The sequence below is a fragment of the Halobellus rarus genome (assembly GCF_024494595.1).
In the GTDB taxonomy this organism is placed as follows: Archaea; Halobacteriota; Halobacteria; order Halobacteriales; family Haloferacaceae; genus Haloquadratum; species Haloquadratum rarum.
In genome coordinates this window covers 1-115,343 of record NZ_JANHDI010000011.1, presented here as the reverse complement: position 1 = coordinate 115,343, position 115,343 = coordinate 1, and the positions used below count along the sequence as shown (strand labels likewise).

General features: G+C 58.4%; 92 protein-coding genes and 4 pseudogenes (1 of these 96 running past the window's edge). 65 read left to right on the top strand and 31 right to left on the bottom strand.

What is annotated here, in order from left to right:
• The 3 genes in view from NO876_RS13630 to NO876_RS13620 are tightly spaced (each overlapping or abutting the next) and all read left to right on the top strand, a layout consistent with a single transcriptional unit that may run on beyond the window.
• A protein-coding gene (locus NO876_RS13630; protein WP_256422215.1) for a DEAD/DEAH box helicase crosses the window boundary here: on the top strand, positions 1-663 show its 3' end. 4,860 nt of this gene lie to the left of the window's left edge; only the last 663 of its 5,523 coding nucleotides appear in the window; its start codon lies off the left edge, out of view; the stop codon is at positions 661-663.
• Positions 660-6,119: a DEAD/DEAH box helicase gene (locus NO876_RS13625; protein WP_256422214.1), complete on the top strand. Its 5,460-nt coding sequence runs from the start codon at positions 660-662 to the stop codon at positions 6,117-6,119. Before NO876_RS13630 ends, NO876_RS13625 begins: the two co-directional genes overlap by 4 nt.
• Entirely contained in the window at positions 6,112-8,085 is a 1,974-nt protein-coding gene (locus tag NO876_RS13620; RefSeq protein ID WP_256422213.1) for a phospholipase D-like domain-containing protein, read from the top strand. The genes NO876_RS13625 and NO876_RS13620 overlap by 8 nt, the downstream gene beginning before the upstream one ends.
• Before the next feature lie 201 nt (positions 8,086-8,286).
• Here NO876_RS13620 and NO876_RS13615 read toward each other — a convergent pair whose 3' ends face one another.
• From NO876_RS13615 to NO876_RS13595, 5 genes are all read right to left on the bottom strand, one after another.
• Entirely contained in the window at positions 8,287-8,967 is a 681-nt protein-coding gene (locus NO876_RS13615) for a hypothetical protein (protein ID WP_256422212.1), read from the bottom strand.
• Positions 8,968-9,091: 124 nt separating this feature from the next.
• Positions 9,092-9,793: a 7-cyano-7-deazaguanine synthase QueC gene (gene queC / locus NO876_RS13610; RefSeq protein WP_256422211.1), complete on the bottom strand. Its 702-nt coding sequence runs from the start codon at positions 9,791-9,793 to the stop codon at positions 9,092-9,094.
• A complete protein-coding gene (locus tag NO876_RS13605) occupies positions 9,790-10,395 on the bottom strand; it encodes a GTP cyclohydrolase I (RefSeq protein WP_256422210.1) in 606 nt (201 codons plus the stop codon). The genes queC and NO876_RS13605 overlap by 4 nt, the downstream gene beginning before the upstream one ends.
• Positions 10,396-10,398: 3 nt before the next feature.
• Complete coding sequence (locus NO876_RS13600; protein ID WP_256422209.1) at positions 10,399-11,172, bottom strand: 7-carboxy-7-deazaguanine synthase QueE; 774 nt, start codon at positions 11,170-11,172, stop codon at positions 10,399-10,401.
• Complete coding sequence (locus NO876_RS13595; protein ID WP_256422208.1) at positions 11,172-11,624, bottom strand: 6-pyruvoyl trahydropterin synthase family protein; 453 nt, start codon at positions 11,622-11,624, stop codon at positions 11,172-11,174. Before NO876_RS13595 ends, NO876_RS13600 begins: the two co-directional genes overlap by 1 nt.
• 132 nt (positions 11,625-11,756) lie before the next feature.
• Here NO876_RS13595 and NO876_RS13590 point away from each other — a divergent pair, with 132 nt between their 5' ends.
• The 5 genes from NO876_RS13590 (at position 11,757) to NO876_RS13570 (ending at position 18,241) form a co-directional block, all read left to right on the top strand.
• Positions 11,757-14,657, top strand: a complete 2,901-nt coding sequence (locus NO876_RS13590) for a DUF6884 domain-containing protein (RefSeq protein ID WP_256422207.1) — start codon at positions 11,757-11,759, stop codon at positions 14,655-14,657.
• A gap of 126 nt (positions 14,658-14,783) precedes the next feature.
• Positions 14,784-15,818, top strand: a complete 1,035-nt coding sequence (locus NO876_RS13585; protein WP_256422206.1) for a tRNA-guanine transglycosylase — start codon at positions 14,784-14,786, stop codon at positions 15,816-15,818.
• Positions 15,815-16,711 carry a hypothetical protein gene (locus NO876_RS13580; protein WP_256422205.1) on the top strand — a complete coding sequence of 299 codons (897 nt, stop codon included), beginning with the start codon at positions 15,815-15,817 and terminating at the stop codon, positions 16,709-16,711. Before NO876_RS13585 ends, NO876_RS13580 begins: the two co-directional genes overlap by 4 nt.
• Positions 16,711-17,868: a BREX system ATP-binding domain-containing protein gene (locus NO876_RS13575; RefSeq protein ID WP_256422204.1), complete on the top strand. Its 1,158-nt coding sequence runs from the start codon at positions 16,711-16,713 to the stop codon at positions 17,866-17,868. Before NO876_RS13580 ends, NO876_RS13575 begins: the two co-directional genes overlap by 1 nt.
• 61 nt (positions 17,869-17,929) lie before the next feature.
• Entirely contained in the window at positions 17,930-18,241 is a 312-nt protein-coding gene (locus tag NO876_RS13570) for a hypothetical protein (protein WP_256422203.1), read from the top strand.
• Between the two features lie 10 nt (positions 18,242-18,251).
• On the opposite strand, the pseudogene NO876_RS13565 reads toward NO876_RS13570, so the two are convergent.
• A pseudogene (locus tag NO876_RS13565) lies at positions 18,252-18,855 on the bottom strand (RNA polymerase subunit sigma-70).
• A gap of 267 nt (positions 18,856-19,122) precedes the next feature.
• Here NO876_RS13565 and NO876_RS13560 point away from each other — a divergent pair.
• The 4 genes and pseudogenes from NO876_RS13560 (at position 19,123) to NO876_RS13545 (ending at position 22,563) form a co-directional block, all read left to right on the top strand.
• Entirely contained in the window at positions 19,123-19,962 is an 840-nt protein-coding gene (locus NO876_RS13560; protein ID WP_256422202.1) for a ParA family protein, read from the top strand.
• Positions 19,959-20,357 carry a DUF7970 domain-containing protein gene (locus tag NO876_RS13555; RefSeq protein WP_256422201.1) on the top strand — a complete coding sequence of 133 codons (399 nt, stop codon included), beginning with the start codon at positions 19,959-19,961 and terminating at the stop codon, positions 20,355-20,357. The genes NO876_RS13560 and NO876_RS13555 overlap by 4 nt, the downstream gene beginning before the upstream one ends.
• Positions 20,358-20,606: 249 nt before the next feature.
• Complete coding sequence (locus tag NO876_RS13550; RefSeq protein ID WP_256422200.1) at positions 20,607-21,839, top strand: tyrosine-type recombinase/integrase; 1,233 nt, start codon at positions 20,607-20,609, stop codon at positions 21,837-21,839.
• Between the two features lie 103 nt (positions 21,840-21,942).
• Positions 21,943-22,563: pseudogene (locus NO876_RS13545) on the top strand (IS6 family transposase).
• Positions 22,564-22,670: 107 nt separating this feature from the next.
• On the opposite strand, the pseudogene NO876_RS13540 reads toward NO876_RS13545, so the two are convergent.
• A pseudogene (locus NO876_RS13540) lies at positions 22,671-22,784 on the bottom strand (IS6 family transposase); the annotation flags it as partial.
• Positions 22,785-22,986: 202 nt separating this feature from the next.
• Here NO876_RS13540 and NO876_RS13535 point away from each other — a divergent pair.
• Positions 22,987-23,382 (top strand): universal stress protein, encoded by a 396-nt coding sequence (locus NO876_RS13535; RefSeq protein ID WP_256422199.1) that lies wholly within the window; start codon positions 22,987-22,989, stop codon positions 23,380-23,382.
• Between the two features lie 156 nt (positions 23,383-23,538).
• On the opposite strand, the gene NO876_RS13530 is transcribed toward NO876_RS13535, so the two are convergent.
• Positions 23,539-24,999 carry a YjiH family protein gene (locus tag NO876_RS13530; protein WP_256422198.1) on the bottom strand — a complete coding sequence of 487 codons (1,461 nt, stop codon included), beginning with the start codon at positions 24,997-24,999 and terminating at the stop codon, positions 23,539-23,541.
• Positions 25,000-25,090: 91 nt separating this feature from the next.
• Positions 25,091-25,843, bottom strand: coding sequence for a maleate cis-trans isomerase family protein (locus tag NO876_RS13525; RefSeq protein ID WP_256422197.1), 753 nt, complete (start codon positions 25,841-25,843; stop codon positions 25,091-25,093).
• Positions 25,844-26,116: 273 nt separating this feature from the next.
• Between NO876_RS13525 and NO876_RS13520 the strand changes: the two genes are divergently transcribed.
• The 6 genes from NO876_RS13520 (at position 26,117) to NO876_RS13495 (ending at position 31,965) form a co-directional block, all read left to right on the top strand.
• Positions 26,117-27,250, top strand: a complete 1,134-nt coding sequence (locus tag NO876_RS13520) for an amidohydrolase family protein (protein ID WP_256422196.1) — start codon at positions 26,117-26,119, stop codon at positions 27,248-27,250.
• Positions 27,251-27,256: 6 nt separating this feature from the next.
• Positions 27,257-27,634 carry a Rieske (2Fe-2S) protein gene (locus tag NO876_RS13515; RefSeq protein ID WP_256422195.1) on the top strand — a complete coding sequence of 126 codons (378 nt, stop codon included), beginning with the start codon at positions 27,257-27,259 and terminating at the stop codon, positions 27,632-27,634.
• Between the two features lie 474 nt (positions 27,635-28,108).
• Entirely contained in the window at positions 28,109-28,876 is a 768-nt protein-coding gene (locus NO876_RS13510; RefSeq protein WP_256422194.1) for an IclR family transcriptional regulator, read from the top strand.
• A 255-nt stretch (positions 28,877-29,131) separates the two neighbouring features.
• The gene (locus tag NO876_RS13505) at positions 29,132-29,881 is read left to right on the top strand and encodes a DUF5058 family protein (RefSeq protein WP_256422193.1); all 750 of its coding nucleotides are present in this window, start codon (positions 29,132-29,134) and stop codon (positions 29,879-29,881) included.
• Position 29,882: 1 nt separating this feature from the next.
• Entirely contained in the window at positions 29,883-30,638 is a 756-nt protein-coding gene (locus NO876_RS13500; RefSeq protein WP_256422192.1) for a hypothetical protein, read from the top strand.
• Positions 30,639-30,681: 43 nt separating this feature from the next.
• Positions 30,682-31,965, top strand: a complete 1,284-nt coding sequence (locus NO876_RS13495; RefSeq protein ID WP_256422191.1) for an amidohydrolase — start codon at positions 30,682-30,684, stop codon at positions 31,963-31,965.
• Positions 31,966-32,267: 302 nt separating this feature from the next.
• Here NO876_RS13495 and NO876_RS13490 read toward each other — a convergent pair whose 3' ends face one another.
• On the bottom strand, positions 32,268-32,921 hold the full coding sequence (locus tag NO876_RS13490; protein WP_345780764.1) for a helix-turn-helix domain-containing protein: 654 nt from the start codon (positions 32,919-32,921) through the stop codon (positions 32,268-32,270).
• Positions 32,922-34,255: 1,334 nt separating this feature from the next.
• On the opposite strand from NO876_RS13490, the gene NO876_RS13485 reads away from it, so the two are divergent.
• Positions 34,256-35,014 carry an IclR family transcriptional regulator gene (locus tag NO876_RS13485; RefSeq protein ID WP_256422189.1) on the top strand — a complete coding sequence of 253 codons (759 nt, stop codon included), beginning with the start codon at positions 34,256-34,258 and terminating at the stop codon, positions 35,012-35,014.
• 166 nt (positions 35,015-35,180) lie between these two features.
• On the opposite strand, the gene NO876_RS13480 is transcribed toward NO876_RS13485, so the two are convergent.
• Both NO876_RS13480 and NO876_RS13475 read right to left on the bottom strand, forming a co-directional pair.
• Positions 35,181-35,804 carry a trimeric intracellular cation channel family protein gene (locus NO876_RS13480; RefSeq protein ID WP_256422280.1) on the bottom strand — a complete coding sequence of 208 codons (624 nt, stop codon included), beginning with the start codon at positions 35,802-35,804 and terminating at the stop codon, positions 35,181-35,183.
• Between the two features lie 241 nt (positions 35,805-36,045).
• Positions 36,046-36,717, bottom strand: a complete 672-nt coding sequence (locus tag NO876_RS13475) for a helix-turn-helix domain-containing protein (protein WP_256422188.1) — start codon at positions 36,715-36,717, stop codon at positions 36,046-36,048.
• Positions 36,718-36,913: 196 nt separating this feature from the next.
• Between NO876_RS13475 and NO876_RS13470 the strand changes: the two genes are divergently transcribed.
• Both NO876_RS13470 and NO876_RS13465 read left to right on the top strand, forming a co-directional pair.
• Positions 36,914-38,200 (top strand): amidohydrolase family protein, encoded by a 1,287-nt coding sequence (locus NO876_RS13470; RefSeq protein WP_256422187.1) that lies wholly within the window; start codon positions 36,914-36,916, stop codon positions 38,198-38,200.
• A gap of 146 nt (positions 38,201-38,346) precedes the next feature.
• Positions 38,347-39,117, top strand: coding sequence for a creatininase (locus NO876_RS13465; protein WP_256422186.1), 771 nt, complete (start codon positions 38,347-38,349; stop codon positions 39,115-39,117).
• Between the two features lie 570 nt (positions 39,118-39,687).
• Here NO876_RS13465 and NO876_RS18145 read toward each other — a convergent pair.
• From NO876_RS18145 to NO876_RS13455, 3 genes are all read right to left on the bottom strand, one after another.
• Positions 39,688-40,173 (bottom strand): sodium:solute symporter family transporter, encoded by a 486-nt coding sequence (locus NO876_RS18145; RefSeq protein ID WP_390278035.1) that lies wholly within the window; start codon positions 40,171-40,173, stop codon positions 39,688-39,690.
• Between the two features lie 89 nt (positions 40,174-40,262).
• Positions 40,263-41,858, bottom strand: a complete 1,596-nt coding sequence (locus NO876_RS13460; RefSeq protein WP_256422185.1) for a BCCT family transporter — start codon at positions 41,856-41,858, stop codon at positions 40,263-40,265.
• Between the two features lie 288 nt (positions 41,859-42,146).
• On the bottom strand, positions 42,147-42,578 hold the full coding sequence (locus NO876_RS13455; protein WP_256422184.1) for a universal stress protein: 432 nt from the start codon (positions 42,576-42,578) through the stop codon (positions 42,147-42,149).
• Positions 42,579-43,129: 551 nt separating this feature from the next.
• Here NO876_RS13455 and NO876_RS13450 point away from each other — a divergent pair.
• Positions 43,130-43,927 carry an IclR family transcriptional regulator gene (locus NO876_RS13450; RefSeq protein WP_256422183.1) on the top strand — a complete coding sequence of 266 codons (798 nt, stop codon included), beginning with the start codon at positions 43,130-43,132 and terminating at the stop codon, positions 43,925-43,927.
• A gap of 46 nt (positions 43,928-43,973) precedes the next feature.
• Here the strand turns inward: NO876_RS13450 and NO876_RS13445 are convergent, their stop codons facing one another.
• The gene (locus NO876_RS13445) at positions 43,974-45,164 is read right to left on the bottom strand and encodes an ABC transporter ATP-binding protein (protein ID WP_256422182.1); all 1,191 of its coding nucleotides are present in this window, start codon (positions 45,162-45,164) and stop codon (positions 43,974-43,976) included.
• Entirely contained in the window at positions 45,161-46,303 is a 1,143-nt protein-coding gene (locus NO876_RS13440) for an ABC transporter ATP-binding protein (RefSeq protein WP_256422181.1), read from the bottom strand. The genes NO876_RS13445 and NO876_RS13440 overlap by 4 nt, the downstream gene beginning before the upstream one ends.
• Positions 46,304-46,503: 200 nt before the next feature.
• On the opposite strand from NO876_RS13440, the gene NO876_RS13435 reads away from it, so the two are divergent.
• Both NO876_RS13435 and NO876_RS13430 read left to right on the top strand, forming a co-directional pair.
• Positions 46,504-47,877 carry an ABC transporter substrate-binding protein gene (locus NO876_RS13435; RefSeq protein ID WP_256422180.1) on the top strand — a complete coding sequence of 458 codons (1,374 nt, stop codon included), beginning with the start codon at positions 46,504-46,506 and terminating at the stop codon, positions 47,875-47,877.
• Between the two features lie 30 nt (positions 47,878-47,907).
• Positions 47,908-48,780 (top strand): ABC transporter permease, encoded by an 873-nt coding sequence (locus NO876_RS13430; protein ID WP_256422179.1) that lies wholly within the window; start codon positions 47,908-47,910, stop codon positions 48,778-48,780.
• Positions 48,781-48,833: 53 nt separating this feature from the next.
• Here NO876_RS13430 and NO876_RS13425 read toward each other — a convergent pair whose 3' ends face one another.
• From NO876_RS13425 to NO876_RS13400, 6 genes are all read right to left on the bottom strand, one after another.
• Positions 48,834-50,480, bottom strand: coding sequence for a TCP-1/cpn60 chaperonin family protein (locus tag NO876_RS13425; RefSeq protein ID WP_256422178.1), 1,647 nt, complete (start codon positions 50,478-50,480; stop codon positions 48,834-48,836).
• Positions 50,481-50,725: 245 nt separating this feature from the next.
• On the bottom strand, positions 50,726-50,911 hold the full coding sequence (locus NO876_RS13420) for a hypothetical protein (protein ID WP_256422177.1): 186 nt from the start codon (positions 50,909-50,911) through the stop codon (positions 50,726-50,728).
• Between the two features lie 95 nt (positions 50,912-51,006).
• Complete coding sequence (locus tag NO876_RS13415) at positions 51,007-53,088, bottom strand: hydantoinase/oxoprolinase family protein (RefSeq protein WP_256422176.1); 2,082 nt, start codon at positions 53,086-53,088, stop codon at positions 51,007-51,009.
• A gap of 127 nt (positions 53,089-53,215) precedes the next feature.
• Positions 53,216-54,079: an ABC transporter permease gene (locus tag NO876_RS13410; RefSeq protein WP_256422175.1), complete on the bottom strand. Its 864-nt coding sequence runs from the start codon at positions 54,077-54,079 to the stop codon at positions 53,216-53,218.
• Positions 54,080-54,319: 240 nt separating this feature from the next.
• Positions 54,320-55,492: a metal-dependent hydrolase family protein gene (locus tag NO876_RS13405; protein WP_256422174.1), complete on the bottom strand. Its 1,173-nt coding sequence runs from the start codon at positions 55,490-55,492 to the stop codon at positions 54,320-54,322.
• 352 nt (positions 55,493-55,844) lie between these two features.
• Positions 55,845-57,626: a hydantoinase B/oxoprolinase family protein gene (locus NO876_RS13400; RefSeq protein WP_256422173.1), complete on the bottom strand. Its 1,782-nt coding sequence runs from the start codon at positions 57,624-57,626 to the stop codon at positions 55,845-55,847.
• An 853-nt stretch (positions 57,627-58,479) separates the two neighbouring features.
• Here NO876_RS13400 and NO876_RS13395 point away from each other — a divergent pair.
• Genes NO876_RS13395 through NO876_RS13385 form a run of 3 tightly spaced genes read left to right on the top strand, consistent with a single transcriptional unit; the run spans position 58,480 to position 62,770 of the window.
• A complete protein-coding gene (locus NO876_RS13395) occupies positions 58,480-61,017 on the top strand; it encodes a GcvT family protein (protein ID WP_256422172.1) in 2,538 nt (845 codons plus the stop codon).
• A gap of 24 nt (positions 61,018-61,041) precedes the next feature.
• On the top strand, positions 61,042-61,797 hold the full coding sequence (locus NO876_RS13390) for an electron transfer flavoprotein subunit beta/FixA family protein (RefSeq protein WP_256422171.1): 756 nt from the start codon (positions 61,042-61,044) through the stop codon (positions 61,795-61,797).
• Position 61,798: 1 nt separating this feature from the next.
• Positions 61,799-62,770: an electron transfer flavoprotein subunit alpha/FixB family protein gene (locus NO876_RS13385; protein ID WP_256422170.1), complete on the top strand. Its 972-nt coding sequence runs from the start codon at positions 61,799-61,801 to the stop codon at positions 62,768-62,770.
• A gap of 110 nt (positions 62,771-62,880) precedes the next feature.
• On the opposite strand, the gene ilvA is transcribed toward NO876_RS13385, so the two are convergent.
• Positions 62,881-64,149 carry a threonine ammonia-lyase gene (gene ilvA / locus NO876_RS13380; RefSeq protein ID WP_256422169.1) on the bottom strand — a complete coding sequence of 423 codons (1,269 nt, stop codon included), beginning with the start codon at positions 64,147-64,149 and terminating at the stop codon, positions 62,881-62,883.
• Between the two features lie 245 nt (positions 64,150-64,394).
• Here ilvA and NO876_RS13375 point away from each other — a divergent pair, with 245 nt between their 5' ends.
• Positions 64,395-65,063 carry a DUF8073 domain-containing protein gene (locus NO876_RS13375; protein WP_465260925.1) on the top strand — a complete coding sequence of 223 codons (669 nt, stop codon included), beginning with the start codon at positions 64,395-64,397 and terminating at the stop codon, positions 65,061-65,063.
• Positions 65,064-65,200: 137 nt separating this feature from the next.
• On the top strand, positions 65,201-67,894 hold the full coding sequence (ppc, locus tag NO876_RS13370; protein ID WP_256422167.1) for a phosphoenolpyruvate carboxylase: 2,694 nt from the start codon (positions 65,201-65,203) through the stop codon (positions 67,892-67,894).
• Positions 67,895-68,093: 199 nt separating this feature from the next.
• On the opposite strand, the gene NO876_RS13365 is transcribed toward ppc, so the two are convergent.
• A complete protein-coding gene (locus tag NO876_RS13365; RefSeq protein WP_256422166.1) occupies positions 68,094-70,037 on the bottom strand; it encodes an archaea-specific SMC-related protein in 1,944 nt (647 codons plus the stop codon).
• Positions 70,038-70,468: 431 nt separating this feature from the next.
• On the opposite strand from NO876_RS13365, the gene NO876_RS13360 reads away from it, so the two are divergent.
• From NO876_RS13360 to NO876_RS13315, 10 genes are read left to right on the top strand one after another with little or no spacing between them, the layout of a single operon-like run.
• Positions 70,469-70,747, top strand: a complete 279-nt coding sequence (locus NO876_RS13360) for a hypothetical protein (protein ID WP_256422165.1) — start codon at positions 70,469-70,471, stop codon at positions 70,745-70,747.
• Between the two features lie 6 nt (positions 70,748-70,753).
• On the top strand, positions 70,754-71,173 hold the full coding sequence (locus tag NO876_RS13355; protein WP_256422164.1) for a DUF7985 family protein: 420 nt from the start codon (positions 70,754-70,756) through the stop codon (positions 71,171-71,173).
• Positions 71,174-71,224: 51 nt separating this feature from the next.
• Positions 71,225-72,931 carry a DUF8186 domain-containing protein gene (locus tag NO876_RS13350; RefSeq protein WP_305882967.1) on the top strand — a complete coding sequence of 569 codons (1,707 nt, stop codon included), beginning with the start codon at positions 71,225-71,227 and terminating at the stop codon, positions 72,929-72,931.
• A complete protein-coding gene (locus tag NO876_RS13345) occupies positions 72,928-73,785 on the top strand; it encodes a hypothetical protein (protein ID WP_305882966.1) in 858 nt (285 codons plus the stop codon). The genes NO876_RS13350 and NO876_RS13345 overlap by 4 nt, the downstream gene beginning before the upstream one ends.
• Positions 73,786-73,787: 2 nt before the next feature.
• Positions 73,788-74,849, top strand: a complete 1,062-nt coding sequence (locus tag NO876_RS13340; protein ID WP_256422161.1) for a TrbL/VirB6 family protein — start codon at positions 73,788-73,790, stop codon at positions 74,847-74,849.
• Between the two features lie 6 nt (positions 74,850-74,855).
• Positions 74,856-75,977 (top strand): TraC-like domain-containing protein, encoded by a 1,122-nt coding sequence (locus tag NO876_RS13335; protein ID WP_256422160.1) that lies wholly within the window; start codon positions 74,856-74,858, stop codon positions 75,975-75,977.
• Complete coding sequence (locus NO876_RS13330) at positions 75,961-78,195, top strand: VirB4 family type IV secretion system protein (RefSeq protein WP_256422159.1); 2,235 nt, start codon at positions 75,961-75,963, stop codon at positions 78,193-78,195. Before NO876_RS13335 ends, NO876_RS13330 begins: the two co-directional genes overlap by 17 nt.
• Positions 78,188-82,012: an ATP-binding protein gene (locus NO876_RS13325; RefSeq protein WP_256422158.1), complete on the top strand. Its 3,825-nt coding sequence runs from the start codon at positions 78,188-78,190 to the stop codon at positions 82,010-82,012. Before NO876_RS13330 ends, NO876_RS13325 begins: the two co-directional genes overlap by 8 nt.
• On the top strand, positions 82,009-82,893 hold the full coding sequence (locus NO876_RS13320) for a bifunctional DNA primase/polymerase (RefSeq protein WP_256422157.1): 885 nt from the start codon (positions 82,009-82,011) through the stop codon (positions 82,891-82,893). The genes NO876_RS13325 and NO876_RS13320 overlap by 4 nt, the downstream gene beginning before the upstream one ends.
• On the top strand, positions 82,890-84,413 hold the full coding sequence (locus tag NO876_RS13315) for a primase-associated protein (RefSeq protein ID WP_256422156.1): 1,524 nt from the start codon (positions 82,890-82,892) through the stop codon (positions 84,411-84,413). Before NO876_RS13320 ends, NO876_RS13315 begins: the two co-directional genes overlap by 4 nt.
• Before the next feature lie 52 nt (positions 84,414-84,465).
• Here the strand turns inward: NO876_RS13315 and NO876_RS13310 are convergent, their stop codons facing one another.
• Complete coding sequence (locus NO876_RS13310) at positions 84,466-84,882, bottom strand: hypothetical protein (RefSeq protein ID WP_256422155.1); 417 nt, start codon at positions 84,880-84,882, stop codon at positions 84,466-84,468.
• A gap of 76 nt (positions 84,883-84,958) precedes the next feature.
• Between NO876_RS13310 and NO876_RS13305 the strand changes: the two genes are divergently transcribed.
• The 6 genes from NO876_RS13305 (at position 84,959) to NO876_RS13280 (ending at position 88,580) form a co-directional block, all read left to right on the top strand.
• Positions 84,959-85,465: a hypothetical protein gene (locus NO876_RS13305; RefSeq protein WP_256422154.1), complete on the top strand. Its 507-nt coding sequence runs from the start codon at positions 84,959-84,961 to the stop codon at positions 85,463-85,465.
• A gap of 690 nt (positions 85,466-86,155) precedes the next feature.
• A complete protein-coding gene (locus tag NO876_RS13300; RefSeq protein ID WP_256422153.1) occupies positions 86,156-86,596 on the top strand; it encodes a DUF8030 family protein in 441 nt (146 codons plus the stop codon).
• A gap of 218 nt (positions 86,597-86,814) precedes the next feature.
• The gene (locus NO876_RS13295) at positions 86,815-87,105 is read left to right on the top strand and encodes a DUF8069 family protein (protein WP_256422152.1); all 291 of its coding nucleotides are present in this window, start codon (positions 86,815-86,817) and stop codon (positions 87,103-87,105) included.
• Positions 87,105-87,440, top strand: coding sequence for a DUF7558 family protein (locus tag NO876_RS13290; protein WP_256422151.1), 336 nt, complete (start codon positions 87,105-87,107; stop codon positions 87,438-87,440). The genes NO876_RS13295 and NO876_RS13290 overlap by 1 nt, the downstream gene beginning before the upstream one ends.
• 49 nt (positions 87,441-87,489) lie before the next feature.
• On the top strand, positions 87,490-88,083 hold the full coding sequence (locus NO876_RS13285; RefSeq protein WP_256422150.1) for a DUF7437 domain-containing protein: 594 nt from the start codon (positions 87,490-87,492) through the stop codon (positions 88,081-88,083).
• Positions 88,080-88,580 (top strand): PIN domain-containing protein, encoded by a 501-nt coding sequence (locus NO876_RS13280; protein ID WP_256422149.1) that lies wholly within the window; start codon positions 88,080-88,082, stop codon positions 88,578-88,580. The genes NO876_RS13285 and NO876_RS13280 overlap by 4 nt, the downstream gene beginning before the upstream one ends.
• Positions 88,581-88,632: 52 nt before the next feature.
• On the opposite strand, the gene NO876_RS13275 is transcribed toward NO876_RS13280, so the two are convergent.
• The 3 genes from NO876_RS13275 to NO876_RS13265 all read right to left on the bottom strand — a co-directional run bounded on the left by NO876_RS13275 (position 88,633) and on the right by NO876_RS13265 (position 92,067).
• Positions 88,633-89,415 (bottom strand): winged helix-turn-helix domain-containing protein, encoded by a 783-nt coding sequence (locus tag NO876_RS13275; protein WP_256422148.1) that lies wholly within the window; start codon positions 89,413-89,415, stop codon positions 88,633-88,635.
• A complete protein-coding gene (locus NO876_RS13270) occupies positions 89,412-89,573 on the bottom strand; it encodes a hypothetical protein (protein WP_256422147.1) in 162 nt (53 codons plus the stop codon). The genes NO876_RS13275 and NO876_RS13270 overlap by 4 nt, the downstream gene beginning before the upstream one ends.
• A gap of 454 nt (positions 89,574-90,027) precedes the next feature.
• On the bottom strand, positions 90,028-92,067 hold the full coding sequence (locus tag NO876_RS13265; RefSeq protein WP_256422146.1) for an ATP-binding protein: 2,040 nt from the start codon (positions 92,065-92,067) through the stop codon (positions 90,028-90,030).
• A gap of 220 nt (positions 92,068-92,287) precedes the next feature.
• Between NO876_RS13265 and NO876_RS13260 the strand changes: the two genes are divergently transcribed.
• The 4 genes from NO876_RS13260 to NO876_RS13245 all read left to right on the top strand — a co-directional run bounded on the left by NO876_RS13260 (position 92,288) and on the right by NO876_RS13245 (position 96,576).
• Complete coding sequence (locus NO876_RS13260; RefSeq protein WP_256422145.1) at positions 92,288-92,464, top strand: hypothetical protein; 177 nt, start codon at positions 92,288-92,290, stop codon at positions 92,462-92,464.
• The gene (locus NO876_RS13255) at positions 92,461-93,702 is read left to right on the top strand and encodes an RNA-guided endonuclease InsQ/TnpB family protein (RefSeq protein ID WP_256422144.1); all 1,242 of its coding nucleotides are present in this window, start codon (positions 92,461-92,463) and stop codon (positions 93,700-93,702) included. Before NO876_RS13260 ends, NO876_RS13255 begins: the two co-directional genes overlap by 4 nt.
• A 620-nt stretch (positions 93,703-94,322) precedes the next feature.
• Positions 94,323-95,222, top strand: coding sequence for an OB-fold nucleic acid binding domain-containing protein (locus NO876_RS13250; RefSeq protein WP_256422143.1), 900 nt, complete (start codon positions 94,323-94,325; stop codon positions 95,220-95,222).
• A gap of 220 nt (positions 95,223-95,442) precedes the next feature.
• The gene (locus tag NO876_RS13245; protein ID WP_256422142.1) at positions 95,443-96,576 is read left to right on the top strand and encodes an HNH endonuclease; all 1,134 of its coding nucleotides are present in this window, start codon (positions 95,443-95,445) and stop codon (positions 96,574-96,576) included.
• A gap of 307 nt (positions 96,577-96,883) precedes the next feature.
• Here NO876_RS13245 and NO876_RS13240 read toward each other — a convergent pair whose 3' ends face one another.
• Positions 96,884-97,510 (bottom strand): rhomboid family intramembrane serine protease, encoded by a 627-nt coding sequence (locus NO876_RS13240; RefSeq protein WP_256422141.1) that lies wholly within the window; start codon positions 97,508-97,510, stop codon positions 96,884-96,886.
• A gap of 188 nt (positions 97,511-97,698) precedes the next feature.
• Between NO876_RS13240 and NO876_RS13235 the strand changes: the two genes are divergently transcribed.
• The 15 genes from NO876_RS13235 to NO876_RS13170 all read left to right on the top strand — a co-directional run bounded on the left by NO876_RS13235 (position 97,699) and on the right by NO876_RS13170 (position 115,021).
• The gene (locus NO876_RS13235; protein ID WP_256422140.1) at positions 97,699-98,454 is read left to right on the top strand and encodes a hypothetical protein; all 756 of its coding nucleotides are present in this window, start codon (positions 97,699-97,701) and stop codon (positions 98,452-98,454) included.
• Positions 98,455-99,222: 768 nt separating this feature from the next.
• Positions 99,223-99,486 carry a hypothetical protein gene (locus NO876_RS13230; protein WP_256422139.1) on the top strand — a complete coding sequence of 88 codons (264 nt, stop codon included), beginning with the start codon at positions 99,223-99,225 and terminating at the stop codon, positions 99,484-99,486.
• 61 nt (positions 99,487-99,547) lie between these two features.
• The gene (locus NO876_RS13225) at positions 99,548-102,715 is read left to right on the top strand and encodes a hypothetical protein (RefSeq protein WP_256422138.1); all 3,168 of its coding nucleotides are present in this window, start codon (positions 99,548-99,550) and stop codon (positions 102,713-102,715) included.
• 64 nt (positions 102,716-102,779) lie between these two features.
• Positions 102,780-103,901, top strand: a complete 1,122-nt coding sequence (locus NO876_RS13220) for a hypothetical protein (RefSeq protein WP_256422137.1) — start codon at positions 102,780-102,782, stop codon at positions 103,899-103,901.
• 8 nt (positions 103,902-103,909) lie between these two features.
• On the top strand, positions 103,910-105,124 hold the full coding sequence (locus NO876_RS13215; RefSeq protein ID WP_256422136.1) for a hypothetical protein: 1,215 nt from the start codon (positions 103,910-103,912) through the stop codon (positions 105,122-105,124).
• Complete coding sequence (locus NO876_RS13210; RefSeq protein ID WP_256422135.1) at positions 105,117-107,042, top strand: hypothetical protein; 1,926 nt, start codon at positions 105,117-105,119, stop codon at positions 107,040-107,042. Before NO876_RS13215 ends, NO876_RS13210 begins: the two co-directional genes overlap by 8 nt.
• A gap of 362 nt (positions 107,043-107,404) precedes the next feature.
• The gene (locus NO876_RS13205) at positions 107,405-108,328 is read left to right on the top strand and encodes a transcription initiation factor IIB (protein ID WP_256422134.1); all 924 of its coding nucleotides are present in this window, start codon (positions 107,405-107,407) and stop codon (positions 108,326-108,328) included.
• A gap of 77 nt (positions 108,329-108,405) precedes the next feature.
• Positions 108,406-108,918 carry a winged helix-turn-helix domain-containing protein gene (locus NO876_RS13200; RefSeq protein ID WP_256422133.1) on the top strand — a complete coding sequence of 171 codons (513 nt, stop codon included), beginning with the start codon at positions 108,406-108,408 and terminating at the stop codon, positions 108,916-108,918.
• On the top strand, positions 108,915-109,412 hold the full coding sequence (locus tag NO876_RS13195) for a toxin-antitoxin system TumE family protein (RefSeq protein ID WP_256422132.1): 498 nt from the start codon (positions 108,915-108,917) through the stop codon (positions 109,410-109,412). Before NO876_RS13200 ends, NO876_RS13195 begins: the two co-directional genes overlap by 4 nt.
• A 124-nt stretch (positions 109,413-109,536) precedes the next feature.
• A complete protein-coding gene (locus tag NO876_RS13190; protein WP_256422131.1) occupies positions 109,537-110,925 on the top strand; it encodes an FAD-binding oxidoreductase in 1,389 nt (462 codons plus the stop codon).
• A 1-nt stretch (position 110,926) separates the two neighbouring features.
• Positions 110,927-111,799 (top strand): biosurfactant protein 1, encoded by an 873-nt coding sequence (locus NO876_RS13185; protein WP_256422279.1) that lies wholly within the window; start codon positions 110,927-110,929, stop codon positions 111,797-111,799.
• Between the two features lie 112 nt (positions 111,800-111,911).
• Positions 111,912-112,100, top strand: coding sequence for a DUF8012 family protein (locus NO876_RS13180; protein ID WP_256422130.1), 189 nt, complete (start codon positions 111,912-111,914; stop codon positions 112,098-112,100).
• A 178-nt stretch (positions 112,101-112,278) separates the two neighbouring features.
• The gene (locus tag NO876_RS13175) at positions 112,279-113,517 is read left to right on the top strand and encodes an RNA-guided endonuclease InsQ/TnpB family protein (protein WP_256422129.1); all 1,239 of its coding nucleotides are present in this window, start codon (positions 112,279-112,281) and stop codon (positions 113,515-113,517) included.
• Between the two features lie 508 nt (positions 113,518-114,025).
• The gene (locus tag NO876_RS18070) at positions 114,026-114,328 is read left to right on the top strand and encodes a DUF8011 family protein (RefSeq protein WP_345780760.1); all 303 of its coding nucleotides are present in this window, start codon (positions 114,026-114,028) and stop codon (positions 114,326-114,328) included.
• A 189-nt stretch (positions 114,329-114,517) separates the two neighbouring features.
• Entirely contained in the window at positions 114,518-115,021 is a 504-nt protein-coding gene (locus NO876_RS13170) for a hypothetical protein (protein WP_256422128.1), read from the top strand.
• Positions 115,022-115,076: 55 nt separating this feature from the next.
• On the opposite strand, the pseudogene NO876_RS13165 reads toward NO876_RS13170, so the two are convergent.
• A pseudogene (locus tag NO876_RS13165) lies at positions 115,077-115,343 on the bottom strand (hypothetical protein); the annotation flags it as partial.

The window sequence follows — 115,343 nt, the reverse complement described above, 5'->3', positions numbered from 1 at the left end:
GGGTCGCTTGAGTATGGGGACTACACCGTGATCACGCACACCCAGAGCTACCGCGCAAAGTACAAGAACGGTGAGACTGATCCACGCCAGACGCCCTTCGAGGTCTGTGGGGAGGAGAACTGCACAGGCGTCGTCTATCGTGACGACGAGGGGCACGCGCAGTGCTCCGCGGATCCCGAACACAGCCCGAATCGGCGCGGCGCCGACTCCGTGTACGTCCGTCTCGGTTACTCCTACGAGACGAGTGGCGTCCGTGTCTCACTCGGTGACGCCGAGCAGTCGCATACGTTCGTCCACGGTCTCCGCGTCGCGCTCCAGTCGCTCGGCGGAGTAAACATCAGGGAGCTAAACGAAACGACGGCTGACGACTATGTCGACCTGCTCGACGCTCAGGAAGGTGGTGCGAACATAGCCAAACTCCTCGTCGAACGCGATGCGGGTGACTTCCGGAACTTCCAGCACGCGATGGAACTGGTCCGCGACCACTTCGTCTGCGACTGCGAGGACGGCTGTCCACTGTGCCTCTACCAGTACGGCTGTGACGAACACAACCAGCCGCGGTCGTTCGCACGCGACAGCGTTCTTGACTACTTCGAACTCGGGCTGCCAACGATCGCACCGGTCGAGACAACTACCACCGATTCGCCAGCTACCGACTTATGAGCCACGACACACTCGAGCATGCTGAAGACCTGAAGCGCACATACGGCGACCACTACGTCGCCAGCCAGAACACCGCGACGCTCAAGGACGTCATCTCGCGGTACGAGGGCGGGACGGAGCAGTCGCTCCACGATCGACTCCCCGAGTTTATGCGGACGCGCGGTCCGTTCCTCCAGGCGCTCGATCTGCCACGGCAGAGCGACATTCCGTGGCCGGCGTTCGCCGAAAGTCGGCCGTCGATCGCCGACGACGCGCCCGACGGCCTCCACGACGACATCGTTCGGACGTTCTCCGAGGCTGGCTTCGAGCGCCTCTACGCGTTCCAAGAGGATACCGTGGACGCGATGCTCGCCGACAACCACACCCTCGTCACCGCTGGGACGGGCCGCGGCAAGACCGAGAGTTGGCTCATCCCCATTCTCCAGTACATCTGTGAGGCGAAAGCCGGCTATCACGACGCTGATCCGCAGAGTGTCAAGTGCGTCCTCACCTATCCGACGAAAGCGCTCGCACAGGACCAACTGAAGCGTCTCATCGGGTATCTCTCCACGCTCAACGAGACGCGAAACGGTACCGACCGGATCACCGTCGGGATCTTCGACGGTGACACCCCGCACAACGACCCGGACGCCTACTCGTATCTCGACACCTCGTTCAAGTACTTCGAGTGTCCCTGCAGCAACTGCTCGTCCTCGCTGACGGTCGAACGGACCGAGGACGGCTATCGCGTCACGCACGACTCGCCCGCCGAAATGGGCGTCGACCTCGACTTCATCGAACTCACGCGCGAGGAAATCGTCGACGCGGAAGTCGACATTCTTCTCACCAATCCAGACACCGTCAACTATCGGCTGTTCAATGTCAACGAACAAGACGAACAGGCCGTATTCGTCACGGAGCCGAAGTACGTCGTCTTCGACGAGGTCCACGAGTACTCCGAGCTCTTCGGCTCGTTCACCGCGACACTTATGCGGCGCTATCTCCGCTCTCGTCGTTCACTGCTCGGACTCGATGATGACGTGGACGACGACCTCCGACTCGTCGGCGCCAGTGCGACCGTCGAGAACAAGCGTGCGATCTTCCAGCGCATTAACCCCTTCACGGACGCGGACATCACTGTCGTCGAGGAGGACCCACGAACGCTCGAGTGCCAACTCCCCGACGATCTCCCTGCCCCGTTCGTCGAACGTACTGCCGACCCGGATCGGCTCGCCGATACGCCATCGAAGTGGACGCCCGCCGAATCCCTCGTCGCGGACGTCATCGGGGAACTACCCAGTGACGCCGATGCCGACGAGCGACGGCGCATCGCCGGCGACCGACTCTACGACACCCTCCTTGACGAGCGCGACGACGACCTCGACATCGTCCGCGCGCTCTACACGACGCTTCACCAGGAGGCGCAGCGGCCCGCGGACCTTCGCGAGACGCTCACGGAGACGTACGACCTCACTGACGACCAGGCCGCCCGACTTGTCGATAACTTCGTCACGCTCGGTCAACTCTCCGGTGTCCTCGAGAGCCGCGCTCACCTCTTCAGCTGGCCGCTCGACGGCTACTACACCTGCGTGAACTGTGCCGCCGTCTACGACACGCCGCAGTCCGAGTGCGCCCAGTGCGGCCATCACTTCGTCACGAAACTCGCCTACTGCAACCACTGCGGTGAGGAGGCGCTCGAATCCTGGTTCTGCCCGGACTGCGAACGGCTCTCCCCACTCAACGTCACGTCTGGCGAGGGGCGCTTCGAGTACTTCCAAGACCACACGTGCAGTTGCGGAACGGAGACGATCCGGACGGTCTGGCGTCCCTACTACGAATGCTCAGGGTGTGGCGATCGACAGAAGGTCGACCGGATCACTCACTGTCCAGACTGCGACACCGTCATGGTCCTCAGCGACGATCAGGACGAACTCGTCTGTCGGAACCCCGACTGTGACGTCACGCTGGAGACCGGGACCGAGATCGTCTGTGAGAACTGCCACTCGCACGACCTCGAACCGCTCAGCGACGACTCCGTCCTCTACTGTGAGGACTGTGGGGACGCCCGCGAGCAGGAGGCCGGCCACCAGTGCAGTTGCGGGGGAATGCTCCGTCCGAAGCGCTACCTCGGCTGGTCGTGCAGAGACCCGGATTGTGACGCCGTCTATTTCGGAGAACCGCCCAACACCTGCGACTGCGGGAAACGGCGGTTCGCACGCACTGGTTTGCTCGACATCAACGCGATTGACCACTGCTCGAACTGCGACACCGACCTCCTGCCGGGTGCCGAGTGTCGCTGTGACGACCCCGCGATCTCGCCGACAGTTCGCGGGTTCCGCGAGTACAAACTCGTCGACGAACTCGGACAGATTCGCAAACCCTCGTCGTTCCACGGCGCCGTCCCCTGCTACGACCCCCGGAAGACTTACCGAAAGTCCTCGCGCTACGAGTCGATGATTCGCGGGCCCGGGAACACCGCCGTCACGACCGCGCAGTACTTCCTCCGCGAGATCGCGGACGTCGACGACCCGGACTCGTTCCGGGAGGCGAAGATGCTCTCCTTCGCCGACAGCCAGTCGGATATGAAGGAACTCAACCGGAACTTCACCGAACCCGAGCAGACGCTCTTCGTCACGCAACTCGTCGTCGACACGCTCGATGAGGCCGACGACGACTGGGTCTCGCTCGCTGACCTTCAGTCCACGGTCGTCGAGGGCGCCGTGGAGTACGAGGATATGCTCACTGAGTGCGATGGTGGGCTGCTGGAAGCCATGACGGGCTATCGGCAGTCCGTTGATGACTTCCTGGAGGAGGAAGTCGCGGCACGCGTCCTTCGCGGGCGCTACAACAACCGCTGGCGGAGCCGTGATCACCTCCCCTCCGATGGCCTACTTGACGTCAGCCTTGACATCGACTGGAGTGACCTCGACGCGGGTGAGAAAGCCGTCATCGAGGCGTTGAACGAGCAGAGCAAGCAGTACGTCGATTCGCTCAGTGACGATATCGAGGATGCGGGTCGACACGTCGAATCCCTCATCGAACAGGACGTCCTCCGTCGCATCGAGACTGACTCCGGATATCTCATCGGATTCGACGAATCCTGTGTCTGCTGCACGACCGTCGACGCGGAGACGCCGATTACGTACGTTCCCGCAACAGAGTCGTTCTACTCGACGCTCGATGAGGTCTTCACTGACCACGACCCGGACCTCGACACGGTCACGTTCAGCGCTGATTCCGAGGCCCGAAGCGAGTTCACGCACCCTCACTTCGACCTCACGGCCTACCGCGTGAACTACTCGGACCCCCTACTGCTCGTCTCCCGTGCCTACTTCGGACTCACGGAGAAGGACGAACGCCGCCGCATCGAGTATCAGTTCCGGGAGGGGCGCTACCCCAACTTCCTCTCTTCTGGGCCGGCGATGGAAGTGGGGATGGACATCGGTGACCTCGATGCGCTCCTCCTCTACGGCACCCCGCCAAACACGAACTCGTACCTCCAACGGATCGGTCGCGCTGGCCGACAGTCCGGGTCGTCACTCGTCCACTCGATCAGCCAGCGCAACCCGATCGACTACTACTACTACGAACAGCCGAACGAACTCATTCAGGCCGAACCCCAACCCGTCCCACTCAACGAGACGAACGAGGAGGTGCTTCGCATCTCGCTGACGTGGGCAATCCTCGACTATTTCGCCACCGAATACTGGATTCCGTGGCGTCGCGAGAGCAGCGACGTCGTCGATGAACTCTACTGTGAGGACGACCTCGTCCCGCGGAGTGAACCGCGGCCAAACGACATCGTGACCTTTACCGCGCTCCTCGCGAGCGAGAACGAAGCGATCCAGTTCGTCGATGAGGAAGCTCCCCTCCAGACGCTCAAGGCGGCGTACGAGGAGCATCGACCCGAGGTTCGCGACTGGATTGAGGACATCCTCGGTTTCAGTTACTGTCGCGATTGCGGTCGGAAGCACGAGGCCGGCTACGAGGGGCCGTGTAGTCGCTCGGAGTGCGACGGTCGTGTCGTCTCTGCGGTCGACGCACACGAGGACGTCATCGAGGAGGCGATGACGACGTTCGTCGACGAGTTCGTCGCGAGCTACTTCGACTTCGAGGACGACATCCTCGACGAACTCGATGAGGTCCAGACACAGCTCAACGAACTCAATCTGGAGTCACGTGGCCGGCGGAACCGCCGCCGACAGAACTCGGATAATCGCGTTGAGCAGCGCGACGAGCGTGATCGACTACAGAGTCGGAGCGCAAATCTGAACCAGTATTTGGACCGACTTGCACGGATGGATTACGGGTCGTTCCTCGAAGAACACAGCACCACGCCGTTCAGTCTCCGCTCCGTCGAGGATACCGTCGAATACGAACTTATCGGTGAAGACTTCGAGTCTGTGACCGCCGACTTGCACTCTCGGCCAATCAGGATCGCGCTCTCCGAACTCCATCCCGGCGCCGCCTATCTCCACTCGGACAACCAGCGCTACGTCGTCACCGGCGTGCGCGCCCACTCCTATCAGACCTCGCAGCTCGAGAGCACCGCCGCGATCTGTCCGACATGCGGCGCCGAATACGACCTCGGTGAAGGCCCCTGCGAAGAGTGCGGCTCCGACCTCAAGCGCCTCAAGACGATCGTCCCCGAGCGCGTCACCGCGTACAAGTCCGACCTCGTACTCGGTCAACTCCCGAACGGCGACCCCCTCCTCCCGACTCGGCTGTACCAGTCGGATTCGGAGGTCCAGGACACCTACGCACCCACTGAAACGAACGTTACCGCGTTCGACCCCGACCCAGAGAGAGCGTTCACCATCACGACCGACGACGGCGAGCCCGTGGGGCGGTTCGACTACGGAGACGTCACCATCAAGTCCTCCGTCCGTCAGTTCAGAGCCCACTACGTCGGTGGCGGATCCGATCCGCTACCGAACGTCTTCGAACTCTGTGGGAAGGAGAACTGTGACGGCGTCATCGCACGCGACGACGAGACGGCGTACTGTATGCGTCATCCCGAACACTCGACTGAGGACACGGACGTCGTCCGCCTCGCGACCGAGTTCGACACGAAGGCTGTCCGTATCCAGTTCGACGACGAAGACCTTGAGCACGCCTTCTCGCACGGCGTCCGTATGGCGCTCCAGTACATCGGCGGCGTCGGCGTGCGTGCCGTCCCCGAATCGCTGGGCGAGGACGGAACCTACGTCTTCGACAACGAAACCGGCGGCAGCGGCGTCACCGTCCTCCTCACGATGGGATCTGGTGACACGCGCGAGAAATTCGACACTGCGATCGATCTCATTGAGGACGCATTTGAATGTGACTGTGATAACGGTTGTCCGTTCTGTATCTACCAGTACGGCTGTGAGAATCAGAACGACCCCGAAACGATCGCGAAGGACGACCTTATGACTCTCCTTGACACTGGACTGTCACTCACCCAGCGAGATGTCGAGGCGAGCGATAATGAGTAATCTTCCAGACGCGATTTACGATCTGCGGACGCGCTCCCCGGAAGCACTCTGGGGCATCTCAGCCGAGAGTCTCTACCTCGCCGTCTGTGCCGTCGCGACCGAGACTGAACTCTCACACGCGCTCTGGCCACATCATATAACGGCTGTCCTCCAGACAAACGACGAACGCGCTCTCGAGACCGTCGCCGAGGCGCACTACTTCCTCTTGGCCGAACTCGGACTCATCACTGATGATCACAAGTTGACTGACCGCGGTCGATTCGTCCTCGCAACCGAGCAACCCGGCGACGCGATTCGTCTTGTCGCTGCCTGTTATCTACCTCGTGTCCAGCAATTACTCCGTGAATTTGCCACCGCCGATACAGATCGGCTCCCGCGAAGCGAACTTGAGACACTCGTCCGGGACACAGCAGACGAGGTTTTTATCACGCCACTTCTCGCCTCACTTGCCTTCATCGAACTCTACCCGGAGGGCGTCATCCTCGATCACGAGACGATCACGCAGACGATTGATTGCCTCGAACAAACCTCGACACTCCCAACTGCAGCAATTGCACTCGCCACTGCGCTCACGACACTCGATGACCCCCACCTCATCGCTCGTATCGTAACGACTCATACCGGCACTACCGTCTCACCCGTGGACGTCACGCAGACTACCCAACTCGATGCACTCGCCACCAACAAGCGCCACTCTCCAGAGCGCACACCTGCTGTCGAACTCGCCAATGCGATTGAGGACACTCGAACGGCTGTCTTAGAAGAAGCCGACACGTTTGAGACCGCTCTCGATCCTGAGGAGCGCACAGTCGCCCGCGAAGACCCGACTGTTGATGCTCACCTCGTTACAGACACGTTCCCGGGTGACCCTGCAAGTGAGTCCGTCACGACAGTACTCGATCTTATTGCTACCATCAACGCTCACCCCTGTCTTCACTCAATCTCTCTCTCCTCACTCACCGACACCTTGGATCTCGAACCATATTCCATCTACCGGGCCGTCTCGGATCTTCCTGGTGTCGAATGCTCGCTCCGGAATAACCTGCTCCTCACATTCGACTCCGTACCATCCGCTCCCCAAGGGACCGACCGCTATGACACCTTTCGCGACGGACTCTTTGAAGCCCTTCACACGCGATTCTCGTGGCGTGATACCCTCACTGATGTTACCCCTGCCGAAACACCGCGTATGCGAGCGGACGTCATAGAATCAGTCGCTATGAGCGTCGATGATGACGTCGTCGCACCCACATATTTTGTCTACACCCTTCCGGACCCCGACGCCCTCGGCAAGGAACAGATGGAGAAATATGTCGACGACCAGCCCGCCCTGCGTCGTGAACGTGCGCGTTTGAAGCGCTGGAAGGACCAGCGGGATAACGATTTGCGTCGGTTCACGGAGATGACCGACCGACTCTTCGCACGCGGACAAGAGCGCGATTTCGAGGAACGTGTCGTCCGCATTATGACTCCGTACGACGACGATACTTTCTCTAAGTATACCTCCCAACTCCGTAGCCTCCTCCGAGATGGCTACGAACTTCGTCTCCTCACACGACATACGAAACAACGCTGGGAGTGGGAGCGCCTTCGCGACAACCTTCTCGGCGATCTCGAGGAGAACCGCGAAAACGTCACTATCAGAACGTACTCCCGATACAAAACGTATCAACGAATCACAAGTGAGACGGACGAAACTGATCTCGCTGAATTCGGAATTCATGCAAAACTCCAGACGATCGGGAATCCGACTGAAGGCTCTGCGCTTCTAGGTTCGGCGAACTTTATGGAGAACAGCTACAACTGGAACCCTGAATGCGGCGTCTACACTGAAAATTCGAGCTTCGTCGCCGCCGCGATCGACTTCTTCGACCACGTCTGGGAACTCTCCGAGGCCGACGAAGTCGACCTCACTAGCCTCCAAGAGATCCCGCGGCGCTCCTTCTATCCTTCCTACTATACGTAATTGCAGCAGGCCGCAATCGTGGCTTCCAGCCGTCGTTTTTTCGACGAGGTTTGATTGCTCACGTGGGCAGTTTAATAGTCGGCTGAGAGGTCTATGATGGGCGGGCATTGGGTTGTGCCTCTGATCGTCTCCTTCTCGATCCCTGCATAGCGATTATGTCTGTACGACATTACGAACTCGTTACTCTCCCCAGTCTGCCTTCTAGATGGGATCTTCGAGCGCCCAGATGACGGAATTCGGATCTAGATCCGACTTTTTATCATTCCCGCGGGTGGTGAGAACCCCAGCGTGGTAGAGCATCGCCTTATACTGGAAGGTCGTGTGAGTTGAATAGACTAATCCGTCGTCGAATTTTTCGAGGTTGAGTTCGCCAGTAGAGCCATTACGGACGTCGTCACGGCTGTCTGGGGCGACGAAGAAGTCGAGAGCGAATGATGGTCGTTGTTGAGCAATTGTTTTCGCGACTTGCGAGAGTGATGGTTCCAGATGGCCACGCTCCGCCAGCGTATCGAGCGCGTTCAGTAGGAGTTCAGTCGGCCGATAGTCCAACAATACTTGACGTATAATTATTCCCATAACTGGAAGGACATCGATAAAACGGGCAGACCGACCGGACTGAGCGTCAACCTTCTCAAGCGCTGCGGCTATACTGCCATACTGATAGCTGAGTGTGCGAACTGCCTCACGCCCGGTTTTAGTCAGCCGATTAGTCTCAGGACTCTCACGGAGAAACCCGAGTCCGGTCGCATCAAGGCGAGCGTCGCTACTGGACTTGATGACATACTGCTCGAATATTTCGTCCGTCTCACCGTCCGCTCGCACTGCCAAGACGTATCCAAGAGCGTTCTTCGGGTGGTTCTTCTTGAAGGAGACAATCTCCATTAGCAACTGCTGCGATCGCGTCATCCTTGAAACTACCTCGCAACTCAGCTCTCGGTCAGAAGGTCTCTCCGAGAGACGCGAATACGGTTAGGAACGTGCTATGCAGACCTCTTTTGAGTGAATCTCAGTCTTCGGTGTAGTCTGGCCGCTCAGCGTACTCAATGGGGTCGCGCATACTGATATTCTGGAAGGCCTGCAGACGGAATGCACACGCGTCACACGTCCCGCAGGCGGGCTCTTCGTCGCGGTAGCAGCTCCACGTGAGATCGTACGGGACATTGAGTTCGGCACCCTTCTCAGCGATGTCAGTCTTTGACCATTCGGTGAAGGGGGCCTCAATACTGATCGTTGTGCCGTCTTTTGTGCCAACGTCGACGACCTGCTGGAACGCGTCGAAGAACTCGGGACGGCAGTCGGGGTAGCCGGAGAAGTCCTCGGAGTGTGCGCCCATAAAGACGGCGTCGCAGTCGTTTGCCTCCGCGTACGCCGTGGCCATCGAGAGGAGGTTCGCGTTACGGAACGGAACGTAGGAGGTCGGGACTTCCTCCGATTCGAGATCGGCTTCTTCGACGTCCATTTCCTCATCTGTGAGTGAGGAGCCCCCAACCTTCGAGAGGTGATCGGCCGTGAGGTGAAGGAAGTCCGCGGCGTCGAAGTGGTCGGCTTGTGCCGTCGCACACTCGTACTCCTTGGTCTCCGTGCGCTGGCCGTATGACGTGTGGAGGAGATAGAGTTCATAGCCACGGTCCCGTGCGACTGCCGCTGCAGTCGCAGAATCCATTCCTCCTGACGCGAGAATGACTGCACGCTGCTTCTCACTGCTCATCGCCGATCACCATCCCTATCGATCGCTGCCTGGAATTGGTCGCGCTCGATCTCGGTCGGCTCGCCGACCGCTGTCCGAGTGGTAGTCATACTTTTTGTTTCGATCCCACGCATCGCTTCGCAAAGGTGGATTCCGTTCATTTCCACGGTGACCATTGGTGCATCCAATTCGTCAGCAAGTCCGGATGCGATGTCATTTGTAAGCCGTTCCTGCATTGTGAGTTGGTGTGATTGCCAGCGGACGTACCGCGTCAGTTTCGAGAGCCCAACGACCTCTGACCCGGCCCGGTAGGCAATATCCACCGTCCCATAGAATGGAAGCAGGTGATGTTCGCAAAGCGAATAGAATGGAATTCCTGTTTTGATGACGAGGTTGCCCTCCTCGGCATCAAATGTCTGCATTGTGGGCTTTTCGCTGTCCCGAGTCCGCTCTGTGAGTGTTGCGAAGGCTTCTGGGACACGCCGTTGCCAAGTCTCAGTAAGTCCGGCCCTGTCTGGATCTTCACCGACTGCTTCCAGAAGGAGGCGCGTCGCTTTCTGTGCTTTCTCTTGGTCGATACTATCTTTGCTGTCTGATTGTGTGATCTGCGAGTGCTGACTCATTGTTTATGTACCGGGAGCATCGTTCCAGAGATCCACGTGGAGTCGCGGCGTGTAGCGATAACCGTGTTCTATTGCGAGCTCTGCGACACTATTACGCGACTCATCGAGTGCTTCTCGAGTCGTGCCCTCGGGCATCAGGAGTACGTCGGAATCGAGGATCGTGGTCGATGCCACGCTCCGAAGTTGCTTCAGCAGCCGCTTGACTTCTGGCAAATCATCACTATCGGTGATAACGAACTTCAATTGCGAGCTGTAGGCATCGACAAGTTCTGCAAGTGCGTCAGTGTCGATCCGCCGCTTCTCGTGTCGATCGGCCCATTCGCCATCTCCCTTCGGATCTTTCTCAGCGGTGGGAGCGCTGGATGCAAGCTTTGGACTGATGCTCGCGAGGTCGATCGGCGCGTCGCGATAGATTGTGCCGTTGGTTTCAACGGTCGTGTGATACCCGAGTTCGTCGAGTCGCTGAAGCAGGTCGACTGATCGATCGTGGATTAGCGGTTCCCCACCTGTGAGGACGACGTGGTTCGCCTTTTCGTAGGACTGCACCTCGGCAATAATTTCCTCGAGGTCCATTTGTCCGTGTGTGGGCTCCCACGATGTGTGATACGAATCGCAGAACCAACAACGAAGATTACATCCACTTGTGCGGATGAAGACACTGGGGACGCCGGCGAGTTCTCCCTCGCCCTGCAGCGAGTAGAAGAGCTCGTTAATCGGGAGCGTATCCCTTTCTGACCGGTCTGCGGCCGTTTCGCTGGCTGTCGAGTTGACCGGCATCAGTAGCTGCTGGCACAAAGCTCGGCTGTTTCACGCACCGAGACTGAGACATCAGAGATCTCACCGGGGAGTTCGTCGAGAAGTCGCTCCTCGAGAATGAGACCCATCACTTCTGCTGTTGGCGGGTGCTCAAGAACGACGAGACTGTCGGCGTCTCCGCTGGCTTCGAGAGCCTCGATCAGGGGATCGCCCTCTTCGAGTAGGAACCGATGGTCCCACTCGTCAATAATATCCGTCACCTCTCCTTTGTCGACGACCCATCCTTCCTCAGATAGTGTGCCAGTTACACGGACAGAAATTTCGTAGTTGTGCCCGTGTGGCCGACTGCATTTACCATCGTGGTGGAGTAGGCGATGCCCTGTGCTGATTCGGATCGGTCGATCCTCGCCAATGTAGAGGGTTCGTTCATCCGTGTCCGCGAGTATGGACTTGGATTGCAGTTCAATAGACACGAACGGGTATTCTACGAGTATGCCTAAAGTATTATCGGTAGAATACTGGTATAACAATATTTTAGCATAAGTCGACCGAAGACGACATTCATATAGTGGAGCGAGAAAAGAATAAGTCGGTGAATTGAATCTGTGAGATTCTACGTTCCTGAGTGGGACGATGCCGTCGACGCTCACTATGATTTCGAGCACGACGAACTGTCCACGCTTGACCGCCAGGAGCGAGATTTAGACTACATCTGGGATATCTTCGATCCAGAAACAACGCCTATTGATGGCGTACTTATTTCTCGGGAGCAGGTCGAAGAGACGGACCGGAAAGCTGAGAGACTCGCGGAATACGGTGTCTATGATGACCCGGTACTCTCCGTACCGGACTGGCTCCCAACGATCAGTGACTGTGGCGCCTGGGGCTACAAGTCCAAACCCTTCCCACCGTACGGAAACAGAGAGATGCTAGAGTTCTACGAGACGCTTGATGTTACTGTCGGCGTCACGATAGACCATCTGGTCCTCGGTTCTGGAAAGGAGGAAGGCCGCCTCTATCTCGATGAACGAGCCTTCACTAGCGACTTCTCTAAGAGTGACATCCCGGATACGATCACGGATGTCGTCGACGTGATGATCGACGAATGGCCTGCTGAGTGGCCAATGTACGTCGATGAATACGAACCAACCATCCGGACGGGCCTCGACGCTGATGTCGAGTCATTTTCTTCCGAAGACTTCCGGGGCGACGTCGACACCGTGCTCGCGCGACTTGCGCAGGATCAACGAGCAGTCTACCGTGAGGACGATGCACGATTTCGGTACGAGCTCACATTACGAAACGCCCGGGAGATGTACGATCTGTACGAAGAGCAGGACTACCCCTTCCGCCTGATGGTCGCAATCCAAGGCTGGGACCCTGACTCCTACGCTGCGGCCGCTGAGGACGTCTTGGAGATCGGCTACAATTATCTGGGGATCGGCGGTGTTGCGGGCAGTCCGATCCACGATGTCCGTGCTATCGTCAAGAACGTGGGGAAGACAGTGAAGACGTTCGAGCGCGAACACAACATACGCGTTGACTCGCACGTCTTCGGATTCGCGAAAACAGAAGGATTCGAGACAGTTGGGCGGTCGGGGATGACGAGTTTTGATAGTGCCAGTATGCTCCGATCGGCGTGGACCGGCGGTCAGAATTATCGGCTCGATCACGACGAGCGGTATGATGCGATTCGTGTCCGATACCCTTCGAGTCGAGACGATCTAAACGAGGCTGTCGAGACATCGCTTCGAGGCCGCGAAACTCTCGTGGCGCTCCGGGCTTATGACGCCGGAGATTCGATCCGCGAGGCACTCGAGGATTGGCACGCGCTTGCTAAAGATATCCTCCCAGCAACGAGACAGTATCTCCGAGAGCACCGACACGACGAGCAGTTTGATGTTCGTCTCCTTGCTGACGTTGAGGCAGCATTCCGGGAGGATTTCGAGTACGGCCGTGAACTCCAAGCGAGCTTTAGCGACAATCTCCGTGGCAATCTCGTCAAACTGCTCCGGGATGACGATCCTGAAGCCCCGATTCCATTTGCAGAGTATGATGAAATTTTGAACACTGCTGCCAATATATTTGAGCAGTTCCCGCTCGCAACGACGGCTCTTGACGATGTCGATGCCGTCAGCGACTACGACCGCGTCTGGGCACTTGTCCGTGAGTATGCAGTCTGGGTCGGTGATGAAGACCTCTTGGAGGAGTATCAAACCGTCCTCCGTGAACGTCCGTGGGAGCAATGCGACTGTCCGATCTGTGCCGAACACGGTATTGAGGTCTGTATTTTCCGAGGGAACGATCGGAACCGGCGGCGGGGCTTTCATAATACACGCCGCTTCTACGATGAATTCGAAGACGATCTCCCGAAGATCCTCGTTGCGACGAAGGGGACAGCAAGTCTTAGTGGATATGACACCGTCGAAGACTACCTCCGAGAGGCCCATCCTGAATTCTGGACACAGACGCACGACCTCCCCGTCGCCGAACTGGGTGTTCTCGATGCCAACGGCGTGAATGAATGGTGGGAGGAAGCCCCCTCGATGATCTCATTCGCTCCGGATCGGATGAAAGCCAATCTTGCAGAGCAAGCAGCTCGGTATCAGTATCTGTTTGTAGAAACGGAATCGGGGTCGCTTGACGATGACATCGCTGCCGCAGTGCGTGACAACGACTGCGAAGTCATCACGCACAGCGACCCCGACGAACTCCGACAGCAGGTGCTCGAAATCTGCGGTGAAAACTATGCTGTCGGCTCTGATTTCCTCCCCTACCCTCCAGAGATCGAAACAGACGAGCTAGATGTCCTTGTGATCGATCAGTGTTCCGGCTCCAAAGAAATCCCAGAGGGAGCGCCCGTCTTCGATGCCGACGAGACGCTCCGATTCTCCCGCGAAGACCTCCTTGCTCGCGATAATGTGCCCGGAATCGCGGCTCGCGATCTCTATACCGGTCGCCAGCAACAGTATGTCCAGGATGCGGTTCGTCGCCTTCGCTCGAACGGGCACAACGTTGAGCGGTACTTCATCAGTGCTGGCTTCGGTCTCGTTGCGGAAGCTGAACTCCTCCCACCCTACGAGGTGACGTTCAGTTCGATGAACGTTGGAGAGATCCGAGAGCGGTCCGAAAGACTCCATATTCAGGCGGACCTTCGCCGTGTTCTCGACGAGAGTGACTACGATATTGTCTTTTTCACCCTCGGGAAAGACTACTACACGAGTATCGATATCGACGAGATGGTACAGGAAGTTCGCGCCGATCATATCGGCGTCGTATTCAATCGCGAACTCGTCGAAGACCAGTTCGATAATATTGAGTCCGTCCCTGCACGCACGGAGGATGCGAAGAAACACGGGACGATCGTTGTTGGCCTGAAGGGCGTCTATATGAAGAACTTTGCTCGCTACGTTGAGGGAGTCCAGACGCTTCAACCAGAAGTGGTTGATGAACTCTGCCGGCGCGTTGAAGACGAACCGAGTCAGGCAGCGTTTGAGGAGTACTAGCAGGTAGTTAGTTCCTTACCTACGATCCGAACGGGATACTACCTGGACTGGGATATGGTTAGAAATACAATATTTCTCTATGTGCCAATTATATAAGTAATAGTACAGCTTAGCCGAGCGGGAGGAATGTTATACAGACAACGAAAACTCGATCTTCCCAGAAGGGAGTTGCAGACACCGGTGCTCTTCCCGGTGCGCAATTTAGGCAAGCGATCGAGTGACAACACCCCAGCATACGCAGGCACCATCCCAGAATTTTCGGCGGCGATGATCAACGCTCGGTCGATCCGAAATCGAGAACCTATGTGGGACCGACTGACGAGCGACGTTTCGCTCCGAGACGAAATGGGTGTCCCCGAGGATACGATCGTGTTTGCAGACAGTGGTGGGTTTGATTTCACATCCGGAGATGTGGACACTACCCCAGCAAAAACGCTCGAGACACAACGGCGCCTTGACGCCGACATCTACGGGACTGTCGACATTCCGCTTGCACGCGACAACCGAGATGCTGAGAACGAGCGTCGAGTTGAGCAGAGTACTGATTACGCACTTGAAGCGAGTGACAAACACGACGGCAGTGGCTATCTCTTGGCAAGCGTCCATGGTTATGACCCAGAAACAGTCCGGAACAACATCCGGTATCTGGAACAGCACGGCGATTTCGACGGATATGCGCTCGGGAGTATGGTCCCAATTCGGACCGACTACAAAAAGGTTACAAAATTAATACTTTCGGCGAGAAAAGCAACCGACAAACACCTCCATGTGTACGGACTTGGTGGACTCGTTTACCAGCCACTTCTCCTCTACCTCGGTGTTGACAGTTTCGACTCATCGGCGTTTATCCGGAGTGCTGGGAATCGAAATTACCTCATTCCTGGGTTTGGAGGAGAAGAACTCCGGAATATCGAATCCTTGGAGCGTCTTCCATGTCCTTGCCCCATTTGTGGACAGCGGACGCTTGATGACATTCGTGAGGACCGAACTGCACTCACCCAGCATAATCTCTGGGCACTCGCGACTGAACTTCGTCGCTTCCGCTATGTTTCCGAATCTGACTGGGACATTGAGGAGTACCTTGACCTCCGCTTCCAAGGCAATGAGGTCACCCAGCGTGCCTATCAAACCGCAAAGCAGCAAGTACGGAGGCTGACGTGAGCGACGAACGAGCGACCGTTCGGCCGGTCACTCTGAGCCGTCTCGTCGAACTCACGCACGCCTGTGCGGACCGATCTAAAGAGACCGCAGAACTTGAAGACGCGCTTGATGTCAGTCATCGGCGGGCACGTGAAACAATACTAGAGGCTAGCCGAATCGGACTCCTCGCAGAAGACGACACCGGCGTTGAGCCAACATATACGACTACAGAGATCGGAAGTCGTTTTCTCGGTGCGATCCGGACCGAAGACTGGACGCAGGTAAGTCAGATCCTTTCGACACACAGTCCTCACTACGGAATGTTCGTCGACGCTGTTGACGACACAGAACACGCCGACCTTGAGACACTCCTAGAGTATCTTGAGAGCAAACAAGAGTTCACACCATATTCGTTCAATCAGACGAGTGTCGAGGTAGTTGGAGATTGGGCTGAGCGACTTGGCCGCGTTCAGCGCAATGCCTTTACGGGAAGCTACTATCCCGCAGCACAAGATTCGATTCCCAGTCACTTCCCGTTTGTATTACTGAAAGTCTATGATGAACTAGAACAGACAGCCGGTGTCGATCTCCGCCAACGCTATCTCTCGATTCCTCGACTCCGAGAAGAGATGTGTGAACGGCTTGGCTGCTCCCGAGAGGCGTTCGACGAAGCGCTTCTCAGCCTTTGCCAACAGAACGTCGGGAAACTCGAGCTTTCAGGGGCTCCAATGGATACGGCTGCGAAAGATTCAGCGCTTGGTATCAAGGCGATCACGCTTGCAGACGAGGACAGACTCGTCTCGACTTCCCAATCCAGTCAGCAAGTAATGGCTGGTGTCGAACAGTTCGACAAACAGTACTACTATCTCGCCGTGCACGACCGCGACGTTACCTTCACCCAGGAGAATACATAATGAGCGATACATTCACTATTACGGACGAACAGCAGGACTACTCACAATTCGATCTTGAAGCGAACCCCTTCCCGTACAGCCCTGTTCCTGCCGCAGATCCAGAAATATATTGTGGCCAACCACACGTCACAAAGCAGATTAGCTCGACTGTCTCGTCGATGCTCTCGACGGGGAAATCGAAACATCTCGTCGTTACTGGAAAGTACGGAAATGGGAAGTCCCATACCCTCAAGTACACGCGATCGTTGCTCCGTGACCGCGACGATGTCGTTGTCGGTTACGTTGCACAACCTGGCGAGGGATTCCTCGACATCTATCACGAGTTTATCTACGATCTTGGATTCAATCGACTCCAAGAACTCGCCTACGAGTATCTTGCCACAATTACTTGTGAGATTACTGAGGCCACCCCAGACACCGCGAACGCGATGCAGTCACTGATTGATGAGGGTGATGTACTTCTTTCTGAGATCGTTCCGGAGGCAATCAGACAATTGAGCGATGTAACAAAGTTTGCTGACTTTGCACGGGCAATCATCCATATGGTCTATGAGGATACGAATCTCTATGCGTGGCAGTGGCTTACAGCCGAAGGGATTCGGTATGAGCAACGCAAAGAAATGGAGATTCACAGCGCCCTTGACGACGATACGATGGGTGTTCGGGCCTTCACAGCGTTGAAAAATCTCCTTCTTGACCTTGGGTCTACGGGTGTCTTTGTCTTCGTTGACGAGTTCGAGAGCATCGCCCGTCTCACGCCAAAGAACGAGCAAGCGACATTAAACAGTATCCGGCACCTTATGGATCAAAACAGTTCCGGGCTCTCTATGTTGTTTGGCTGCGCACCTGAAGTTTGGCAAGACGTTATGAGTGAGTACCATGCCTTTAGCGAACGTATCGGTCAGGAGGTCGCTCTTCGCCCGTTAACAGCAGAAAACCTCTACGAACTTGTTGAGGACTACCTTGATCGGGAACGGACGGCAGCTGGATCTGGTCGTCCTATCCGCCCATTTACGAAAGAGAGCCTTGAGCTGATTCTCCAGCGTTCACAGGGGAATATTCGACAAGTTCTCTCTGTTTGTAGTCGTATTCTTGACGAAGCCGCAAATGAGGGGCGGTCAGAAATTACCACTGAGTTTGCCCAAGAGGTATTTTAACATCTGAGATTCCCCGCTGTAGTTTGTTTTTCTCGCCCACGAGGGGCGGAGGCGAAATTCAATGGAACTCTCGATACGAGTTATTGATGAGAACGGGAACGAGCAGACAATTTCGGGCGTCAAACGTGAAAACTGGGAAAATATGACGGATTCTTGCCCCGAGTGTGGGGGGCGTGAATTCAACCATTTCTCAACATCTGGCGGCCATTACGGCACAAACGATTCTGCTGTCGTTCTGCGCTCTGACTTTTGGGATGCTGAAAGGCCGCTATTCACACGTTGCCGTGACTGTCGAGAGATTCTTTACAAGCATCCAGCATTTGATCTCCTTGTTAATTCGGATGAAGATGTGGAAATACCTCTAGACTTCTAATTTCTCCTCACTAGAGCTTTCGAGGTCGTTGTATCCGGTCGAGCATCGCGAGCGCCGACTGGAACTGGGCGTAGTTCTCACGTATATACTCGATCGTCTCGGCTCTCGGGATCACCGGGTAACCCCTCGACGTGCTCGATGTCGAGTGAGGGGCGTGCCTTGAGGACGATCTGTAGCGGTCCGTCCAGTTCGTCTCGGGGCTATCGCTCGAATGCGGTGGGGAGGTCGAACGACTCAAAAACGCCCCCTAGGCGTCGACGTCCCGCTTACGGACGGCTAGGAAAGCGGATAGTCATCCGGATTCCGTCCAACTTGGTAGCTTTCTTGGGTCCACACATAGACGGCGTCGATTCGTGTGAACGCGAACTCCTCGATAGAGGGTGGACTGCCGCCGGCGCTGGCAGTGACGAGCTCGCGGGTTGCGTCTTTCACGCGGCCGTCGACGACAGTGAGGCCGTCGTCGTAGTTCACATAGTCTGCATCTTCAAGACGGTTGACGGCCTGACGAACCGTTTCATACGGCTTGTGAAGGGTCTAGGAAACACGTCGGGTAGAGTCACCGCTCTCTATGGTGAGGAAGGTTGTGCCGCTATGTCGTCAAGTACCTCGTACATCTGGTAGGTACCAACCACTTGGTAATAGTAAAAAGTCTCACTTTAATGGGGCTGTTGTCTCGGTTGTTCTCTTGGGTCGTAAGAGGTGGTCGAAAAATTCTGCTGTCCTAAATCATTGGGAAGTGAGTCGGTTGGGTGAGTTAGCTATAGTCTCTATACGGTATAACTACTCTTCTTAGCTGACTTACCCAGCTGTACCATATAGCTATACTGATTAGCTATACCGTCTGACTGAGTTTTATAGCTGATGGGGCCAACTATCTGGGTATGCTAGCCTATACAGTGTACTCCGAAGCGGGAGGCGTTGGAAAGACGACGCTCGCGACGAACCTCGCGAAAGCGGAGGTACGGGCGGGACGAAAGGTCTTAGCGATCGATTTGGACACCCAGGAAGCGTCGCTGTCATACCTGCTGGATGTGGCCGAGGATCGAGACAACGACCAGGCGGATAGTCTGCTCCGGCATATGATCGATCGGCCACGGGGAGAGTTCGCCGACCTCATAAAGACCAGTGAGGGCATCGATGTCGTCCCCGCTCACAACATTCTTGAGTATGCCTCCAAACACCTCCGCCGTCGCGAGGAAGAGGCTGCCGACTTCGGTGAATCTTGGAATCCGAACAAGCAACTTCTCCGTGTGTTGCGCGAGGCCGGTGTCCACGAGACCTACGATACGCTCATTATCGATCCGCCAGCCAGCGCGGATATCAAACTGCACAATGCGATTCATTGCACGCGCCACCTGGTGATCCCGTTCGAGCCTAGTGGCAAGGGTTACGAGTCGGTCCAAGGTCTGGATCAACTCGTCGGTGGACTTGAGGAGTCCCTGGGAATCGAAGTCGGCGTGTTAGCTGTGGTCCCAAACCGCTACAAAGGGATGAACGACCAAGACCGATTCTTGGAGCAACTCACAGCAGATGGCTGGGAGACACCGATTCGATTCCGTGAACGGTCGTCGTTACTGGAGGGGTGCTGGGCTGAACAATGTACCGCGTACCGCTATATCGAGGAACATCGTGACCGGGAACGCGAACACGAACTTGACACCTTAGAGAAGTTCGACAAGCTCGCGAGCCAAATTCGCGAACAGAAGGCGGTGGAAGCATGAAACAGGGCTCTGCAGACGATCCCTTCGCTGACGACGCCTCCGAGGAGACGGAGGCTGAAATAGAACCTGAGCTGGAGACAGGTAGTCAGGGAACTGAGACAGATCTTGCAGTGACCGAGACTGACCTTTCGACAGGCACCACGGCTTCCTCCCAGAACCGCTCGCTCCCCTACATCCACTCGCGCGATGGGGTCAAAGACGGCCGGACCCAGCGACCGATTTTCCTTCGAGACCACATTGAAGCGGGTATTGACGACCTCCTCACCCAGATGGAAGAAGAGTTTGGGGAGGATGTCTACAAAACAGACATTACAGAGGCGGCGATGGCCGTCGCCCAAGAGAACCCCAGTCTCGTTCGAGAGAAACTTGACGAGTGGGGATATGGGTGGGACTGATTTCGTATAGCGATATACAATACATAGTCCCGCTTAGTATTGGAATTCGGTGTCAGGAGGCTCCAAACCCTCGAATACTGCCGATAATTCGAATACAAGGAGTGATCCTGATTACCCCAATAATCACGACCACTTTGAAGTACCCCGCCGCCGTCGGTGAAGCACGAATGCTGCAACCACCTCACGACGCCGCTTCCCCCAGAGTAGAGGCACCGAGACCGGGCTCGCAGGACGGTGGAGGGCCGGTGGATGCCTGATCGAGCGCTTTCGACGCCGCTCGACGACAGCTTCGAGCGCTACCTCCAGGACAAGGGAAAAGGCCGCGGTGGGGACGGTGGGAACTATCGACGAAACGCTGCACGCGAACTCGAGCGGTTCGCCGAGTGGACCGCCGGCGACCGCGGTGCCGACGACTGGACCGGGATCGTCCCCGAAGACGTCGACCGCGAGCCGACCTTCGACGATCTCGACGAACGCGTGTTCCGGGAGTACGCCCGGCATCTCGGTGGAAATCGGGGACTCAAGCAGAACACGGTACAAACCTATTACCGGTATATCTCTGCGTGGTGTGGCTGGTGTGTCAACGAGGGGTATCTCGAGGCGCACTACGCGCAGCGGGCGAGTGCGATGGCGCCGCTGCCCGAGGACGACGGCCGCAAGCCCGGCGACCAGCAGGCCTGGACGTCCGAACAGCGCCACGCCCTCACCCGGCACGTCGACGAACGGGCCCGCGACGCCGTCGATGCGTACACGACACTCCCAGAGGATACTGACCCCGTCGACAAGCAGCGAGCGCGCTACGCGGCACTGAAGGCGACTCGTGACCGAGCCCTTGTGTTCGTCCTCGCGTACACGGCCGTCCGCGTTGGGGAACTCCTCCGTGATCCCGATGACCCGCGACGCCGTGGCGTGCGGTGGGAGGACATCGACCTCGAGGACGGGAGTATGGATGTCTATCGGAAGAAACAGCAGTGGGACGCTGGCAGCCTCCCCGATCCCGTAATCTCCCCGTTGCGGAGCTACCGGAAGCTGATGGCCCCATCGACCGAACGGTGGCCGGTCTTTCCGACGTTCGACCAACGGACGCTTGCGGGGGTCGTGAAGGATGCACTCGCGGACCGAGGGGAACATCCGGATACGATCGAAAAGCGCCGTGATGCATACGCTCGAGACCTCCTACTGGCACTCGATGAGGATATCCGACCGCCGTCGATCACGACGGACGGCGCACGATCAATTCTCCAGCGACTCACGGAAGCCGCGGAGATCGACATCGGCCATCCGAAACACAACTACCTCGCGCCACACGGCGGTCGGCGGGGGATGGGTGAGGTCCTCGTCCGAGCATTTGGCTATACCGTGGCTGCTCGATATCTCGACAATTCTGAGGAAATGATACGAGAACGGTATTCGCATATCGAAGCTGGAGAACTCGGTGATGTAGCCACTGAAGCAATCGAAGAAACTGATATTGGAATATAAATAGATACTGTACTTTTCGCTTTACCTTTTAACTTCCTCTCATATAAGGGGCAGTGTTCAGATAAGGATTGAAAGGTGAGGCGTGACGTTTTCTGAGTAATCTGTGCCCGAAAACGCACGCCTCGGCGGTAATCTCGACCAGATTGACTTAGAGTTTGTTGAACGAGAAGCGACACCACGGCTGCTGATGAAGATCAGTATTCAGTTGAATCTCGCTGGATTATTGGTTTCGAATACTGTCTATGCTCTTGAGGTATTCGGTGTCAGTTGAGCTCGATCGACCATCCACAACTGGGTTCACAAAGCTGATCTACAGCCCGTATCTGGTCGGTTACCGGGTCACGTTGCGGTTGACGAGACCGTGATCCAGATCGGTTACGAACAATACTGGCTGTACGCCGCCGTCAATCCCGACTCGAACGAATTACTCCATATGAAGCTTGAACCGACAAGAATGAACGCTCTTGCCAAAATATTCTTAGGTGAGCTTCGCGAGGAACACGACGTCGACGACGCCGTGTTTCTCGTCAATGGCGCCACCCCACTGAAAGAAGTCTGCCACCGACACGGCCTCGATTTCAGATACGAACACCGCGGAAATCGCAACAGCGTCGAACGTATATTTCGTGAGGTAAAACAGAGAACTAGTTCGTTCTCAAACTGTTTCCACTACGTCGACCCAGAAACAGCTGACGACTGGCTCAGCTCTTTCGCATTCGCATAGAATCAGCTTATCTGAACACTACCGTCGCTAACAGGCGGTTGATTAATGAGACTAACTCAAACCTACATCGGCGGAGTTAGATTTTGAGATCTATTCTACGGTAGTGTTTAGTTTGGAGCATTGAGCCAGGTAGCAAATGCTTGGAGCCAATTTTCAGCAGTTTCAGGCTGTAGGTGGCTGAAACAGTTGGAAAACGACGAAGGTTCTCGGAGTAGCGGCCTCGAAGCGCTAACGTTCGGAGGCACTCGATTGTATCGCTGACCGATGTTTCACACCGCCGTTCTACGGATTTTTTGCGTGATTCTCGTGAATCCAGTTGTGAGCGCCGCGTTGCCAGGACGTGATAAAGTATATATGCCCTGGAATTGTGGTATCGATGCGGATCCAATCGGGGCAGCACTCGTTCGGACCGTATGACAGACGATGACTACGATACTCCTCGCGATAGACACCGATGTGGAACGTGCGACGGCACAGATCGAGTCGCTACTCGAACTCCCGCTCGTAAGAGAGGACACGAAAGTCGTCCTCTTTCACGTCTTCCGGGGCGACGACGAGCGAGCAAACGCACGGGATCTCAACTCGGTACGAGAGGTCCTCGAACGGCTCGAAGCGTCGGGATTCGATATCGGAGTCGAGCAGGCGAGTGGCGATGCAGTACGAAAAATCCTCGACGAAGCAGAGCGACTTGACGCCGACGTCGTCAGCCTCGGCGGCCGGAAACGGTCGCCGACGGGCAAGGCGCTGTTCGGTAGCGTCTCACAAGATGTCGTTCTGAAATCCGACCGCACAGTCCTGCTCGAGACAGTCACAGACTGACGGATCAGCGGAAACATTCCGTCTCGCTGAATCGACCGCTTCTACCGACCAAGACTCGCTACGGGCTCGCTCAGCGACGCCGACCACCGGAACGGTCGAGGGTTCCTTTCGATTCGACCCCTGGTTACTGCATACTACTATAGTGAACCTATCGGCTCAGAGCAGTCCTAACGCTGCTGCCACGTGGGTCAGGGCTGCGGCGATGGGTACGAGGAGTACCGTTCGCATTACCAAGAGGACAAAGAGATCGCGGAAGCGCATCGGGACGTCGTCGAACATATCGACCATCATCGGCGCCGGCGCAGAGAAGAATATCGCCTGCGCACCCGTCACGACGAGAACGAACACCTGTGTGACCAGGTCGGCTTCGACGACGAAGGTGGCACCAATGAAGAACTCTGCGCCGCCGAGAATGATACCGATGGTCGCCAGCTTTGGGTCCGGAATACCGAGAAACGACATAACGGGAACGAACGGGTCGGCGAGGTACTCGAAGATTGGGGTGTACGCTTCGAGAAGTAGCACAATCATCGACATCGTCAACACGGATCCGACGACCGTTCCGGCCAGTTTCAATCCGTCGATGAAGCCGTTGAGGGAGGCACGGCCGATCGAATTACCCTCTTCGGCTACCGTCACGCCCTCGTTGAACGCGAATCGGAAGTAGTCTCCGACCGTCCCCGTGAACCTGGGTTCCGGGTCAGGTTCTGCGATGTACTCCTCGGGAACCGTCGAGAGCGGTGGAATCCTGACGAGTATCGCCGCGACGACGAGCGTCGAGACGACGTACAGAAGGACGATGACGGGGAACACGTGGAGAAGGCCGAGGATCGCTGCGACCGCTCCGACCGTCCCGAGATTTGCGGTCGCGAAGCAGGTGCAGATGACGAACACCTCCCGTTTGTTGTAGCCACCGCGATCGAAGACGTTCCGCGTGAGGTAGTAACCGATGCTGAACGATCCGAGCCACGAAGCCGCACTGTCGAGTGCAGACCGACCGGGTAACTTGAACGCGGGGCGCATCAGCGGTTGCGCCAGGGTTCCGATGAACTGGAGTCCCCCGAGTTCCGCGAGCAGATTGACGAAGATCGCACCGATCGGAATCACGAGCGCGACGGTGATGACGAGTGCTCCCCAAGCGATGTTGACGATGGGGTCGGCCAGTATCCACGCCGGTCCAACGTCGAGTAGAATTGCGAATCCGAAGAAGACGGCGGCAAGTCGGAACACTACGAACACTGTCGCAGTCTGCCAATACTCCAGTTCGAGTACGTCTACTGTCCTTTCACTGAGGGTCGGTGATCCCCGATAGTGAATTTCGGCGACGGTCGTGAGCACACCGCCTGCTATGATGATACCCAAAGCGAACAACTCGACCGCGGTCATCGACGCGTTCTGAATGAGCGTCATTATGACGTCGAGAGGAATCGTTGTCTGTCCCTCCCATTGGACAGGGAATAGGAAGACGAACCCCCCCATCAGGAACGCGAGGACGAATCGAACCGTTGGTCGCCACCCGTTCTGATCGAATTCTACGTCGGAGATCGATTTTTTCTCCGGCGTTACCGACGCATCCGATACGTGGTCTTCGCTCTCCCACACTTGGCTGCCGAACATAATCGCCGATCACTCGGATCCGTCATAAAACTTTCTAATATAATAGATGTAAGTTATATTTGCATCAGTCGGAAAATCGTTCCTAACATCCTCAATTAGCCCCGTTGAGGAGGCTGCCTGCGCCGCAGACCTGCGTGCTGAGCCGGAGTTGATCGAGGATCTCGTAGGTTGTCGCCGTTGCCGCTGAGAAGACCGGAAGTCCGAACTGGTCCTCCGCTGCCTGAATCGAAGCGAGCGACGGCATCTGAACGCACGAGGAGAGCACGAGGGCGTCGGAGTCATCGGTCTCCAGGTTATCCGCGATATCGAGGAGGTTCCGCTGATCGAGCTGTGCGACTTCGAGGTTATCCGGGCACTCAAGTGCCTCGTAGTCGACAACCTCGACACCACTGTTCTCGAAGTAGTCGATGACCGTCTGCGTGAGTTCCTCCATATAGGGCGCGATCAGCGTGACTCGCTCCGCCTCCACCTGGTCCATAGCCCGGACGAGTGCGCCGGCGCTCGTCACGACTGGCGCTTCGGCGTCGTTCGCTACCGTGCGTTCGTGTAGTTTCTTCTCGCTCTCTATGTGGTATCCAGGTCCCTGCGCCATAATGCCGATGAGACACGCATAAGCCACAACGTCGCAGCGGGCGTCCGACAGCAGGGTCGCGCTCCGTTCGGACTGATCGTCCATTCGTTCGAGTTCCTCCTGCGTGACGTTCTGCATACGCATACGACTGGCGTGGAACGTGAATTCTTCACCGAAGTGGTCGGGACGAGCGTTCAGCATCGCGGGTATCTCCGTCTCCATCGTGACGTTCGAGCTGGGTACGATCAACCCGACACGGAAGGTGTCAGTCATTGCCTCGTTATGGGTAGTGTCGATATCCCAATTAAGCTTTACTCATAACGATTGTCGTCGGCGTTCGTAGATCCGGTTGCCCTCGGAGCACATCCCCACAGTAGCCGCGGAATCTGAACCTCCGGCCAGTTACGAAACTCTTGATCAGCCTCATCGCGGAACGAGGGGCCTACCGGACATCCCACGTCGATCCGTGTTCGTTGGCCTCATTCCGAAGTAAATGATAGTATGAAAAAGTAAATTATTTATATTAGTCTATCACACCCGGACAGTATGGGTTCGCCAGTTAGCCAAATAGATGCAGATGCGGAGGTACCCGAACGCGCGTACGAGGACAGGGTTATCGACCTCGACTTCCACGTCAATCCACTGGAGGAGGACCTGCTGGCGTACGTGGAAGACGATGTCGTGAGAGACAAACTGACGACCGAATTCGGTCCGACGCCCATCCCCGGCAAGTGGGACGCTGCATATGCCATCAAAGAAGGTAACGAAGGGCTGTTCACACAGGGTCGCGCGGAGTACGCCGAGGACGTTCGGGAAGCCTGCGAGAAGTTCGCTATCGACGAGCCGATCGTCAACGCCGGAGTCAACAATCTGCCGCTTCAACACCATCCGATCCTAAAAAACGGTGTCGTGCAGGCGGCGAACGATTATATGCTCGATCACTTCGCGGACGAGGACATCTACACGTCGATGCTCGTCCCGAAGTGGGACCCCGAGTACGCAGTCGAAGAGATCGAACGCGTCGCGGCGGAGGACAACGTCGTCGCGGCCTATTCGTGGTTCGGACCGAAGACGCCCTGGGGCAGCGAGCAGTTCGACCCGGTCTTCGAGGCGCTAGTCGAGAACGACCTGCCGCTTCTGCTTCACGGGTCGCTGGCGTACTGGCCACAACATTCCTACATCGGCGACGAGATGCTCACGTGGACCGAAGTGCTCGGATTCGACTGGCCGATACACACGATGGTAAACGTCGTCAATATGATTATGCGCGGAGTGTTCGATCGGTTCCCGGACCTGAACGTGGTGTTCCAGGAAGGGGGCCACTGGTGGGTCCCATTCGTTCGGTATCGGATGGACGAGTTCTACGAGATGCATCCCGACGACGTAAAAATCACGCCTCGAAAGCACGAGGCCGGCGGTGAGCTGCTCGAACGGCGGCCCAGCGAGTACCTCCGAGACAACATTTACCTCACGACGCAACCGCTCGCACTCCCCCGTGGGTCCGGTCAGGCGAGAGACCTCCTCGAACTGAGTATGGCGGACGATATGTTCACCTACTCGAGCGACTGGCCGCACCAGACCCTCGACCCGCCGACGTGGTTCTACACGTCGCGAGCCTTCGACGACGAACTGCGGGAGTCGATTCTGCACGAGAACGCCGAGGAGATACTCAGACTCTGATCACCGATGAGCGCAAAACCAGAAATTGACGACGGGTACAGTCGTGTTGCGTCGGTCGGAGAAGTGCCTCGAGGCCGTGGAATTGCGGTCGATGTAGACGGTATCGAGATAGCGGTGTTCAACGTTGAGGGCGAATTCCACGCAATCTCGAACCGGTGCCCGCACCAAGGAGCACCGCTGTACAAGGCCGGTGAAAAGAAGATCAACGCGGAGGACACGTGGACGGAGTCCCGCGGCGGCGTAAACGAGGATGACCTCACTGTGAGCTGCCCCTGGCACCTCTGGGAACTGGATATCGAGTCGGGCGAACACGAGGTGTCGGGCAAGTGTATCGGAACGTTCGATGCCAAAGTGGTAGACGGCGAGGTATTCGTCCGCATCTGAGACGCGGTATCCGGACTAACGGAGCGGAAGCGGCTGTTCGGTTTCCCCCTGTTCGTTCTCCTGCGAAGTGCTCTCGACAGCCGGCATCTCGCCGAGTTGCACCCCGATCGGAATGCCCCGATCCCGTTCAGTCACCACCGTCACCGATTTCGATATTTCGGAAGTCTCTAATCGACGGACGAAGGCCTCTATGAGCCGACGTCAACCCGGGAAGCCATCTGATACACCCCTGCGAAACACGTCGATTATGTCGAAGTTCGGCTCGGCGGTCTCGGGGTCCTCACGGAGTGGTCCTCCTGTTTCAGCGGCGGCGGCAACAGACTTCAGTTGGGGTCTGCTATGGATGGAAGACCACAAGCGTTACAGCAATAGTATTGTAATGCCACGCCCGGGTAGGCGGCCCCGCGTGTCCGTCTCGAACCCATGTCACACTGTAACACAAATCTTATACGGGCTATTCCCCTCATTTGGCGTATGATCGACAGAAAAACGCCGAAACGGTCCATCAAAACAGCGGTCAGGGTGTTCGAGTTGGTAAACGTGATTCAGGGACTGGACGAGGCGACGTTTTCAGAAATATCGAAAGAGGTCGAGATGGCCGGGAGCACGTTACACGACTACCTGACGACGCTCGTCCACATTGGATACCTTTCGAAGCGAGACGGGGCGTACCACCTCTCACTCCAGTTTCTCGACCACGGAATCGCAGCCCGCGAGTCGATTTCCGTATACTCGAAGTCCCGGCCGACTCTGGAGGGGTTGGCCGAGGAGAGCGGTGCGGCGGTCTGGTTGATGGTCGAAGAGAACGGAAAGGCGGTGTATCTCGCACAGGAGTTAGGAGAGAACTCTATCGAGACGCACGAGCGAATCGGGAAACACGAGCATATGCACTGTCTCGCGTCGGGGAAGGTGATGCTGGCCTTCTCATCGGACGAGTTCGTCGAGGAGGTCGCTGAGGAGCACGGTCTCCCCCAGAAGACTCCCGAGTCCATCTCGACCCTCGAAGAACTCCGAGCAGAACTGACAGAGATCCGTGAACAGGGGTACGCCGTAAACCACAACGAGGCGGCGCAAGGGACGTCGGCGGTGGCGGCACCCATCATCGTCGAGGACCGTGTCGTCGGCGCAGTCGCGGTTTCCGCACCCGTCACGCGTGTCGAGAACGCTACGTTTCGAGAACAGTTGATCGAACTGGTCCTGACCGGGTCGAACGAGATCGAGCTCAAGATGACCTACGAGTGAGGCGGCATTCTGGTGCGAGAATATCGAACGGACGCGCGATCGGGTACGGGGCCAGTCGCGAGCGGGTTTGGAAACCGTACGAAACTACTGGCGAACGAGTGAGAACCGACCCGATTGGTTGCGGGACCACCCCGGAAACCGCTTCGAGCGATTCGCTGGAACGTCGCTACTTCCCCGTGCTATCGCGTACTGCGAACGCGTCGGACGCCATCGGCAGTTATATATATATTTGTTCCTTATATCAGGATTTATGATATGGTATCGCACGAGCTAGTGTCGATAACACCAGCGTACATGGATGTCGCCAACAGTCGGTGGTTGTGGCTCTCGACGGTGCCTGTCGTTCTGGTCGTGCTGATGCAGGCCGCCATCTTCCTCCGACGCGCGTGGAACGACGGGAGAGAGATGGGGCTTTCCGAGGAGAAACTGAAGACAGGGTTCAAAACGGGCGTGATCTCGGCTATCGGCCCCTCCGTCGCGGTGTTGGCCGGGATGTTGGCTTTGATCGCGACTGTCGGTGGCCCCGTAGCGTGGATGCGTCTGACGGTAATCGGCTCTGTCGCCTTCGAGCTCCCCGCCGCCGAGTTGGGCGTCAGTCAGTTCGGATACAGCCTGGGAGACGAAGGCATCACTGAACAGGCGTACGCGACGGCCGTCTGGGCAATGACACTCGGTGGTACTGGGTGGCTACTTGTCTCGGCGTTCGGCACCCGGCATATGGAGATGGTCCGTACGAAGATAAGCAACGGCAACGAGAAGCTCCTGCCGGTCGTCAGCGCGGCGGCGATGCTCGGCGCATTCGCGTACTTCCTGAGTGGCGAAGCCACGGCCGGGACCCCGGAGACCGGCTCCATCGCCGTTGGGGGACTCACGATGCTCGGGTTGCTGCACCTCGCCGACAGCCGAGACGTTCAGTGGCTCAGGGAGTGGGCGCTCGGGGTGGCGATGTTCGTCGGTCTCTTGGTTGGAGTCGCGATACGAGTGACCGTCGGGAGTTGGTGGTAATATGGGTAACAGTCAGAACAAGCAAGCCAGCGAGTCCCAAACGGCGGACAGTAGTGACGTCTACACGAACAGTTTCGTTCCGTACGTCAACAAATGGGGACGGCGAACCAACTTCCTCGCGGTCGGTCTCTCGTTGGGGCCGGCGGTGGCTCTCTTGGCGGTATTCGGAATTCTCCCTCCCACAGCGGCGATCGTCGGGGCGATCGTCTCGGTTGCGATCACCTTCGGGTGGGACTGGTTCATCGAACCGTTGTCGTATTACCCGGTACTGGGGATTCCCGGGACGTACATGGCATTCCTGTCGGGTAACATCTCGAATCTGCGATTACCCTGCGCCGCAGCGGCCCAGGAGGCCTCAGACGTCGAGACGGGGACGCCACAGGCGAGCATCATCTCGACGGTGGCGATAGCGGCTTCGATCTTCGTCAACACGGCGATGCTCGGCGTCGGTGCGGTCGCCCTCGTGTCGGCCTTCCAGGCGCTCCCCGAACTGTGGAAGAACGCGCTCGAATCGTACCTGGTCCCGGCGGTCTTCGGAGCCATCTTCGCACAGTTCGGACGAGACTACCCGAAGGTCGCGAGTATCGGGTTCGCCATCGCGTTAGGTATGACCCTACTGTTGGAACTCGGGTACCTGGCTTTCCTCCCGAGTTACCCGCTGTACGCGGTGATTATCGTCTCGGTGTTCGGCACGACGCTTATCGCTCGCGAGATGTGGAAACGCGATATGATTTCTCCACCGGAAGCGGACGAATAACGTAGGTATTAGCATTGAGGACAACACGTACTCACGAAAACCTATGACAGCGAACACACACCTGTTGACGGAGGAAGCGCTCGTCGATCTCCGGCGCGAGTTCCACGAATACCCGGAGCCGGGGTGGCGCGAATTCTGGACGACAGTACACATCGTCGAGGAACTGGAACGTCTCGGTATCGATCAGATTCACGTCGGGGGCGACGCACTCGATCCCGCCGAGCGATTGGGAGTACCCGACCAAGAGGAACTGTCGGAGTGGTATGAACGAGCGGCATCCCGAACGGACCGGACGGACGTTCTCGAGCGAGTTGCGGGCGGACACACTGGCGTCGTCGCCGTCGTCGAACGCGGTGAGGGTCCGACGGTCGGCCTTCGCGTCGACATCGACGCCCTTCCGATCACCGAATCGTCCAGTGAGAACCACGAGCCGGCCGCCGCAGGATTCCGTTCCGAGAATGAGGGATACATGCACGCCTGCGGCCACGACTCGCACATCACGTTCGGTCTTGGCACGCTCCAGACCGTCATCGAAAACGACTTCAGCGGCACGTTCAAGGTGTTTTTCCAGCCGTCCGAGGAACTTCTCGGGGGCGGCAAGCCGATGGCTACCGGGCCGCACATCGACGACGTGGACTACCTGATCGGCACGCACGTCGGACTCGATTATCCGACCGGAACCGTGATCGCGGGCCTTGACGAGGTTCTCGCCTTCTCGCGGTTCGACGTCACGTTCACAGGGGAGTCGGCCCACGCCGGATTCGCACCCAACGAGGGTCGCAATGCGGTACAGGCACTGGCAACTGCCACGAACGATATCTTCGGCATCCCCCGTCACAGAGACGGCTCCACTCGGGTCAACGTCGGTGAGCTCAATTCCGAGAACGCTGCCAACGTGATTGCCGATAAGGCGACTGCGAAAGTGGAGGTGCGCGGGGAATCGAACGAGTTGTTGGAATATATGCGTGAGTCACTCCACCGGCGCATCGACGCGGCGGCGGAAGCCCACGGCTGTGAGGCCGAAACCGAACTCATCGGAGAAGGGATCCGCGAGGACAGTGACGAAGAACTGGTCGACCTCGTCGCCGAGATCGCGAGCGGCGTCGATGGCGTTTCCCCTGTGCATCGACGGAGGAGTGCGGGTGCCAGCGAGGACGTCACGTACCTTATGCGTGCTGTCAAAGATAACGGCGGAAGAGCGACGTACGTCGGGATCGGCAGTGACAGTCCTAGCGGACATCACACGTCGACGTTCGATGTCGACGAGGACTGCCTCCTGATCGGTGTCTCGGTCCTCTCAGAAACCGTTCTCGACCTCCTGTCGTGAAAGCACCACGGAAGCGATCCGGACGCTCTGGGTAATCCGGTGACGACGGTCGGCTGGTGGTAGTCGTACTCCTGCCGCCTTCCCGACTACACCGAATTGAGTAAATATCATAGTATCAATTATAAATAGATGATGGCTGATATTACTGCCGTATAGTAACCAAAGTGTATTTCTTGATTCGGAATCAAATCTCTCATCACTGTTGCATCGACTATCGAATATTTGACGCCCGTACCAACTAAATGCCGATTATCACAGGATAAGTACAAGCGGTAGCGGAATACCAAACACTAATTAACAATTTATTTATCATCTACGATGCTAGATAAAATAAGCCTACTGATACCACGTCTGAGGAGACCACTGGCGGCTGGTTGCGAAATATCGAGCGTGTCGGCAACCTCGCCAAGCGTTACATCTCGGGGGTCTTCGAAGTACCCCATCTCGAACGCGACGAGAAGCGCCTCTCGCTGACTCTCCGTCAAGCCGGCGGAGGAGGTACCGATACTGGCGTACTCGTTCACTCGCAGGAGATCGATGTCGACGTCGTTCGCCTGTGCGTAGTCCCAGAGGTCGACGAGCTTCTTTCGTTCGGGCATCCACACCGTTATGATCCACGCGTTGCTCTCGTTCTCCATATCGAGCGCGACACCGTTTGCCATCGATATCACCGGCGAGAAGGTCTTCGCTTCGGCGGTGTACTTGAAGCTGTAGATCGCCCTCTGGTCGGTGGTTTCGATGACCCGCTCGAACTCACTAATCGTATGATCGTCTCGCAAACCCTCCTCGAACCGATAGAAATCGGACGATTCGACGTGATACAGGAACCGCCCCGACTTGGGGTCGGTTCCCGCCTCCGAGACCGGCTTGACCTTCGAACTGTTGTCGTACGTAACCGTCTTCGTGAGCACGATGTCAGGGTGCTCGACCCGGACGACTGCTTTGATATCGCTCATTGTCTTTGATTGTTTTCCGGTCGGGAGTGGGGAGTCGACGCGTGGGCTTCGAGGAGTAATTGGCGTTTGAGCCACTTGATAGTAAGGTTTTCTCGGGGCTGCCCCGCTACCAGCGGGCGTTCGGTCACCGTAGCGCCCGATGCGGTCGTCGAAATCACTGTAATTCCAAAATAGCACAATAAAATCACATATGAAGTACTGACCAACGCCCCACGAATCGTGTGATTCCTCACCCGTCATCTTTGAGCGGATGAGTCAATCTCGACGCTTCAGGACCTATATGAGAAATATAGTCACTGAGCCGGTGCCTCGGCGGTCGAAGAGTTCGGCACTGGACAGCAATTTTGCATCGGTGTCTCTTGTGGTGTATGAACAAGACAGCCCGCTATCGGTGCGGACAGCGGTCTCGTCGACAGGGACCGCGTTGGCGATGTCGATGCCGGGCCAGATACGTCATCAGCGAGCCGAGGGATCTATTGCCACATCGACTGACGAGGTCGTTCTACGCCTAATTCAGTTCGCATCGTCGCTATCTCTGTGCGAGAACGTCCGTCCACGTTCTCACTATTCATCTAATTCACCGGCTGACTTCTGGCCGAGCAGGCTTGCAAGCAGTCTTGGACCGGACTCTCGACCACCTACTCGTTCCTCAGGCAGTACTACCTAGACAGTGCCGCTGCGGTGCTAAAATAAAAGAGGTGTTCGTGTTCGGTCTGCGACTTCAACACCGACGGCCTCGAGACGGCCGCTCGTACGGGACGGGGTGTCAGACGCGGTGATTGAACAACTTCGCCCAGATGCGTTCGAACCAACCCTTTTCAGACGACGGAGAAACTCCAACCGGGAGGTAAAATTTCGATTCCGCCTCTCTGCCGACACGATCGGTACGATTGCTCTGTGCCATACATTAAAATAATGGGTCGGAGACAGTATTGCTATTTAGCTTAATCGTATAATACCCTTATATCGGGGTCGAAAAACGGTGCCCCGATTCGCCATCTATCGGGCCTCGAACGAGCAGAATCGCCGCGCGTAGAGCGGCGAGAAAAGGGACACGCCTCAGCGATCAAGGATGTGGATTGCCTCGTCGTCTTTCGGCCGCCGTTTCCCTAGTCGTCCCGGCGAACGTTAGTGGGGACGTGATGATTCCGTGGATTTGCCTCTCGCATCGCCGTCAACAAATACGTATTCGGTCTCCCGACCGTCTCCGTCCGGTGGAGAGCGTTTCTATACCTTCCGATCACTTATTTCCGTATTGCTCCAGAGCAAAAGAAAATATTCTGGGAGATTCGCGTCTCGTGAATGCTTTATACTGTTCCTGCAAACGTTCAGTTGTGCCTGGACACGGACGCGAACTGACGACGACCGCAACGTCGCTTCGGATCGTCGACGCGATCAATCGGTTCGAGGGGGCTCGGATGAGCGAGATCGCCGAGGAACTGGGCCTGGCCAACAGTACCGTCCACGCGCACCTGACGACGCTTCGCAACCACGAACTCGTCGTCAAGGAGGGCAACGAATTCTACCTAGGCATCAAGTTCTTCCATCTCGGTGAACAGGCAAGGCACCGGAAACCCGAGTACGAGATCGTTCGACGGCACGCTCACGAACTGAGCAATCGCCTCAACGAGGAGGTCGCGTTCGCCATCACCGAGCACGGCCGATCGGTGATCATCTTCGACGAGAACAACGACCCCGCGAAGGAAGGGTTCCAGGTGGGTCGGTACTTCCATATGCACAATTCCGCGAGCGGGAAGGCGATGCTCGCGGAGTTCTCCCGCGAGCGCGTCGAGGAAGTGCTAGAGCGATGGGGAATGCCCAAGGAGACCGAGAACACGATCCAGAGTGCCGAGGAACTCTACGAGGAACTGGAGCAGACCCGCGAGCGGGGCTACTCGCTCAACCGGCAGGAGGCGCTCGAAGGGCTGATGGCGGTGGGAATGGCGATCACGAACCTCGACGGGAGCGTCCTGGGCTCGCTCGACGTCTCCGGACCTCCGTACCGGCTCTCCGAAGACGAGATCGTCCCGGAGTTACGCGAGACGGTAACGCAGATTGAACGCGAAATCGCCTCCCGGTACGGAACCGAGTGAACCGCTCGCATCGACACCGTCCGGCTGGTGGGTCCCGAAACCAGAGCTCGCACCAGATCGATCCCTCGTCGCTGACGGTAGGTATCTGCCTCTTGAACTGGCTCTCGGTGTTGGCCGGCGCTGAGACGCTGGAGCGGCGGCGCTTCCCCTCGACAGTCCCGTACTCCTAATTGTCGTCAGGGCCGAGCAGTAGCTCACCGAACGCTTGGGCCGTCGGGAGTTCCCAGCCGCGATTGACCGCGGTCAATCGCGTTCCAACGGTGACCGTGGCACACAAAGCCGCAGCGGCGCCATCGGTCGCAAGCGCGCTCGTTACGATCCAGTAGGTAACACCGCCCAACACCGCGCAACTCGCGTAGAAGTCGGTCACCAGAATGAACGGATACCGGTCGAGCAGGAGATCCGCGAACGCCCCGCCGCCTGCCGCGTTGATCGTCGCGATCGCGATCACACCGAAACTCGAGGTTCCGGCTTCGGTCGCCACGATCGCGCCGGCCGTCGCGAAGGCACCGAGTCCCACGGCGTCGGCGAGCATCGTGACCGGATGATCGTCCGGGGAATCGAGAACGACGTTCAACCCGACCGCGAGGACGACTCCGAGCATTCCGAGACTCACCTCGCTCAGTGAACTCAACGCTAGTGGAACCCGATTCACGAGCAGGTCGCGCGTCGTCCCACCGACGAATGCAGTTGCGAGACCGACGACAGCCACCCCGAACAGGTCGAACTGCTCGCGTATCGCCTTTGCCGACCCGACGAGAGCGAACGCGATCAGTCCGATCGTGTTCATAACCGCGAACGGCTCGGCTAGGAGCACTCCCACGATTTCTTGCACTGATACGTACCTACAATACTCGCTCTATTCAACGCTGCGGTTGATCTACTCTCACCTGATCGTGCGTACACTCGCAGTTCTGTGAGAGCTCGAAGTGAGCCGTTCAACTGATTCGCCGCTCGATCCACCATCTCGCGTGAGGGAACTGAGACAGAGACGGACTGTAGGGATTGGATCTATCGGCGTTGAAACCCCGTTACTCGTCGCTGACCGACCTGATTAACCCGTCGATGTCCGACAGTTCAATGAGCTTTTTCACGCCTCTCCGAAGGCGTCCACTCGCGGCAGATGTCGATATATCGAGTTCCTCTGCAATTTCCTCGAGCGTCATCTCGCGCGGTTTGTCGAAATACCCGTTCCTGTAGGCTATTGCCAGTAGTTCCTGCTGTTTTTCCGTGAGTCCGTTGTGTTTGCTCTCGCCGTAGTTAGACACCTGTTGGATCGCGAAAATCTCGAACGCAAACGACTTTTCGTCCGCGAAATTCCAGATCTTCTGCAGGGATTTCTGATCCGGGAGTTGCCACCGTTCGATCCACCCGTCGCCGTGTCGGTACGCATTCAATGCAAATCCGTTCTCCTCAGTGACTATCGATCCGAGTAACAGCGTATCGGGAGTGAATTCGATACGGTAGACGGGCTGGTTTTCGTAACTCGGCACCCATTGGGCGGTTGCGACAGTGTGATCCGATTCGACACTCTCCTCGAATCTTTGAGTACTACCCGTATCGACGACAAAATAGTGCATATTATGCGTTGGATCCGTGCCTACCTCCTGAAGGGCTCGAATCTTGGCGTGCGGTAGCGATTCGATCACGTGGGCCAACGCCATCCGCGGATGAGAAAAATAGACTCTTGCTATAATCGACATATCCGACTTTGGCGGGGCGCACACATCAATATTACTCCATCAGATCCGACCTGATTCGCTCGGGGTTACCGACACATCCTCGTTTCATCACTCTGACTTGGTGACCACAGCGAGGGCAGGTCATCCGTTCTGTACGCGGTGCGGCGACGGGGGTCGACCACACAAACATTATATGAACACCACGGTATGGCGAACTATGGGGAGCTTCACCATACTGAACGCCACCACCGTGGCGGATCGTCGTGTAGATATCCGGATACGAGACGGGGTAATCAGCGACGTCTCCGAAGCCGGGACCGTTTCCGACCGCTCTGCGGATGAGCAAGGCGTTTTCGATGCAGACGGGCGGTTAGTTACCCCTTCGCTGACCGAACCGCACATTCACCTCGATTACGCTCTTGCGGCAGGAACCCCTCGCTGGAACGAAGCAGGGACCCTTTCGGAGGGTATCGACATTTGGGCCGAATACAAGCGAGATCTGACCAAGGACGACGTCAAAAAGCGGGCTCGGCGAACGATACAGTGGTTAGTCGCTAACGGCGTCACGAGGGTCCGAACCCACGCAGATGCGACTGAGAGTACCCTCTCGACGGTCGAGGCACTCGTCGAGCTGCGTCGGGAACTCCGGGATTTCATCGACATCGAAGTCGTCGCGTTTCCACAGGACGGCATCTACACCGCGGATGGAAACGAGGTGGCGCTCCGGGAGGCGGTCGAAATGGGTGTCGACGTCGTCGGTGCGATTCCCCACGCCGAGCCGACCCGCGAGACGGGGGTAGAATCGATAAAGACTGCGTTCGACGTTGCCAGGGACAAAGACCTGAAGATCGATATGCACATCGACGAAACGGACGACCCCGGCTCGCGATTCACGGAGGTACTCGCACACGAAGCCCGGCGGCACGACTGGGGGGAGCGAACGACAGCGAGCCACGCCGCCGCGCTCCACTCGTACCCGAACCCGTACGCGAGCAAGGTTATTTCGCTCCTCGCAGACAGCGGCGTGAGTGTGATCACGAACCCACCGGACAACAGCGTATTGCAGGGTCGGTATGACGACTATCCGCGACGAAGAGGACACACTCGTATCGACGAGCTTCACGATGCAGGGGTCACGGTCGGTCTCGGCCACGATTCCGTTATGGACCCCTGGTACCACTACGGTAAAGCCGACCCGCTCGACGCCGCATACGTGTTGATCCACTACGCGCAGATGAGCGGGTACGACGACGTCCAAACGATATGGAATATGCTAACGGTGGCGAATTCGGGCATCTTCGGCGCAACAAACTACGGGCTCGAATCGGGAGACGAAGGGTCTCTCGTCGTGTACGACAGTTACAGCGCCTTCGATACGTTACGGACGCGACCTGCCCGTCGGTTAGTCTTGAAAGAGGGGATCCCGGTTGCACGGACCCAACCGAGTGAAACGACGGTGCAGTTCGGAGAGAACAGTACCGATATCGACTTCCACCGATCCTAACCCGCCCGTTTCGTACGCCGTTCGGGGACGAAGACCGTGCTCGTGTCGAGCACCTCGAGCGGGGGACCGAAACCCGGAACGATTCGTCGCAGCGCAGTCCGATCGTCACACCAGAATTTATTAGAAAGAACGACACACTCTACCGTGTGACCACCAGACACTCAGCCGTTCGTACGGGCGAAATGACGTGGAAGGAGTACGACCAAAGGGTCGAGCGCGTTCCCGTTTTCATTCCGGTTGGGAGTACCGAACAACACGGTCCCGGACTGCCGATGAACGTCGATTCCGTCATCCCGACTGAGTTCTCCGAGCGGACGGCCGAGCGTGTGGACGGCATCGTCGCGCCGACGATACACTACGGTGCGAAGTCTCAGCCCGGAAGCGGCGGCGGTTCCGAGTTCGTCGGGACGACGAGCGTTCACGGGGGGACCCTCCGCCGGCAGATCCAAGACGTCATCGGTGATCTTGAACGCGACGGCGCGAGGAAAATCGTCTTTTTCAACGGACACTACGAGAACGAATACCCGATCCGAGAGGCTATCGACCGCCACATCGAAGACGGCACGCGGGCCACGTTCATTATCGCAAGCTGGTGGGATCTGCTGTCGCCGTCGCTCCGAGACGAGATCTTCGAAGAGATTCCCGGTGGGTTCCCCGGTTGGGCGAAAGAACACGCCGGCGTCATCGAGACGGCGCTGATGCGTCACTTCCGACCGGAACTGGTGAGAGAAGACGAAATCGTGGACGACGAGGCGGACAGGACCCCCTCACACATCGTCAAACCGGCACCGACGTCGGCGGTCCCGGACAGCGGCGTCTTCTACCGAGCCACGTACGGGACCGCCGACGTCGGTCGGCGGGTCGTCGAGAACGTCACCGACACCCTCGTCAGCGCGATCGAGAAGGAATTTGCGTAGTTGCTGCCGGCCGTACGCCCGCGAGACAGTTCGCGGCACCAAGGTGTCGATTTACCGATCCACCGAGGATCTTTGCGGCGTTCGACGGTATCAGGGTCACTCGGACGCTTCTGCAACGCTTTTCACACGATTCGTTGAGACCGAGAGAAACCGAAACTTGATCGTGTCGTTCAGACGGATCACTGTCGCAGGTACAATCACCCACGCTCACCACGCCGTCGGGGATCCGGTGGAACCGTGACGTACGGGATGACGCACAGTGAGTAGTGCAGACGTTCGTCCATTCCAGACCGTGGGGCCCAGTCGCTCTGAGGAGCCGGGCCCGTACTATCCGAGATCGGATACACGAACCCTCTCCATTTGCTTGTTTTCGCCAATTACCGGTGCTCGCCGTACGGTGCCAGCAAGCACCGGCACACAGCGAGAACAAACACTATCAGTCGTCCGCTGGACCCACTTGCCGAGAGGCATCCCGTGCAGTTTCCCGCATCTCGTAGACGAACTCTTGCACGCGGTCTTCAGGCGGCGACGGAGTTGCGAGATTGACGACGACCAGGCCGATCGTCGTACTCAACCCGCCCCAGAAACCGATCCACACCTGGAGCGAAGTTTGACCGGTCCAGATGAGGTACGACAGAGTATCCAGACCGGCGATGACCCCATATTTGTTCGCGCGGGCCCACCAGAACGTCGCGATGGCGACCGGATGCAGTATGAAGTATCCCGGGAAGGTGAGGTCGAGCAGGAACGTGAAGAACTCACCGAGCGGTCGCGTCGCAAACAGAAGTGCGGCGAACGCGATGAATCCGGAGTGATCTTCAAGTACCTCGACAACTGTTTTTCGGGCATATCGCCCTGTATGAGCACCTGATAGATGTAGCGCGAGATGATGGACCCGAGCATCAGGATGATCGAGTCTGCCGTCGACATCGCAGCGGCGACCGCTGCCGCCATCATAATCCCTAGGAAGGGCCCCGGCATATCTTGAATGGATCGAAGAATGGCCGTATCAGCACTCGAACCTTCGATTCCGGGGGATATGAGAAACCCTACCAATCCGATGAGACCGGCAAAGAGCGTCAGGAGGAAGGTGTCGCCGATACCCTCAGCAAACCCGAGCCCCCAGATACCAGATTTCCGACCTCTCAGTCGTCTTGTGGTGCCGATTCCCCGCGTATCGCGGTCGAACTCGTGTCGACCCCCCTGAACTGATCACTGAACAGTTTCGTCATCGAGAAGATGGAGACGAGGACAACGAGTCCGAACGGACCCCCCGTGATGATCGCTGCGGCCTGTAGCGCGTTCACCCCGCCGGCAACCATCAGGACCGATGCGAGTAGCCCGATGATCCCGCCCCAGATGACGCGGTTGATCAGCGACGGTGATTCTTCGCCTCCCGTCGTCAGCATCCCGAGTGCCAACGTCGACGAGTCTGCAGAGGTCACGAAGAACGTCGTGACGAGGATCAAAAACATCACCATCAGGACCTCGCCGAACGGCAGTGCATCGAACAGGGGATACCCCGCTGCGGCTTCGTCGCCCCCGTACTGACCGATCGTGCCCAGGATGTCCGCCACTCCCGTGTTCTGGAAGAAGATCGCCGATCCACCCATCGTCGCATACCAAGGGACCGTGATCCCGGTCGACGCGAACACTCCGATGATCGACACTTCGCGTATCGTGCGACCGCGGGAGATGCGTGCGATGAACAATCCGACGAACGGTGCCCACGAGAACCACCACGCCCAGAAGAATATCGTCCAGTTCCCGACCCACGCCCCGGAGTCGGTCCCGGCACTGGTGTAGAAACTCATCGCGATGAACTGATCGATGTAATTACCGAGGGCCTGCGTTCCGGTCAGGAGAATGTAGGACGTCGGTCCCAAAACGAACGCCGCGACAGTGAGAACCGAAAAGAGAGTCATATTGAAGTACGAAATCCGCAGGATTCCCTTTTTGATCCCCGCCGAGACGGAGAGCGTGAACGCGACTGTCAGGCCGGTTATCATAAGAACAGTGCCCGCATCACCCAATTGGATACCCGTGACGTAGTCGAGTCCGACGAGGAACTGGCTGCCTACCAGCCCGAGAGTAGTGGCGACCCCCCCGATGGTGGCAAACACTGCCACGACGTCGATCAACTTCGCCCAGACACTGTCCAGGTTGTCCAAGCCGACTAACGGTGCGATGAGCGTAGAAACACGCAACGGAGCGTCATATTTGTAGGCCAGGTAGGCGATCGGGATTGCAATTACCATATACGCCGACCAGGCCGAGAGCCCCCAGTGGAAGTAACTGTACTGTATCGCGCCGACCGCCGCCTGCTGACTTCCCGCTGCTACATCCAAGAACGGGGACGGCGTTTGATAGTGAAAGATCGCTTCGGCCGGCCCCCAGAACACGACGCCTGCCGCCGTTCCCGCAGAGTACAGCATCACGAAGTACGTTAGGTAGCCGAACTCGGGTTCATCGTCCTCCTTCCCGAGTTTGATCCGGCCCCACGGGCCTAGTATGAGAAAGAGCACAAAAATCACTGCACTGAACATAATCAGGAGATACGCCCAACTGAGCTCCGTCCAGAGGAACGTATTGATGTTACTCGTCAACGTCGTCGCCGCTTCTTCCCAAAAGACGAAGCCGAGTACAGTGAGTGCAGTGACTGTTATTCCGATACCAAAGATTACACCGTCTAACTCGTCTATGAATTGCCTCAGCGATGTCCGGTCAGTATTATCAGTCATAGTTTGGGTTGGATTCATCGGATTGCTCCGATCGCTACCGTGCCAAAGCCTCATTTGACACAGAGTACCGAACAAGATAATGCCAAATAAAAATAACTAAACATATTTGATATTTATTGGCTTAGAGTCCGTGTTCGGCTACAGAGTGCTGACACGAGCGAGAAGATATGTCGGGGCCAACGAGGGAGTGAGAGCACCTGCGACCTCGAGTTGTGCTCTCTGGGAGATTCTACGCCGTGATGCCTCTGGATAACGTTCTGTTCAGATGGTACCAGACGCTCCGTGTTACTAGTCGAGAGACTGGTCCCGTAACGACACTACCGGACAGGGCGCGTTCAGCAGAACCGACTGTGCAACGCTCCCGAAGAGCACCTTCCCCGTCTTACTCCGCTGTTGCGGGCTCACGACGATGTACCGTGCGTCCTGCTTTTCGGCGTACTCAACGATTTTGGTCGCCGGATCACCGATGCGGCCGACGGCCTCGACCTCGGTACCGAACTGCCGTTCTTCGATCAGTTCTGATGCGACCGCTGCTGCCCGTTCCTGAAGATCCGGTATCCTTTCGTCGTTGTTGTCGTCTTCTCCGCACTGAATCGCTTCCGCCCGCCCCATCACATGCAGGACGTGTACAACGTCGTCGAATCGTTGTGCAAGGGTTTCGGCTTCTTCGAGCACGGCACTGGCTTGGTCTGACCTGTCAACCGCGGCCACGATAACCATACCCCCCTTTCGAAGCTCATCAGTTATATAATTTTAGTGCCAATTGGGTAACTCCGTGCCGTTTCCGTAGGCTCGTCACGGCAGCACGCCGGCCCGACGCGTACGCGCGAAGACTCGGTCACGAATACTACGGCTCTCCTTGTGGTCTCGTTCGGCCCGCGACATTCGTCCTCCGGAGGTCGTCCTGCGTATTCCCCACGACAGCGTTTGGAATAATAAAACAAACTGTGGCTACTGGGACTAACGCCGTCCGTGGAATCGGATTCCATTACAATACTAAGAATGTAATATTTGTTTGTGAGGACGGGCACTGATCCGCCGCTATGTACTCTCTATCTACCCTCTCCAGTATCTCTCGTCGCCAGTCACGGACGTTTGGAATAAACTAACAAATTCACGTTGTTTCGCCATACAACCTGTCCCAAATGCTACTCTACCACCGCCTTCGTGAAAGAATACACAAATCTGAGTCAGAAAATTGGGCTTCTCTCGACCTTTTTCTACGAAGAAACAGAAAATTTTAAGTATTTTTGATTGGTATGTGTTTGCAAATGACTAACCAACACTCCCCTCGAATGATGACGACCGTCGCGACGAGTTGGGAGATAATCCGCACGCTCGAGAAGTTACAGGGAGCCGGCGTTACGGAGCTCGCGGACCACCTGGATATGCCGAAAGGGACGGTTTACACTCACCTTGCGACGTTGAAAGAAGAAAAATACGTGGTCAAGCGGGACGGGAAATACCATCTCGGATTACATTTCCTCAATCTCGGCGAGTTCGTCAAAAAGCACAGCGTCCTCTTCAAGGCGGGGCGGTCAGAGGTCGAGCGATTGGCTGAAGAGACCGACGAATACGTTCATTTGGTCACCGAGGAGCACGGCGATCTCATCTATTTGCACGAAGCTCGGGGGCAGAACGCCGTGGGAAAAAACTACTTCGAGAAAAAATTAGAGAAACCGGGGTACTTACACAGTTCAGCGTACGGGAAGGCTATGCTGGCATTTCTGCGGGAGGATCGTGTAGAGGAAATCATCGCGGAGTCGGGACTCCCACAGCGAACCGAGAAAACGATCACCTCCCGTGATGCGCTCTTCGACGAGTTGGAATCGATTCGCGAACAGGGGTACGCTCTGAACGACGAGGAGGAGATATTCGGTACGCGGGCGGTCGGCGCCCCGATTCTGGACAAAAATGAGACCGTGCTCGGGGCCGTCAGTATTACCAAGCCGACGAGCAGGATGCAGGGTGATGACTTTTACGAGGCGGTTCCGAATCTTGTCACCAGCGCGGCGAACGTCATCGAAGTCAATATTCAAACGATGCGGAACGAAGATATCGGACACTGAAAACGGAGAACGACCGACCTCCGTGTGATACTACTCCCACTGCCGGTTAGCTCCCGAGGATGTCCTTCTGGAGATCGACCCCACCGACGACGCTCGTCCGTTCGAGAAGGATCGTGTGTTCCGGTTTCCAACTCACCTGTACGTCTCCCTCCGGTACGTCGGCCAGCTCCCACGACTTGAGACTGATCTCCTTCTCGGCGTTCTCCGCTCGAACCTCCAACAACACCTGCGTACTCGATCCGGGATTCCAGATGACGTCTTTCACCCTGCACTCGAGGGTGTTCGCGTACTCGTCGGACAGGGTCATATGCTGGGGCCGAACGGAAAACGACATCTCGGACCCCAGAAGCTCACTGACCGACGAGTGGAGATTGTCGGGCAAGGCTTTGAACGAGCCGAGCTCGGTAGCGATCGTTACGCTGCCGTCGGGGTGCTCTTGGTCGAGCGTCCCAGTGACCGTGTTCGAGTCGCCCACGAACGCCGAGACGAAAGCGGTGTTCGGTGAGTTGTAGATCTCCGCGACCGACCCCGACTGCTCGACCTGTCCGTCGTTCATCACGATGATCTGATCCGCGAGCCTCATCGCCTGTGTCTGATCGTGTGTGACGTACACGAAGGTGGTGTCGAACTCCCTGTGGACGCGGAGTAGTTCACGCTCCATCCGCTTTTGGAGCTTGTAGTCCATATCCCCCAGCGGCTCGTCTAGAAGGAGCAATTTCGGTTCGAGGACGAGACTTCGTGCGAGCGCCACCCGTTGTTTTTGCCCGGCAGAGAGTTCCTCCGGGTCGCGATCCGCGAGACCCTCCAACTGCATCATCTCCAGAAGGCGCTCCGTCCGCCGTCGTCGCTCCTGGTCGTCGACCCCCAGTTGCTTCAATCCGTATTCGATGTTCTCGGTCACGGAGAGGTGCGGAAAGAGCTGAAAATCCTGGAAGACGAGGCCGATGTCTCTGTCGTGGGTGGGTTGATCGGTAATCTCTACGCCGTCGAGACTGACTGTCCCGGCGGTCACGTCGAGATTCCCGACGAGGGAGTGAAGCGTCGTCGACTTTCCGCAACCGCTCGGGCCGATGATCACGCAGAAATCACCGGCGTCGACGGCGAAGTCGATGTCGTCGACCGCGAGCGTTCCATCGGGGTATATTTTCGTGAGTCCAGACACGTCCAGCATCGTTCTACTGGATTCGAGCTGTTCGGGCTGTTCTGATTGTATCCGTGGATCGTTCGTTTCGCTCATTGTTCTGCCTTTAAGAGATCGCTAACTTTCATATCGCCAGTGACGCTCATTTCCTCGAAGAACTGCGCCGCACTCGCATCGAAGCCGATTTCGGTCTCGTTGCTGTTATCGACATCGTCCGGTCTGCCGGGCTTTACCACCTGGAGGTCGTTGTCGTACCCGGGTACGGAGACTGAATACTCCGTTACTTCCCCGGTGTAGGTCTTCCCCTCGAGCACGACGCCCACGTTGTTTCGGCAGTGTGCTGCGCCGTCACCGATGACGATATCTTCGGGACGGACCAGTACTGCACCCTCGGAGCCCTCCGCGGGCCGTTCGCCGGTATCCGAAACCGCGAGTTCGCCTACTGGTGTTTCGACGACAATCTCCGAATCGGTCGTCCGAACGACGTCGCCCACCAGAAGATTGGAATCCCCGACGAAGCGGCCGACGAACGCGTTTGCCGGGTTCGTATACACTTCTTCGGGCGTCCCGACCTGTTCGATTACCCCGTCGTTCATCACGATCAACCTGTCTGCGAGTTTCAGCGCCTGGTCCTGGTTGTGCGTCACGTACAGGAACGTGCTCTCTAACTCGTTGTGGAGCCTTCTCATCTCAATCTCCATTCGCTTTTGGAGCTTGTAATCCAGATCCGCCAGCGGATCGTCGAACAACGTGATATCACAGTCGCGAACCAGATGGCGTGCCAGTTCGACGCGCTGTTGTTGCCCCCCGCTCAGTTCGTCCGGATAACTCGATTTGGTGTGGGAGATCGCGAGGAGGTCGAGCATCTCGTCGATCCGGTCTTCGATCTGTTCCTCCGGCGGCGCGTCGGACTGTTGTCTGAGACCGAATCCGATGTTCTCCGCTACCGTCTTGTGTGGAAAGAGCGTCTCCTCGAACTCCTGAAACACGAGACCGACGTCCCTGTCACGGCTCGGCACCGATTCCGTGTTCCGTCCTCGGAGGTGGATCTCTCCCGTGTCCGGATCGGCGATCCCGGCTATGCACTTCAATAGCGTGCTCTTTCCACAGCCGCTGGGTCCGATGACGACACAGAACTCCCCGTCGGTAACTGAGAGGTCGATACGGTCCAAGACGAGTTCGTCGGCGAACTTCTTGCTCAATGAACTGATGCTGATCGCTGGCTGGGCTGACATACGTTCACGTTCTACATTCCAATATAAAATTGTTCCCAATAATATAGTAAATTATACTATTTTAATATTATGTGTGGTGGGTCATTTCTGACCTTGATCCGCTCGGAACATCGGACGTACTCTCTTTTCGTGTATAAGGTCTACATATGAAATTATCCACTACATTTATATACTTCCGAGAATCTTTGTTAGTAGAAGCCATGCCAGAGTCACTCAGCAGGCGTAACTTTGTCAAGTACGGTGGTGCAGCCGCTGCGGCGGCTGGAATGAGCGGTTGTCTCGGTGGCGGCGGGCAGGAGGGCACCGACAGCTCCAGTGGTCAAGAGAGTACTACTGGTGGAGGCTCCTCGCTCCAGTGGATCGGACCCGCCTACGGGGTGAGAGACGGTCAGGGCGAAAAGTACACCGAGGTGACCGGAAATGAGGTCGAACTAACCACGGCCACCGGTTCGACTGTTCAACAGCAGGTCCTGAGCGGCGGTCGAGAGACGATGGACGTGTTTTCGCTGGACACGTCGACCGCATCGGCGCTCACGGTGGACAATGACGCCAGCTATCCGGTGGATACCGCAGACCTGGATAACTGGTCGGAAGATTCCATTTCAGACCTCTTTTTGAACCCCGGCGAGCGGATTCCACAACTGGAAGAACAAACGGAGACGATCAACCAGGAGGTGTGGGAGAACAAATCGGAGGGATCCCTTCGGCTTCCCCCGTACGCGTACAACTTCGACGCGATCGGCTACAATCCGAAGTACGTCGACGACGTCTCGAAGTGGAGCGCGCTGTTCGACGACCAGTACGAGGGGGAGGTGCTCGTCAACGGTGCGGCCCCGATCCAGATCCCCCAGACGATGATGCACCTCCTCGACAACGATCAGATCGACGGGTCGGTCGGAGAGCTCAACAACCCCACCGAAGACCAACTCGACAGGGTCATCGATTACCTGGTCGAGCAGAAAGCGAACGGACAGTTCAGATCGACGTGGACCGCCTACGGCAACTCGGTCAACCTGATGGCCGGCGAAGAAGCAGTGATCGGTGATCTCTGGCAGCCCGCGGCCCTCGACGTCCGTCGTTCCGGAACGCCGTGTGAGTACGCGACGATGAGCGAGGGGGCACAGGGGTATCGGTTCTGGTACGTCGGAATGGCACCACTCAAACCTGGCGCGTCAGGTCGAAACAACCTCGACGCCGCCCACTCGCTGTACAACGACATCCACCTCGGCGCGTGGTTCCCCGGCTACATTCAAAACTGGGGGTACTCGGTCCCGCACTACCCGAACAAGGAGTTAGTTCGTGACGGCTCCGACAGCAGTGGTGAAGGGATGGGGCCAGAGTACTACGACTGGGCCTACGAAGGCAAGAAAACCTACGAATCGATCGACAACCCGGCCCTGTTCGATCCGCAGTCGTACGACTGGTCTTCCGAGGAAGGGTCACCCGCGTCCGACGGCCAGAAGCGCGACTGCGGTTCGATCGAAGAGCGCATCAACCGTATCGGATTCTTCCAGATCTGGCCCGACAACGCGGAATATATGCTGGACCGCTGGCAAGAGTTCCAGAGCGCGTGAGCACTCACGATCAAGACACCCGAACACACTATGAGAAAGATATCACGAGACTCGATATCACTACACGAATCATACCTGCTCGCCGGGCCCTCGTTGCTCTGGTTCGGCCTCTTCCTGCTGATCCCGCTCGGCGTCATCAGTTACTACAGTTTCCTCACCTACAGTTCGTTCTCGGTGCAGCACACGCTCACGCTGGAGCCGTGGATCAACGTCGTGACGTCGGCTACGATCCGCGAGGTATTCCTCGAGACTCTCCTCACCGGGGCGGCCGTGACGCTTCTAACCCTCGTCTTCGGATACCCGCTGGCGTACTATCTCCGGTTTTACACCAGTCAGAACGGAGGCATCATCCTCTTGTTGTTCCTTATCATTCCGTTCTGGACCTCGGGGATCATTCGGACCTTGGGGTGGATTCCGGTTCTCGGGAAGGAGGGCGTGATCAACCAAGTGCTTCTACTGGTCGGTGTTATCGACCAACCGCTCTCTTGGCTCCTCTTCTCGCCCGTCTCGCAAGTCCTGGGGTACCTGCAGAACTACGTGGTCTTTATGGCCGCCCCGATCTACATCGCGCTCACCCAGGTCGACGAGGGATTACTCGACGCCTCGGAAACGCTCCGGGGTGGCCCGGTCGCGACGTTCAGAAACGTGACCTGGCCGCTTAGCCTGCCGGGCGTAGTCATCGGCTCGATCTTCGTGTTCGTCCTCTCGATCGGCAACTTCGCTGTCCCGCAGTTTCTCAGCGGTGGAAGCAGTACGATCTCCACGTTGATTTATACGACAGTGAACCAGGGACTGGACTATCCCGCCGCCGCAGCGCTCTCGCTTACGCTGTTGATCGTCATATTCGGGATCGTCTACCTCTCGCTTCGCAGGGTCGACATTACGGAGCTCGCCCGCGGATAGTCGGGCTGACACGCTTTCGAGCACCTGCCATTGACGAACGTACCTTTCAGGAATTACTCCCAGATTGTTCGAGAATCGGCGTCTTCGACGTATTCTTTATGTCGCTCCGCTGGTTCCCGATAGACTGCGTCGCCCGTATCCACCGTGTCACCCTCGAACGTCGCGTCCAACGCGTCATCGACGCGAAGGACCAACGTAGTGAGGTCGGTGCCACTCCTGTAGACGCTCTTTTTCGTCGCCGTCGTATCGACGACCCCGGCTTCGAGTGTCTCGGTGATGTCGCCTTCGGGAAGGACGACACCGACGTTCGAGTTCTTTCGGTTCGCTGTCCGGAGATCTGTGACGGTGGCAAGCGGATCCAGTCCGGCGTTGCCGACGAGCGTCCGGACCAGGCTCTCAAGCGCTGAGGCGTACTCGTTCATCGCGAGCTGGCTTTTCGATCCCTGCGTTTTTGCCGCTCTCCGAACCCGGCGTGCGATAGCCATCTCTGTGGCTCCACCACCCGGGACGACTCCCTCCGAAGCGCCGTCTCTCGTAGACTGTGCGGCCGCCAAGACAGCTTTCCGGACCTCACGGGGCGCTTGCGATTCGAGCTGTCCGAACGTTCCACACAGCAACATCGTGACCGAATCGGGATCGGTACATCCATCGAACACGACGATGCGCCTGTGTTTCCGACGGTGCTTTCGCTGTTCGATTTCCCGCTCGACGACGCTGCCGCAATAACCGAGTTGGTCCGAGTCGATGTCGTGGTTGTTCTTGACGATAGTTGCTCCAGTCGCCAGCGACAACCGCTGTAGATTACGAGGATGGACACGGCGAATCGCCATAATTCCTCGATCGGCCAACAGCTGTTGATAGTGACTGCTAATTCCCATCTGTGTGAGCACGACGTCGGCACCACTCTGAACGATCTGATCGACGAGCTCTCGTCGCTGATTCGCCGCCGTTCGTTCGAACGTGCCGAGGACGTCCGGTGACTCCAGTTTGACCTCGAAATCGTCCACCACGTCCGGGTCCTGTAACCCGCCTTGGTCGTGTCCACCCAGCAAAAGCACGGTCGCATCCGAAACACGGCGGGGCATATTTTGATGGACCACAGTATTGCGGTCGAGAACCGTTCCTTCGATCAAACGACTATCGCGTATAGAGCCGTACCGCACCGTCGTGACGTCGAACGAACGCTCGTTCGGTTCCCCTATCTCCCGAGCAGCAGCCGCGGCGAGCTTCGCGATTTCGTCCCGCATCTTTCCGAAATCATTCCCCGTAAGCGCCGTACGCGCGGCGTCGATGGCAGAAGCCCTCCCGTCTGCATCAGGTATGTTGGAGGATCGGAGTGTACTCTCAACCACCTCAAGGCCCGCACGATAGCCGCTGATGATCTCCTGTGGATGCAGCCCTTGCTCCAGCAGGCCGACGGCGTTCACGAGCAGTTCACTCGCAAATACGACCTTCGAGCTGACCCCGTCGTAGATGTCTTTTCCGTCGACCGCCGTATCGCCTGGTCGGTACGGACCGACGGACCGCTCGAGTAGTTCACCGACGGGGTGTTCTACCGAAAGGGACTGCAGGAGGTGCGCTCCGTCCCCGGTCACAGCGTACTCGTCGATCTCTGCCCTCGCGTCCTCACTTTCCCCCGTCGAGGGCGTCTCTAGCAGCAAAACGTCCATCGACTGGGGACCGACTGTCGATCTGAACACATCCGCTATCACGTCGATCGCCGATATATTCGCGTGGGGAAACCTGATCGTGGTGGCGGCCGCTCCTGAAGAGCGCCGCGACTGGCCTTGCGGGTTCGGCTCCATCGATACGCATTCAATCCCTCATCGCAGACAAATAAATGTTTTGCCGACCTCGCTCGGGATCGGAGGCGACCTGCGCTCGCACTCGGTCCTAACAAGTGTGCAAGCGGGTTCGGGGCCTGGCTCGCGTACACGAGGGCAGGTCATCGATCCCGGACCGCACAGATCTCGTGTTCGTTACACTCGGGGCAACGCGGGAGATCGATTACCTCCCCGTTCCGCTCGCGACGATCGCTGATCCAGTACAGGCCCTGAAAGGGTGGGATGACCGTCCCGCAGTTTTCACACCGGAACGTATACGCCGGTTCGTCGTCGGGATATCTGGGCATCGTACTTCGGAGTATGGTCGAATTGACTCATCCGGAGGCCGAGGACGATTCCACGATAACCGGGTCGAAACCCTGACCGGACGAAAGTACGTCCTTCAGCGGGTGATTCGGAGCGCGCCGCTCGGGAGCACTTCCGCCTCCCACTCGGGGTTGATCACGACGGTGCTGTCGAATTCGTCGACGATAGCAGGACCGTCGATCACGTTGCCCGCCCTGAGTTCCTCGCGTGCGTATCTCGGCGTTTCGTACTTCTCGGGTTCGAGTGACGTCCCGAAGTAGACGGGGTGCGACTTCGTTTCGGCGTGCGAGGGATCCGTGGCCCCACTTTCGATCTCGACGGGATCGTACTCCACGCTGTCGGCCGACGCGGCGACGCGGAGGTTCAATACTTCGACCGGATCGTTCTCGAAGTAGTGACCGTACTCCTGCTTGTGCTTCTCTTCGAACTGCTCTCGGATCCGGGAGCGCCAGTCGCCGTCGGTCCCCGTGTATTCGATGTTGAGTTCGTACCCCTGTCCCTCGTACAGGCAGTCGATCGACTTTCGGAAGACCGCGTCCTCGTCGACATCGATTCCGTCGGAGCGTAACTGATCGGCCCCGCGCTGAGTCAACGACTCGATGCGGTCCTCAAGTTCGTCCGCTTCGACGTTCTTCAGTCGCTTGCTCAGGGTGACCTGGTTGTCGTACTGAATATCGCCGGTCATAAGGCCCCGTGCGGAGCCGATACCGGGCGACGGCGGAATCAGAACTTTGGAACTTTCGAGGGATTCGGCGAGGTCGACCGTGTGCATCGGCCCTGCTCCACCGAACCCGACAAGCGAGTAATCGCGGGGATCGTACCCCCGCTGCATCGTCTGCTCGCGTACCGACTGGTACATATTGCTGTTTGCGACGTCGAGGACGGCCAGTGCCGCTTTCTCGACGGTACTGAACCGTTCCTGATCGACCGCATCGACTAGCTTGTCCTCGATCGCTTTTTCCGAGAGACTGGGATCGATGTCGAGTTCGCCACCGAGGAAGGTCTCCGGATCGATGCGTCCGAGCACGACCTGTGCGTCGGCGATTGTGGGCTCGTCGTTACCCCGCCCGTAACACGCGGGCCCTGGGTTGGCACCGGCGCTCTTCGGTCCGACGTTGAAGCCCTGTGCCTGGTCGAACCACGCGATGGATCCGCCCCCGCTCCCGATGGCTTCGATGTCCAGCATCGGTGTGATGGCGGGGTACTCGCCGATTTCGCTGTCGCGCGGGTCCCGCTCCAGGAGGCGTCCCGGCAGGACCGAAATGTCCGCACTCGTCCCACCCATATCGAACGTGATCACCTTTTCTTCGTCGGCTGATCGACCAGTGTACTGTCCCGAAAGTACACCGGCCGCGGGTCCGGAGAGGAGGGTCGTCACCGGCCGCTGACTGGCTTCTCTGATACTCGCCACGCCGCCGTTGGACTGCATAATGAGCACGTCTGCGTCCTCGAACCCGTAGTCGTTGAGCCGCTCCTGTAACCGGTTCAGGTAACTCGACATCACGGGCGCGATACGTGCGTTTATCGCCGTCGTCGAGAAGCGTTCGTATTCGCGGAACTGCGCCACGACTTCGTTCGACGTCGAGACGAAGACGTCCGGGAACTCCTCTTGGATGATCTCTTTCGTGCGGTCTTCGTGCGTCGTGTCCAGGTACGAGTGGAGGTAACAGACGGCGATCGACTCGACACCTTCCTCGACTAGTTCCGCCGCCGCCTCACGTACCTCGGACTCGTCTAACGGCTCGACGATCTTCCCCGGAGGGTAGATCCGCTCGTTGACCGTTTGACGGTAGCGACGTTCGACGAGCGGCTCCTTCTGATGTTTTATCTCGTGTTGTACCGAGAACGTGTGCGACTTCCGGTGTCGTCCGATGTGAATCGTGTCCCGGAACCCCTCCGTGGTTATCATCCCGGTCTTCGCACCCTCGTGTTCGATCACGGCGTTCGTCCCGACCGTGGTCCCGTGTAGAACGGTGTCGACCTCTCCCGGAGCGATACCAGCCCGTTCACAGACTTCGAGGACTCCGTCCGCGGTCGACTTCGAGGGATCGTCAGTCGTCGGGAGTTTGTACGTGTGCTCTTCAGTGCCGTCAACCAGGATGATGTCGGTATTCGTTCCACCGACGTCTGCGCCAACGCGAATAGTACTCTCTGTCATAGTCTCTCAATATGTTCGACATTCTATGTCACAGAGACCTACATAATAAATTTACCGGACAAGGCGGGTCGGCTGGGGCAGTCGCGCACGACGATGCAACGGGCTGCGCCGGCCTATTATCGGATCCTCACTTGCGGCCTCCGTAGAATATCAGGAGGCTAGCTCCGACGAGCAAAAATGTCGACATCACGGTGGTGAAGCTCCCGAGTGCGAAAAGCTCGGGGGTTGCTCTTTTCGATGCCGCAATGCTGAAGATCTGGATCGGCATCGTGTTCGCTTGTCCGACCACGAGGAGGCTTCGGGTGGCCTCGTTGTACGATAGCGTGAACGCGAAGACGGCTGCGCCGAGCACGGTCGGCCCGATCTGTGGAAGAATCACTTCCCGGAACACCGTCCAGTTCGACGCCCCCATCACACGCGCCGCCTGTTCGTTACGGGCCAAGTGTGGCGGAATACCCGCCAAGAGTACGATGACGGCGAACGGGAGCGCCCAGACCACGTGCACCGGAATCGCGAGCCACAGACTCTTGTTCAATCCGAGCAACTCGTTGAAAAACAGCGTCGCTCCGACTCCGTACGTGATACCGGGGGTGATGATCCCCAGCAGCAGTATGTAGAGAATCGTCTTCCGCCCTCGGAACTCGTAACGGTAGGCGAGGGCGGCCGCAGTGCTCAATGCGGTCGTGATCACCGTCACGACGAGTGCCACCTTGAGTGAGCGTACGATGGAGGACGTCACCGCCTCGTTAGCGAACAGTTCGGCGTACCACGAGGTCGTGACCGCGACGAACGGGAACGTTAGACCACCTTCGTTGAACGAGAACGCGATGAGTGAGATGATCGGGACGTAGATATACGCCGCGATCAGTATCGCGTAGGCGATCAGAACGGTTCGCAACGAGACTGCTGCCGATACCTTCTGGAAGCCGTTTCTGAGGGCCCCACCTGTGGACGAATCACTTGCTGTCTCCGCGTAGGATGCGCTCGCCATCTTGTGATGATAAGACACATCAAGGATAATAAGTCTATGCCTCTCGTACGCACGATCAGCGGGAACGACTCGGACGACTACACGGTTTCACTGATTTTTGCCGCTGAGGTCGCCTTTCAGATCTCTAGAAGCGCGCCCGTTCGGAGCGCCCTCCGGTCTCCTCCGTGTGGCGGGATCTCGATCGGCGTTTCCGACGTACAGAAAAACGTTGGCCTCTCGCTCCGGCGTTCCCGATATATCCTATTCGGTTACCAAGTCGCCGTCTGCGACGACTACCGAGGGCGAGCCGGTGACGTCGATGTCGGCGAGAGGATCGTCGGCGAATCCGACGATGTCCGCCGGCGTCCCTTCCTCTATGACGCCCAGTTCGGGGCGGCCGAGCTCCTCCGCAGGTGTGCTCGTCGCGGCCGTGAGCGCCTCTTCTTCGGTCATTCCACCATCCACCAGGCAGCGGAGTTCGTGGTGCAGCGCCGGATGGGGAATGTTTGGCGATCCGGCGTCGCTTCCCGCCAAGATGCGAACGTCGCTTTCGATCGCCTCTTCGAAGACCTCCCAGTGGCGATCGGATACTCTCTGCGCGTTCTCGTAGGCGTACTGTGGGATGTCGCCTTCCCCTTCGGCCACGGTCTTGTAGATATAGAGCGTCGGTTCGTAGGCGATGTCCTTCTCGACCATCTCCTCCAGACTCTCGCTCGTCATCAAGTTCCCGTGTTCCAGGGTATCCACCCCCGCCTCTATGGAGTTCTCGATCCCCTCCGTCCCGACAGCGTGGACGGCGACAGGGATATCGAACCGATGGGCCTCATCTACAGCAGCGATTACCTCTTCCCGAGAGAGTTCCGACATCCCTGGATCCTCGCCCACGGCCTGCCCGTAGACGCCACCGGTCGCGCTGATTTTGATCACACGCGCGCCCTTGTCTCGCTGCTTTCGAACGCTGGAGCGAACGGCGTCGACCCCGTCGCTTTCCATCCCCCAGAACGGGTCGTGACCGCCGCTGATGATGATCGTCTGACCGCTCGCGTAGATCCTCGGCCCCGTAATATTCCCCTGGCGGGAGGCGTCGGCGACGCTGATGGCGATGTCGTGTGTGCTTCCGATGTCCCTGACGGTCGTCACGCCGCCTTCGACCTGTTCGCGAGCCATCGCGACCGCGTGAATGGTCTGTTCCTGTTCGGACTGCCGTCTGAGGGTGGCGACTGGATCGCCCGTACCGTCCCACACCAGGTGGACGTGGAGATCGATGAGACCCGGTGTGATGAGTTCGACCTCCTTGACGTCCGCCGCAGGCCCCGGCTTCTCGTCGTACACTCCTTCGATCTCGTCGTCCTCGACGGCGACCCACTTGCCCCGTTGTCGACCACGCTTTGCGTCCCACACGTCACCGAACAGTAGCAGCTCGTATTCGCTCATTATATTGCTCCGTTGACTATCAATTCTTCAGCACTGGTCGTTCGACATACGCAGCTATTCACTGGCATACGCTGTGACATAATTTATCTAATTATATTAATTTTTCGCTGGAAACGCCCGTCCGTCGTCTACAGGGGAGACACGAAAGCCGACGGCTGACGTCCCCGGGAACGAACGGCGGTGCGTCGACGTCTCGACACCACGCGTACTCATTGAAACGGCGTCACGCTCCCGATTCGGAATCGAGTCACGTCCGGTCCTCCGAAGCGTCGTCGTCGGCTGTGGCCCCGATATTTGGCCACCTCGTTCTATCATTAGCGGCTCACCGATGAAGAATCCCTATCTGCGTCCCTCAGACGTCTCGCAGGCGCTGGGTCGCTTCGGAGTCAACCCCTCCGTCTCCGATGACCACGCCGTACTCCTCACGCGCGGACTCCTTCGTGATGTATCCGTCAAGATAGTCCTCGTAAACCTTCTGTTCGGGTCGATCCTGCGGATCGCCGTAGCCACCGCCGCTGATGCTCTTGATCGAGAACTTGTCTCCAGATTCGAACTTGTATCCGGAAACCTTCGACGGCAAAGTGATCTCCTCCCCGTCGGACTTGATGTGTTTGAGTTCTCCGGAAGGGGCCCCCTTGCCGCCGTCGAATCCCCAAGAGCCGTATTTATTTCCGTCTCCCTCGATTGTGATCGTCGAGTCACTCAGGAACTTCACCATTCGCTCGTGACCGTGGCCGCCACGATGCTCGCCGGCACCGGCCGTTTCTTCGCGGAGGCGGTAATGTTCGATTCGGAGAGGATGGGAGAGTTCGATGTCTTCGACCGGCCGGTTTTGGGTGTTGTGAACCAAGGCGTCGACGGCATCAAGCCCGTCGGATTCGGGGCGTCCACCGTATGCGCTCTCGTTGACCTCGATGTATACCCAGTATTCGTCGTTTTCGTCCACGCCGGAGTAACTGATAAAGTAACAGTGCGGTCCCGACCCCGCCGAAGTCTTCTCTGGAATAGCGTTGCTGAATGCCTTCAGAATGAGGTCACCCAACAAGTCCACCTGATTGATTCGAGCGAAAGCCGACCGAGGCATACTCGGGTTGAACAGACTCCCCTCTCTTGCTTCGACGTTTATCGGTGCGAACGTCCCCGAGTTCTGTGGGATGTACTCGTCGTGCGTGGCCGTATCAGTCAAAATCGCCCGAACGATGAAGTACGAGGCTGGCTCGGCGGAGCCCCTGAACGGGACGTTGTACCCGGTCATAACCTCGTCTTCAGACCCACTGAGGTCTATCGTGAGATCACCGCCGTCGACGGTGAGTTCTACGTCCACCTTCAGACGTTCGTCGCGGTTTCGACCGTCGTCGTCGAGGTACGCCGTCTCGTGGTACGTCCCGTCGGGGACCTTCTCGATTTCTTTCCGCATCAACGATTCGCCGTAATGCATCAGATCCTCGCTGGCCTGGAGGATGTGCTCGTACCCGTGTTCTTCTACCAGCCCGAGGAACCGTTCTTTGCCGACCTCACACGAGGAAATCTGTGCCTGGAGGTCACCCAAAACCACGCGCGGTGTCCGCACGTTCTCTTCGATCAGGTTCCAGATCTCGTCGACTCGTTCGCCCTGATCGTAGACCTTCGTCGCCTTGAACAGTGTCCCTTCGGCATAGACGTCCTCGAGGTCGACCGCTAGACCGGGCGTCGCTGCCCCGATATCGAGGTGGTGTGCGTTCGTTGCCGTCCACGCGATGTGCTCTCCTTCGTAGAACACCGGCGTAATGACCGCGATATCGGGCGAGTGGGCCGCACCGTAGTGTGGGTGGTTGTGAATGAACACGTCGCCCTCGTTGATGACCTCGTCGGGATCCTGTCCGCGTTCCTCGAAGGTCTCGAACATCCCCTCGACGGACGCGATGAGCGTTCCCACCTGCATCGGTGTAAAATCGCCCTCCGCGATCTGCTTACCTTCGGCGGTCAGGATCCCGGACCCAATGTCCTCGCTCTCCCGGATGATCGACGAGTACGCTGACCGAATCAGTTTATGTCCCATCTCCTGGGCGATCGTATCGAGTTCGCCACCAATAACCTGCAGCGTAACCGGATCGATCTGTCGTTCCTGTATTACTTCTTCGGCATCCATTGTCATACAGGAGCTTGTTACTCTCTAACCATATTTAAATGTATGGTGTAGTACAGATCCAACACGTACCAGATTGGACAGTTTCCCGCTCATATTACTACTGGGAATCAGGATCACGAACAAAATACAGGCACTTACATTCGTTTGTATTATCAAAACGCACGATATCAATTTATACCCCATCGCCTCCTGGGTGCCGTCGATTTTCGTTCGCTATTCGTCTCCAGAACTATACAAAAACGAATATTATCCATATTATGAGTTTGTAGGCTCTTGTGCCTCTACGATCCAGAGAACCGTTTGATCCTTCGGTTGGTGTTTGGAATATCCGAATCAAAAGGCACCACCATCCGAACCGTGTCCGTACGTTGTCGACTGAGTCGCGGTCGTTCGTGATTGTCTCGGTTCGATACGTCATTCTCACTCAATAAATTACAAGACTAGGTTTGTAATGGAACTAACGGACCGCCTCCAGGTGAATTATTATGTCCTCTTCGTCGCAGTTTTCACCCTCGTGGTCGCCGTTCTTCAAATGCTGTTTGGAATATGCGAACATTATCCGGTGCTAGCGGACGGATCGTGCGTTCGGGCTATGCCCACAGACCATCAATCCCCAAATCGTAGTCAGTACCGAATTTCACTGCCCCATCTTGGTAGCCAATCCGATTGCCATTCGTCGTCACCGTCACAGTATATATACTTCTTCAGCATTGAGGGTGATGTTAGTTACTGATGAACACGATACTCATCAGCGTATGGCACTCAATACATCGGACGGTCGATCCTCGGCCGGCAATAGCGGTTTCTTGTCGGATAGCAACGGTTCTCACAGACAAACTCTCCGAAGCGGTGCATCCAAATGAGTCGTACCGACTTTCCATCGACGACAGGTACCGTAGTGATCGGAGCTGGCATCGTCGGCAGTTCCCTTGTAGGCGAACTCGCCGAACGCGGCAGAGAAGACATCCTCTTGATCGACAAGGGACCCCTGTCGGACCCTGGCGGCTCGACCGGCCACGCCTCGAACTTCATCTTCCCAGTCGAACACAGCAAGGATATGACCAAGATCACCTCTGACAGCCGGGACATCTACCGGGAGTTCGGGGTGTTTACCAACTCCGGCGGGATCGAGCTCGCTCGCACCGAGGAGCGGATGGAGGAACTCAAGCGCCGCGTCGTCTCCGCGAAGGCCTTCGGTGAAGACGCCGAACTCCTCACGCCCGAAGAAGTCGAGGAACTCGTCCCCTACGTCAACACCGACATCATCAAAGGCGGCTTCCACAGCACGGATGCCGGCACTTGTGACCCGCTCCGCGCCGGCGAACTCTACCGTCAGCAGGCCGAGGAGAAGAACGCGCTCCGAACGGCGCCGAACACGGAGGTCACCGACCTCCACGTCGAGGACGGCGAGATCACCGCCGTCGAGACCGACAAGGGCACCGTCGAGGCCGACGAGGTCGTCATCGCCGCGGGCCTGTGGAGCCCCAAGATCGCGGACATGGCCGGCGTCGACATTCCGCTCACGCCCGCCGTTCACCAGATGGTTTCCGTGGGTCCCGTCGAGCGCTTCGAAGAGGGGCCCGAAGGTGAGATCAACTACCCGGTCGTCCGGGATATGGACACCCAGATGTACGAGCGGCAGCACGGCAACGACATCGAGGTCGGTTCCTACGAGCACCGACCTATCCTCTGGGACGTCGAGGACGTTCCCTCGATCGAGGAGTCGCCGCTGTCGCCCACTCAACCGCCGCTCACTGAGGACGCTTTCGAGAAGTCGATGGAGCACGCTCTCGAGATCATCCCGGACGTCCTCGACGACCCGGACGCCGGTATTCGACACTCCATCGACGGGCTGCTTTCCGTTACGCCGGACGGCCACCCGCTGCTCGGCCCGATCCCCGAGGTTGACGGGCTCTGGTCGTGCGCGGCCATCTGGATCAAGGAAGCGCCCGCGATCGCTCGGGAAGTCTCGAAGTGGATGACGAAGGGTCACCCCGACATCGACATCGTCGCCCACGACCACATCGCCCGCTTCGACGAGTACGGCGAGACCGACGAGTTCGTCAAGAGCCGCGCTCACGAGGGGTTCCAGAAGATCTACGACATCGTTCACCCGCGTGAGCAGTGGCAGTCCACCCGCCCGCTGCGAACGAGCGCCTTCTACAACCGCCAGGAGGACCTCGACGCGGAGTTCTTCGAGGCCGGCGGCTGGGAGCGCCCGCGCTGGTTCGAGTCCAACGCCGACCTCGTCGACAAATACGAAGATCAGATCGAAGACCTTCAGCGCCCCAACGAGTGGGACAGCCGCTGGTGGTCGGACATCATCCTCGGCGAGCACCTCCACCTGCGGAACAACGCGGGGATGATCGGCGACACGGGCTTCGGCATCTTCGACATCATCGGCAGCGACGCCTACGAGAACATGGAGCGGCTCTGCGTCGCCTCGATGGACATCGACGTCGGGGATGCGGCGTACACGCCGATCCTCGCGCCGAACGCCGGGTTCGTCGCCGACCTGACGGTCGCGCGCTTAGGAAAGAACCACTACCGTGTGATCACCGGCGGCGCCCACGCGGGTCAGGACCGCACGTGGTTCGGCAACCATCTGGAAGGCGACGCCGAACTCATCGGCCGCTCCTCGGAGCTGTGCACGCTCGGCGTGTGGGGGCCGAACGCGGAAGCGCTGATGGACTCCATCAGCGAGGAACCGATGACGGCCGATTCCTTCGACTTCGCGGAGATGAAGGAGGTCACGATCAACGGCGTCACGGCGAAGGCGTTGCGGATCTCCTACGTCGGGGAGTTCGGGTGGGAGATCTACGCGCCGATGGACCGCGGCCAGCGCCTCTGGGACACGATCTACGAGGCGGGCCAGGAGCACAACATCCGCCCGGTCGGAACGGGCGTCTACGGCGAGACGGGTCGGATGGAGAAGGGCTACCGCCTGATGGGCGCGGAACTGGAGATCGACTACAACCCCGCGGAAGCCGGGTTGACGTTCCACGGGGTGAAGGACGCGGACTTCATCGGGAAAGACGCGTACGCGGAGGCGATCGACGAGGAGAACACCGCGACGCTCTGTACGCTGTCGGTCACGGACCACGCGCCCGACGGCGGCGAGCCCCGGTTTATGACCGGCGGCGAGCCCATTCTCGATCAGGATGGTGAGGTACTCATCGACGACGAGGGCCGTCGCTCCTACGTCACGTCGGCGGGGACGGGCCCGTCGATCGGCAAGCACCTGCTGCTCTCCTATCTGCCGCAGGAGTACGCTGAAGAGGGTCAGGAACTGCAGGTCGAGTACTTCGGCCAGCACTACCCGGTGGAAGTCGAGGTCGCGGGCAACGGCGGCGTCTTCGACCCCGAGAACGACCGGCTGTTCCGCAAGGAGTACTAACGGGAGGAAACGGAGCACACACCTATGGAGATACTCACAGCAATCAAGCGCGTGCCGGAGACGGGCGCGAAGGTATCGCTCACTGACGACAAGCTCGACATCGACACGACGTCGCTGGGCTTCACGTTCAGCCCGCACGAGGAGTGCGCGGTCGAGGAGGGCGTCCAGTTGGTTGAGGAGCACGGCGGCAACGTGACCGTCCTGACCCTCGGCGAGGAGGATGCCACGGAACAGCTTCGCTCGGCCATCGCGATGGGTGCAGACGACGGTATGCTCCTCGATGGCGGCGACGACGAGTGGGGCCCCGCCGCGACCGCGACGGCCGTCGCCGAGGCGGTCGAGGCGAGCGACACGGACTTCGACCTGCTGCTGTTCGGTAACGAGTCCGCCGACGCGGCGAACCACCAGGTCGGCGTTCGGGTGGCCGAAGAACTCGGCTTGCCCTGCGTGACGGGCATCAAAGACCTCGACGTCGGGGAGGGCGTCGCGACGGCCAAGCGGGAGATCCCCGGCGGTTCGGAAGTCTACGAGGTCGACCTGCCGGCGGTCGTCACGGTCAAGGAGGGGCTGAACGAGCCGCGGTACCCCTCGATGCGCGCGAAGATGCAGGCGCGGAAGGCCTCCGTCGAACAGACCGAACCCGAACCGCGCGAGGACGACCTGGAACTGGTCGAACTCGAGGTGCCGGAGACGGACGACAGTCCCGCCGAGATCATCGGGGAGAGCCCCGAGGCGGCCGAGGAGGTCGTCGACGTGCTCGAAGAACTGGAGGTGGTCTGAGATGGTACTCACGCTCGTCGAATACGACGAGGAGGGACTCGACGACGTGTCGCTGCAGGCGCTGACGCTCGCGCGGGACGTCGCGGAACAGGCCGACGAGTCCCTGGAAGCGATAGCGTTCGGGGCCGGAGCCGCAGACGTCGCTGGCGAGGCCGGCAACCACGGCGTCGAAACGCTGCACGCCGTCGAGGACGACGCGCTCGACGATTACGCGCCGGAAGCGTACGGGCGGGCGGTCGTGCAGTGCGCCGAGGAGGTCGGCACGGAAGCCGTGATCGGGCCCGGGACGGACCGGGGAGCGGAGACGCTCGCGCACGCGGCTTCGAAGCTCGACGTGACGATGGCCGCGGAGGTCACGGACGTCGAAGTGGGCGATTCCTACGAACTCACCCGGCAGCGCTGGGGCGGGACGCTGATCGAACACTCGCGGCTCAGCGCGGAGACGAACCTGTTGACGGTGGCGGCCAACGAGGTCTCGGTTTCGGCGACTGGCGGCGACGCGGCCGCGGTCGAGGCGTTCGCGCCGGACGTCCAGGAGGGCGACCTCCGCGTGCAACTCACGGCGGTCGAGGAGTCCGACGTCGAGGGCGTGCCGCTGGGGGAGGCCCGGGTGGTCGTCTCCGGCGGCCGCGGGACCGACGGGGACTTCTCGGAACTCGAAGCGCTGGTCGAGAACGTTCCGAACGCCGCGCTGGGGTCCTCACGCGCGGCGGTCAACGAGGGCTGGCGGCCGCACGACGATCAGATCGGGCAGACGGGTGCGAAGATCGCGCCCGAAATCTACATCCCGTGCGGAATCAGCGGGGCGGTCCAGCACATGGTCGGGTGTAAGGGCGCGGAGAACATCCTCGCGATCAACACGGATCCGGAAGCGGCGATCATCCAGAAGGCCGACTGGGCGGTGATCGCGGACCTCCACGAGGTGGCCCCGGCGATCGCGGACGAACTCGAAGCCCGCGGCCACTCCGAGTAACGCCGGCGTGTTCGGTTCCCGGATTCGGCTTTCGGAATCTGTTCTCGGACTCGATCCTTTCGTCGAGCGAATCTACGTTTGATCCGCGTGGAGCCGTCACGTTTCGTTTTTTACTTTTTTTCTCTAGTGACGTCCTCGACGGTGTAGTCGGCGGCTTCGATGGCGTCGACGATCGACGCGGCGTGTTCGGCGCCGCTGGTCTCGACGGTGAACACGAGGTAGGCCTCGCCGACTTCGAGGTCCTCGACCGAGCGGTCGTGGCGGACGTCGTGGATGTTCGCCTCCTGGTCGGCGATGATGCCGGAGAGTTCGTGCATCTTCCCCGGGCGATCGTCGATCCGGACGCGCAGGCGGATGCGCTGTTTCCGCTGGGTCAGCGCGTGGACGACGACCGTCTGCAACTGCGTCATATCGAGATTGCCGCCGCAGAGTAGCGGCATCACCGTCTCGCCCGACACGTCGAGGTCGTCGCTCAGGAGCGCCGCGACCGACGCCGCGCCCGCGCCCTCGACGACCTGTTTGGCGCGCTCCATCAGGAAGAGGATCGCCTGGGCGATCTCGGTGTCTGTGACGGTGACGACCTCGTCGACGTTGGCCTGGATGATCGACAGCGTTGCCTCGGAGATGCCGCCGGTGGCGATGCCGTCGGCGATGGTGTCGACCTCGTCTAACGTGACCGGGATGCCCTTGTCGAGGCTCTCGTGGACCGTTTCCGCGCCGGTGGCTTGGACGCCGACGACGCGCGTCTCCGGCGAGAGGTGCTTCATCGCCGTCGAGACGCCGCTGATGAGGCCGCCGCCGCCGATGGGGACGATCACGGTGTCGGCGTCGGGGCAGTCGTGGTACATCTCCGATCCGAGCGTCCCCTGCCCGGCGATGATGTCGACGTCGTCGTAGGCGTGGACGAACTCCGCGTCGCTGTCCTCGACGGCGGCCTGGGCGTGGCTCATCGTCTCCTGGAAGTCCTTGCCCTTCAGTTCGACCGTCGCGCCGTAACTCCGGGTGGCGTCGACCTTCGCCTGCGGGGCGTCCTCGGGCATGTAGATGGTCGAGTCGGCGCCGCACCTGGTGGCGGCGAGAGCGACGCCCTGAGCGTGGTTGCCGGCGCTGGCGGCAACGAACTCCGTTATACCATCGGCGACGTCCTGGCTGATCTTGTTGTAGGCGCCGCGGGTCTTGAACGAGCCCGTCCACTGGAGGTGCTCCATCTTCAGGTACACCTCCGCGTCGACGAGTTTGCCGAGCGACGTGCTCTTTTCGACCGGCGTCTGTTTGACGACGGTGTCGTCGTCAAGGCGTTCGCGAGCGCGTTCGATATTGCTATACTGGACTACCTGGTCGGTCTCTGCCGCATTTCTGTTTGGATTATCTGTGTTCATCCTACGCCTCGTATACTTGGATTGATTACATATCAAATATAAACGTACCGTTGAACTCGGACTGTAGTAGCGTTTGCAACTAATTTCTCATCCGATCGCACGCTGTCGTAGATCGAGTGAGTGAAAGCTTGCAAACGCTACTATAGACAGGATATGACGATATAGTCACATTCGAATATTTAAATTCATTCAGTATTCCGGACGTACGAGTAACTGACCTCAACGTATCGAATGTAATCAGTGATATGCCGGCACAGTTGTCCTCATCGTTCGAAACGCTTGCATACGTTCTCAAGCAGTTAGATTCGGATGGCTGGTCTGTCCGCCAAGTGGATGTCGTTGCAAAAAAGAGCGATACAGAACCGTTAGTAGGTATAATAGAGATCTCAACACCATTCCATAATTTACCCTCGGTCAGTAATGACTCAACCCTGGAACTAATTTCAGCATCGATAGACAAGCAGGAATTATCACTCACGTTCCGGATACCAACGTTTTCGGGATTCACAGCAACAGAGTGCGATACTGATCAACCCGGTAACGAGACTGTGACTATTACTCCCACTGAGACACGCTTTGAGAATGGTGCACTACTGGTCTCACTAAAAATAGTGGATCTTACTCAGAAGATACAGGATACTCATTGCAGTAGTACAACGTCTTCTAATTCAGACTCGCCAAAATCAGAGAGTGAATCTAGTATTCTAACAAATCTAGAAGCCGCTCGGGATGAATCAGTGCCTCCATTCGAGGATACGGAGTATCTTCAGTGTTTGTACGATTCCTGTGAGACGTTCGCAGAAATGAGTGAGAAAATCAATATGGCTGTTTCGGATGAGACCGTACGTCGATATATGATTGATGCAGATATTCATTCCCCGTCTGCGAATAGAATCCCAAAAACAATCTTCTAAGTAATACTCCGAACGCCTCTTCGAGATTTCTTAGAGTGACTTCCGATTTATCGAATCAGGGGTTAATTCTATACTCAAATTATATGGAATTTTCTACTAATCACGGATTTTACACGGTAGGAAGTATACCGCACGGTATGGACTTGCACAGCAGGGACGTCAAGCAGGACGTCCACGAACTCGGTGCCCTCCTCGGCGACGTGTTGGCCGAACAGACCTCTCGGGACGCCTTCGAGACTGTCGAAGACATCCGAACCACCGCCATCGACTACCGGAAAGGCGAACGCAACTCGCGGACCGAACTGGACGATCGCCTCGACGGGCTCTCTCCCGACGACGAGAGCGTCGTCGCCCGCGCGTTCACCACCTACTTCGAGCTCATCAACCTCGCCGAGGAACGCGAGCGCGCCCGCGTCGTCCGCGAGGCGTCGCAGGCGGGCGAACTCGAAGACGGCCTCGTCGCCACCGTCGAAGCGCTCCTCGAATCCGACACCGATCCCGAGACGGTCCAGCAGGTCCTCGACGACGTCCTCATCGAGCCGACGTTCACCGCCCACCCGACGGAAGCCCGCCGGAAGACGGTGAAGGCGAAACTCCGCTCCATCGCGAGCCGGCTCGAAGAACTCGACGAGCGTCGACTCACCGACCGCGAGCACGACCAGCTGTGGCGGAAGGTCGACGCCGAGGTCACGAGCCTCTGGCAGACCTCCCAGGTGCGGGAGCGACGCCCCGAACCGCAGGACGAGGCCCGGAACGTCCAGTGGTATCTCGAGTCGATCCTCTTCGACGTCGTCGGCGAGGTCTACGCCGAACTGGAAGACCTCCTGGCCGACGAGTACCCCGAGGTCGACGTCCCGAAGCTCTTCGAGTTCCGCTCGTGGGCCGGTTCCGACCGCGACGGCAACCCCTTCGTCACGCCCGAGGTGACCACCGACACGCTGGAGCGGCAACGCTCGGTCGTCCTCGAGAAGTACAGCCAAGCGCTCAAACGGCTCTCGGGCGTGCTGAGTCAGGACGGCCGCCGCGTCGAGGTCGGCGCGGGCCTCGAACGGTCGCTGAAGGCCGACCGGGATCGACTCCCCGGCGTCGCCGCCGAGGCCGAAGCGCGCTATCCGGGCGAGCCCTACCGCCAGAAGCTCAAACTGATGCGCGAGCGCCTCCGCCGGATCGAAGACGTTCGACCGGACGGCTACGCCGACGAGAGCGAACTCCTGGCGGACCTGGGAGTCATCGACCAGAGCCTCCGCTCGATCGGAGCCGACGTCGTCGCGGACGAGTACGTCGAACCGCTGATGCGGCAGGTCGACACGTTCGGCTTCACGCTCGCGAGCCTGGACCTGCGCGACCACCAGGAGAACCATACGGAAGCCGTCCACGAGGCGCTCGCGAACGAGGGAATCGACTACGCCGCCCTCGACGAGGACGGCCGGATCGAGGTCCTGACCGAGTCGATCCTTCAACAAGAACGGGTCGTCGACCTCGAGGACCCCGGGGAGATCTCCGAAACGGCCGCGCGCGTCCTCGAGCGCTTCGAGATGCTCGGCGAGTGGCAGCGGGAGTTCGGCGTTAGCGCCATCGACACCTACTGCATCTCGATGACCGAAGAGCCGAGCCACGTGCTGGAGGTCCTCTTCCTCGCCGACCAGGCGGGCGTCGTCTCCCTTCCCGACCACTGCGGGCTCGACGTGGTTCCCCTGCTCGAGACGGAGTCCGCACTCAACGGCGCGCGGCGCATTATGGGCACGCTCTTCGAGAACGAGGCGTACGCGACGGCGCTCGACGCCCGCGATAACGTCCAGGAGATTATGCTCGGGTACTCGGACTCGAACAAGGAGAACGGGTTTTTGGCCGCCAACTGGGACCTCTACAAGAACCAGCGACGTCTCGCGACGATCTGTGACGACTTCGACGTGACGATGCGGCTGTTCCACGGCCGCGGCGGATCGATCTCCCGCGGCGGCGGCCCGATGAACGAGGCGATGCTCGCGCTGCCGAACGAGACGGTGACGGGCCAGATCAAGTTCACCGAGCAGGGCGAGGCGATCGCCGAGAAGTACGCGAACCCCCAGATCGCCGAGCGCAACGTCGAGCAGATGTTGAACGCGCAGGTTCGCTCGCGGCTTCGGGCGATCCGCGAACCCGAAGAGGACGTCCGAGACGAGTGGCTCGACGCGATGGACGAGATGGCTCCCACGGCGCGCGCGCAGTACCGCGACCTCCTGGAGTCCGACGGCTTCGTGACGTACTTCGGGCAGGCGACGCCGATCGGCGTCATCGAGAACCTGAACCTGGGGTCGCGACCGGCCTCGCGGTCGGGCGAACGCACCGTCGAGGACCTGCGGGCGATCCCGTGGGTGTTCTCCTGGACGCAGTCGCGCTGTATCATCACCGGATGGTACGCTCTGGGCACGGGAATCGAGGCGTACCTCGACGACGGCGGCGACCTCGAGACGCTACGGGAGATGTACGAGGAGTGGCCGTTCTTCCGGACGACCCTCGACAACGCGTCGCTGGCGCTCGCCCGCACCGACTTCGAGATCGCGGCGTACTATGCGGACCTCGCCGACGAGGACCTCCGCGAGGAGTTCTTCCCGCACCTCTCCGAGGAGTACGAGCGCGCCCGCGAGGTCGTCCTCGACGTGACCGACCGGAACTCGCTGCTGAAGCGCGAGTGGCTCGAGGAGAGCCTCCGCCGACGCAATCCCTACGTGGATCCGCTGAACCTGCTGCAGACGCACCTGCTCGGGCAGGAGCACCGGACCGACGACGAGGAGCAGACGCTGCGGCTGACGGTCAAGGGCATCGCCGCCGGAATGAAGAACACCGGGTAATAGTGAGTTAGACTTCTAAGGGGGGAGGGATCGACACGACAATCAATGGGATTGGGAATTTTTTCGATCCCTCACTTACCGGCTGTGTGGTAGTGACATATAAGTGTTTTCTACTCAATCATCACATAAACGACGTCGGAGAAGTAGATCGACAGCAGTAATAGGTATATCCATATTGCTGACTATTAGTTCGTCATAACTAAATCGAGGTGACGCGGGTGAACTCGCCATCGAGCGCTTGGGCGTCTTCGGGCAACAGCGCCACCACAAGGAAGTCCGCGTAGTCCCCGAAGTACTCCACCAGCGCCGCGATCCGGTCGGAGTCGATCGCTTCCAGTGAGTCCAACAGCATGAACGGCACCGTCTCGTGGAGGTCGTGAACCAGATACCCCGCCAGCGCGAAGATCAGTCCCGTAACCTCGCGTTCGCTCTCCGAGAGGTGATCAATCGTATCCTCGTAGGCGGCCCCGTTTTCGGTCGTCCGCACGATGTGGAGATCAAAGCGCGTCTGGCCCTCGCTCGCGCCAGTGCCCTCAATCCGCTCGATCCAGATCCGCTCGATGTTCTCGTAGCCCAGGAGATCGAGAATCGACTCCATATGCTCGTTGAATGAGTCAACGGCTTCCGCTTCGATCTGGTCGATCTTCGTCCGCTGGTCGGTGAGTTCCTCGACCAACTCCGAGCGTTCCTCCCGGAGGTCGTCCGCCCGCTCGACGTCGGCCTCGATCTCCTCGATCTTCTCGGTCACCTCCTCGAGATCCGACTCCAGACTATCGATCTCGAATTCGAGCTGGTTGGCCTCCTTGTGCAGCGAGAGGATCTGCTCGAAGTCCGCCGACTCGAGGTTCTCGACCTCCGACTCCAAGGACTCGACCTCATCGGTGAGCGATTCGCGGTTCTTTTTCAGCGCATCGATCTGTTCGTCGCGGCGGTCCAGTTCCGATTCGATGTCGTCGAGTTTCCGCTCGATCTCCTCGCGGCGGCGCTGCTTTTGGGTCGCCTCGCGCTGTTCCTCCTTCTTATTTTTCAGCCGGCTCTTGACGTCATTCAGCTCTTCGACCTTCTCCGTGCGGAGGTCTTTCAGGCGGTCGATGGTCGATTTGATCTGCTCGCGTTCGACCGAGGAGCCGCAGGTCCAGCAGATGACGGTCTCGGAATCGTCGCTGACAAGCTGGTCGGTAACCGATCTCTCACTACCTTCGGCGGCGCCGCCGTCTTCGAGCAGTTCGTAGTCCTCGGCTTCGAGTCGTTCCTCGTTGTACTGGATGAGGCTGCGGAGTTCGTTGATTTCGGTGTTCAGCTCCTGGCGCTCCGAGCGGAGCCGTTCGATTTCGGTATCGAGGTCGCGGTGGTCGCCCATCGGCGTCTCGGGCAGTTCCTCTAAGTCGTCTTCGAGGTCGCTACGTTCGCGTTTCAAAGAGGCGATGCTCTCCTGTTGGCGTTCGATCTTCCGGCGGATCGATTCCAACTCCGAGCGGGTCGAGCGGAGTTCCTGGAGTTTCTCTTCGAGTTCTGCTTGCTCTTTGCGTCCTTCTTCGACGTCGCGGCTGCTGTCGTCGATGTCGTCTTCGAGGTCGGCGAGTTCCTCGCGTTTGTTTTCGATCTTCTCGCGGAGTTGGGTGCGGCGCTGTTCGAGTTCTGGCAATTCGCGCTTTTCGGATTCGATGCGGGCGAGTTCGTCGTTGATGTCGCCCTTCTGATCTTCGAGACGGCGGATCTCCGAGCGGATGGCGTCGACGTCGACGGGACGCATAATGACGTCCCGCAACTGTTCGCCACGGGCGGCGGCCTGGCGGGCGTCGTTCGTCTCTAAGACGAAGGCGAACAGATCGGCGACTTCGGGGTCGTCAAGGTAGGCGTCGCCCTCGAAAGTGACGCCGTCGCCCGCGCGGGTGAGCGTACGCTCGTATGTCGTACCGTCGAGCGTGAGTTCGATCCGGCCGGTGTCGGCGTCGCCCTTCAGTGAGACGCGTTGGCTGCCCATCGAGCCCATAATGGAGCGAAGGAATGAGGTGCGGTTGGTCGCGTTCTTGCCTGTGAGGACCGTCACGCCGGGTGGAATGTTTACCTCAGTGTCGTCGATACCACCGATGTTCTCGACAGAGAAATGAGCGGAGTCAGTCAGTTGGCCTGATGTAGCCATTGTCTCGTATGTAAGTCACAACTACAAAATAATTCGGATCAACCCCGAAAGTTCAAATTAAATGGAAGTATTGAGCTACTTCTAAATTTCACGAAGATCAACTGCCGAATGACTATTTTTATAGAATGGCTTCAGTGGAACCGAATAAAATATTATTTTTGGTATAAATTTTATTTTATATATAATATAGAATGTAGATGGAACATTTATATATGGGTATCAAATCCGTCTAGAAAATACAAAAGAACCTATTAGATCCCTCTATATGAGTTACAACATATTATTTATTTAGATATATTTATTGTTTTATGACATTCTGTGATACGCAGAAGGGTAATGGTGTTGCCAAATCCAGAAAATATTTAATCTCAATCATAATATTCGGCCACTGTGTACCATAGTCCAGTTGGTGCAAGCCCATACTCGCACGTATGATATCGAAGACAGTTACCATCGAAGAGATCGACAACCTGTCTCTGCGATGGAACGACTACATCGACGCCTCCGTCCTCTATCGTCGTTCACTCCGCGAGGAAATGGAACTCCGCGGTGTTGACCCCGATGAACTCCGGAACCTCCTCGACCGGGCCCAAAAGCAGGGTTACACGCTCGACGAAATCGCAGAAGACACGAACCGGTTCGACGACCTCCAATTGCTCGTCGAAAACCAGCAGCGCCAGCCACCCGCTGGCGACGCCACTGATGATTGACCCGCTATGGCACAGGACACCACTCCCTCCGACGCTGAACGTCGCACCGACATTGAGTCAGTATTGGCGGGCCGGATTCCTCGACAGGCCGCCCTGATGGTCGTCTTTCTTAGCCTGGTCGCTGTCGAGCCAGTTGCCGCCCAAGACAACGCCGTCTGTAGCGCTGATAACCTCCCGAGTATGATTGAGGGGTTTTTCCAGTTGACCACTGGCCTCGGCATTGTCGGCCTTGCCGTCGTCTGGCAAGCAGATTCCCTCATCGAGATGTTCACCATCACCCCCGATCAAAAGAAGGGCCTCAAGCGCCACAAGCGCTCGGCGATGAAATCTGCCGTCATCCTCGTCGTCCTCGGCCCGCTGTACACGGTCGCCGGCTCGATGATGGGCCTCCCGCTGGCAGAGTGTGTTGACCTCGTCCCCTGGTAAGCCCCATCTCCCACCGTGACGGAACCCCGCCAGCAAGCGTGCGCAATCGCGTTGGTCGCATTACTCTCGACCAGCGGCATCACTGGCGTTGTTATAGCCGATCCCCCACGGCCAGGCACTGAAAATAATGGCCTCTCCGAAAACGAATCATCGACGCTGTGGTCACGGGATTCGGATAGCTACATCTCACAACGAGAGTATCGGCAGCGCTACGGGGAGACACGCTCCGCAGGCCAGCAGGTCGCGAACGGCACGGATGTCACGTTCAAACGACCGCCAGATACTGCCGCCACGTGGTCGCGAAACGATTTCCGTGATCTCGATGCTGGTGCTTCCAACATATCGATCCATCCCCCACACGCACAGCTGCAGAACAGCACTCTCATCGCCGATGCACACGCGACCTTCTTCGGGGTTCATCCGTCAACGCGTGGGCATCTCGAATCCGGCCGTACCCCACTGTATATCGCGCCGAACGGAACCGTCCGTGGACTCGTCGACTATCGTGTTCGCCTTCCGGATGAGAACGCCTCGAACACGACCGCTACCGAGTGGACAGTAATCGAGGATGAGGTCACGGAGGTCCGATTGATGAGCGATACCGAGACTGTCGCCACGAGTGAGGGTACGCAGACACCGGTGATTCAGTATCACCTTGAGGAGAGTTGGGAGACGACGCTCACGCTCGAAGCCGACATTCGGGTCCGAGTCAAGGGGACGGTTGTACCCGACAAGGGAAACAGTTCCGACGAGGAGGTGACCTACCGGACGGATACGCTCACGGTGAGTGATTCGATCGATGTCGAGGTGTATGACCTCACAGCCTCGCCATATTATGCGACCTATCCGAACGGCGATGCTGGTGTGGCAGTGTATCAATCACGACCGTGGCAGGGATACACCTTGACGGCCGATGGTGACGCTCGCGTCCGCGGCGTCTGGCGGTTTTATACCGCTCGGAACCCCAACTGGGATCAGCTTGTCCGATCGACGCGAACGGGAGATACCACGGTCAAGTCGGATTCTCGTCCGGTGTTCGTCCACGCTTACCCGTCACATATCGGCCCCCGGACGGAACCGGTTCGGGATGGGCCCGAAATTATCCGCACGTGGGGAACAGAAAACCCCGCGCCAACAGAGACGATTCCAGAGACCGTCAATATCGATATCGTTAATCGATCGTATATGTCGACATATGGGCTCGCAGTGCGGGCCAACGAGGTTGATCCAGAGGACATCCAAATCAACGGGATCGTTCGTGGGGAGACAGCTCGGATCGTTGAGCCGGCAGATAAATCTCCACGGCAACTGCGAGCAAGCAATCTCTCCGTGGAGGTCGTCGATCAGAACCATTCCGCTGCGACACTCCGTATCGAATTACGGGACAATCGAACGAACGCCCCGATCGGCCTCAATGAGTCTCGGATGTATCCGCTCGGTGTTGAGTCGCGAAGTGGCACCATCACGATCGCTGATCAGCAGATCGAAACAAACGAATCAGGGGTTGCGATGGTCACTGTCGACGAGCCGGGGATCTACACAGCACAGTATCAGCCGGGCTCGTGGCTCGGCCACGAGCCGGCCTATGTGAGTGACACTGCTACAGTCCGCTGGCATCCGCTGGTGACGATCGACGGCTGGTTTGCGCTGGTGTTCGAGGTCGGCTGGCAGCTCCTGCCGTTCTTCGTGATGTTCTACGCTGGCAAGCGCCTCCTGCGGATGCTCGGCCCAGAAGACATCTTCGGACAGAAACCATGACTCAGGACAATCCCCACCTCAGTAGACGGACCGCCCTCCGAACAGTCGCCGGCGCCGCTCTCGTGAGCATGGCCGGCTGTCTGGATGGCAACGGAAGCACCGGTCCTAACGGTAAGTCAAGTCCAGAAGGCGAATCTGGTGTGTTCCAGCAGGTAACTGTTGAAGGAACAGAACTCATAGTCCAGTTCGATTCGGATTCGGAGTTCGACCAGATCAACCTCATCCAACCAGACGGCGAACTGTTCGGACAGCGGGAGGTCGCTGCAGGTTCCCAACAAGTCTCATTTGATCTCGGCACAACGTACGCTCCTGGCGAGTACGAAATAGTAGCCCTCAGTGGTGAGGAAACAGTTGGTGAAAGCTCGCTTTCTGTCCAGCCAAACCTCGGGATCGTCGAGATGGGCATCGGTAGAAACCAGCCTGAAGAGATGTGGGATGGATCAGAAAGCGAAACCGAAGAGGAGGCCTTCGTCACCCTCGAAAACCAGGGGACTGGCCCCGATGCAGTTACAAAATTGCTCTTCATCGGTGATGTCCCCTATCCGTCCGACGAAGAGGGGACGAACTATGTCGATGATGAAGACGTAAGCGGGATTTACGACCCGGAGTCCGACTCCGAGGTCGAGCAGGTCATTATCGCGCCCGGGGAGCAAATTACGCTCTATAGTTCACGCTCGCCGTTCGCCTTCGTTCCTGGGGCAGGCACGTCCTGTTCGGAGGAGTCGAAGACCGGTGAGTTTGAACTAATACTCGAGACGCGAGTTGGCGGGGACCGAGTCACCAAAACGTACCGTATCCAATATTCAGCGTCCCAAGAACCCGATAACTGCGAAATTTCCATCAGTGAGGCTTAACCATGGTTGATCTAATCGACGTCGTCCTTGAGGGATTCAAAGAGGTCGTCGATTGGATTGTCGGCCTCTTTATGGACGGCCTGCGTTCCGGCTATGAGACCCTCACCGAGGAGATGTTCGGGACACCAACGCCGGAGACGGATGGTGCATTCGTCTTCGGAGAGCCCAGCAATGCCCCGTGGCCGTCAATTCAGGACGCGCTTGTAGGTGGAGAGATCATGTTGATCTCGCTGCTGCTCCTCGTGATGTGCGTTCAGGGGCGTCACACGATCCGTATATTCAATATTGGAAGTGCATACGAGGCCAGGCGCACCAACAAAACAGCTTGGGTCGGCGCGTTTCTGATTATCAGCTGGTACTGGGTCAGTATTCTTGGACTCTACATAGTGGACGGGTTCACTATCGCCCTGATGCCGAGTCTGGGTTCTCTGGGCGATGCGATGCTCAACTTGCTCGAAGTCTCAATCACAAACCCTGGGCTTTCACTCGTATTCGCACTGATTGGAGGACTCTCAATGTGGGCTTTGGAGGCACTCTACTACATTCGCGAAGTCTTGCTCTACGTCTACGTGTATGGTATGCCGATTGCGTTCGCGCTGGCCTACGGAAACGTCCCCGTGCTCTCGGATATCGCGATGGGGTTCAGTAAGAAATTCGTCCCGTTAGCGGTCCTACCTCTGCCTGCAGCGGTGGTGTTCAAAGGATACGACTTGCTGTACTCTCAGAACGCCATCGCTCCGAGTAGTCCGTTTTTGCGGTATCTAGTCGCGGCATCGCTTCCGCTGATCGCACTCTACCTGACCTGGAAGACGTTCAAGTACGCGACCCCGCTGACGGCGAAGGTTCTCGGTGGTGCGACGAAGGGAGCGGCCCTCATCGGCGGTGTTGCCGCTGGGGCCTACATCGGCGGCGCCGGCGTCGCGACGACCGCGGCCCGATGGGGACCGAAGGCCGCTGCCGGACACGCTGTGGCGCAGAAAGCTGCAGCCCGGGGGGCGAACAGCGACGAAGACAGCGGGACGCCGTCCTACCGGCGAACCGAGAACGATCCTGGAAGCTACTAACAATCCATGTCCATCGACCAAGACGCAGCCGCACGGCGCATCATGGACCAGTTCGGTGAGGAGAGTCGCATTCCCTACCTCAACATCGAGGAAGGCGACGTCGGCGTCCTGATCGCCTTCCCGATCGTCGGCCTGTTCATCGCCGGCCTCACCGGCATCGAATCACTCGCCCTGCCGTTCGTCGCGGGTGGCTTCGGGTTCGGCGTCGCGATCGTCTACGTCTCGCCCGACCACCTGAATGCGTGGACGTGGGCGAAGGATGTCTACCGCTACGTCAAGCGCCCCCAGATTACGTTCAGCGCCCCGGAAGAGGCCGACAGTAGTACCAACGAGACAGAGCGCAACGAGGGCGGGCTCGCGAACTACACGCCGTTCAAGCCCGATGAGCGGACGCAGGACCTCACGAACATCGAACGGGCGTGGCCGGGGGCCGGCGCGATCCAGCGCGCCGACGGCACGATGGAGGCGTTCATCGAGGTCGACCCCGGCAACATGGACTTCGCAATGTCCGACGACTGGGCACAGCTCCAGGACGCCGGCGAGGAGTTCGCCAATAAGGAACTGGACTCAAAGCTCAAACTCCACGCGACGACCCGCTCGTTCCCGGTCGAACAGATCACCGAGAACATCGAAGACCGCCTGAACGACGAGGACGTCAAAGAAAATCCGATCTTCCGGGAGCTTCTCGAGGAGTATCGGGAGACGCGGCCGAAGGAGATGCGCGAACGGGGCATCCAGCAGGTACGGTACTACATCGGCGTCGAGGTCACGCCGCTGGAAGTCTACGACCGCTTCCGGGATGAGGGGACACCAGCCGAGAAGCTGACGCAGTTCCCCGTCATCGGGTTCCTGTTCAACCCGTTTGTGACCCGCCGCGAGGACCTCACCGACGTCGAGCGCCGCGCACAGATGTTCGAGAAGCTGGATAGCCGGGTCAACGACGTGCGGTCGGAGTTCATCCAGCAGGCCTCCGGGTGGTCCGCTCGGCGGCTCAGCACGGTCGAACTCTTCGTGTTGAATATGGACTTCTGGAACGGCCGCGAACACGAGTACGACGACGCAGAGAGTGTCGTTCGCGACCAACCCATCATCGGCCATTCGCGCCGGGAGGATGACCACGATGCGTAACCTCGCCCTCCAGACGGGCAGCGGAGCCGTCGGCCAGCTCACAGAGTGGCTCACGAACCCAACCTCAGCTGAAGGGGCGGCCCTCTACATCCTGCTCGCGGTACTGGTCGGCATCGGCGGGAAACTCCTCTGGGACTGGTACACCGAAGACGATGAGGAAGAGGTCGAGTTCTCGGACCTCCTCGACGAGGAGACCATCGAACAGGGCGCGGCCGAACGCCAGCTTCTCGACGATATCGCCGAGTCACACAAGACGGTGACGGCGCCGGCGGCGATCGAGTGGGAGACGCGCGCGGCACGGGTTGGCGAACAGTGGACGACGACGCTGTACATCGCTGATTACCCGGACTACCCCAACGACGGCTACCTCTCCGAACTCTTCGAGATGACCGACGTGCAGTTCGACCTGACGGCCCACATCACGCCGAAGAACCAGGAGCGGGCGCGGAACGAACTACAGGACATCGCTGACGACCTCCAGGTCGACGCTGACCTCGAACAGAGCGTCCGGAGTGCCTACCTGCAGGAACGCGCCAACGAGGCCGCAGCGACGTACAAGGCCGTCGAGAACGGCGCGAACGTCTTCGACCAGGGGATGTTCATCACGGTCCGGGCCGACGAGAAGGAGGAACTCCGCGACGCCGTCCAGAAGGTCAAGAGCGCGCTCCGTGACGACCCGGCGAACCTCACGCCGAAGACGGCGATCTGCCGCCAGGATCTCACTCTCCAGTCCGCCGCGCCCATCGGTGACAATGAGTTCGGCCGGACGTCGATTGCGCTCGGCGGCGCCGTCGGCGCCTTGCTGTCCTCACCGCACAACGCGACGATCCTCGAGGAAGGTGGCGTCGAGTTCGGGATTCACAAGGACAACCAGAGCCCGGTCGTCATCGACCCGTTCGCCCGGGACAATGGGTACGCGATGTTCACCGTCGGCGACACCGGCTCGGGGAAGTCGTTCAGTTCGAAGCAGAACTTCATCCGCTCCATCGAGCAGAGCAAGGACCGTATCGGCATCATCCTCGAGCCGTTGAATAACTGGGCCGGCGTCGCGGAAGCGCTCGACGCCAAGCGGATCACGGTCGGCGGGACGCTCGGGCTGAACCCCTTGGAAATCCGGGAGACACCCGAGCACGTCCAGCGGGCGATGGGCGAGGACGCGAGTCCGTTCAACGAGAAGCTCGACGACGCGATGAGCTTCCTCACCAACTTCTTCGCCCTCCGCGGCATCTCGCTGGGCGACCGCCGGACGACGCTGGAACTCGGGCTCAAACGGGCGTACAAGCGAAACGGCATCACCGACGACATCTCCACGCACGGCAACCCGAGTCCGACGATTCAGGATATGATGGACGTCTTCGAGGACATGGTCGACGAGCCCGAGGAGTTCGTCGTCCGGTCCGACGAGGAGGCGGGGAAGATCAAGGAGGACGCGACGTGGCTCCTCGACCAGCTCCGTCCCTTCGAGAACGACGGTCGGCACGCCAACCTCGGCCAAGAATCGGACTTCGACATCCGGGACGAGAAGGTCATCTACCTCGACCTCGCCCAGCAGGAGGGCAGCGTCGACAGCAGCACGGCGCTGACGATGCAGCTACTCATCTCGCTGGTGTACGAGCGGGCGAAAGTCTCGGAGAAGGAGGTCGTGTTCTACATCGACGAGGCGCGCTACATCATGCAGGACGCCGCGAGCCTGGCGTTCCTCGAGACGGTGTTCCGCCACCACCGTCACCACGACCTCTCGATCCGGCTGGTCACGCAGACCGTCGACGAGTTCTTCGAACACGCCGAAAGCGAGGCCATCCTGGATCAGTGCGCGGTCAAGCAGTTCCACCGCCTCGACGGGATGGACGAGGAATGGGCCGACGAGTTCGGGCTGAACTACGCGCAGATGCGGTTCGTCCAGGACGCCGTGCCCGGCAACGAGGACGCCGGCTTCTCCGAGGCACTCGTGGGCGTCGACGGCGAGTGGCGCGGCATCCAGGTCAAAGCGATGCCCAAGGAGAAGCAGGTCATCGACTTCGACCCGACCTCACAGGTCCGATCCTCACTGCCCGGCGCCGGCGACGAAGCCGTCGATACCGAGATGGAGGAGTTCCAGGAAGAGCTCGAACACCGAGCAACGAACGGAACGAACGAAACGAGCGAACTGAACGAGGAATCAGACGCCGTCGAAGCTGAGCTAGATGGCGGGACTACGGAGGACACCAACGATGGCTGAGTACCTGCGCGTCACGCCGACATCCGAGCGGCTTGACCCGGAGAGCATCCCCCGAGTCCTCGACAGCCTCCACAAGCTGACCACGCCCGGCTCGTCGGGCCTCGGGGCGAAGCTGAACCCACTCCACAGTGAGACACCACCCCGATTCGAGTTCCTCGCGATCAGTGACGGCCCGGATGACCCAGTAGAGTTCTTCTACGGGGCCGATGCCCATCTCGATACGCTCGAGAAGCGCCTCCGCTCCATCTATCCGGCCACGTTCGACATCGAGCGCGTCGACGTCGACGTCGCCGCTCGGCTCATTCAGCCAATCGATCTCACACCCCAGGAATTCGTCGACCACTACGAGGCCGGGCGGTTGCAGTACGAGTTTGGCCCGGCAGAACAGTACGACATCGTCGACGAGGAATCAGCGGACTCCGAGCCAGCCGAAGCCGACCCCGTTGTCGACGGCGGTACAGCAGCCACGAGCGTCCCCGATCATCACGTTACTGTCGGGGACTCAGCCCTCGAACTAGCGCCGCCCGATGCACTTCCAGACGACGAGGAAGAGCGACGGGCCATCGAGAAGCCGACGATGACACCGGCGGGAACGATTCTGGCCCGCCCGGCCCAAGACGCTGTCTCGCCGCTCGGGGTTCGGTGGTGTGGCTCCGCGTCGCGGAAGCAGGACTGGATGACCTCGCTGACGCCGTTCACGACAGAGGAAACGAGCGGCGATCTCTCATCCGTCGACGAACCGGGTGCGGCGCTGGCGTCGCTGATCGACCATCTGATGGAGGCGACAGCCCCGACCGCGTTCCAGGTCGTCTTCCAACGGCGCGCCAGCTGGCAGTCCGATGCGGAGGTGCGGAAGGAGGACCTCGTCGACGGTCGGGACACGTTCTTCCAGGAGGTCGTCGGGTCGTTGCTCGAGGTCGAGGACCAGCGGAGCGACCAGGACGACCGGCAGCTCAGCGAGGCCGTCGAGAAGCGGATCGAGTACATCGACGCGAAGAACGCCAAACGGTCGTTCACGGTCAACATCCGCGCCGTCGGCGTCCCCACCGACGACACCCGCGAGGACCTCGATGGCCGGATGGACTCGCTCCTCCCCGTGTTCGACCCCCTTGATGGGCCGTTCTATGAGGTCGAGGGGCAACGCCTCCGGGACAGCGGCTTCCGTGAGAAAACCAAGGAAAAGAAGGCACGGGCCGCTCTCCAGCGCCTCCTCAATCGCGAGTTGACGACGGGTCGGGGGAAGACCCGCCCCGAACTGACTCTCTGTGGAACAGAGCTCGCGAACTTCGTCCTCGTCCCTTCCTCCGAACAGTTGACCGTCGAAGGGACGCGGGGAACCAGAGCCGAACAAAAGAGTCGGAACCCGCTCCCGTGGCCCAACCCAGATCTGATCCAGCAGTTCCAGGACGGGATGGCCATCGGCTACGCGCTCGACGAAAACGGTGAGCCACGACCAGACCCCATTAGGATCCCGCCGGACCTGTTACCAACGCATTACGGGCGGTTCGCGTCGACGGGTGGCGGGAAGTCGAAGGCCATCATCAACGACGCCCTCTCGCTCCGCGAGACGACTGGTGGCCCCGTCGTCCTTGTCGACCCGAAGGGTGACGGGATGTGTGAGAACTACCTGCGCTGCCACTACGAGCGGTTCGGTGGCCTCGACGACGTCTACCACTTCCGCGTCCCGGAGACCATCCCCGCGTTCTCGTTTTTCGATATCCGTCCCGCGCTCGAAGCGGGTCGCAACCGTGAGGACGCGATTCAGGACAAAGTCGACCACTTCCACGACATCCTCCGGATGATTATGGGCCGCGAGCAGTACGGCCAGGCGTTCGTCGCGAACGAGATTCTGAGCTACCTGATCAAGGCGCTGTTCGACGAGGAGTACGGGAGCGACGTGTTCGGGCTGGACGACCTCTTCGCCGCCGCGCTCCGGATGCAGCGCGACCAGACGATTCCCCCGGTCTCGGCGGACAACCAGAACATCGAGGAATCGCTGACGCGTCACTTCGCGAAGGACAACCACCAGTTCCAGGTGTCGATGGACGCCGTCGGGAACCGCCTCGACAAGCTCAAAGAGGACGCGCATCTTCGGCGGATCTTCAGCCACGTCCCCGAGCAGAATGACGCCGGCGAGTACGTCGACAACCGCTTCGACTTTCGGGAGTTCCTCGATGAAGACGCCACCATCATCTTCGACCTCGGTGACCTCCGACCGGAGGCACAGCGAGCGATCACACTCCTGCTGTTGAGCAACCTTTGGGACGCCGTGCAGGTGCGCCGGCGCGATGGCCAGACCGACTACGAGAAGCTCACGAACCTCATCATCGAAGAGGCGGCGCCGGTTGCGTCGACGAAGCTCGTCTCCGAGCAGCTACTGCCGCAGGGCCGATCGTTCGGGCTGAGTATGGGGCTCGTGATGCAGTTCCCTGAACAGGTACGAAATCGGAACGAGCGGGCCTACGACGAGGTGCTGAACAACATCAAGACGAAGCTCATCGGCAATATCTCGATCGAGCGCGACCTCGCGGAGTCGCTGGCCCACGAGGACCTCAGCCCGACCGAACTCCGCAACCGAATCAACACGCTCCCAAGTGGCGAGTGGATCGCCCAACTCCCCAGTCCATCGTTCGGCGAGACTGGGCCGCCGCCGTTTTCGTTGAAGCCGCTCCCGATTGCGCCGGGGCATCCAGAAAGCGACCAGCCGCTCACAGAGCCCCAGGAAGACCATTTCGAGTCCGTGTCCCGGCCACGGATGGTCGAGCGGACACAGGCCCAGCACGGGCTAACAGAGCCGACTGAGTCGAGTACTGCTCCGGAAGAGACTGGCTGGGGGAGTTCGGGGGCCGAGACGACGGGCTCGGCTACCGACGGCGACTCAGGAACGGACCCGACGCAATCCGCGTTCGTCAGCAAATCGACGACCGAAGATGCGTCGACGTCGACCACGCCGACCGAGACGGACAGCGACCCAGATGCAGACGAGTCAGAGATGAGCTCCCTGTTCGGGCAGGCCACCGAAACGGACGAGGACCCAGCTGGTGACCAAGCAGCGCAGCCGGAGAACGGGGCAACGCCCGTCCAGGAAAGCAGTGTACCCGTCCCCGATGACGAACTCCGACAACGCGGGCTCAGCCGTGACGACGTCCGGTTCCTGAATCGGGTCCTCGACGTGATGAACCGGGAGGACGACGAGTACACGCTACTGGACAGGATGAGCCAGCTCCGGGACGAATACGACGACCTCCATATAGAGCGGCTCACAGAGCAGGATCTCTTGGAGGCGGACTCCGCTGCCGGGCGCAAGTACTACACCGTCCTCCCGGACGGTCGAGACCTCCTCAGGAGAGAATTGAAGGCGGGGCCAGGAGCGGGCGACCTCGGCGAGAAAACGCCACACAAGGTTGGCGTCCGGCTCCTCGAGCTCTGGCTCCAGCAGCGGGACGACGTCGTCCGCGTGGAACCGTACTACGAAACCGACGACGGCACGGTACTGGATGTGGCCGGCTTCAACACGGACAGCGATCTCGTCTGGGCCGGCGAAACAGAGCTCGCGAGTAACAACCGGCACGCCCCGGTCGAGGATTACGACAAACTCAGCGCGGTGGACGCCGACGCAATCTGGGCCTTCAACAATCGCGAGACGGCGCTCGACGTCCTGGATAGCCTTGCCGACGCCGATCGGATTGGCGAGCGGGTCAGCGGGCGGGCGGCACGGTCGTTCGCGACCATCAGAGACGCCGTCGACGAGTTCGATGCTGCGGGCCTGACCACCGTTCGGGGCTTCAAAAATCTCGACCAAGAACTCAACCAATGACCTGGCGACAGGCGACCCGCGAGGAGATTTACGCCTACTACGCCGAGGAGTTCCCCCGCTATCTGGACGACCTGCCGGAATTCATCACGGCTAACGGTCCGAAACAGTACGCCATCGCCTTCCGAGAGTCCCACCCGGTTCGCAAAGACGAGGTGCCAGCCAAGGACTTCATCCGGCGGGATACGTGGCAGACAGATCCGTCGGGGGACCGAACGACATCCGAGTTCAACGACTTCGAGGACGTCGTCGACTTCATTCGACACCCCGCTCGCAACGACCCGCTGGGGCGGAGCGAGTTCGCGCTTGCTGATCCGGAGGTGCTGAAGGAACCGGACCCACGGCCCGACGCCGTCTACTACGCGCTGGATCACTGGGAACGACCGTGGGTCCTCCTCGTCGACATCGACGCGAAAGAGATCGCCCGAGACCGAGCGGACGAGATGGTGTCGGCGGACGTCGACAGTCGGGACGACGATGCGCTCCGCGACGCTGCGGGTATCCTCGACGCCGCTCCCGAGGGGTATCCGTACGCCTTCGAAGACGTCGACCGCGCCATCGAGTACGGGTTCGAGCTGAGGGACATCTTCGAGGACGATTTCGACGCCGAGGAGACGATGGTCGTCTACAGCGGGCAGGGGGTCCACGTCTACCTGCTGGATTCCGACCCGGCGCACCGATACGACGAGCAGAGTCGCGAGGTGTTGAACGACCTCCTTCTCGAGACGTACGACATCCCGATCGATCCCGTCGTGACGGCCGACCGGCGGCGTGTCGCTCGCCTGCCCTATTCACTTCACGCCGACGTCTGTAGCATCGTTCAACCCATCGAGAGCCCGGCGTTCGACGTTCGGTCGGCGACACCCGAGGTGATCGACGAATGAGTCCGAGTACCCCCACCGACGACGAGGACATAGCGTATCGGGTTGCGGCACTCCCGCTGGAGTACGGTGAGACCCGCATCAACCAGCTGTTTACGCGTGGCTACAACCGATACGTCGTCGACGGCGAGGACCAACCCGAGGACCTCGTGAACGACGTCGAGCGGTTCGGGACGGCGGCGTTCAAAGAGCAGGTTCGTGCCGATGCTGCCGAGGAGCCGTTCGTCGACGAACCGGGGACGCTTGCTGTGCTCGCGACGCTGAGTGCGATCTGTGTGAAAGCGCACCCGAAGTTCGAGCACGCGTCGCCCCGGAACATCCAGGTACTCTACGATATCCGGGAGCTGTACGTCAACAATCTCGCCTCCCTCATCCGCGCCCACGGCGATGGGTCACTCCAGCAGGACATCGCCGACGTGCTGTACAGCAAGGAGCCCGGTGAGGATGGCCCACATCCGGGTCGGGTCTGTACGGGCATCACGGAGATGCCGGAGTTCGGTGATGGCCTGTACCTCGAAATCCCGATGGCGGCGGCGTCACGCAAATGCCTCGTTCGGGAGGGCAAGTCATCGACGGGGAGTGACGATGGCGGAGAGATACTGACGCAAGTGAAGGACAACAACCTGTACGTCCCGGTCGGTGATTTCGACAGCAAGTATCGGGACTACGCTGAGCGGGCGTTCAAGAAGCTCCTGCGGGTGCAAGAAGACGGGCTCTCCGACGACCAGCTGACGTGGCTGACCACGAACGAGTCGGCGATCACGGAGCGAATCGATCGCTTCCTCGAGACCGGCCATCACGAGCGTATCTGGCGGAACTGGGACCGTGGGGAACGGACGATTCGCGTCCTCCGGCGGGCCCTGAGTGATTCCCCCGACGACGTGGCGCAAACGGGCGAGTTCCACACGGCGAAAGAGCTCTATCGAGCGGTCACCGCGTACGACGCCGAGGACGACTGGGAATCATCCGTGACGGATTGGATCTCGAGTCCGAGCAGTCTCGCCAAAACGTTGGCCGACCACGAGTCACATTCGGCGGTCACGATCGACCGCGACGGGCGCGTCAACACCTATCGAATCGGGCGGGCCGGAACCGGGGCCGAACAGATCGAGGTGCGGGAAATTAAGGATCTCTTCGAACTTCCCTGTATGGCGAATATGGAGGAGCGACTCCACGAGAAGAAGCCGGTTCGGAAGGATCTCTACAACTTCGCGCGGATGGTGATGTGGCTCCCGCAGTACCAAGACAGCAGCCTCGACGAGATCGTTGCGGACCTCAAGGACGTTTTCTCCCGGTGGCCGTGGTACGACGAGCAAGAGACCGAGTACCAAGTTCGCTACGAATTCTCGAACACGATCGACGGCGACACGCCGTTGCCGATGAACTGCGATAACGACGATCTGCAGCGCTACTGCATCGGTCAGGACCAGTGTCCCTACTCGATCTGGGGCAGCCTCCCGTTCCCGGATGAGATGTACGAGCAGGTCGAGGAGGAATCAGCTGGGCCTACTGAGCAATTCTGAACTACGAGTTCCTTTTGTTTTCGAGAACAGGGCAGAGAGGTCTTGATATTAATCACCTCAGTTTCGGGAGTTCGAAAGACACAGACACGTTCGTCAAAGAGTCGGATACCCGGCCAGCCAAGTCGACGAAGAAACTATTCCGGCGCTCTGTCTCCTTCTCTCTTCGACGGCCGATAGCCCGCTCAAAATTCATTCTGACTTTGTCGGCCTCGTCATCAATCATGCGGCGAACCCTTCGGAACTGATTCTGGGTCAATGGTTCCTTCCCAGCTATTTGCGCCATTTCCGGCGTCACCAATCGTCCAGGATTGTATTCAGCCTTGAACTCCTTGACCTCGGCCTCAAATAGGTGCTTCTGCGACTGAAGCTTGTTCTCCGGCAGCTCCTCCAGATTTTCGACAGCGTAGGTCTCCTCCCACTTCTTAAACTTATCCTCCACCCGTTCCGGCGGGAGCTCTACCTCAGTCATTTCAGAGCTGTAACCCAGCCAGCTGGAAAGAAATACCGGACCAAACACTTTGTCAGCAACAACCAATCTCTTACTTATGGAAGAGATTCGGCTTGAAGCCGTAACGATCAACAAAGAATACGATGGCACAAAGGAGGAAGCACGAGAGCAGGTGAGGCAGTTCCTCGAAGAAGCTGGAGACGGCATAAAACCCGAATACACTAAGCAAGTCGACGAGGAAGGCGACGTCATCAACAAAGAGATCCGCGGCTACACCAGGCAGTCAGATATCTGGTGGACCAGCATCGCCATCCTGGTTATCTCAAACCCCAACGGAGTCATCCAGTTCATTAAATGGGCGAAAGACATCCCTGGCCTGACGATGGGCCTCACGATGCAGGGCAACTCCCGGATCAAGCTTTTCTCCGATAACGACTTCACGTTCATCGACAGTTCTACCGAGTACAACATCGAGAAATTAGGCGAGGTAGACGACGAAGTCGCAGTGAAGATGTCCGAGGAAACCTGGCGACAACTGAGGGACGACATCGATACTGGGGAAGTCGACGTCGAACTGCCGCCCGAAGACCAGATTGGTCCCTGAGCCGATTTGAAGTCTGGTTCTCCAGCAGCGCCTAGCCACCGTTGTGGCGTTAAAATCCTGGCCCCTTGAGATTCTACTTGACCGCAATTAATCTCAGTGAAACAGGTGTTGGGAAGGTTGTAGTTTCGGTGTGTTCAGCATGGCACCCACAACATATCAAAACTAGAGAATTACAACAATTCCGCTCAAAAGTAGAAACAGGTCGCATGAAATCCCCGTCGAGCAATTTTCAACGGCTAATACGACCAGGATCGAGGGAATCGGGGTGTTTCACGGCTCCAAGTGCCGGGACGGAGGACCTCGAGGGACTCAGAATAGATGAAGCAGCGACCCTAAGGAATCCAGATACGGCCGATATCACCTTCGTTACCCCGCCGTCGAGCAATTTCTGAAACTACAGTATTATCACGGAACTCGTCGAGGTACTTTCTATGCGCTCAAATCGGCCCGACGGGGTTCTTCTGCGATTTGAGGGCGTTATATCGCCTTGCATATCGCGGTTTTCGTCCAAAGAAAGAGGCGATATGCAGTGTGCGAAGGCCGCCGGCTCTCTCAGGCCGAGGGGCCGTCACAGGGGTAGCGGATCCACGGAAGTATCAGATTTAGAGTATAGGTTGGGCGGGTGCGTTTCGGTGGTGTCTGTTGCCCCCGCGAGGGGTGGCGGGGCGCAACACGCGCCCCCGATAGACGATGGCTTCGGAACGACGCAGCAAGACACGAGCAGCGCATCACGCAGTAACCACTCCCGACGGTGAGGCGCCGTGGGCGAATCTCGAGATGACGGTTCCGACCGACCGGGATCACGCATCGGTCGTCGCGCTCGTGGAGTGTGCTCTCGTCGAGCTCACACACGAGGCCGTGGGCGCCGTCTTCGTCTCACGGCAGGTCGGGCGGTCGACGCGGACACAGTACGTCGCCGCCGGCGACGTCGGCGAGCAGTTCCAGAAACGGCACTTCGACGACCGGCTGGGCTGGCACGAGACCACCATCCCTCGACGAGCCGTTCGCGACGAGCTCATCACCCAGCTCTCGCGGTCGGCGTCGACGGCGGCGGAGCGGTCAGGTGAAGGAGCAGCCAGCGGCCCAGACATCTTCGTCGTGAAGCCAGTTCGAGAGCTCCGAACGCCGTAGCAGCTAGACTTAACCAACATTCTCGGTCGATACCGACACGGTGTTGGTTAAAGCTGGGGGTGGATCCACTCCCTTGCCCCCACCCTCCGCCCGACTCCTCGAGTTAGTGTATCCTGGCGGCCGGGCGATCCGAGGAGGTACCGAATCTGTACGCTATGAGTTGTTTGTCGGCGCCGGAAGGCGTGCAGCGCGCAACAGCGTGCGCTGCGTGACTCACCATGCCTGGTCCCGATCCTCACGACGACACGAGTCGCGACTACGAACAGTTCGAGAAAGAACTGCTCGCCCAAGACCGCGACGCCGCCGGCGGCGACACGGCGGACGTCGACGACAGGACGGCCCAGAACCTGATCAACGACCTCGTCGACGCGGACATCGTCACTCCGGTTCCTGAAGACCACGTTCTGGTTCACGAGCCGAGCGGCACCACGTTCGGCTCATCGACGCAGCTGGCCGTCTTCCATCGCGGCTGGACGGCCGGCCGCGACGCCGACGCGGAGGGCGAGTGATGCAGCAGACCCTTGTCGGCTGTGCGTTTTGCGACGCGCCGCCCGGTACCGAGACTGGCGAGGCCCATACCTGGGGGCAGGACGAGCGGGTCACCCACCCAATCTGTGTCGACTGCGCGATTCAGACGGAGCCGGATCCCGACGAGCGCGATCACGTCGCCTGTGACGGCTGTGGGCTGGTCGTCGACACGCTCGCAGCGCTCACGCGATTCCGGGTCGAACTCGGGCATCTGGAAGGCCCGTTGCAGCTGTGCGCCCGCTGTAGTCGGGGCGGGCTCGCGACGTACTGGACCCGCGACCTCGAGGAGCATCTCGTCGCGACGCCGGCAGAGTGACCCCAACACTCTTTACTGATTCGCTGTAATCTGTAATCAAGAACGAATCGTGTCACGCACTTTAAATCGCGCCGACGGCGACATCGTCCAGGACTTTCTCTCGGTCGCTGACCTTCTCGAGGAGCCACAGCTCGCCCAGCTGTACGCGTACCTCGCTCGGGAGGGGGAAGCGACCGTCCAGGACGTGATGGAGGACCTCGAGCTCGCACAGGGAACGGCCTACAGCTACGTCAACCGGCTCGTCGACGCCGGCGTCGTCGACGTCACCGACGATGAGCAGCCACGCCGGTACGCCGCCCGTGAGATCGACCTAACCGTGACGACCGCCGCGGGCGACCGCGAGTATACGATCACGCCGGCGCTGATCGACGCCGTCGGCCGCCGCGAGACGGACGCCGACATCGACACCTACATCGACCGCCACGGCGTCGCCGGCCTCGCAACAGCGCTCACCTACGCGGTTGCTCGGGAGCGCGGCGAGGTGACCCACCGCCTGATGGCCGAGGATCTCGATATCTCGCCGCTGGCTGCGGAGATGATCCTCCAAGCGCTCCGTCCCGTCGTCCACGAATATTACGACATCGAGGAGGCTGGGGCAGGACTCAACGAGTTGGACGTCGGCGACGCGGCTGACGACGCGTGAGCCGGCTCCACATCGCCGATACCGGCCTGTTCGTCGCGAGGGGGCAGCCGTCGAACAGCCGCTATCAGGCTGTTCGGCGGTTCGCTCGCCGAAACGACGTCACCGTCGTCCTGTCCGAACGGGTGTACGAGGAGCTGACCGTCGACGATCCGGATGTCGAGGCGCCGCCCGTCGACGCCGCGATCGACGAGGGCTGGGCGACGGTTGCGTCACCGTTGGAGTTCTCCGAGTCGGTCGTCTCGCGGGTGATGGATGGCGTCCAGCGGTACATCGCGAACGCCGACGACGCCGAGGGCAGCCAGCGCGAAACCCTCGCCGAGGTGGCCCAGCATCTCAGCGTGGGGGCGGCGACCGAGGTGTACATCTACACGACCGACATCGCGGCCGGCGAGGGAGCCGAAACCGTGCTCGCGAGTGAGGGGTACGGTGACTCGGTGACGTTCGTGAACGGCTTCCGGTTCATCGACGACCTGGTTTCGGGTCGTGGAGAGGGATAGGGACGGAAGGAGACGCATCTTACGAGGATTTGTGGTCGCTCAGCATTCCCCCTTATTCGATTCCAAGTACCATCGCTACAAGAGCGACCAGAAATAGACCAGCGACAACCGTCGCTTCGAACCACGAAAAAGCAGAAGATGTAGCTAATCCCGCTTGAAGGTCACTTGCAGCACCAACGAGTGCGCCGCCGATGAGCACGAGTACAAAAAGGCCAACGATGAGGCGAACATCGATCTGACCGCGTTGACTAGATGCTGCAGCATCGTTCTCTTTCCATGTACGTAGTAATTCTCCAGTCAACCGCCAATAGACGACGTGTTCCGCAACAATCGTAGCAAGCTGTGTTCCACCTCCGACGAACCACGCTGCTCCACCACCACCCGCGATGGCGTATCCCCACACGAGCAGTACATCCGCAAAGGGATCCACCGGCGTTGCTGCGAGTGCTGTACTCAAACTCGTGAAGATGAGGGCAAACCCGGTGAGGAGGATGTACATTCCCAGTCGGCGGGTCATTGCAAACTGGTCTCGGATTAGGTCAAAGGCGTGAACAAGGCGGTCGATTTCAGGCGGAACTACGTCTCGCCGTTCATCTGGATGCAGATCCCAAACGAGAACGCTGCCGATTTTCTGTGACTGGACTCGATTCTTGAGTTCGAGCTCGTCTAATCGGTTCTCGACGCCCTGTCGAGACATATCTACTGCATCGGCGATATCCTGCGTTCCCACCGCGATACGGTCGTTCTCACGGAGGACGTTCAGGATCTGCTCATCTGGAACCTCCTTCCGGTCATTCGTCGAGACGAGGTCGACGAGAAGTGAGCGTAGTGTCATACAACCTCCGAGATGACGGCACCGGCTGCAGCTGCAGCGGCCGTTACGAGGACAACGATACCGACGAGGACGTAGACGATCCCCCAGAAGCTGAGATCGATCAGCCCCGTCGTCCCCAGCGCGCTTCCGAACAGGAGGAAAATGAATCCCCCGCACACTAGCGCGATAGCGCCCTCGGCCGCTCGACGCCCGCGACCGCCGCTGCGCGCCTCGTACCTGCGGTGCTTGCGGGGTCGGGGGACGGCCGAGGCGGCCTCGCCCTTTCTGAGTCCGCCAGGACTGTAGATGGTTCACCGAGCGACGTAGCCGGCTGAACAGGTGCGTACGTGACGGCCCGCCCCTCTCGCCGCTGCCGCCCTCCGTGTTGCTCGCGACCGACCATTCCGGGCGGTCTGCCCGCAGTAGCGGGCGGACTGCCGGGCTAAAATGAATGTGCCCTCGACCCCAGCGAGTAAGTGCAGGGGGTTGCGCTCCAGTGGGTGCTCACCCTTGACTGATGGTTATTATTCACCGTAGTATTGGACGAATCTCCTGAGAAGTAGATATTCGCACTTAGGAATTGAGAGCGCAATATTTGATTCCTTTCTGATATTCCAACAGAGACATGTTAGCCTAATCTTCAGTATCAAGCGCCAGTAAATCCTCAGTATCCTCAGCTGTGAACATCGGCTTATCAAGAGCCGCCTCATACGCTTTCCGCGCCTTCACCATCCTAAGACACCGTTCCCGAATCTCCTCGGGGACCTCCGCCGACGGTTGTTCGCCCAGATAAGCAATATAGAAATGATACCATAACATCGCGAACGCCGGATTCTCAGCTCGCTCCAAAACATCCCCGCCGTTGATCGTAATCTCCTCAAGCACCCCTGTGTCGACGAATAGATCCTCGTGCACATCATCGAACGTATGCCGCCCGAGCTCCATCATCTGGTCTCGCAGGCTATGGAAATCCAGACTACTGGTCAAGCTCCCCTCGAGCTCCTGGCCAACCGTCTCAACATACTGCTCGACCAACGATTCGAACTCGTCCCCGAGCTGGCTCTCCACAAGTGTCTGTTTCACTTCCGCCCGGAATTCAGAGAGTAGCTCGTATGAGATGCCGTAGGACTCAATTTGCTTGTGTGCTTGCCGTCTGTGGGTACTACTCCGATAGGGCTCCTCAATCAAGAAGTAGCTCAGAATATTCTTGAACGAGTTCTCCAAGTGCCGGGCTTGCGCCTCACTGACGTCCAGTTCATCGAAGGGCTGCGACTCGATTGGGAGATCATCCATACTCCCCTCCACGCGGACCTCAGAGAGCTCGATTGGGTCATCATCCCCAACCTGACTCAGCGCCCAGTCGGTGATTTGCACCAAGAGATTTGCCGTGGGTTCGTTTTCTGCGTTCTCCAGTAGCCACTCGCTGAACGCCTCATGTTCCGTCTGAAAGAGTTCGATCGCTCGTGCTGGAAACACGCCCACACCGCCAAAGAACACCAGTATGCCGCGTTCCGGGTACGTAATTCCACACTGGTCGAGTTCCTTGAGGAAATATTCTGGCGTGACCTCGTCGTGGAGACTTGTAAGATGGAACCGGAGATGGAAGGAGTGTGGGAGAATCTCCTTCCACGTCTCATCCGACTCCTCGCCGATTTTCTGCAGGAGTTCCTCGAAATGGTGCTCCAGGGCGGTTCGATGATCGCGCGTCGGATTCGGGTGCTTCTGTATCAGGAACCTGCGAAACCGCTCGTGGATTTTATAGATTTTATCGCCGGCATCACTGCGGTTCACCTCTTGGACGATCACTTGGCGGTTGAGCCGTCTCAGCATCCGATCGATTTCCGTTGCAGAACGGTCGTCGATGATCCCGCTACAGGTTCGTTCGCTCAGTTCAGGTAACACTGCCACTTGCCGGAGGAACTGTTCTGTTTCTGCAGGGAGAGACTCAATGTAGCGTTTCTCAATCGTATCGAATACAGCATCCTCAGGCAACTCGAAATCCGCTGCATCCTCAGTGGACTCCGTCAACAAGCTCAGGTAGAGCGGGTGGCCTTCCACCTTTGAATGCACCTCCTTGATGGTCCCCTCCGGTATGTCGCCGTACTCCGCCTCTAGAAACTTCCTGGTTTCTTTGAGCGTGTACAGGTTCAAGTGGAGTTCCTCGACGCCTTTGATGGCGGAAATCTGGCCGACCGTAATGAGGTGGATCTCATCACCAAACACATCAGCAATCTCACTAACAACCCCACGAACCGTCTGCTCATCGTCCGCAATCTTATGGACGTCATCGATGCAGAGCACCAGGGGATCGCTCGACCAGTTTGTGGTCAAGTCCTCCAATTTGTAGAGATCACGAACACGGTCGTCGACCGTGGCCCCGCCAGAGAATCCGAAGGCGCTTCCAGAGGCGCTGGTCACCTGATTGGGTTTCGAATCTCGTTCTACAGCAGCGCGACGCGCGATATGCAGGAGGTCACGCTCTATATCTGGGATATCGTGATGGATGCGAACGGTGGTCTCTTCGATGGTGTACTCTGCTGGGAGGCTGGTCTGAACGTGTTCCAGGAATTCGGTTTTGCCAATGCCGGGTTCACCGGAGATGTGGATGTCTCGCCCGTCATCGACAATCTTGCTGACGGCACGCTGGAGCTGTTCGTCCCGAACCTGAACCATTCAATCGTGCTACAAACAGGGCTAGATTATAGGTTTTTCTCTCCATATTCTGGCTTCAAGTTGTATGGACAGCCATTACAGAGAACATCTGCGGATGGCGATTTTTGTGCGCCTGCAAAGGGTGCAGGCGCGGTCGGTCGTGCCTGCACATCACAGGTGATTCGAAATGCGATACCCCCACCAGCGACAGGTGTACCGACAGACAGAGGCACGATGACCGATGGCGGTTGAACTGAATGAGATCGAAGAGGCCGAAGTCGAACTGGAGGAATGGCTAGTCGAACAGTCCGAGAACGGTGTTCCGGAAATCGTCCTGATCGGACTCCTTCGGGACTACGCGGACGACATCGAACACCTCGGCTACGTGCCGCGAATGTGGGGTGGGTCAGAGCGATGAGACGAACCAACTCCTTCGAGGTCGTCCCACAATCGGAGCAGGCAGACATCGTCCTGCGACGCCTCCTCGATGCGTCGGCGAGCCTCTGGAACCAGTTGACGTATGATCGCAGACAGCGGTTCTTCGCCGGCGAAAGCGTCTGGGACCGTGATGGCTACTACGACGAGTACGTCGATGTGTTGGGGTCGGCGACGACCCAGCAGGTCACCCGCATCAACGACGCCGCTTGGCGGTCGTTCTTCGAAATGGTTGAGGAGGCCGGCCAGGAGGTCAGCCCGCCGGGCTACTGGGGGAACCAAGCCGACGGGCGCGACCTGCGGACCTACATCCGCAACGACGCCTACACGATCAGCTGGGGCGAGTGCTCCCGGCTTGAGGTCCCCATCGGCAGCCAGCTCAAAGACGAGTACGGCTTCGGTCAGTTCGAACGGCTCCGGATTGCCGTCCACGGTGAACCGCACTGGCAGGGCGAGCAGGGCCGCCTCCACCTCACCTACGATGACGTCGACGAGACGTATCGGGCCCACCAGCCGGTGACCGTCTCCGAGGCGGAACAGGCGACGCCGACGGGGACGGACGTCGCCGCGCTCGATATCGGCGCGAACGTCCTCGTGGCGTGTACGACGACTGCGGGCCAACAGTACTGGTACAGCGGTCAGGAGCCGTTTCGGCAGTTCCGCGAAACCACCGAACGCATCGCCGACGCCAAAGCGAAGCTGCCGGATGGACAGCAGACCAGCAATCGAATTCAGCGGCTCTATCGGAAACGGTCCCGCCGGCGCGATCACGCCGTGAACGCGCTCCTTCGTGATCTGGTCGAGCGACTCCACGACGACGGCGTCGAAACCATCTACCACGGCGATCTCACCGGCGTTCTCGGCGAGTACTGGTCCGTCGAGGCCAATCTCAAAGCGCGTACCTTCTGGGCGCATCGGCAGTGTCTCGACCAGCTCGCGAACGTCTGTGAGGAGTACGGCATCGAGGTGGCTTCACTCTCCGAGGCGTGGACCTCCCAGACGTGTCCGGAGTGTGGCGAACGCGAGCGGACGCGCCGACATCGCGAGACCCTGCGGTGTCCGTGTGGCTTTGAGGGGCACGCCGACCTCGTCGCGTCGCGAACGTTGCTCGAACAGGCGACGAACACCGACGTCAGGCCGACGGCACGGCCCGTGCGGTTCCAGTGGGACGACCACCAGTGGTTCCCTGTCGAGGAAGCCACAGTGGCTCTCAACGAATAGCGCACAGACCCGCAAGGTGCCGCCGTGGTGTCACCGTGACACCAGCGAGCGGACGCTCCGTGAACGCGGAGTGGATGTCGATCCGCTGGTCGCTCGCTTTTCCAGCTGCTAGCGCATTCAGTACCGCTCTTCTTGGGCGTTGTTTGGCCGCCTGAATTCACCAGTTGACCGAACGACTCAGCTGCGGTTTATTGAGCCGGCATTAGTCTCTCTCGGCTGGCTGGTGTGGTACTCTACGGCTCGCACCGCTCGCCGCATTCCGCCCTCCGCGTCGCTCGCGACCGACCATTCCGGGCGGGCTTCCGCTCCAGTAGGTGCGGGTCCTGCCGGGCTAAAGTGGATGTGCCCTCGACGCCAGCGGGAAAGCGCGGGGGGTTGCGCGGCGTGGCTGCTCACCCCCCACGCTTTCTCCGCTGGTCGCTCGCTCCGGGCGGGTCGGCGCGCGGTGCTGGTTGGGGCCACCTCATGCAGGCGCGCTCTCGCTCGCGCCCGGTAGGGCGCTCGCGAAGGCGCGAGCGAGAGCGCGCAGATGGTTCTGTCGGTCGTTGTTGTCGGAAAACCGCGATGTAGGAGCATCGCGGAGTCGGCGCGTGAGCGCCTTCGGAATCAGGTCGATTCCAATGTCTAGTAACAACGCTAGCGGAAAGGTCGTTACGGTCGATGAACAGGCATTCGAGAAAGCGGGCGGTCAGGCGGTCGATGAAGACGGCTTCCCAGTCGTCGACGAGACGCCGGAGTTCGAGGCCGCGGTCGAGCAGGAGACGCAGGCGAAGGTGGATGCGAACCACCCGGACGGGATCGCGGACACGAGCGAGGACCGGATTCACGGTGTCACCCTCGAACAGGAAGAGCGCATTCGGGCGCGGGAAGCCGAACTGGAGCGCATCCGTGCCCAGGCCGAGCTGGGAACGCAGGATGGTCGTGAGCAGCGCACGCGAGCGGTCGCCGCGCAAGGGAGCACGCAGCGCCGGCGGGAGTTCCAGAAGCGGGCTGCGAGCGTGGACCCGATGGCCGACCCCGAACGAGATGATCCCCGAGCGGAGCTCTCCCAGGATGAACTGGCGACAGTGAACACGGAGGCAGACCGACTCGCGACGCGGGTGGATGGCTGGTCGCGCGCGGCGATCAGTCGACGCCTGGCCGACGCGGTCGTCGACGACACGGACATGACGAGTGCGGTCGTGCGGGTGTTCGAGGAGTTGCAGACGGCCCCAGGACAGGTGGTTCCAATCGGGAAGCTCGAGGACGTCGATCGCAAGGAGGTGAGCATTGAGGGTCGTGTCAAGACCCTCTGGGATCCATCTCATCCAAGTATCGCTCAAGTTGGACTCATTGCCGACGAGAGTGGCCAAACCCGAGTGACCATCTGGAAAGCTTCAGAAGCACCGTGGATCGCGGAAGGTGAACGTGTTCGCATTCACGGTGCAGCCCGGAATTGGTACGAGGGTCGCGTCTCCTTGGCCGTCACCGGCTGGACCACCATCAACTTCCCTGAGCGCGGCCGCTGGTGGGAAGCATAACCAATTGACGCAGACTTTTTTTTGTTGGGTGCCGGACCGACCCAAGCCCCACCGCCCCACCCACCGCTCCGTGCTCGCTCCCTACGGTCGCTGCGCGCGCAGCCACACCCTCGATATCGGGTCTGAGGTTTATGACTAAAATCGAGGGAAACGGTGCGCGACCGGGCGTGTTTCTCCGACCCCACGAGGGGTGCGGGCGTGCCAACGCTCGGAGCTACGCATGAAAGTCGAAGGAGACTACACGTGCGATATCTGCGGAGAATCGTTCGAAACTAACGTCGAGATTGCCGGCCATGTGCGTGCCCATCAGGTATCGATTCCTGCTGAAACGATCATCGACGAACTGCAGCGACTAGCCGAAGAGAAAGGTCGAGTTCCAAAACAATCGGAGATCGAAGAAGAGACTGAATTCACAAAAGGCGCAGTGCGCTCAACGTTTGGGAGCTGGGACCAGGGATTGGAGGCTGCCGGACTTGACCCTCGAACAAACGGATATAGCGACGCAGAAATCATCGAGGAGCTACAACGAGTCGCCAGCCAGATCGGCCATTCGCCCTCACGAAATGAGTGGCGAGAATTGGGGCGTATCTCAGCCAACGCAGTCCAGACTCATTTCGGGTCGTGGAACGAGGGTCTCAGGGCAGCTGACTTAGAGACGACCACGCAGCAGACCGCCACAAAGGAGGATGTCATCGAGGCGATTCAGAACCTCGCCGCAGACCTCGGACGACCACCGAAGGCCCAAGAGATGGAACAGCACGGAGCGTGGTCGGTGAAAGTCGCCCAGCGATGCTTCGGCCGCTGGAATCGTGCGTTACGCCGTGCAGGGTTCGAACCCCACAAACAATGGAGTGTCAGTGAAGAACAGCTCCATCAGGAGATCGAGCGCTTAGTCGATGAGCTAGGCCACGTCCCATCAACTATCGAGATACGTGACTCTGGTCGCTACTCGGTTGGATCCTATGCCCGCCGGTATGGGACTTGGCAAGACGCCATCGAAGCGGCCGGGTTCGAGTATCCCGGACGTCCAAGCGGCCCAGAGCATCCGCTCTGGAAGGGCGGCTACGGAGACATTTCGTACGGACCGAACTGGTACAGACAGCGCAAACGCGCACTGGAACGGGACGGCTTCGAGTGTCAGATGCCGGGCTGTCCCATCGACCGCGAGACCCATCGCGAGCGCTGGGATCGTGACCTGAACGTCCACCACATTACGCCGCTTGGCACATTCATCGACGCCAACGGGGTTCTGGACTACGAACGGTCGAACCGGCTTGAAAACCTGATCACACTCTGTCAGCGTCACCATATGATATGGGAGGAATTCGCGCCGCTCCAGCCCGATATTCGCTAACCGACTCCGGTGGTGTTGTTCTGCCCCGGCGATGGGTGGTGGGGCCACCAGCTATCCCGTCTCACTATGACCGATGACACGACACTCACGGCCCGAGAGCGGCTTCGCATCCATATTCGCGAAACCCGCCACACGAGCGACTCGCTAATCGTGGAAGCACAGTTAGAGGCCGCACTGGACGCTTGGAACGACCTGCCACCGACACCCCTACAGGAGTGTCCCGTCTGTGGGAAGGTTGTCCTCCCGGAGCGGATTCTACAGCATCAGTACAACCGGTTATAAATCGGTACAGAAGCGTTGGATGACTTCACTCAAGACGTTGAATCCAACCGCCTATTGAGAGACCGTAGTAATCGAGCACGAACCGAAGGCCGAGGAATAAACCCAGGAAAGCTCCGAAAAAGTGCGTGACATCATCAGCACCATCCATCATCCCAAGGAGAGCAACCGCTTCTCGAGCCTTCACAAGTCCAAAGAAGACGGCAGTGAGATGGAGTATTCTCAGGTCTAGTGTGCCCTCATACCCCATTTCGAGTAAGCGGCTGATCGAGTGAACTAGTAGCCAAGATGTGAGGCCGAATGTGACTCCACTTGCTCCAACAGATCCTACTGAGCCCATCAATAATGGAACCCAAGCCGCAAGATATCCGACCAGAGGATAGAAGAGATAGAGGAATCTGCGATTGTATTGGTATTCTAAGTAAGCCCCGGCAACGAGTAAGACGCCAAGGTTATCGGTCAGGTGACGTGGACCCTGATGGATGAATGGACCGATTGTTGCGGCAATAATTATCTTGGCGTCTCTGGGAACAGAATTGAGCAATGCCTGCGACGAGGTGTACTTAAAGGCGGTAGCTATGAGAACCTCTGCTTGAAAGATAGCAACAAGAAATGCGATTAGCGTAATTGTGCCGACGACTTCGTTCCGGAGCACGCTGTCAGAATGGAGAAATCGAACGAAAGGGGCCGGTAGAGCACTATTAGAATGAGATCTTGTTTCTTCGTGGTCTCCAGACATTGTGTCTTTACACATAGCCTCTTGCCAACTTTATAAATTGATTTCATCTGTCATCTGGGAGAAGATGATACCCAGCTAGGCAGAGGTGAGTGACAGTTAGAAAAATGAGGTCTGACTTCGAGATCTATCACATGGATATCAGTGGGGTCATTTCATCGCTCAGATTGGCACAATCCGTGATTCCGGAGCAAGAGTCAACATCAGAGAGGCGCAGGAAGATTTTTGCCTCTGTCGCCGGCCAAAAAATCTCTTTCACGCCAGAGGTTGGTGAGGAAATCGACCTACAGTTACGCAACTGTGCCTTCGATGATGACGAGAAACTGACGTACCTGACCGTATCGGTAAATGATCCAAACCGTCCAACTGACCTATTCCAGCTGGAGACGGATATGCGGTACCACTACCTGCAGATCTATATGAAGAGAGCAACGGAACTGGGTAATCCGTTGGTGAAAGGTATGAACTTCGTTGAGTTGGGTCCAGAGGATTTCAAGGTTGAGCTCAAGGTCGAAAGCACTGATCCGCCCACACTGCAGTTGGCTTTTGAGCGGATTGAGAAGGTGCTAGCCCAAGTGCACACCGAGTACCATCAGTTCCTTCGGTCGATGTACGAGAGATACAAGGACGAGTTTGAGGTAACACAAGAATTCGAGAATGGCCAGATGCGGTATACGGCCGAATCAGACATGGATAAGAGAGAGATGATCCCTCAGCCGGGAGAAGACGATTTTGAGATCTGGACAATGGAAGGAGATGTCGAAATGCATGATCGGATCACTATATCACACTACGCTTATGACTACGTCAAGTACGCAGTGGGGGCAGAAGCCGGCGGTGACAGTTACTTCGCTCTCTCCTAAACGTCGTCCTCAACTTCGATATTCAAGACAAGTTGATCTTCCATCTATCGAGGACTCCAACTCGAGTGGTTATCCTATTCATTTTGCTTCAAAGAAAATCAGGTGTCAATCTCCGACAATGGGGACCGTCGCGGGAGGTGAGAGCAGGGGACACCTCCGTTCTTTATTGCTAAGCGCCGGACCAGCCCAAGCCTCACCGCCCCACCCTCCGCTCCCGGCCTCCCTACGGTCGGCCGGCAGCCACAACCATCCTCACAGCTTTGAGAGGTGTGTAGCGAGAGGCAAGGCCGCTGTCGCGACGGAGTTTGTTTATCTGCTCCCAGGAGGTAGAGGGTACACCAGAACCTGCCCCCGCGCAACAATGTCTGAGTAGTGTACTCTCACGACTCGTAAGCGGCTTCGGATCTATCTACGCGATGCCCGACGGGCGACCAACTCGCCAATCGTCGAGGCACAGTTGGCGGCCACTCTGGACGCCTGGAAGACGGCTTCCTTAGAATGACACAAGAGGACGAGACGTGACCGCGGCCCCAGTCTATTTGTGGATCTGCGTACCGTTTCAGAACTGTGAAACGGCGGACATTCCTATCAACGCTAAGCGTTCTCGGTACGCTTCCAGTAGCCGGTTGCTCTACAACTTCAACGAATACCTCCACGACCAGCACACCGTCCCCTTCGCCGACACCAACACCAACGCCCGAACACTCGCCGACACTCACCTCTGTCAGCGCATCACAGGTCCGTATCTACGGCAGATTGAATCCGCTCATGGTCACCATCCACTATGCCAATCTCGATACACCAAAACGATACTCAATCCGGTTTGTTACGGAATCAGACGCCGGGACAAAGACGGAAACACATATCATCCAACGGCAGCAAGGAATCTACCCCGGCATCACCGGATTTCGAGCAGATGCTCCCGAAGGCACGGCAACCGATGGAACTGCAAATCTCTCATATACAGCCATACTCCGAGAAGAGGGCACGAAAGTAGACACCGAAGAGGGAGTCCTCATCTCATACGAGTAGCTCTCTGGCAGAGAGAAGTGTGTGGTCTGCGCCTGATGATTTATGTACCTCGCATAAGGAGATGGTAGTTGAACTCTTAATGATTGGTTTGTCATTTCCTCCTCTTTCCGATGTCGGTGCTGTTGTCGTTCTGCTGGGTGCAGCCGTACTTCTCCTTTATTTTGTGGTTTGGCCACTGTTGCAAGCAGTAATTGACCGCGCTCCCTGGCTGCGTTTTCCGTCGAATTCGCTTCGTGTGAAGACACTCTTGCGACGACAACAACAGGAAGGATGGCGATGGTTACTCAAGGAGATTCTTCCGGAACGGAAATCCTGGCTCACCCACTGGAGCTTCCTTTGGGTCATCCCCGCTGGATTCCTCATCGCAGTCTCTCTTGCACACATCCTCGCCCCCTTGACCGCTGGCAGCTTCGACAAGCTGCAGACCACGTGGCAGGCCCAACTCACAATTACCAGCCTCAGCTTCATTGTGCTCATCTTTCTTCTGGACCAGATCTACCGAAGCCAGTACCAAGAAGGCGTTATGCAGGACTTCCTTGCAGCTGCACGCGCTATGCCAGTCATCTACTTCTCCCTGTTCACCGGCGGTATCATGGCGTACGCCTACTTCCAGCTCTCCCAGGAGACGACCACCGCCTTTGCGACTGACGTGATCTTCCTCCTCTTCGTCGGAACCATCACCAGCATCGGCTATGTCTACTACCGGGTTGCAAGGCTCATCTTTCACGACCCAAAAGACGAGTTCATGCAACAGGAAATCGAGCGAGGTATCGACCGGAAGGTGGATACAGATACCCGTCAACGCATTGCGAACAATATTCTAAGAGAGACACTTCCCGACTATGCCAAGTTACAGAGCGACTCCCATTCGGTAAGCCAGCGAACCGACCTCTTCACCGCTGATGAAATCGACACCATCGGTCACATCGCAGATGTGGATCTATCGACGCTAGCACAGGCGTTCATCGAGGTAGAAGCCTCACTTGACGAAGGTACTGATCCCAAAGATATCCGGCTCTTACTCAACGTAGAACTGGGACAGAAGTTAGTCGCTGGCGCACCGGTGCTATCAGTCAACACCCGTAACGGCGCAACTATCGATGTTCCTCGCCGGGTCGGTGAGGTACTTGAACAGGCAATAACCTGCAGTGACTCCCACCCCTTCGATACAGGGGAAAACCAGATCGACCGCAATCTGGATTACATTAATGATTCCTGCAAGCAAGCGATAGAAAACCTGAATTCCTCGGGGTTACGCCGCCACATGGAGTTCTACACCGACATTCTGCAGTACGTCACGCGTTCTCCGATCGCTTCCTCAAGCACCTCAACTGATCTCATCGACCGCATCCATCGAGAATTCTATCACATCTTCGATGCAGCAGCCGATACAGGAAACGCAGAACTGATTAACACAATACGAGCACAGACGTTCCATATCTGTCTGCGGTACCATATCCAAGGAGACAAAGCCCTGTTCGACAAATTCCTCGGACTCTACACGAACTACTACAAGGTCTTGGTGTCGCAGACGAGGAGCAATACAGATGACCTCGTACACGGATTCCTCGTCTCGATCGAAAACCTACAAACCCGGTTGACAGCTGAACTTGGCAGAGCTGAGACGGAAGACGAAGTCAACGAAGTTGCCGCGAACATCCAAAGCTGGTACCAAGTGCTAGAAGACGTGTTCCGTCATTCCATCGACCTTGGTGATGCGAAGACCTTCAATAATGTCTGGTCCCTGGGCGAGGACGAGTTCATCTTAGCGGATCCAAGGCGGAACTCACCTACAACCTACGAACTCCAATACCAAGTTGAAAACGCGGAAGATGACGAGGAACGCGATCGGCTGCAAACCCGGTTAGATGCTGCCAAGGAGAAGGAACGGGTCATCGACCTGTTCCAAGAAGAATTTGAACATATGCAGTTCATCGCGGCTGCACGTGCCTTCCTCGCATTCAAACAGGGAGAGTTACCCGAGGAAGACTTCGCCGATATGTTCGATGAATCGATCAGTAATAGTCTGGCCTCAATCAACAAGCTCTCTGAAATCTACTTCCGACTCCACCAAAATCCCCAAATCGTGAGCTTGCTCAAATGGGAATCCGAGGATTCGGATGTCTTTGAAGGCGTCCAGACGAGTCTTCCAGCCACCCATACATGGCTCAAAGAGTTTTACTGTGTGCTTTGTCTCCTACTCTTGGATCCCGACGACTACCCTGACGATGACATCGATCCCGATGACAACCCCTTGACCGAAATCGATGTAACCAAGCAGGCATACCCCGGGTTCCAGGAAACGTTAGACGAACTTGACGAAGACGTGTTCAAGCGGCTCCCGGTCGCAGACGAGCAACTTGATCAATTTGAGGAGCGCAAAGAATTGCTTCGTAGCTTGGATACACAGATGCAAGGGGTCTTAGAACGACGCGAGGAAGACCGGATCATCGAAGCAGACCTTGATCCGGAAAAGGTCGAAAACTACAAAGACAGCTACGTCTCCCAGTTTGTCGAAAGCTTCGCCCTTCGCCAAGCGTTGATCGATCTCGACTGGTGGATCCAAGACGAACTCGACGATCCTGATGCGATACCGCCATCGGGCTACCGACGGTGGTATCCGAAGCACCCCTTCATTGAAGACCAACGCGAAGACTACGTGCAGCATCTTGATGCCGATATCGCGTCCCACGTCACCGCGATCATCGAACGTATTCTGGACGAGTGCAATCCGTATCTTGCGGCAGAGACCGTGTCGTCACATGATGCAGTACCTGATCGGGTCGCCGCGCTCTGTCCCGCAAGGGGTCCGGTCGCTCTGATTGTTGGACGGTATCGGCCACGGCGTGCCATCCATGATAGCGACGCGTTCGATCCGGACTATGCTGAATTCGACCACTGTATCGGCGGATTCCAGTACGCAGACGATCAGCCCACGGTTCCTGTTTACAGCGAACCGGAGATGGAACCCGACGTGCTCCTCTTGACGGAACCAACGACCCAACCCGAATTCACTGAACGAAGTGAATCGGACGCGCCCGTTGATATCGAGATTAATGCTGCCGATCGTGACCTCATCCGTGAGGTTACGGGAGACAAGGAGTATGAGAAGTTATCTAACGACGAAATACGTGACCTTCTCCAATGCGTCCGGATGCAGATCGAACACCGGCTCACCGTCGATGTCGCAGACGACATCGGTGTCAGCATCACAGTTGAGGAATCGTGATGCTATCGGGTCAGGAGGGGAGATTGGCTTTTTATGAGAACGCGATATACATTTTAATCAGCTAATGAGTGGGACTCGGTCCTATGCCCAGGTCGATGATTTTGTCGACTACATGGAGCAGGAGGTGTGGGAGGAGTACATCCGGGAGACGGTTGTCCCGTTGTGGGAGGCGGCGTGGCAGCTGAAGGAGTATCACAGGCAGCTGCAGCACGAGTTCAACGGCCGCCGGTTGGAGACGCTATCCGAAGGTGAACAGCAGGTGTGTCTCGGTGGTATCGATCCGAGAAGGGATGAAGTCTATCGTCGGAACAGTGTCGCGAAGTTCTACAAATCGTTCTTCGGCGCTCAGGTAAGTGATCTGCAGTCGTGGCTGTTGTCGGAAGCCGGTGAGGTGCAGACAGAGGTCACGGTCGAAGTGGAGGACTCTCAGTTCATTGAGTTTGCCGATGAGGTCCACGACCGGTTGACGCAGGCCTTGTCGTCCCAGACCTTGTATCAGCGGTGGCAGGAACCGGAGATTGACTTCGACGCTCTTCTTACGTCGCCTGATCAGGTGCGTGACATCGTTGAACGCCTGTATCAGGGTGTGCTGGAGTACGTGGTGAATCATTCGTATCCGACGTTCTATCTGTGGTCGTTGAATCAGACGCCGCGTCGGTTCCTTCAAGAAGCATATCCTGAGTTCGACGATACGCAGCCGTTGGTACGAGACCAGTTCGGCCTGACAGCGTTGGACTGGACGAATCCGATCAAGCCAGACACCGAGATCTACGATAGCTACGAGATCCTGTGCTTCCCGGAATACAATCCGAACAACCAGGGACGGTCGTTCGGCGGATCGATCGCCAAAACCAACGAACTCATTTGGACCTATTTCAGCGACTACTCAACCCAGACGTTCCGTGACGCTCTTTCAACCTACTTCAACAATGTCTCCGATCTCAAGCAGGACTACGAGGACCGCGTGGCTAACCGGATCGCGAACGTCCCGGAACAGTGGGTTGGACGTCAATTCAGTATCTACTTCGACGGGCTCTCAGCTGCAACCGACCGCTCCGACGTGGAAGATAGTAAGGAAAGCATTATGGATTTGTTTGATCAGGCCGCCCCGCTCCTTTTCCTCGGGTTGAATAAAATCACGTACGTGTCCGATGACTATCTGAAAATCAAACCAATCGGAGATTGATTCCACCTATGAGTTACGACGACATCGTGCGACGGATCACGAAGCAAGAGGAGTGGACAGTATTCGCTAACGACGAGGTCCGTCCTGTCGCAGAAGCCGCCCGAACCCTGATCCAACTACGTAATCGGTTAAAACCAGCTGAACCGGGTGAGACAATCTTAAGCGGTGTTGTTGACGAGGAATCCCGGGTCCGTCCGTTCTTCCTTGGCGGACTCACGGAAGGGGGCGAAGTCCCAGACGGGAGCCTGGCGGAACTCACCAACCAGTTTCTCGGTGTCGCACTGAATGATCCAAACCAGTGGGTGAACGCCGAACGGGAAGGACTCACCGGCGACGACTACGTTGCCATCATAACGACGGAAACAGAGATCGGGTCTTTCCTCCAAACTGTGGACGAGCAGCTGACCGCCATACTACAGCAACTCGACGAAGCACCGCCGGTCGTCGACGACCGCGTCAAAACCGTACTTGACGAGCCGGAATCAGTGGCTAACATCATCCAGCAATTGTTGAGCGGATTGCTGCAGTTGACCGCGAATACCTGTCCGTTCACGTTTTTCGCCCACACGACACAGGCCGCCACAGCACGCTATCTCACCGAAGCATATCCGCCACTCCACGGAGAGGTACATAACATAGCCGGTTCACTCGGGTTGCGGAAGTTGTTCGTCCCGGAACTTGCGGACGACGAACAGGACGCCGCCTACACAGTCTGGGGACACACAGATGACGGCGTCCTCGACCGGCTATCCCGCCTCAATCAGGCTGTCTGGACCACATTCAGTGATGAAACAGCCCGCTCAACACTGTCACCGTTCTTTGCAAACATCCCCAATCCACAGGAAGAGTTCACTCGAAAGGTGGATACAGAGCTCACTGCCGAAAACTGGACATACCCCGACTACCTCCCGAAGTGCGCACATCCAGACCGTGTTCCGACACGCTCGGCCAGCAGCACGAATGATTCCCGCTATCGCCAGAACATAAACTTGACGAAGGCATTCATCGTCGAGGACGGGGCCATCACTGCACAGGAAGTGATCACAGCAGTCAACACGAGTTCCGTCGTGCATCGACGGCAGGAGTTAGAAGAGCCGGTGTCAATTCTACAATACCTCGGCGAAGTGATGCCAGGCGTCTTCCTGGGCGCATACAGCTTTGAAACGGTGGAGCACCAAGCCAGGGATACGCCGACAACCGGGGTGCGCGTCTACCATGCCTGACGACCACGAACAAGAAGCCGACTCCCACCACCACGACACGGAGGAAGAACGACATCGACGCCGAGACGACCAACAAGACGAGGAGCAGGAAACACAGCCACCGTCGTCAAGCCAAGGCAGCAGCAACCCCTCTGAGGAAGAACTTGAAGGCAATACAGATGAGCCGGAACCTGACTACACCCCGGGCGATCTCACCGTGCCAGACGTTCCACTGGACGATCTGACTGGGGCGGAGTCGGTTGACCCCGCCGCTACGATCCCAGCAATTGAAGAAACAAGCCGTGACGTCACGGTACCGGAACTATCGCTCCGTGACATAGACGTTGAGACGACATCGGTGGACGTAGCGACCGAAGCACCTGATATCGCAGCAGCGGGCAAGGAGTGGCAGATTCCCTTGGTACAGCTGGGATCCGCGTCGACTGTGCGGTTCCAGCCGTCGTCGTTTGATACCGAGGTCCGGGAACCGCCGAAGCGACGTCGGCAACCCCTCTCTGTGCCGCTGTACCGTCAAGTGTCCACTCCACAGATCCGTTTTGTGCCCGCTCTCGACGAAACATTAGACGAAGAGATCCGTCGCCCGCTCGACCAACTCGAATCGGACGAGATCGAGGAAGTCCACACACAGGACGATGAGACGGAAGACAGTACAGCCAGTGACGCCGGGTCATCCGCGGCAGGAAGTACAGCTGCTACGGGAAGTGGCGGTCACACTGGCGGTACAGGGGAGGAGGTTCCGACGTTCCAGGATATCATCTACGGTGGTGGCGGCGCGGCGACCACCGCGGATGGAACGACTATCGTGCTCTTCAATGAAGCGGAGGATAACAGCTACGTCGGAAGTTATCTCACGCTGTGCCGCCGTATCCACCGCGAGGCCAACGGTGGCCATCCGGAGTTCCAAGCGATCAACGAGCTTGACGAGATCAATAAACGCGAGATCGAGAAATGGCTCGACGCGGATAGGAAAGTCATTTTCATCGACCTCGATGACCGCGAGGAACGGATCGATGAAGCAAAGCTGCGAGAAAAGCTGGAAGCAACGCTTGGCAAGTTCGGCTTCATCGTCTTCAAAGCCACCGACCCTGACGTCGTCGACGAGTACCGCGACATCTTAGACGAAATCAAGCTTGAGAGTCCGCATCCGCCGTTGAACGTGGTAGAGATCGCCCCACGCCAGCCAGGATTCGAAGTTGAACAACGGATGGCCGAGTTGTGTTGGGGCAACCTCGACCTCGCAACGGGTGACATCAAGGTTGACGAGCCGACTATTGAACGCCCGACTGGGCCTGGCGTCTTTGATGACCTCTTCAACCGCTACGCTCCGACAGAGTTCAAGGACTACTTGGACGATATTAAAACGGAAGAACGCGGCTTGTTCAAGCGATTCACAACGGAGAACCAGGGCCAAGTCCAAGGTAAGGAACGGGTTGACTACGAAACCGGAGAATCACCGCTTCATTACAACATCAAGGTCTACATCGTCCGGTATCTCGTCCAACAGCTCCGCGACGGCGGCGAGGACATCGACGAGTTACAGGACCTTGAACGGTGGATCGAGACGGAAACCGAACGCGAGGGTGTAATCCCTGACGTGTTCTTCTCTGGGCAACGGAAGGAAGCGTACGAGGTCGAGACCCTGTTCAGCGGTGGTCAGAATCCCACCAACAAAATTGACCGCACCATCAACAAATACGACAAGAACGGCGTCAATGTCGATAAAATCCATATCGTCTTAGAGAACTTCACCTTTCTCCGGCACTTGGACGAACTCAGCAACATACAGCATCACTACGCCCATAGCACAAACGAGGAAGGCGAACTACTGATCGAATTCGAAACCCTTGATTTCCAGAATGGCGGACTGCTCCCTCTCAAGACCATCATTGACAAGGTAACCAGTCCAAATGATAAATGATAGACCGGATTGCTCTGAGCCCCAGTCATCATTAGGACGGCCGTGTGTGAAGCCACCTCAGTCAGGTGTAAATCAGTTTCCAACATGCCACTAACAATTCCCGAAAAATTTATGCAAATTTTATTCTCCCTAAATTAACCAGCAAAGATGCCCCCTCTTGGATTGAAGACTAGCTAAAGATGTAGTTACAAAAACCATCGATGAATGGGGTTTTTCAGCCATTCGCAGCAGATCATCTTCTCTATTCAATCAACGGGGTCTAGGCACTCTTGGGTTAGTTGCGCGTCCAAGTTGGTTTTTTAGCCCCATAGATGGGTGAGGGGCTCGCTGTACTGGCGGGTTCCCGAAACACGGTGAGAACGATGGCAACCAGAGACATCTACGAGAGCGGATTCGACGAAGACGTCCAAACGGAATCGAGTGCAAACCAATGCCCCGAGTGCGAGGGGCGAGTCACCACGAACGCGGTCGAAACGGTCTGCGAGGACTGTGGCCTGGTCATCGAAGAACAGCGTATCGATCACGGGCCGGAGTGGCGGGCGTACGACGACGAGGAGTGCGAACGAACGGGCGCGCCGCTCACTGCCGCTCGCCACGATCGCGGCCTGTCGACGGAAATCGGTTACGGCACCGACGCGAACGGGAACGAACTCTCCGGACAGAAGCGACGGCGACTCGCCCGGATGCGCCGTGAGCAGACCCGAGGTCGCTGGCGGTCGAAAGCAGAACGGAATCTCGCCCACGGACTGGGCGAAGTGCGCCGGTTGGCGAGTGCGCTCGAACTCTCCGGTTCGGTCCGCGACCAGGCGTGTCAGCTCTTCCGAAGCGCACAGAACGAGGAGCTTCGTGGCAGATCCATCGAGGCCATCGCCGCGGCCAGCGTCTACGGGGCCTGCCGGTGCAACGGCCTCTCGCGGTTAGTGGACGACGTCAGCGAGATGGCCCGCGTGGCGGAGTCGAGAGTTACGAACGCGTACAAAACGCTGAACGAAGAGCTGGGCCTCCCCGCTGAGCCCGTCTCCCCCAGCATATTCGTGCCGCGCCTCGCCTCGGATCTCGAGTGTCCGGACAGGATCCGACAGCGGGCCCGAGCCCTCGCGGAAGAGGCCGAGGAGCGCGGCGTGACGACGGGCGTCCATCCGGCCGGGTTCGCCGCGGCCTGCCTCTACAAAGCGGGACAGGAACAGGAGAAGTGGGTGACGCAAGGTGACGTCGCCGAGTCCGGGAACGTCACGCCAACCACGGTTCGGACGCATCACGAGACGTTAGAGGAGTATGTAGCCTGACAACGCACCTGTACAACTACTACCGTTAGATAGTTTTTTCAGGAAACTATTTGTTTCTCGACCGTGTAGCACCCAGTATGACCGAGACGTGGGACGACGTCAACGAGCAAGTCAAAGCGGACTGGAAAGCGGAGACCACGCCGTTCGAGCGGGTGTACGAAATCGTCGAACAGACCCACGATGGGCAATCGGCCGCCGAGATCGCCGATCGAGCGCTCGTGAGCGAGCCGACGGCGCGTCGCCACTGCAAGGCGCTCGTGAACACCGGGTTCGCCGAGACGGAACAGGACGGCCAAACAACGCTGTATAAGCGCAATAGCGACCGGGTTTTGATGTCCCGGATCCGTGAGCTGCGTGACGAGGCGAATCGGACGGAGTTGCTCGAGGGTATCAAGGAGATGAAAGCCAAGATCCGGCGCTATGAGGACCGATACGACGTAGTCTCTCCCGAAGAACTCGCCCAGCAACTTGACGCCGACGAGACGGACGGCTGGGATGACCTCACTGCGTGGCGAACGACGCGACAGAACCTTGCCGTCGCCCAAGCGGCACTCGCCTATGACGAGGCCAGCCACCAGCTCGCGGTATGAGCGACGACGACCGAGCCGGCGAGTTCGGGCCGATCTATCTCCCGGCGCTCCAGCGGATTCGTGACTGCTGGCTCGAACTCGAACCGCTCGTCGACGCCACGGGGTACGACGACGTCGTCGCCCCCACGGAACTGCAGATCAGTCTCAGCGACGGGCTTGGCAACGCCGAGAGCGCTCGACTCGATATCCAATGGAGCGAATTGGGGATGTACTCGTTCCATTACGTCGATAGCGACGACGTCAATTGGCGCTTCGATCGCCACCCAAATACACACTCTCCCGAAATCCATTTCCACCGGCCGCCTGAAGCCGCAACAACGGGCGCCGAATCGTCCTGTATCGACGTGACCGAGGTGTCACTCGTGACGCGTGCAGTTCATGCGATGTGGCGGGCAGCGTACGAGGACGACGACATAGAGCAAGTGAATAGCGCCTCAAACCCGCCGTGGGACGGGATTAGAGACGAGTTATTAAGTAGGCGTGCTGACTTTTAGAATGTCAGTCTTGACGCTTTCACTCTCTTAGGCCTGAATGAGTATATCTGAGCCATCACTTGTAAGCTATTCATAATATGAATATCTACCTTCTTACAAAGTGGTCGCCCGCCCGAGGGTTGCTGTGACAGCTACAGAAACCGACGATACCGTCGCTGAATTCGCAGACGGAATTCGTGGGGCAGTTCTCCAAGCGGGTGACGATGGGTACGATGAGGCACGCACGGTCTGGAACGGGATGATTGATGAATATCCGGCGCTGATTGTTCGGTGTGCTGGCACCGCAGATGTCATGAGTGCAGTTGCGTTCGCAAAAGAACAAGACTACCTCATTTCGGTGAAAGGTGGTGGTCACAACATAGCCGGTAGGGCCGTTGAAGACGATGCCCTGATGATTGACTTGTCGCCAATGAAGTCAGTTCGCGTCGATCCAAGCGCGAAAACTGCCCGTGTCGAACCAGGTGTCGTACTTAATGAACTGGATCACGAGACCCAAGCGTTCGGCCTCGCCACGCCTGTCGGATACAACTCGACGACGGGGATCGCCGGCCTTACACTTGGCGGTGGGTGGGGGTGGCTCTCGCGGAAGCACGGACTAACTGTCGATAACCTGATCTCGGCTGATGTCGTAACTGCCGACGCTGAACTTGTCCACGCAAGCGAGGACGAAAACGAGGATCTCTTTTGGGGTCTCAGAGGTGGCAGCGGGAATTTCGGCATTGTCACGTCTTTCGAGTTCCAACTGCACGAGGTCGGTCCGACCGTGTTGTCCGGACCAATTGTTCATCCGTTTGACGACGCCAAGACGGTTCTCGAGGGCTACCGGAAGTTCGCCGCGGACGCTCCCAATGATGCGACGGTCTGGTGTGTCATCCGGCACGCGCCACCACTTCCGTTCATCCCCGAGGAGTGGCACGGCCGGAAAGTCGTCATCCTGGCGACGTTCTACGCCGGCGATATGGAAGAGGGCGAGGAGGCACTTCAGCCAATCCGTGACGTCGGTGATCCGATCGCCGACGCGGTCGGTCCACACCCTTACACCGGCTGGCAACAGGCATTCGACGGTCTGGCCCCGGCCGGCAACCGGCACTACTGGAAGTCCCACAACTTCGACGAGATGACCGATGGGATGATAGAGACGTTCATAGAGTACGGGAAGACGATCCCAACCCCGGAGACGGAGATCGCTATTCCACACCTCGGCGGCGCGATGAACGAGAAACCCGTCGACGCGACTGCCTACCCCCACCGCAACTTCGAGTTCACGATGGTCCTCCACACGCAGTGGGAGAACCCCAAACAGGACGAGGAGTGTATCGCGTGGACTCGCGAGATACACGAGGCGATGGCTCCTTATGCGACCGGCGGCGTCTACGCCAACTTCGTCCCCGAGGAAGACGGTGACGAGCAGGCTGCCTACGGCGAGAACTACGAGCGGTTGGTCGAAGTCAAAAACGAGTGGGACCAAGAGAACCTGTTCCAGCTCAATCACAACGTCGAACCGTCCAAGTGACATCCTCCTCGCCGTAAACGGCGAGGCGTCCCACATTCCGGACGCGAGGCTGGACGACGGCTGTGAGGGTGCCCCCCGGCGGCAACGCGTCGCGACGAGCGCTGGTGGCTACCCCGATGCGCCGACGGTAATCGACGGCGAGTGCCAGTCGTGTGGGGCGTCAATCCCAGACGGCCAGACGAAATGCCGGTTCTGTCTCACTAACCATCTCGGAAGTGACGCCACTAGCACGAACGAGGCAGCGTCGACGACGGTCCTCGGCATCGTCCACCTGGTCGTCGAGTCGATCACGTTCTACGGCGCCGTGGCGAAGGGCGGCGCCGCGGCGAACCTCCTCTCCGCCAACGAGGCGGAGCCGGCCGTCGACGACTACACACTCATCTACGACCTCGACGAGGCGCCAGCGCGCCAGCTGGTCGAGCAATGGCCCTCACTCCCCGACGCGGTACAGGTGTCGTCAGAGGAGGGAGAGCGGCTTCTCAGTGCCGCCCGTGACCGGACTGAGTGGCACGGGCAGGAAGCCTCGGAACGTCCGAAGCAGGGCCCGACGCGGCTCTACGACCAGCGTGGGGACGGCATCCGCGACAAGTCGCGTCTCGACGCGGTCCTCGACGACGCCGACGACGCGGTGTGGCTGGTTCCAGCGATCGCGCTGACCGAATCTACTGGCGAAGCTGGGGCTGATCGGCAGGCGTCGTCGGTACCGACGACGCAGGAACTCGACTGTCAAACCTGTGGACGGGCGACTGACCATCGGTTCAAGACCCACGAGTCGATCCCGGATGCGGCGTGGACGGGGCAACCGATCTGGGAGTGTCGGGTGTGTGGCTCGACTCGCTACGGACCCAGCAAAGCGGGTCAGGACTCGCCTTAACCAACATCGCGACATAGAGATACACCAATGTTGGTTAACGAGCAGACCCAGTCCGACAGCTACCCGCAGCCGGAGATGTTTCTCTGCGCCGTGAATCGGCGAGGCGCTTCACATGGACCCACGCAACACGCCCGGATATCGACTTCATCGCTCACTCACCAATCTCAAGCGCATCGAGACGGCCGGACTCGACGACGCCGATCAGGAGCGGATCGAGGCAGCGAGGACACTCCTCCAGAACGTGAGTCTACTCACCCAACCACAACACGGCGAGGACGCCGATACACAGGTCGAGTCCTGAGCGGCGTCGCAATGAGGAATTTGGGTGGATCGGGTCGGAGAGTGTTTATCGCCCCAAGAGGGGTGCGGGGCGAACCAGTCGTGGACGGCCTCCGTGGGGCAAACCAGATGCGGGCGAGTTCGACAGCGCGCTGGTTGGCCCTCCAAGACGACCAGTCAGTATCAGAGGGTGATGAGTCGTGACTGAACTCACAAAAACGCTGGAACTGAAGCTGGTAGACCCAAACGCTCACAAACGGGAGAAGTTCCGCGAGACGCGGGCGGCCTACCAGCAGGCGCTCCAAGAGGCCTTCGACGCCCATTGTACCACCTTGGGAGAAACGAACGAAATCGTGGGTGACTACCAGCTGAGCAGTTACGCGAAGAACGCCCTGAAGCGGTACGTCCCGCAGCTAACAACGACCTATGGGGCAAATGAACTCAGTGACGATCACCCTGTCCGCTTCACGAACGAGGGGGTGAAGATCGACCACAAGCCCGAAAACACGATCGAGTGGTACGTCAAGATCCCACACCACGAAGACTACCACCTCTGGGTACCAGCACAGCCGAACCCTGAGCAACGGGATTGGCTTGAAGCAGTGATTGCTGGCGACGCAGACGTGGGGGAAGGTCGCTTGCTCAAGCAGGAGGGAACGTGGTATTTCCATCTCATCGCGACCCGTGACATCCCGCTCAACTCCGATGTTCCCGCCGAAGAACGCACCCCCATTGGCGTCGATATCGGGGAAGCAAGTCTCGTCACGGTGTGTCACCGCGACGAGCATGGGTCCCCGACAAACCCTGAACTCTGGACAGATGAAGGGAAGACTGTTCGTCGACTCCGTAAGCGCTACTTCACCACGATGCGGCGACTCCAAAGTCGTGAGAGCGAACGGATTGCAGACACCTTTGGCGACGAGTTGTGGGCGCAAATCGACGATATCCTCCACACCGTCACCAGGGAAGTGGTGGAGTACGCTGAGTCAGTCGAGACGCCGGTTCTCGTGCTCGAGGACCTCACCTACATCCAGGAGTCGATGGACTACGGGGACTACATGAATCGCCGGCTTCACGGCTGGGGATTCGCAAAACTCCACGCACAGATCACGTACAAAGCTGTAGAAAGAGGGATCCCCATTGTGACAGTCGACCCGCGGAATACCTCTCAAGAGTGCCATATGTGCGGTGAGGGGGGAACCCGGCCTCAACAGGCGACGTTCAGGTGCTCCAACGACGCCTGTTGGATCGAAGAGTACCAGGCAGACATCAACGCCGCACTCAACATCGCAGATCGCTACCTCAGCGGAGAGAGTCGTTCCAGAGAACACGAGAACGACGATGACTCGGCTGAGGATGGGGCCTCGTTGACCGGGCCACAAGACAGCCAAGCCGATGCTGAAACCCAGCAGGCGACGCTTGGAACGTATGCGTCTTGAAACCGTAGAGCTGAGCAACCGCTCAGCGTGAAATCCCGTGGCGGGCTTTCCACATCAAACTGATGTGGCGGAGGTCAAGGGACATCGCGCACTCTCTCCGAACGATATACCGGTCAGTGCTTTCCAGTGGACGTCGAAGTTTCGTGAAATACTACACCGGTAAAACAGCTGCTCGAGACTTCGTGCTTGTCTCTCAGATTCATATCTCTTGAGAACCTCGACAAGAGTCAGACCGCTAAGTAAACTACCGAATAGAAGAACGAACCAGAGTAGTGAAAATGGTTTTTGCAGGTCAGCGGCTCTAAATGCACCTCCTGCTAGTAGAGCGAGCACAATTAGTTTCGTTTTCTCAGAGACCATACGCTGAGTCAAACGAGATTCTGAGGGGCTAAATAGAACCACCTATACCTCCCAGTTCCTGCAGTGGAATCGCGTAGCACGGGAGAAGACGTTCCAATGGAACCATATTAAGTCATCATTTTGTATCTTTAGCAGGAATACATGGACTATGGTCCCCTATATTAGCGACGTTCTGTTCAACGAGCCACAAGGCCGCCCCAACTCACTCATCCAGTTTGGCGCGTCGCTTTCTTTCTTGTGTATATTCGTGTATTCTTGGAGTGTCGGCGAGGCTGGAGCAGTAGTCCCATGGGTACTATTCTTTATCGTCGGAACTGCTCTGTCCGGAATTGCTGAATCTCTTCCGAAAAATCGACGGCGGGCGGCTGGTCTACTTCGTCTCACAGCCATCCTCGTATTGATCTGTTTTCTCGCCATTATGTTCCTCGCTCCGGAGTACATCATTGGGTGATTGAAGACCGGTCTTTGAATTCACAGTAGTAAGACTGATTATTAGATGACTACTGATGCTGTGAGCCACGCGGGATTATCCTACTGAATTCACCCTCTATATTCATCAGATGACCCGTGTCAAATTCTAAGAACTCACTCAATCCAATATATCACAACACACACCACGGTTCGGCATCGATAGTCTCTCGTGCCCTCCATCGAGTCGTTCAGAACGAAGCGCGGAGTCGCACGCCTCACAGACGATGCCGTCCACTTCGATGAGTCTGCCGTCGGGTATGCCCGCTCGCTCTATCGGGGGTACTGGCAAAGCGAGGAGCGATGGCGCAAGGCGATTTTCCTCGGGTACGTATCTGGACTGCTGTTTGCCATCAGTTGGCTCGTGAGCGCGATTCGCGCTGGAGACAGACTGCTTCTCGCAGGACTGCTCGGCATTCTCACTATCCTCGTTGGAGTGAACTACGCTCGAGGATTCCGGTCTCCTGATCGTATTCCGCTCGACGATATCGAGGATGTCTCGACGACACGCGGTGAGAAGGGACTGACACGACCACGACTCGTTATCACGTACCTGGACGATGAGTCGACCTACAAGCGCCGGGTGAATCTGCCGTCACTCTATACGGCCGACGGGAAGGCGGCGTACGAACGTGCACTCGACGCCTTCGGCGAGCGCGGATTCGACACGGGGTGACAGGAACTCTCGATGTCGGGGCACCACGACCAACCGCCGATCGATCTTCAACACGTCAGAACAGAAGTGAGGTCTCACGTTCGGCAACCGTATAGCCCTGTGCAGCGAGTGCGTCAGCCCGGTATCGTTCGGCGACGAACTGCTGTGGGAGCCGTCGAAGGCCGAACCGACGATCCGAGGTCCAGTCGACGTCGACGACTGTGTGGTCGTCGTCCTGTCTGATCGAGGCCGTGTACGTCCCCCACGGCCGACCGCCGGCGGTCACGAGCAGTTCGATATCACCATCTGGATCCCCATCGGGAGCGTTCGAGCGCGTCTCGAC

Bases quoted from the DNA above. Each gene is read 5' to 3' on its own strand.
- NO876_RS13570 (WP_256422203.1), top strand. From the start codon at position 17,930: ATGGAACTCTCGATACGAGTTATTGATGAGAACGGGAACGAGCAGACA.
- NO876_RS13500 (WP_256422192.1), top strand. From the start codon at position 29,883: ATGGGTAACAGTCAGAACAAGCAAGCCAGCGAGTCCCAAACGGCGGAC.
- NO876_RS13435 (WP_256422180.1), top strand. From the start codon at position 46,504: ATGCCAGAGTCACTCAGCAGGCGTAACTTTGTCAAGTACGGTGGTGCA.
- NO876_RS13550 (WP_256422200.1), top strand. From the start codon at position 20,607: ATGCCTGATCGAGCGCTTTCGACGCCGCTCGACGACAGCTTCGAGCGC.
- NO876_RS13410 (WP_256422175.1), bottom strand. From the start codon at position 54,079: ATGGCGAGCGCATCCTACGCGGAGACAGCAAGTGATTCGTCCACAGGT.
- NO876_RS13515 (WP_256422195.1), top strand. From the start codon at position 27,257: ATGAGCGCAAAACCAGAAATTGACGACGGGTACAGTCGTGTTGCGTCG.
- NO876_RS13615 (WP_256422212.1), bottom strand. From the start codon at position 8,967: ATGGAGATTGTCTCCTTCAAGAAGAACCACCCGAAGAACGCTCTTGGA.
- NO876_RS13235 (WP_256422140.1), top strand. From the start codon at position 97,699: ATGAGGTCTGACTTCGAGATCTATCACATGGATATCAGTGGGGTCATT.
- NO876_RS13275 (WP_256422148.1), bottom strand. From the start codon at position 89,415: ATGACACTACGCTCACTTCTCGTCGACCTCGTCTCGACGAATGACCGG.
- NO876_RS13400 (WP_256422173.1), bottom strand. From the start codon at position 57,626: ATGACAATGGATGCCGAAGAAGTAATACAGGAACGACAGATCGATCCG.
- NO876_RS13255 (WP_256422144.1), top strand. From the start codon at position 92,461: ATGAGACGAACCAACTCCTTCGAGGTCGTCCCACAATCGGAGCAGGCA.
- NO876_RS13420 (WP_256422177.1), bottom strand. From the start codon at position 50,911: ATGCCCAGATATCCCGACGACGAACCGGCGTATACGTTCCGGTGTGAA.
- NO876_RS13490 (WP_345780764.1), bottom strand. From the start codon at position 32,921: ATGAGCGATATCAAAGCAGTCGTCCGGGTCGAGCACCCTGACATCGTG.
- NO876_RS13455 (WP_256422184.1), bottom strand. From the start codon at position 42,578: ATGGTTATCGTGGCCGCGGTTGACAGGTCAGACCAAGCCAGTGCCGTG.
- NO876_RS13460 (WP_256422185.1), bottom strand. From the start codon at position 41,858: ATGACTGATAATACTGACCGGACATCGCTGAGGCAATTCATAGACGAG.
- NO876_RS13195 (WP_256422132.1), top strand. From the start codon at position 108,915: ATGAGCGACGACGACCGAGCCGGCGAGTTCGGGCCGATCTATCTCCCG.
- NO876_RS13385 (WP_256422170.1), top strand. From the start codon at position 61,799: ATGGTACTCACGCTCGTCGAATACGACGAGGAGGGACTCGACGACGTG.
- NO876_RS13310 (WP_256422155.1), bottom strand. From the start codon at position 84,882: ATGACTGAGGTAGAGCTCCCGCCGGAACGGGTGGAGGATAAGTTTAAG.
- NO876_RS13390 (WP_256422171.1), top strand. From the start codon at position 61,042: ATGGAGATACTCACAGCAATCAAGCGCGTGCCGGAGACGGGCGCGAAG.
- NO876_RS13520 (WP_256422196.1), top strand. From the start codon at position 26,117: ATGGGTTCGCCAGTTAGCCAAATAGATGCAGATGCGGAGGTACCCGAA.
- NO876_RS13470 (WP_256422187.1), top strand. From the start codon at position 36,914: ATGGGGAGCTTCACCATACTGAACGCCACCACCGTGGCGGATCGTCGT.
- NO876_RS13415 (WP_256422176.1), bottom strand. From the start codon at position 53,088: ATGACAGAGAGTACTATTCGCGTTGGCGCAGACGTCGGTGGAACGAAT.
- NO876_RS13290 (WP_256422151.1), top strand. From the start codon at position 87,105: ATGCAGCAGACCCTTGTCGGCTGTGCGTTTTGCGACGCGCCGCCCGGT.
- NO876_RS13325 (WP_256422158.1), top strand. From the start codon at position 78,188: ATGGCTGAGTACCTGCGCGTCACGCCGACATCCGAGCGGCTTGACCCG.
- NO876_RS13210 (WP_256422135.1), top strand. From the start codon at position 105,117: ATGCCTGACGACCACGAACAAGAAGCCGACTCCCACCACCACGACACG.
- NO876_RS13430 (WP_256422179.1), top strand. From the start codon at position 47,908: ATGAGAAAGATATCACGAGACTCGATATCACTACACGAATCATACCTG.
- ilvA (WP_256422169.1), bottom strand. From the start codon at position 64,149: ATGAACACAGATAATCCAAACAGAAATGCGGCAGAGACCGACCAGGTA.
- NO876_RS13560 (WP_256422202.1), top strand. From the start codon at position 19,123: ATGCTAGCCTATACAGTGTACTCCGAAGCGGGAGGCGTTGGAAAGACG.
- NO876_RS18070 (WP_345780760.1), top strand. From the start codon at position 114,026: ATGGTCCCCTATATTAGCGACGTTCTGTTCAACGAGCCACAAGGCCGC.
- NO876_RS13300 (WP_256422153.1), top strand. From the start codon at position 86,156: ATGGCTTCGGAACGACGCAGCAAGACACGAGCAGCGCATCACGCAGTA.
- NO876_RS13265 (WP_256422146.1), bottom strand. From the start codon at position 92,067: ATGGTTCAGGTTCGGGACGAACAGCTCCAGCGTGCCGTCAGCAAGATT.
- NO876_RS13375 (WP_465260925.1), top strand. From the start codon at position 64,395: ATGCCGGCACAGTTGTCCTCATCGTTCGAAACGCTTGCATACGTTCTC.
- NO876_RS13450 (WP_256422183.1), top strand. From the start codon at position 43,130: ATGACTAACCAACACTCCCCTCGAATGATGACGACCGTCGCGACGAGT.
- NO876_RS13575 (WP_256422204.1), top strand. From the start codon at position 16,711: ATGAGCGATACATTCACTATTACGGACGAACAGCAGGACTACTCACAA.
- NO876_RS13585 (WP_256422206.1), top strand. From the start codon at position 14,784: ATGTTATACAGACAACGAAAACTCGATCTTCCCAGAAGGGAGTTGCAG.
- NO876_RS13330 (WP_256422159.1), top strand. From the start codon at position 75,961: ATGACCACGATGCGTAACCTCGCCCTCCAGACGGGCAGCGGAGCCGTC.
- NO876_RS13250 (WP_256422143.1), top strand. From the start codon at position 94,323: ATGTCTAGTAACAACGCTAGCGGAAAGGTCGTTACGGTCGATGAACAG.
- queC (WP_256422211.1), bottom strand. From the start codon at position 9,793: ATGAGCAGTGAGAAGCAGCGTGCAGTCATTCTCGCGTCAGGAGGAATG.
- NO876_RS13355 (WP_256422164.1), top strand. From the start codon at position 70,754: ATGGCACAGGACACCACTCCCTCCGACGCTGAACGTCGCACCGACATT.
- NO876_RS13445 (WP_256422182.1), bottom strand. From the start codon at position 45,164: ATGAGCGAAACGAACGATCCACGGATACAATCAGAACAGCCCGAACAG.
- NO876_RS13215 (WP_256422136.1), top strand. From the start codon at position 103,910: ATGAGTTACGACGACATCGTGCGACGGATCACGAAGCAAGAGGAGTGG.
- NO876_RS13620 (WP_256422213.1), top strand. From the start codon at position 6,112: ATGAGTAATCTTCCAGACGCGATTTACGATCTGCGGACGCGCTCCCCG.
- NO876_RS13600 (WP_256422209.1), bottom strand. From the start codon at position 11,172: ATGCCGGTCAACTCGACAGCCAGCGAAACGGCCGCAGACCGGTCAGAA.
- NO876_RS13245 (WP_256422142.1), top strand. From the start codon at position 95,443: ATGAAAGTCGAAGGAGACTACACGTGCGATATCTGCGGAGAATCGTTC.
- NO876_RS13535 (WP_256422199.1), top strand. From the start codon at position 22,987: ATGACTACGATACTCCTCGCGATAGACACCGATGTGGAACGTGCGACG.
- NO876_RS13395 (WP_256422172.1), top strand. From the start codon at position 58,480: ATGAGTCGTACCGACTTTCCATCGACGACAGGTACCGTAGTGATCGGA.
- NO876_RS13510 (WP_256422194.1), top strand. From the start codon at position 28,109: ATGATCGACAGAAAAACGCCGAAACGGTCCATCAAAACAGCGGTCAGG.
- NO876_RS13360 (WP_256422165.1), top strand. From the start codon at position 70,469: ATGATATCGAAGACAGTTACCATCGAAGAGATCGACAACCTGTCTCTG.
- NO876_RS13220 (WP_256422137.1), top strand. From the start codon at position 102,780: ATGAGTGGGACTCGGTCCTATGCCCAGGTCGATGATTTTGTCGACTAC.
- NO876_RS13340 (WP_256422161.1), top strand. From the start codon at position 73,788: ATGGTTGATCTAATCGACGTCGTCCTTGAGGGATTCAAAGAGGTCGTC.
- NO876_RS13180 (WP_256422130.1), top strand. From the start codon at position 111,912: ATGGACCCACGCAACACGCCCGGATATCGACTTCATCGCTCACTCACC.
- NO876_RS13475 (WP_256422188.1), bottom strand. From the start codon at position 36,717: ATGTCGATTATAGCAAGAGTCTATTTTTCTCATCCGCGGATGGCGTTG.
- NO876_RS13320 (WP_256422157.1), top strand. From the start codon at position 82,009: ATGACCTGGCGACAGGCGACCCGCGAGGAGATTTACGCCTACTACGCC.
- NO876_RS13315 (WP_256422156.1), top strand. From the start codon at position 82,890: ATGAGTCCGAGTACCCCCACCGACGACGAGGACATAGCGTATCGGGTT.
- NO876_RS13530 (WP_256422198.1), bottom strand. From the start codon at position 24,999: ATGTTCGGCAGCCAAGTGTGGGAGAGCGAAGACCACGTATCGGATGCG.
- NO876_RS13405 (WP_256422174.1), bottom strand. From the start codon at position 55,492: ATGAGCGAATACGAGCTGCTACTGTTCGGTGACGTGTGGGACGCAAAG.
- NO876_RS13230 (WP_256422139.1), top strand. From the start codon at position 99,223: ATGGTCACCATCCACTATGCCAATCTCGATACACCAAAACGATACTCA.
- NO876_RS13480 (WP_256422280.1), bottom strand. From the start codon at position 35,804: ATGAACACGATCGGACTGATCGCGTTCGCTCTCGTCGGGTCGGCAAAG.
- NO876_RS13555 (WP_256422201.1), top strand. From the start codon at position 19,959: ATGAAACAGGGCTCTGCAGACGATCCCTTCGCTGACGACGCCTCCGAG.
- NO876_RS13225 (WP_256422138.1), top strand. From the start codon at position 99,548: ATGGTAGTTGAACTCTTAATGATTGGTTTGTCATTTCCTCCTCTTTCC.
- NO876_RS13605 (WP_256422210.1), bottom strand. From the start codon at position 10,395: ATGAGTCAGCACTCGCAGATCACACAATCAGACAGCAAAGATAGTATC.
- NO876_RS13295 (WP_256422152.1), top strand. From the start codon at position 86,815: ATGCCTGGTCCCGATCCTCACGACGACACGAGTCGCGACTACGAACAG.
- NO876_RS13305 (WP_256422154.1), top strand. From the start codon at position 84,959: ATGGAAGAGATTCGGCTTGAAGCCGTAACGATCAACAAAGAATACGAT.
- NO876_RS13525 (WP_256422197.1), bottom strand. From the start codon at position 25,843: ATGACTGACACCTTCCGTGTCGGGTTGATCGTACCCAGCTCGAACGTC.
- NO876_RS13205 (WP_256422134.1), top strand. From the start codon at position 107,405: ATGGCAACCAGAGACATCTACGAGAGCGGATTCGACGAAGACGTCCAA.
- NO876_RS13260 (WP_256422145.1), top strand. From the start codon at position 92,288: ATGGCGGTTGAACTGAATGAGATCGAAGAGGCCGAAGTCGAACTGGAG.
- NO876_RS13505 (WP_256422193.1), top strand. From the start codon at position 29,132: ATGGTATCGCACGAGCTAGTGTCGATAACACCAGCGTACATGGATGTC.
- NO876_RS13365 (WP_256422166.1), bottom strand. From the start codon at position 70,037: ATGGCTACATCAGGCCAACTGACTGACTCCGCTCATTTCTCTGTCGAG.
- NO876_RS13440 (WP_256422181.1), bottom strand. From the start codon at position 46,303: ATGTCAGCCCAGCCAGCGATCAGCATCAGTTCATTGAGCAAGAAGTTC.
- NO876_RS13200 (WP_256422133.1), top strand. From the start codon at position 108,406: ATGACCGAGACGTGGGACGACGTCAACGAGCAAGTCAAAGCGGACTGG.
- NO876_RS13495 (WP_256422191.1), top strand. From the start codon at position 30,682: ATGACAGCGAACACACACCTGTTGACGGAGGAAGCGCTCGTCGATCTC.
- ppc (WP_256422167.1), top strand. From the start codon at position 65,201: ATGGACTTGCACAGCAGGGACGTCAAGCAGGACGTCCACGAACTCGGT.
- NO876_RS13335 (WP_256422160.1), top strand. From the start codon at position 74,856: ATGTCCATCGACCAAGACGCAGCCGCACGGCGCATCATGGACCAGTTC.
- NO876_RS13345 (WP_305882966.1), top strand. From the start codon at position 72,928: ATGACTCAGGACAATCCCCACCTCAGTAGACGGACCGCCCTCCGAACA.
- NO876_RS13625 (WP_256422214.1), top strand. From the start codon at position 660: ATGAGCCACGACACACTCGAGCATGCTGAAGACCTGAAGCGCACATAC.